General features: G+C 64.5%; 98 protein-coding genes, 3 tRNA genes, 2 pseudogenes and 1 riboswitch. Of the genes and pseudogenes, 39 read left to right on the top strand and 64 right to left on the bottom strand.

What is annotated here, in order from left to right:
• Window positions 1–2: 2 nt before the first annotated feature.
• The 6 genes from V0R59_RS18050 to alaS form a co-directional block, all read right to left on the bottom strand.
• A tRNA-Arg gene (locus V0R59_RS18050) sits at window positions 3–76 on the bottom strand.
• Between the two features lie 74 nt (window positions 77–150).
• Window positions 151–227: transfer RNA gene (locus tag V0R59_RS18045), tRNA-Arg, on the bottom strand.
• 108 nt (window positions 228–335) lie between these two features.
• Window positions 336–426, bottom strand: a tRNA-Ser gene (locus V0R59_RS18040).
• A gap of 72 nt (window positions 427–498) precedes the next feature.
• Window positions 499–687 carry a carbon storage regulator CsrA gene (gene csrA, locus V0R59_RS18035; RefSeq protein ID WP_009399024.1) on the bottom strand — a complete coding sequence of 63 codons (189 nt, stop codon included), beginning with the start codon at window positions 685–687 and terminating at the stop codon, window positions 499–501.
• Window positions 688–869: 182 nt separating this feature from the next.
• Window positions 870–2105: an aspartate kinase gene (locus V0R59_RS18030; protein ID WP_330075719.1), complete on the bottom strand. Its 1236-nt coding sequence runs from the start codon at window positions 2103–2105 to the stop codon at window positions 870–872.
• Window positions 2106–2192: 87 nt separating this feature from the next.
• Complete coding sequence (alaS, locus tag V0R59_RS18025) at window positions 2193–4817, bottom strand: alanine--tRNA ligase (protein ID WP_330075718.1); 2625 nt, start codon at window positions 4815–4817, stop codon at window positions 2193–2195.
• Window positions 4818–5044: 227 nt separating this feature from the next.
• Window positions 5045–5198: riboswitch (FMN riboswitch) on the top strand.
• A gap of 109 nt (window positions 5199–5307) precedes the next feature.
• Between alaS and V0R59_RS18020 the strand changes: the two genes are divergently transcribed.
• Window positions 5308–5805, top strand: coding sequence for a 6,7-dimethyl-8-ribityllumazine synthase (locus V0R59_RS18020; RefSeq protein WP_330075717.1), 498 nt, complete (start codon window positions 5308–5310; stop codon window positions 5803–5805).
• Window positions 5806–5883: 78 nt separating this feature from the next.
• Here V0R59_RS18020 and astE read toward each other — a convergent pair whose 3' ends face one another.
• The 14 genes from astE to acs all read right to left on the bottom strand — a co-directional run bounded on the left by astE (window position 5884) and on the right by acs (window position 20661).
• Entirely contained in the window at window positions 5884–6894 is a 1011-nt protein-coding gene (gene astE, locus V0R59_RS18015; protein ID WP_330075716.1) for a succinylglutamate desuccinylase, read from the bottom strand.
• An 11-nt stretch (window positions 6895–6905) separates the two neighbouring features.
• Window positions 6906–7196, bottom strand: a complete 291-nt coding sequence (locus tag V0R59_RS18010; RefSeq protein WP_042124493.1) for a topoisomerase II — start codon at window positions 7194–7196, stop codon at window positions 6906–6908.
• Window positions 7197–7210: 14 nt separating this feature from the next.
• Entirely contained in the window at window positions 7211–8560 is a 1350-nt protein-coding gene (astB, locus tag V0R59_RS18005) for an N-succinylarginine dihydrolase (protein ID WP_330075715.1), read from the bottom strand.
• Window positions 8561–8585: 25 nt separating this feature from the next.
• A complete protein-coding gene (gene astD / locus V0R59_RS18000; protein ID WP_330075727.1) occupies window positions 8586–10052 on the bottom strand; it encodes a succinylglutamate-semialdehyde dehydrogenase in 1467 nt (488 codons plus the stop codon).
• Entirely contained in the window at window positions 10049–11074 is a 1026-nt protein-coding gene (astA, locus tag V0R59_RS17995) for an arginine N-succinyltransferase (protein WP_330075714.1), read from the bottom strand. Before astA ends, astD begins: the two co-directional genes overlap by 4 nt.
• Before the next feature lie 73 nt (window positions 11075–11147).
• Window positions 11148–12167 carry an arginine/ornithine succinyltransferase subunit alpha gene (aruF, locus tag V0R59_RS17990; protein WP_330075713.1) on the bottom strand — a complete coding sequence of 340 codons (1020 nt, stop codon included), beginning with the start codon at window positions 12165–12167 and terminating at the stop codon, window positions 11148–11150.
• A gap of 132 nt (window positions 12168–12299) precedes the next feature.
• Window positions 12300–13520 carry an aspartate aminotransferase family protein gene (locus tag V0R59_RS17985; RefSeq protein WP_330075712.1) on the bottom strand — a complete coding sequence of 407 codons (1221 nt, stop codon included), beginning with the start codon at window positions 13518–13520 and terminating at the stop codon, window positions 12300–12302.
• 385 nt (window positions 13521–13905) lie between these two features.
• Window positions 13906–14886 carry a transcriptional regulator ArgR gene (gene argR / locus V0R59_RS17980; RefSeq protein WP_330075711.1) on the bottom strand — a complete coding sequence of 327 codons (981 nt, stop codon included), beginning with the start codon at window positions 14884–14886 and terminating at the stop codon, window positions 13906–13908.
• A gap of 136 nt (window positions 14887–15022) precedes the next feature.
• The gene (locus V0R59_RS17975) at window positions 15023–15787 is read right to left on the bottom strand and encodes an ABC transporter ATP-binding protein (RefSeq protein ID WP_330075710.1); all 765 of its coding nucleotides are present in this window, start codon (window positions 15785–15787) and stop codon (window positions 15023–15025) included.
• Between the two features lie 67 nt (window positions 15788–15854).
• Window positions 15855–16553, bottom strand: coding sequence for an ABC transporter permease (locus V0R59_RS17970; protein ID WP_330075709.1), 699 nt, complete (start codon window positions 16551–16553; stop codon window positions 15855–15857).
• Window positions 16550–17239, bottom strand: coding sequence for an ABC transporter permease (locus tag V0R59_RS17965; protein ID WP_330075708.1), 690 nt, complete (start codon window positions 17237–17239; stop codon window positions 16550–16552). Before V0R59_RS17965 ends, V0R59_RS17970 begins: the two co-directional genes overlap by 4 nt.
• Window positions 17240–17329: 90 nt before the next feature.
• Window positions 17330–18115 carry an ABC transporter substrate-binding protein gene (locus V0R59_RS17960; protein WP_330075707.1) on the bottom strand — a complete coding sequence of 262 codons (786 nt, stop codon included), beginning with the start codon at window positions 18113–18115 and terminating at the stop codon, window positions 17330–17332.
• Window positions 18116–18268: 153 nt separating this feature from the next.
• The gene (locus V0R59_RS17955; RefSeq protein ID WP_330075706.1) at window positions 18269–18460 is read right to left on the bottom strand and encodes a hypothetical protein; all 192 of its coding nucleotides are present in this window, start codon (window positions 18458–18460) and stop codon (window positions 18269–18271) included.
• 245 nt (window positions 18461–18705) lie between these two features.
• The gene (gene acs / locus V0R59_RS17950) at window positions 18706–20661 is read right to left on the bottom strand and encodes an acetate--CoA ligase (RefSeq protein WP_330075705.1); all 1956 of its coding nucleotides are present in this window, start codon (window positions 20659–20661) and stop codon (window positions 18706–18708) included.
• A gap of 403 nt (window positions 20662–21064) precedes the next feature.
• Here acs and V0R59_RS17945 point away from each other — a divergent pair, with 403 nt between their 5' ends.
• Window positions 21065–21325 (top strand): DUF2790 domain-containing protein, encoded by a 261-nt coding sequence (locus V0R59_RS17945; protein ID WP_330075704.1) that lies wholly within the window; start codon window positions 21065–21067, stop codon window positions 21323–21325.
• Window positions 21326–21428: 103 nt separating this feature from the next.
• On the opposite strand, the gene V0R59_RS17940 is transcribed toward V0R59_RS17945, so the two are convergent.
• Window positions 21429–22988 (bottom strand): sigma-54-dependent transcriptional regulator, encoded by a 1560-nt coding sequence (locus V0R59_RS17940; protein ID WP_330075703.1) that lies wholly within the window; start codon window positions 22986–22988, stop codon window positions 21429–21431.
• 272 nt (window positions 22989–23260) lie between these two features.
• Between V0R59_RS17940 and phhA the strand changes: the two genes are divergently transcribed.
• The 4 genes from phhA to V0R59_RS17920 all read left to right on the top strand — a co-directional run bounded on the left by phhA (window position 23261) and on the right by V0R59_RS17920 (window position 25950).
• Window positions 23261–24049 (top strand): phenylalanine 4-monooxygenase, encoded by a 789-nt coding sequence (phhA, locus tag V0R59_RS17935; protein WP_330075702.1) that lies wholly within the window; start codon window positions 23261–23263, stop codon window positions 24047–24049.
• A 39-nt stretch (window positions 24050–24088) separates the two neighbouring features.
• Window positions 24089–24445, top strand: coding sequence for a 4a-hydroxytetrahydrobiopterin dehydratase (locus tag V0R59_RS17930; protein ID WP_330075701.1), 357 nt, complete (start codon window positions 24089–24091; stop codon window positions 24443–24445).
• Window positions 24445–25638, top strand: coding sequence for an amino acid aminotransferase (locus V0R59_RS17925; protein WP_330075700.1), 1194 nt, complete (start codon window positions 24445–24447; stop codon window positions 25636–25638). The genes V0R59_RS17930 and V0R59_RS17925 overlap by 1 nt, the downstream gene beginning before the upstream one ends.
• 180 nt (window positions 25639–25818) lie before the next feature.
• Entirely contained in the window at window positions 25819–25950 is a 132-nt protein-coding gene (locus tag V0R59_RS17920) for a hypothetical protein (protein WP_330075699.1), read from the top strand.
• Window positions 25951–26021: 71 nt separating this feature from the next.
• Here the strand turns inward: V0R59_RS17920 and cysC are convergent, their stop codons facing one another.
• The 8 genes from cysC to V0R59_RS17880 form a co-directional block, all read right to left on the bottom strand.
• Window positions 26022–26609: an adenylyl-sulfate kinase gene (gene cysC, locus V0R59_RS17915; RefSeq protein ID WP_330075698.1), complete on the bottom strand. Its 588-nt coding sequence runs from the start codon at window positions 26607–26609 to the stop codon at window positions 26022–26024.
• 16 nt (window positions 26610–26625) lie between these two features.
• Window positions 26626–27039, bottom strand: coding sequence for an alternative ribosome rescue aminoacyl-tRNA hydrolase ArfB (gene arfB, locus V0R59_RS17910; RefSeq protein WP_330075697.1), 414 nt, complete (start codon window positions 27037–27039; stop codon window positions 26626–26628).
• A gap of 81 nt (window positions 27040–27120) precedes the next feature.
• A complete protein-coding gene (locus V0R59_RS17905) occupies window positions 27121–28536 on the bottom strand; it encodes an amino acid permease (protein WP_330075696.1) in 1416 nt (471 codons plus the stop codon).
• A 642-nt stretch (window positions 28537–29178) separates the two neighbouring features.
• Complete coding sequence (rluB, locus tag V0R59_RS17900; protein WP_330075695.1) at window positions 29179–30237, bottom strand: 23S rRNA pseudouridine(2605) synthase RluB; 1059 nt, start codon at window positions 30235–30237, stop codon at window positions 29179–29181.
• Between the two features lie 146 nt (window positions 30238–30383).
• The gene (gene scpB, locus V0R59_RS17895; protein WP_330075694.1) at window positions 30384–31172 is read right to left on the bottom strand and encodes an SMC-Scp complex subunit ScpB; all 789 of its coding nucleotides are present in this window, start codon (window positions 31170–31172) and stop codon (window positions 30384–30386) included.
• A 15-nt stretch (window positions 31173–31187) separates the two neighbouring features.
• The gene (locus tag V0R59_RS17890; RefSeq protein WP_330075726.1) at window positions 31188–31886 is read right to left on the bottom strand and encodes a segregation and condensation protein A; all 699 of its coding nucleotides are present in this window, start codon (window positions 31884–31886) and stop codon (window positions 31188–31190) included.
• Window positions 31887–32014: 128 nt separating this feature from the next.
• A complete protein-coding gene (locus V0R59_RS17885; protein WP_330075693.1) occupies window positions 32015–32644 on the bottom strand; it encodes an L-threonylcarbamoyladenylate synthase in 630 nt (209 codons plus the stop codon).
• 13 nt (window positions 32645–32657) lie between these two features.
• Window positions 32658–33521 (bottom strand): PHP domain-containing protein, encoded by an 864-nt coding sequence (locus V0R59_RS17880; RefSeq protein ID WP_330075692.1) that lies wholly within the window; start codon window positions 33519–33521, stop codon window positions 32658–32660.
• A 67-nt stretch (window positions 33522–33588) separates the two neighbouring features.
• Between V0R59_RS17880 and V0R59_RS17875 the strand changes: the two genes are divergently transcribed.
• The 6 genes from V0R59_RS17875 to V0R59_RS17850 all read left to right on the top strand — a co-directional run bounded on the left by V0R59_RS17875 (window position 33589) and on the right by V0R59_RS17850 (window position 37652).
• Window positions 33589–34185: a septation protein A gene (locus tag V0R59_RS17875; RefSeq protein WP_330075691.1), complete on the top strand. Its 597-nt coding sequence runs from the start codon at window positions 33589–33591 to the stop codon at window positions 34183–34185.
• A gap of 1 nt (window position 34186) precedes the next feature.
• On the top strand, window positions 34187–34486 hold the full coding sequence (locus tag V0R59_RS17870) for a YciI family protein (RefSeq protein ID WP_330075690.1): 300 nt from the start codon (window positions 34187–34189) through the stop codon (window positions 34484–34486).
• 133 nt (window positions 34487–34619) lie between these two features.
• On the top strand, window positions 34620–35012 hold the full coding sequence (locus V0R59_RS17865; RefSeq protein ID WP_330075689.1) for a translation initiation factor 2: 393 nt from the start codon (window positions 34620–34622) through the stop codon (window positions 35010–35012).
• Between the two features lie 7 nt (window positions 35013–35019).
• A complete protein-coding gene (locus tag V0R59_RS17860) occupies window positions 35020–35697 on the top strand; it encodes a response regulator transcription factor (RefSeq protein WP_330075688.1) in 678 nt (225 codons plus the stop codon).
• A 125-nt stretch (window positions 35698–35822) separates the two neighbouring features.
• On the top strand, window positions 35823–36257 hold the full coding sequence (locus V0R59_RS17855; protein WP_330075687.1) for an LTXXQ domain protein: 435 nt from the start codon (window positions 35823–35825) through the stop codon (window positions 36255–36257).
• Between the two features lie 54 nt (window positions 36258–36311).
• Window positions 36312–37652 (top strand): sensor histidine kinase, encoded by a 1341-nt coding sequence (locus tag V0R59_RS17850; protein ID WP_330075725.1) that lies wholly within the window; start codon window positions 36312–36314, stop codon window positions 37650–37652.
• An 8-nt stretch (window positions 37653–37660) separates the two neighbouring features.
• Here V0R59_RS17850 and V0R59_RS17845 read toward each other — a convergent pair whose 3' ends face one another.
• Window positions 37661–38215 (bottom strand): nitroreductase family protein, encoded by a 555-nt coding sequence (locus tag V0R59_RS17845; protein ID WP_330075686.1) that lies wholly within the window; start codon window positions 38213–38215, stop codon window positions 37661–37663.
• A 133-nt stretch (window positions 38216–38348) separates the two neighbouring features.
• Here V0R59_RS17845 and V0R59_RS17840 point away from each other — a divergent pair, with 133 nt between their 5' ends.
• Window positions 38349–39803, top strand: a complete 1455-nt coding sequence (locus V0R59_RS17840; RefSeq protein ID WP_330075724.1) for a TrkH family potassium uptake protein — start codon at window positions 38349–38351, stop codon at window positions 39801–39803.
• On the opposite strand, the gene V0R59_RS17835 is transcribed toward V0R59_RS17840, so the two are convergent.
• On the bottom strand, window positions 39760–40833 hold the full coding sequence (locus V0R59_RS17835) for an AraC family transcriptional regulator (protein WP_330075685.1): 1074 nt from the start codon (window positions 40831–40833) through the stop codon (window positions 39760–39762). The two genes, V0R59_RS17840 and V0R59_RS17835, sit on opposite strands and share 44 nt — an antisense overlap.
• Window positions 40834–40979: 146 nt before the next feature.
• Here V0R59_RS17835 and V0R59_RS17830 point away from each other — a divergent pair, with 146 nt between their 5' ends.
• Window positions 40980–41291 carry a DUF962 domain-containing protein gene (locus tag V0R59_RS17830; protein ID WP_330075684.1) on the top strand — a complete coding sequence of 104 codons (312 nt, stop codon included), beginning with the start codon at window positions 40980–40982 and terminating at the stop codon, window positions 41289–41291.
• Between the two features lie 44 nt (window positions 41292–41335).
• On the opposite strand, the gene V0R59_RS17825 is transcribed toward V0R59_RS17830, so the two are convergent.
• Window positions 41336–42157, bottom strand: a complete 822-nt coding sequence (locus V0R59_RS17825) for a UDP-2,3-diacylglucosamine diphosphatase (RefSeq protein ID WP_330075683.1) — start codon at window positions 42155–42157, stop codon at window positions 41336–41338.
• A gap of 133 nt (window positions 42158–42290) precedes the next feature.
• On the opposite strand from V0R59_RS17825, the gene V0R59_RS17820 reads away from it, so the two are divergent.
• Window positions 42291–43055 (top strand): AraC family transcriptional regulator, encoded by a 765-nt coding sequence (locus V0R59_RS17820; protein WP_330075723.1) that lies wholly within the window; start codon window positions 42291–42293, stop codon window positions 43053–43055.
• 77 nt (window positions 43056–43132) lie between these two features.
• Window positions 43133–44014 carry a DMT family transporter gene (locus tag V0R59_RS17815; RefSeq protein WP_330075682.1) on the top strand — a complete coding sequence of 294 codons (882 nt, stop codon included), beginning with the start codon at window positions 43133–43135 and terminating at the stop codon, window positions 44012–44014.
• On the opposite strand, the gene V0R59_RS17810 is transcribed toward V0R59_RS17815, so the two are convergent.
• Complete coding sequence (locus V0R59_RS17810) at window positions 44011–44292, bottom strand: SelT/SelW/SelH family protein (protein ID WP_316918652.1); 282 nt, start codon at window positions 44290–44292, stop codon at window positions 44011–44013. The genes V0R59_RS17815 and V0R59_RS17810 overlap by 4 nt on opposite strands.
• A gap of 67 nt (window positions 44293–44359) precedes the next feature.
• Here V0R59_RS17810 and V0R59_RS17805 point away from each other — a divergent pair, with 67 nt between their 5' ends.
• Window positions 44360–46546 (top strand): patatin-like phospholipase family protein, encoded by a 2187-nt coding sequence (locus V0R59_RS17805; protein WP_330075681.1) that lies wholly within the window; start codon window positions 44360–44362, stop codon window positions 46544–46546.
• Window positions 46547–46582: 36 nt separating this feature from the next.
• Here the strand turns inward: V0R59_RS17805 and V0R59_RS17800 are convergent, their stop codons facing one another.
• Together V0R59_RS17800 and recQ are read right to left on the bottom strand one after the other, a co-directional pair.
• Window positions 46583–47023, bottom strand: coding sequence for a MarR family transcriptional regulator (locus V0R59_RS17800; protein WP_330075680.1), 441 nt, complete (start codon window positions 47021–47023; stop codon window positions 46583–46585).
• Window positions 47024–47137: 114 nt separating this feature from the next.
• Complete coding sequence (gene recQ, locus V0R59_RS17795; RefSeq protein WP_330075679.1) at window positions 47138–49273, bottom strand: DNA helicase RecQ; 2136 nt, start codon at window positions 49271–49273, stop codon at window positions 47138–47140.
• 245 nt (window positions 49274–49518) lie between these two features.
• Here recQ and V0R59_RS17790 point away from each other — a divergent pair, with 245 nt between their 5' ends.
• The gene (locus tag V0R59_RS17790; RefSeq protein WP_330075678.1) at window positions 49519–50106 is read left to right on the top strand and encodes a YecA/YgfB family protein; all 588 of its coding nucleotides are present in this window, start codon (window positions 49519–49521) and stop codon (window positions 50104–50106) included.
• Between the two features lie 10 nt (window positions 50107–50116).
• Window positions 50117–50482 carry a YbaN family protein gene (locus tag V0R59_RS17785; RefSeq protein ID WP_330075722.1) on the top strand — a complete coding sequence of 122 codons (366 nt, stop codon included), beginning with the start codon at window positions 50117–50119 and terminating at the stop codon, window positions 50480–50482.
• A gap of 56 nt (window positions 50483–50538) precedes the next feature.
• Here the strand turns inward: V0R59_RS17785 and V0R59_RS17780 are convergent, their stop codons facing one another.
• On the bottom strand, window positions 50539–57612 hold the full coding sequence (locus V0R59_RS17780) for a retention module-containing protein (RefSeq protein WP_330075677.1): 7074 nt from the start codon (window positions 57610–57612) through the stop codon (window positions 50539–50541).
• A gap of 518 nt (window positions 57613–58130) precedes the next feature.
• Between V0R59_RS17780 and V0R59_RS17775 the strand changes: the two genes are divergently transcribed.
• Genes V0R59_RS17775 through V0R59_RS17765 form a run of 3 tightly spaced genes read left to right on the top strand, consistent with a single transcriptional unit; the run spans window position 58131 to window position 63079 of the window.
• Window positions 58131–59504: a TolC family outer membrane protein gene (locus tag V0R59_RS17775; protein WP_330075676.1), complete on the top strand. Its 1374-nt coding sequence runs from the start codon at window positions 58131–58133 to the stop codon at window positions 59502–59504.
• Window positions 59505–59539: 35 nt separating this feature from the next.
• Complete coding sequence (locus V0R59_RS17770) at window positions 59540–61693, top strand: type I secretion system permease/ATPase (protein ID WP_330075675.1); 2154 nt, start codon at window positions 59540–59542, stop codon at window positions 61691–61693.
• Between the two features lie 39 nt (window positions 61694–61732).
• On the top strand, window positions 61733–63079 hold the full coding sequence (locus V0R59_RS17765; RefSeq protein WP_330075674.1) for an HlyD family type I secretion periplasmic adaptor subunit: 1347 nt from the start codon (window positions 61733–61735) through the stop codon (window positions 63077–63079).
• A 268-nt stretch (window positions 63080–63347) separates the two neighbouring features.
• On the opposite strand, the gene V0R59_RS17760 is transcribed toward V0R59_RS17765, so the two are convergent.
• The 4 genes and pseudogenes from V0R59_RS17760 to V0R59_RS17750 all read right to left on the bottom strand — a co-directional run bounded on the left by V0R59_RS17760 (window position 63348) and on the right by V0R59_RS17750 (window position 66616).
• Window positions 63348–63941 carry a tRNA-uridine aminocarboxypropyltransferase gene (locus V0R59_RS17760; RefSeq protein WP_330075673.1) on the bottom strand — a complete coding sequence of 198 codons (594 nt, stop codon included), beginning with the start codon at window positions 63939–63941 and terminating at the stop codon, window positions 63348–63350.
• A gap of 76 nt (window positions 63942–64017) precedes the next feature.
• Window positions 64018–64992, bottom strand: a pseudogene (locus V0R59_RS31985) (methyl-accepting chemotaxis protein); the annotation flags it as partial.
• Window positions 64993–65301: 309 nt separating this feature from the next.
• Window positions 65302–65583, bottom strand: a pseudogene (locus V0R59_RS31980) (PAS domain-containing protein); the annotation flags it as partial.
• A gap of 139 nt (window positions 65584–65722) precedes the next feature.
• Window positions 65723–66616, bottom strand: coding sequence for a LysR family transcriptional regulator (locus V0R59_RS17750; RefSeq protein WP_330075671.1), 894 nt, complete (start codon window positions 66614–66616; stop codon window positions 65723–65725).
• 222 nt (window positions 66617–66838) lie between these two features.
• On the opposite strand from V0R59_RS17750, the gene speB reads away from it, so the two are divergent.
• Together speB and V0R59_RS17740 are read left to right on the top strand one after the other, a co-directional pair.
• The gene (gene speB, locus V0R59_RS17745) at window positions 66839–67789 is read left to right on the top strand and encodes an agmatinase (protein WP_330075670.1); all 951 of its coding nucleotides are present in this window, start codon (window positions 66839–66841) and stop codon (window positions 67787–67789) included.
• Between the two features lie 143 nt (window positions 67790–67932).
• The gene (locus V0R59_RS17740) at window positions 67933–69312 is read left to right on the top strand and encodes a sodium:solute symporter (RefSeq protein ID WP_330075669.1); all 1380 of its coding nucleotides are present in this window, start codon (window positions 67933–67935) and stop codon (window positions 69310–69312) included.
• Window positions 69313–69467: 155 nt separating this feature from the next.
• On the opposite strand, the gene V0R59_RS17735 is transcribed toward V0R59_RS17740, so the two are convergent.
• Window positions 69468–69590 carry a PA1414 family protein gene (locus V0R59_RS17735; protein ID WP_330075668.1) on the bottom strand — a complete coding sequence of 41 codons (123 nt, stop codon included), beginning with the start codon at window positions 69588–69590 and terminating at the stop codon, window positions 69468–69470.
• A gap of 115 nt (window positions 69591–69705) precedes the next feature.
• Window positions 69706–70599 carry a putrescine utilization regulator PtrR gene (ptrR, locus tag V0R59_RS17730; RefSeq protein WP_330075667.1) on the bottom strand — a complete coding sequence of 298 codons (894 nt, stop codon included), beginning with the start codon at window positions 70597–70599 and terminating at the stop codon, window positions 69706–69708.
• 106 nt (window positions 70600–70705) lie between these two features.
• On the opposite strand from ptrR, the gene V0R59_RS17725 reads away from it, so the two are divergent.
• Window positions 70706–71890, top strand: coding sequence for an MFS transporter (locus V0R59_RS17725; RefSeq protein ID WP_330075666.1), 1185 nt, complete (start codon window positions 70706–70708; stop codon window positions 71888–71890).
• Here V0R59_RS17725 and V0R59_RS17720 read toward each other — a convergent pair.
• Window positions 71835–72767, bottom strand: a complete 933-nt coding sequence (locus V0R59_RS17720; RefSeq protein WP_330075665.1) for a DMT family transporter — start codon at window positions 72765–72767, stop codon at window positions 71835–71837. The two genes, V0R59_RS17725 and V0R59_RS17720, sit on opposite strands and share 56 nt — an antisense overlap.
• Before the next feature lie 108 nt (window positions 72768–72875).
• On the bottom strand, window positions 72876–73271 hold the full coding sequence (locus tag V0R59_RS17715) for a transcriptional regulator (protein WP_330075664.1): 396 nt from the start codon (window positions 73269–73271) through the stop codon (window positions 72876–72878).
• 118 nt (window positions 73272–73389) lie between these two features.
• On the opposite strand from V0R59_RS17715, the gene V0R59_RS17710 reads away from it, so the two are divergent.
• Complete coding sequence (locus tag V0R59_RS17710) at window positions 73390–73659, top strand: hypothetical protein (RefSeq protein ID WP_330075663.1); 270 nt, start codon at window positions 73390–73392, stop codon at window positions 73657–73659.
• Between the two features lie 289 nt (window positions 73660–73948).
• Here the strand turns inward: V0R59_RS17710 and V0R59_RS17705 are convergent, their stop codons facing one another.
• The gene (locus V0R59_RS17705; protein WP_330075662.1) at window positions 73949–75274 is read right to left on the bottom strand and encodes a DEAD/DEAH box helicase; all 1326 of its coding nucleotides are present in this window, start codon (window positions 75272–75274) and stop codon (window positions 73949–73951) included.
• A gap of 147 nt (window positions 75275–75421) precedes the next feature.
• Here V0R59_RS17705 and V0R59_RS17700 point away from each other — a divergent pair, with 147 nt between their 5' ends.
• Window positions 75422–76732, top strand: a complete 1311-nt coding sequence (locus V0R59_RS17700) for a mechanosensitive ion channel family protein (protein ID WP_330075661.1) — start codon at window positions 75422–75424, stop codon at window positions 76730–76732.
• Here the strand turns inward: V0R59_RS17700 and V0R59_RS17695 are convergent.
• The 3 genes from V0R59_RS17695 to V0R59_RS17685 all read right to left on the bottom strand — a co-directional run bounded on the left by V0R59_RS17695 (window position 76670) and on the right by V0R59_RS17685 (window position 78848).
• Window positions 76670–77548, bottom strand: coding sequence for a carboxylate/amino acid/amine transporter (locus V0R59_RS17695; protein WP_330075660.1), 879 nt, complete (start codon window positions 77546–77548; stop codon window positions 76670–76672). The two genes, V0R59_RS17700 and V0R59_RS17695, sit on opposite strands and share 63 nt — an antisense overlap.
• Before the next feature lie 270 nt (window positions 77549–77818).
• Complete coding sequence (locus V0R59_RS17690) at window positions 77819–78418, bottom strand: FMN-dependent NADH-azoreductase (protein ID WP_330075659.1); 600 nt, start codon at window positions 78416–78418, stop codon at window positions 77819–77821.
• 100 nt (window positions 78419–78518) lie between these two features.
• A complete protein-coding gene (locus V0R59_RS17685) occupies window positions 78519–78848 on the bottom strand; it encodes a 3-phosphoglycerate kinase (protein WP_330075658.1) in 330 nt (109 codons plus the stop codon).
• Between the two features lie 50 nt (window positions 78849–78898).
• Here V0R59_RS17685 and V0R59_RS17680 point away from each other — a divergent pair, with 50 nt between their 5' ends.
• The 4 genes from V0R59_RS17680 (at window position 78899) to V0R59_RS17665 (ending at window position 83098) form a co-directional block, all read left to right on the top strand.
• On the top strand, window positions 78899–79822 hold the full coding sequence (locus V0R59_RS17680; RefSeq protein ID WP_330075657.1) for a LysR family transcriptional regulator: 924 nt from the start codon (window positions 78899–78901) through the stop codon (window positions 79820–79822).
• A 12-nt stretch (window positions 79823–79834) separates the two neighbouring features.
• Window positions 79835–80650 carry an alpha/beta fold hydrolase gene (locus V0R59_RS17675; protein WP_330075656.1) on the top strand — a complete coding sequence of 272 codons (816 nt, stop codon included), beginning with the start codon at window positions 79835–79837 and terminating at the stop codon, window positions 80648–80650.
• Window positions 80644–81201: a peptidylprolyl isomerase gene (locus V0R59_RS17670; RefSeq protein WP_330075655.1), complete on the top strand. Its 558-nt coding sequence runs from the start codon at window positions 80644–80646 to the stop codon at window positions 81199–81201. Before V0R59_RS17675 ends, V0R59_RS17670 begins: the two co-directional genes overlap by 7 nt.
• Window positions 81202–81262: 61 nt before the next feature.
• A complete protein-coding gene (locus tag V0R59_RS17665) occupies window positions 81263–83098 on the top strand; it encodes an ABC transporter ATP-binding protein (protein ID WP_330075654.1) in 1836 nt (611 codons plus the stop codon).
• A 9-nt stretch (window positions 83099–83107) separates the two neighbouring features.
• Here V0R59_RS17665 and V0R59_RS17660 read toward each other — a convergent pair whose 3' ends face one another.
• The 3 genes from V0R59_RS17660 to V0R59_RS17650 form a co-directional block, all read right to left on the bottom strand.
• A complete protein-coding gene (locus tag V0R59_RS17660) occupies window positions 83108–84232 on the bottom strand; it encodes a GNAT family N-acetyltransferase (protein WP_330075653.1) in 1125 nt (374 codons plus the stop codon).
• 142 nt (window positions 84233–84374) lie between these two features.
• The gene (gene gudD, locus V0R59_RS17655) at window positions 84375–85742 is read right to left on the bottom strand and encodes a glucarate dehydratase (protein WP_330075721.1); all 1368 of its coding nucleotides are present in this window, start codon (window positions 85740–85742) and stop codon (window positions 84375–84377) included.
• Window positions 85743–85767: 25 nt separating this feature from the next.
• The gene (locus tag V0R59_RS17650) at window positions 85768–87105 is read right to left on the bottom strand and encodes an MFS transporter (protein WP_375547384.1); all 1338 of its coding nucleotides are present in this window, start codon (window positions 87103–87105) and stop codon (window positions 85768–85770) included.
• Between the two features lie 325 nt (window positions 87106–87430).
• On the opposite strand from V0R59_RS17650, the gene V0R59_RS17645 reads away from it, so the two are divergent.
• On the top strand, window positions 87431–88144 hold the full coding sequence (locus V0R59_RS17645; RefSeq protein ID WP_330075652.1) for a FadR/GntR family transcriptional regulator: 714 nt from the start codon (window positions 87431–87433) through the stop codon (window positions 88142–88144).
• Between the two features lie 69 nt (window positions 88145–88213).
• Here the strand turns inward: V0R59_RS17645 and V0R59_RS17640 are convergent, their stop codons facing one another.
• From V0R59_RS17640 to hrpA, 3 genes are all read right to left on the bottom strand, one after another.
• Window positions 88214–89551 carry an OprO/OprP family phosphate-selective porin gene (locus V0R59_RS17640; RefSeq protein WP_330075651.1) on the bottom strand — a complete coding sequence of 446 codons (1338 nt, stop codon included), beginning with the start codon at window positions 89549–89551 and terminating at the stop codon, window positions 88214–88216.
• A gap of 300 nt (window positions 89552–89851) precedes the next feature.
• Window positions 89852–90973 carry a beta-ketoacyl-ACP synthase III gene (locus V0R59_RS17635; protein WP_330075650.1) on the bottom strand — a complete coding sequence of 374 codons (1122 nt, stop codon included), beginning with the start codon at window positions 90971–90973 and terminating at the stop codon, window positions 89852–89854.
• A 228-nt stretch (window positions 90974–91201) separates the two neighbouring features.
• Window positions 91202–95113: an ATP-dependent RNA helicase HrpA gene (gene hrpA, locus V0R59_RS17630; RefSeq protein ID WP_330075649.1), complete on the bottom strand. Its 3912-nt coding sequence runs from the start codon at window positions 95111–95113 to the stop codon at window positions 91202–91204.
• Between the two features lie 506 nt (window positions 95114–95619).
• Here hrpA and V0R59_RS17625 point away from each other — a divergent pair.
• Together V0R59_RS17625 and V0R59_RS17620 are read left to right on the top strand one after the other, a co-directional pair.
• Window positions 95620–96984, top strand: a complete 1365-nt coding sequence (locus tag V0R59_RS17625; RefSeq protein WP_330075648.1) for a glutamine synthetase family protein — start codon at window positions 95620–95622, stop codon at window positions 96982–96984.
• 34 nt (window positions 96985–97018) lie between these two features.
• Window positions 97019–98326: an NAD(P)/FAD-dependent oxidoreductase gene (locus V0R59_RS17620; RefSeq protein WP_330075647.1), complete on the top strand. Its 1308-nt coding sequence runs from the start codon at window positions 97019–97021 to the stop codon at window positions 98324–98326.
• Between the two features lie 47 nt (window positions 98327–98373).
• Here V0R59_RS17620 and fadD1 read toward each other — a convergent pair whose 3' ends face one another.
• Window positions 98374–100071, bottom strand: coding sequence for a long-chain-fatty-acid--CoA ligase FadD1 (fadD1, locus tag V0R59_RS17615; protein ID WP_330075646.1), 1698 nt, complete (start codon window positions 100069–100071; stop codon window positions 98374–98376).
• A 294-nt stretch (window positions 100072–100365) separates the two neighbouring features.
• The gene (gene fadD2, locus V0R59_RS17610) at window positions 100366–102054 is read right to left on the bottom strand and encodes a long-chain-fatty-acid--CoA ligase FadD2 (RefSeq protein ID WP_330075645.1); all 1689 of its coding nucleotides are present in this window, start codon (window positions 102052–102054) and stop codon (window positions 100366–100368) included.
• A 200-nt stretch (window positions 102055–102254) separates the two neighbouring features.
• Between fadD2 and V0R59_RS17605 the strand changes: the two genes are divergently transcribed.
• Both V0R59_RS17605 and V0R59_RS17600 read left to right on the top strand, forming a co-directional pair.
• A complete protein-coding gene (locus V0R59_RS17605; protein WP_330075644.1) occupies window positions 102255–103199 on the top strand; it encodes an alpha/beta hydrolase in 945 nt (314 codons plus the stop codon).
• Window positions 103200–103236: 37 nt separating this feature from the next.
• A complete protein-coding gene (locus V0R59_RS17600) occupies window positions 103237–103707 on the top strand; it encodes a MaoC family dehydratase (RefSeq protein WP_330075643.1) in 471 nt (156 codons plus the stop codon).
• A gap of 15 nt (window positions 103708–103722) precedes the next feature.
• Here V0R59_RS17600 and V0R59_RS17595 read toward each other — a convergent pair whose 3' ends face one another.
• The 7 genes from V0R59_RS17595 to V0R59_RS17565 form a co-directional block, all read right to left on the bottom strand.
• On the bottom strand, window positions 103723–104955 hold the full coding sequence (locus V0R59_RS17595) for an RNA polymerase sigma factor (protein WP_330075642.1): 1233 nt from the start codon (window positions 104953–104955) through the stop codon (window positions 103723–103725).
• Window positions 104955–105446 (bottom strand): SRPBCC family protein, encoded by a 492-nt coding sequence (locus V0R59_RS17590; RefSeq protein WP_375547386.1) that lies wholly within the window; start codon window positions 105444–105446, stop codon window positions 104955–104957. Before V0R59_RS17590 ends, V0R59_RS17595 begins: the two co-directional genes overlap by 1 nt.
• Window positions 105447–105464: 18 nt before the next feature.
• Window positions 105465–105809: a YciI family protein gene (locus tag V0R59_RS17585; RefSeq protein WP_330075640.1), complete on the bottom strand. Its 345-nt coding sequence runs from the start codon at window positions 105807–105809 to the stop codon at window positions 105465–105467.
• A 31-nt stretch (window positions 105810–105840) separates the two neighbouring features.
• Window positions 105841–106266 carry a YybH family protein gene (locus V0R59_RS17580; protein ID WP_330075639.1) on the bottom strand — a complete coding sequence of 142 codons (426 nt, stop codon included), beginning with the start codon at window positions 106264–106266 and terminating at the stop codon, window positions 105841–105843.
• A 105-nt stretch (window positions 106267–106371) separates the two neighbouring features.
• On the bottom strand, window positions 106372–106869 hold the full coding sequence (locus V0R59_RS17575; protein ID WP_375547385.1) for a GyrI-like domain-containing protein: 498 nt from the start codon (window positions 106867–106869) through the stop codon (window positions 106372–106374).
• Between the two features lie 114 nt (window positions 106870–106983).
• Window positions 106984–107628, bottom strand: a complete 645-nt coding sequence (locus V0R59_RS17570; protein WP_330075637.1) for a LysE family translocator — start codon at window positions 107626–107628, stop codon at window positions 106984–106986.
• Between the two features lie 110 nt (window positions 107629–107738).
• Window positions 107739–108695 (bottom strand): threonine dehydratase, encoded by a 957-nt coding sequence (locus tag V0R59_RS17565; RefSeq protein ID WP_330075636.1) that lies wholly within the window; start codon window positions 108693–108695, stop codon window positions 107739–107741.
• A 90-nt stretch (window positions 108696–108785) separates the two neighbouring features.
• Here V0R59_RS17565 and V0R59_RS17560 point away from each other — a divergent pair, with 90 nt between their 5' ends.
• The 3 genes from V0R59_RS17560 (at window position 108786) to ada (ending at window position 112002) form a co-directional block, all read left to right on the top strand.
• Window positions 108786–110150, top strand: a complete 1365-nt coding sequence (locus tag V0R59_RS17560) for an aminotransferase-like domain-containing protein (RefSeq protein WP_330075635.1) — start codon at window positions 108786–108788, stop codon at window positions 110148–110150.
• Between the two features lie 51 nt (window positions 110151–110201).
• Complete coding sequence (locus V0R59_RS17555; RefSeq protein ID WP_330075634.1) at window positions 110202–110828, top strand: DNA-3-methyladenine glycosylase family protein; 627 nt, start codon at window positions 110202–110204, stop codon at window positions 110826–110828.
• Window positions 110829–110940: 112 nt separating this feature from the next.
• The gene (gene ada, locus V0R59_RS17550) at window positions 110941–112002 is read left to right on the top strand and encodes a bifunctional DNA-binding transcriptional regulator/O6-methylguanine-DNA methyltransferase Ada (RefSeq protein ID WP_330075633.1); all 1062 of its coding nucleotides are present in this window, start codon (window positions 110941–110943) and stop codon (window positions 112000–112002) included.
• Window positions 112003–112059: 57 nt separating this feature from the next.
• Here the strand turns inward: ada and V0R59_RS17545 are convergent, their stop codons facing one another.
• Window positions 112060–112314 (bottom strand): DUF2790 domain-containing protein, encoded by a 255-nt coding sequence (locus V0R59_RS17545; RefSeq protein ID WP_330075632.1) that lies wholly within the window; start codon window positions 112312–112314, stop codon window positions 112060–112062.
• Window positions 112315–112515: the final 201 nt, after the last annotated feature.

Genomic DNA, 112515 nt, shown 5'->3' with positions numbered 1-112515 from the left:
GGTGCACTCGACAGGATTCGAACCTGTGACCGCTCGGTTCGTAGCCGAGTACTCTATCCAGCTGAGCTACGAGTGCAGGGTTGGTATTTGATGGACCAGATCACCACTGGTTGAAGCGGAAGCAACTTTCAATGAAAATCGCTTCTTGTATGGTGCACTCGACAGGATTCGAACCTGTGACCGCTCGGTTCGTAGCCGAGTACTCTATCCAGCTGAGCTACGAGTGCATTTGAAGCCGCGCATTATAGTTCGCTAAATCGTTTTGGCAATCACTTTTTCGTTTGATTTCAACTACTTAGTGATTCATGCCAGATTACAGCGCCCTACATGAATAATGGCGGAGAAGGGGGGATTCGAACCCCCGATACCCTTGTGAGGTATACTCCCTTAGCAGGGGAGCGCCTTCGGCCACTCGGCCACCTCTCCGCAACACGGGGCGTATAATAACCAGACCCTTCCCCGTTTGCAAACTCTTTTTTGAAAAAAAAACGATAAAAATTAAAGGGTTGGTTCTTCGTCCTTCTCTTTCTTGATCCGAAGGTAGATTTCCTCACGGTGCACGGCCACTTCCTTGGGGGCGTTCACACCGATTCGCACCTGGTTTCCTTTGACGCCGAGCACGGTCACGGTGATTTCGCCATCGCCAATGATCAGGCTTTCGGCACACCGACGAGTCAGAATCAGCATACGTTTTTCCTCACGGGATTCAGTTCAGGGACAACAGTCTGTAAATAAGAAAGGCTTCGGCGTACAACCAGGACGGTTGTCGGCCTACACCTGAGTATTGACCAGCCTGGCTGATGCGGCGGGCGCTACACCAGTCGAAAAAAGAGGGGCGCGGCCAGACCGCGCCCCTCCAGGGACAACGCTTACTCGCCCTGACGGGCCGGAGCGTCCAGCTCGAAGGCGGTATGCAGAGCGCGTACAGCCAGTTCCAGGTACTTCTCTTCGATGACCACCGAGACCTTGATCTCGGAAGTGGAGATCATCTGGATGTTGATGCTCTCCTTGGCCAGGGCTTCGAACATGCGGCTGGCAACGCCCGCGTGGGAGCGCATGCCGACGCCGACGATCGAGACCTTGGCGATCTTGGTGTCGCCGATCACTTCACGAGCGCCGATCTCGGCAGCCGTGGTCTTCAGCACGCCCATCGCCTTCTCGTAATCGTTGCGGTGCACGGTGAAGGTGAAGTCGGTGGTGTTATCGTGCGAGACGTTCTGCACGATCATGTCGACTTCGATGTTCGCGGCGCTGATCGGGCCGAGGATCTTGAATGCCACGCCCGGAGTGTCCGGTACGCCACGGATGGTCAGCTTGGCTTCATCGCGGTTGAAGGCGATGCCGGAAATGATCGGCTGTTCCATGGATTCCTCTTCATCAATGGTAATGAGGGTACCCGGACCCTCCTGGAAGCTGTGCAGCACGCGCAGCGGAACGTTGTACTTGCCGGCGAACTCGACGGCACGGATCTGCAGCACCTTGGAACCGAGGCTGGCCATTTCCAGCATCTCTTCGAAGGTGATCTTGTCCAGGCGCTGGGCCTGGGACACCACGCGCGGGTCGGTGGTGTAGACGCCATCCACATCGGTGTAGATCTGGCATTCGTCAGCCTTCAGGGCTGCCGCCAGGGCCACGCCGGTGGTGTCGGAACCACCGCGACCGAGGGTGGTGATGTTGCCGTGCTCGTCGACGCCCTGGAACCCGGCGACCACGACCACGCGGCCGGCCTTGAGGTCGCCACGGATCTTCTGGTCGTCGATTTGCAGGATGCGCGCCTTGTTGTGCGCGCTGTCGGTGAGGATCCGCACCTGGTTACCGGTGTAGGACACCGCCGGAATGCCACGCTTGATCAGCGCCATGGCGAGCAAGGCGATGGTCACCTGCTCACCGGTGGAGACGATCACGTCCAGTTCACGCGGAACCGGCTGATCGCTGATCTGCTTGGCAAGGTCGATCAGGCGGTTGGTTTCGCCGCTCATCGCCGACAGCACAACCACCAGGTCATCGCCAGCTTCGCGGAATTTCTTGACCTTTTCGGCAACCTGCTCGATTCGCTCGATTGTGCCGACCGAGGTACCGCCAAATTTCTGTACGATCAACGCCATTTCAAAGCCGCCTCAGCCCGTGAAGGGCACCCAATAAACAAAACACAACGCCGACGGCCCGTCACTAGACGACGGGCCGCCGGCGCCTCAGACACCCTGCTCTACGAAAGGCACGGTCAGGGCCAGCGCACCGTCCAGCGCCGCGGCGTCCACGCCACCGCCTTGCGCCATGTCCGGACGACCACCGCCCTTGCCGCCCACCGCCGCAGCGGCTTGCTTCATCAAATCCCCGGCTTTGAGTTGGCCGGTGAGGTCCTTGGTCACGCCGGCGACCAGTACGACCTTCTCTTCGTGGACACTGCCGAGCAGGATCACTGCGCGGCCGAGCTTGTTCTTCAATTGATCGACCAGGGCCAGCAGGGCCTTGCCATCCTGGCCGTCCAGGCGCGCAGCCAGGACCTTGACGCCCTTGACGTCCACGGCGCTGTTGGCCAGGTCGTCACCGGCGGCGCTGGCGGCCTTGGCCTGCAACTGCTCCAGTTGCTTTTCCAGCTGGCGGTTGCGTTCGAGCACCGCCGACAGCTTGTCGATCAGGTTGTCGCGACTGCCCTTGACCAGTTGCGCGGCTTCCTTCAGTTGCTCTTCCGCACCGTTCAGGTAGGCCAGTGCAGCGGCGCCGGTCACGGCTTCGATACGGCGCACGCCGGAAGCCACGCCGCCTTCGCTGACAATCTTGAATACCGCGATGTCACCGGTACGCTTGGCGTGGATGCCACCGCACAGCTCGACCGAGAAGTCGCCGCCCATGCTCAGCACGCGCACGCTGTCGCCGTACTTCTCGCCGAACAGCGCCATGGCGCCCTTCTGCTTGGCGGTCTCGATATCGGTCTCTTCGGTCTGCACCTCGGAGTTGCGGCGCACTTCGCGGTTGACGATCTCTTCCAGGGCCTTGATCTGCTCTGGCTTGACCGCTTCCGGGTGGCTGAAGTCGAAGCGCAGGCGCTGGCTGTTCACCAGGGAGCCCTTCTGTTGTACGTGCTCACCCAGGACCTCGCGCAGCGCGGCGTGCAGCAGGTGGGTGGCGGAGTGGTTCAGCGAGGTGGCGTGCTGCACGTCGGCATCGACCTTGGCCTCGACCTGGGCACCGACGCTCAGGCTGCCACTGGCGATCACGCCGTGGTGCAGGAAGGCACCGCCGGTCTTGGTGGTGTCGCGCACGTCGAAGCGTACGGCGCCGGCCTGCAGGTAGCCGGTGTCGCCGATCTGGCCACCGGATTCGGCGTAGAACGGCGTGCGATCGAGGATGACCACACCCTCCTCGCCTTCACCCAGTTGCTCGACGGACTGGCCGTCCTTGTACAAGGCGACGACCTTGGCGCTGCCTTCGGTGGCGCTGTAGCCGAGGAATTCGGTGTCCACGTCGACCTTGACCAGGCTGTTGTAGTCCAGGCCGAAGGCGCTGGCGGAACGGGCGCGCTCGCGCTGCGCTTCCATTTCACGCTCGAAGCCGGCCTCGTCGATGCTCAGCTCGCGCTCGCGGGCGATATCGGCGGTCAGGTCCATCGGGAAGCCGTAGGTGTCGTAGAGCTTGAACACCACTTCGCCCGGAATGACGTTGCCCTGCAGGTCGGCCAGGTCCTGTTCGAGGATCTTCAGGCCCTGCTCCAGGGTCTTGGCGAACTGCTCTTCCTCGGTCTTCAGCACGCGCTCGATGTGCGCCTGCTGGGATTTCAGCTCAGGGAAGGCTTCGCCCATCTCGGCGACCAGCGCGGCGACGATCTGGTAGAAGAAGCTGCCCTTGGCGCCGAGCTTGTTGCCGTGACGGCAGGCGCGGCGCACGATGCGGCGCAGCACGTAGCCACGGCCTTCGTTGGACGGCACCACGCCATCGGCGATCAGGAAGCCGCAGGAACGGATGTGGTCGGCCACCACTTTCAGCGAAGGCTGGCCTTCGTCGGTGCAGCCGATGGCCTTGGCCGAGGCGGCCAGCAGGCTCTGGAACAGGTCGATCTCGTAGTTCGAGTGCACGTGCTGCAGCACGGCGCTGATGCGCTCCAGGCCCATGCCGGTGTCCACCGACGGTGCCGGCAGCGGGTGCAGGACGCCGTCCGCAGTGCGGTTGAACTGCATGAAGACGTTGTTCCAGATCTCGATGTAGCGGTCACCATCCTCTTCCGGCGAGCCGGGTGGGCCGCCCCAGATGTCGGCGCCGTGGTCGTAGAAGATCTCGGTGCACGGGCCGCACGGGCCGGTGTCGCCCATGGTCCAGAAGTTGTCGGAGGCGTACGGCGCGCCCTTGTTGTCGCCGATGCGAACCATGCGTTCGGCCGGTACCCCGACCTCCTTGGTCCAGATGTCATAGGCTTCGTCGTCGCTGGCGTAGACGGTGACCCAGAGCTTTTCCTTCGGCAGGTTCAGCCACTTGTCCGAGGTCAGGAAGGTCCAGGCGAAGGTGATGGCATCGCGCTTGAAGTAGTCGCCGAAGCTGAAGTTACCCAGCATTTCGAAGAAGGTATGGTGACGCGCGGTGTAGCCGACGTTTTCCAGGTCGTTGTGCTTGCCGCCGGCGCGCACGCATTTCTGGCTGCTCACGGCGCGGGTGTAGGCGCGCTTTTCCTGGCCGAGGAAGCAGTCCTTGAACTGGTTCATGCCGGCGTTGGTGAACAGCAGGGTCGGGTCGTTGCCCGGGATCAGGGAGCTGGAGGCGACTCGGGTGTGTCCCTGCTCTTCGAAGAATCGAAGGAAGGCTTCACGGATTTCTGCGCTTTTCATAGGTTCTTCCACGGAAACGGCGGCCTGAGGCAAATGTGCGCGTCAAATGACGAAAACGACGGCAAAGGGCCGCATTATAGCTAGCCTGCACGGCAGTTGTAGTGGCTTTTATACGCTGGCGGCAGGCATTCAGGATGAAATGCATGTTAATCGGGGTGATTTAGTTAGCAGGCTATACGTTCTTTCGAAAACTATGTTACAAACAACACCGCCATCACCCATGATGGCAACGTTCTCAGGGCGGGGTGCAATTCCCCACCGGCGGTAATTGCGCGCAACGCGCATAGCCCGCGAGCGCTTGCAGGCCAAGGCGTGCAAGGTCAGCAGACCCGGTGTGATTCCGGGGCCGACGGTCATAGTCCGGATAAAGAGAGAACGGGATAGGCACCGTTGTGTCCGTTCGTCCGCAACTTTCGCTTCAGCAGCGTCGCGGCGACCATCCCTTTCGATCCAGATGCCCTGTTTCTCATACAAACAGGAGTCCGTTTCAATGCAAGCAACCCCCATCGGCCACGGCAACGAGCGTATCGCTTTCGTACAAGCCTGCTGGCACAAGGATATTGTCGATCAGAGCAAGAAAGGTTTCGTCGAGGAGATGGCCAAGCATGGCTATCAGGCCGGCGATATCGATTTCTACGAGGTCGGCGGTGCCTTCGAGATCCCCCTGCACGCCAAGCTGCTGGCCCGTGGTGGCCGCTATGGCGCCATTGTCGCCGCCGGCCTGGTGGTGGATGGCGGCCTGTACCGCCATGAGTTCGTCGCCCAGGCCGTGATCAACGGGCTGATGCAGGTCCAGCTGGAAACCGAAGTGCCGGTGTTCTCCGTGGTGCTGACCCCGCATCACTTCCATGCCGGTGACGAGCACCAGAAGTTCTTCTTCGAGCATTTCGTGCTGAAGGGGCAGGAAGCGGCGAATACCTGTGCCGATACGCTGTTGAAGCTGCGCGCCTTGCGCCGCAATGAAGTGCCGCAGAAGGTGGCCGTATAAAAGAAGAAGGCCGCGGTGAGAACCGCGGCCTTCTTTGCTTTGGGCCTGCCTCGCAAGCCTTCGCGAGCAAGCTCGCCCCTACACACCCAGACCTTCAGTCGAAGCAGGGACAATCAGGATCCCCGCCCGCAACCCGTTCTTCACCTTGGGATTGGGGAAGATGATCCGCGCCCCCTCCTCCTCCACGATCCAGCGCGTCTCCGCCAGGTCTTCCGCCAGCAGGTAGCCACGGGACAATTCCGAGAAGTTCTCGATATCCGCCGGCAGATGCAGATGGAAGCTGTCGCTGTGCTTGATGATCTCGCGGGCGACGCTGAACAGTTGCAAGCCGTCCAGCTCGTCGGCCTGCGCCGGCTCCGTGCCTTCGATGATCTGGATCAGGCGGTTTTCCAGGCGGTCGAGATTGACCTGCTGGTTCTGCCCGAACGGCCGCGCCTTGCCCAGCTCCAGGGTGAAGGACTCGGCATCGAGGTTTTCGTAGGTGTAGGCGGTGAAGGTGATCGAGGTCTTGCTCTGCAGCAGCACCGCTTCCATCCCGGCGGCGCGCAGCCGGGCCAGTTCGCGACGGGAATGCTGTCGCCCTTCCTTATAAGGATAGAGCGCGAACTGCTCGATCTTCGATCCGCGGATCGCCGTGTGCAGGTCGTAGTGCAGCCGGGTACGCCCCGGGATGCTGAAGAAGGTTGCCGCCAGGTGCTCCAGGTCGCCGGCGCGCATGGCTTCCGATCCACTGGTCAGCTCATGACGGCCATTGAACAGGCGGTTGACGTCCTGCTCGATGTAACGCTCGCCGCGGCGGATCGCCTCGGGGTTGCCGAACAGGAACAGGATCCGCGCCCGTGGCTGCACCTGACCGCTGGCAATACGCCCCAGCAGGTCGTCGAGCAATTCGATCGGTGCCGTCTCGTTGCCGTGGATACCGGCGGAGAGGAGGATATCCAGCCCGCTGTCCCGCGACTCCGGCGGACGCACTTCCAGCGCCCCCTCGGCCAACCAGCGCAAACGCACGCCTTGAACTGTCGTCTGGGTCTTCTCGGCCGGTTCGCGACCGGCCAGGGTCAGTTCAAGCAGTTTGCCGAGGGCGAGCATGGTGTCGTTCCTTAGTGATGATGTCCGCAATCGGGACCGTGGACGTGATCGTCATCGTCGCCGGCATCCGCCGGCTCCATTTCCAGTTGCAGGCTGACCAGGTTGGTGGCCAGCGGACGCAGCAGCAGGTTGGCGTACTCGGTGTCGCCTTCTTCGACGTCGACGCCGATCAGCAACTGGCCGCGACCATCCTGCTGGATCCACACTTCCTTGCCCTGCCAGATCACCGCAAAGCGGCTGCTGGATACTTCACGCTGGTTACCATCTTCGTCTTCAAGGATCAGTTGCAGGGCGTCGGACATGTTCGGGTGCTCTTTCAGGGGTTGAGTTGGAACGGATAGACCGAGCCCAGCTTGAGGATCCGGGTCAGTTCATCCAGTGCCGTACGGCATTCCACCAGCAGTTGCGGATCGGCCAGGTCGCTTTCGACCAGGCGGTCGCGGTAGTGCCGGTCGACCCATTGGGTCAGGGTGTCGTACAGCGGGGCGGTCATGATAACGCCTGGATTGACCGCCGCCAGTTCCGTTTCATTCAGCGCTACGCGCAGGCGCAGGCAAGCCGGGCCACCGCCGTTCTGCATGCTCTGCTTGAGGTCGAACACGCGCACCTCGGAAATCGCGCCATTCTGGCTGGTCAGGCTGTTCAGGTAGGCCCAGACCCGCTCGTTGTTGCGGCATTCTTCCGGCACGATCAGCAACATCGAACCGTCGTCGCGAGACAGCAGCTGGCTGTTGAACAGGTAGGAACGCACCGCGTCCTCCACCGAGACCTGGGCCCGCGGCACGCAGATCGCCTTGAAGTTGCCGCCACGCCGGGCCAGCTTGTTCTTCAGTTCGGCCAGGACCCGCTCGGTATCGAGGAAGGCGTCCTGGTGATAGAACAGCACTTCGCCGTTACCGACCGCGATCACGTCGTTGTGGAACACGCCCTGGTCGATCACATCCGGATTCTGCTGAGCATAGACCACGCCGTCATCCGTCAAGCCGTGCAGCCGGGCCACGGCCTGCGAGGCTTCCAGGGTCTGCCGCGCCGGGTATTTGGCCGGCGCCGGGTAGCGGGTGTCGAAGGCACTGCGGCCGAACACGAAGAACTCCACGCCCGGCTCGCCGTAGGCACGGCAGAAGCGCGTGTGGTTGGCCGCGCCCTCGTCGCCGAACTGGGCCACCGCCGGCAGCGCCGCGTGGTGAGCGAAGTGCTGCTGGTCGGCGAACATCGCCCCCAGCACGCGGCTGGTGGTCGGGTGCTCGATGCTGCGGTGGTACTTGCAGTTGAGGTTGGCGGCGGTGAAATGCACGCGGCAGTCGGCGGTGTCGGCGCTCGGGCTGACGGTGGCCGCGTTGGCCACCCACATGCTCGACGCGGAGCAACTGGCGACCAGCAGCGGCATGGCTTCTTTCGCTGCACGCTGGACGACTTCGGCATCGCTGCCGCTGAAGCCGAGGCGACGCAGCGCAGCCACGTCCGGGCGCTCCTGCGGCGCCAGCACGCCCTGCTTGAAGCCCATGTCGGCCAGGGCCTTCATCTTGGCCAGGCCCTGACGCGCCGCTTCCCGCGGGTTGGAACCCTGCTGGCTGTTGCTCTGCGAGGCGACGTTGCCGTAGGACAGGCCGCCATAGTTGTGCGTCGGTCCGACCAGACCATCAAAATTCACTTCAAACGATTTCATCGGCTAAGGCTCCGTGAACCTGTTGTTATAGGGCGACGCCGGGCGTCAGCGTGGCAGGCAGGACAAGGCTCGCGGTTTCCAGCGAGGCCACCGGGTAGGCGCAGTAATCCGCCGCGTAATAGGCACTGGCGCGGTGGTTGCCGCTGGCGCCGACACCTCCGAACGGCGCGCTGCTGGCGGCGCCGGTCAGTTGCTTGTTCCAATTGACGATGCCGGCGCGGCTTTCCAGCCAGAACTGCTGGTAGCGCGCATGGGAGTCGGACAACAGGCCGGCGGCGAGGCCGTATTGGGTGTCATTGGCTTCGGCGATGGCCGCCGGGAAGTCGGCGTAGCGGATCACCTGCAGCAGCGGGCCGAAGAACTCTTCGTCCGGGCGCCCGCTCACGGCGGTCACGTCGATGATGCCCGGGGTCAGCAGCGCGGCTGTGGCTTGCGGCTGGGTCATTTCCAGCAGTGCGCTGGCGCCGTTGACCAGCAGCTGGGCCTGGGCATCCATCAAGGCCTTGGCCGCAGCCAAAGAGACCACCGACCCCATGAACGGCGCCGGCTGTTGATCGAAGGCGCCCACGGAAATGTTCTTGCTGACCTCGACCAGGCGCGCCAGCAGCGAATCACCCCAGGCGCCTTGCGGCACCAGCAGGCGGCGCGCACAGGTGCAGCGCTGGCCGGCGGAAATGAAGGCGGACTGAATGATGGTGTAGACCGCAGCGTCCAGGTCCTTGACCTCGTCCACCACCAGCGGGTTGTTGCCGCCCATCTCCAGCGCCAGGATCTTGTCCGGGCGTCCGGCGAACTGCTGGTGCAGGATGTTGCCCGTGCGACTGGAGCCGGTGAAGAACAGGCCGTCGATGCCCGGATTGGCCGCCAGGGCCACGCCGGTTTCCCGTGCGCCCTGCACCAGGTTGAGCACGCCTGCCGGCAAGCCGGCGTCGATCCAGCACTTGACCGTCAGTTCGGCGACCTTCGGCGTCAGTTCGCTGGGCTTGAACACCACCGCGTTACCCGCCAGCAGCGCCGGGACGATATGGCCGTTGGGCAGGTGGCCGGGGAAGTTGTACGGGCCGAACACCGCCACCACGCCGTGGGGCTTGTGGCGCAGCACGGCGGTGGCGTCGGCCAGCGGGCCGCTCTTCTCGCCGGTACGCTCGCGGTAGCTCTGCACCGAGATGGCGACCTTGTTGACCATGCTGGTCACTTCGGTGGCGGCTTCCCATAGCGGCTTGCCGGTTTCCTCACCGATGCAATGGGCCAGGGCCTCGGCATTGGCCTTCAGTTGTGCAGCGAAGGCTTCCAGCACGGCGATACGCATGTCCAGCGACTGTCGCGCCCAGCCCGGGAACGCCTGGCGCGCAGCGGTAACGGCCTGCTCGACCTGCGCCGCATTGGCGCCCTGCCCTTCCCAGATCACCGCCTGGGTCACCGGGTTCAGGGATTGCAGGGCATCGCCCTGGCCGGCCAGCCATTGGCCTGCGATGAAGTGAGTGGTCATTATTTGGCCTCCCGGGCAGCGGACAGCGGAGCGGCGCGCACCTGGTCGCCAGCGCTCAGGCGCAGGCGCTTGGCGGTCGCGGGATCGACCACCAGGGTGCCGGCCGCCAGGCGCGCGGGCGCTGCGGCGATGCGGCAGTCTTCGCGCTTGCGATTGTGAATGATGTAGGCCGGGGCGTCGTCGCCCGGCGTGCCGACGGCCAGGACCAGGTTCTGGCTGTCCTGCACCGCGCGGATCTTGCGGGTTTCGCACTCGATGGCGGGACCGGCGTCGAAGATGTCGACGTAGCCCTGGTAGCTGAAACCTTCGCTCTTGAGCATCGCCAGCGCAGGCTCGGTGTCGCTGTGGACACGGCCGATGACATTGCGCGCCGCTTCCGAGAGGAAGCAGGTGTACAGCGGGAACTTCGGCATCAACTCGGCAATGAAGGCCTTGTTGCCGACGCCGGTGAGGTAGTCGGCCTGGCTGAATTCCATCTTGAAGAAATGCCGGCCCAGGCTTTCCCAGAACGGCGAGCGCCCCTGCTCGTCGGACATGCCGCGCATCTCGGCGATGATCTTGTTGCCGAACAGCTCGGGGAACTCGGCGATGAACAGCATCCGCGCCTTGGACAGCAGGCGGCCGTTGAGGCCGGTGCGGCTGTCGGCCCGCAGGAACAGCGAGCACAGTTCGGAATTGCCGGTCAGGTCGTTGGCCAGGAACAGGGTCGGGATTTCCCGGTAGATCTTCAGTTCCTGGGAGGCGCTGACGGTCAGCCCGACCCGGTAGTTGTACCAGGGCTCGCGCAGGCCGACGGCACCGGCGATGGCGGAGATGCCGACGACCACGCCGTCGTCGTTCTCCAGCACGAACAGGTAGTCGGCGTCGCCACGCTCGGCCTCGCCGCGGAAGGTCTTCTCGGCCCAGCCGACCCGGTGGGCCAGGCGGTCCTCGTTGGCCGGCAAGGTGGTCAGGCCGGTGCCAGTGCTGCGCGCCAGCTCGATCAGCGCCGGAAGGTCGCTGCTGCGTACGGGACGAACGATCATGCTATCTCCTCGGGCGAATGCCTTACGGCATCCGCAAAACTCGGCCGGTGGCTCTCAGTATCAAATCGCAGTTTCAAACCGCGACCAGGCGCACGCTGGCGCCCTCGCCCACACCCAGGGCCTCGACGGCCTCGGGGCTCAGGTAGACGGGCTTGCCTGGTACCCAGTCCAGCTCCAGCAATACCGCGCGGTAATCCTGCAACTGGCCGTTGGTCACCAGGTACGGGCGGCCGCCCTTGGTCGGCTGCTCCTGCAGCTTGACCGGTACGACCCGGCTCTGGGCGATCGAACGGATGCCGGAGACCCGTGCATGCAGGGTCGGGCCGCCGTCGAAAATGTCGATGTAGTGGTCGGTCTCGAAGCCTTCGCGCATGAGGATGTCGAAGGTGATCTGCGCCCGCGGATGGACCTGACCCATGGCTTCCTGCGCCTCGTCAGGCAGCAGCGGCACGTAGATCGGGTAGTGCGGCATCAGCTCGGCGAGGAAGGTACGGCTCTTGAGACCGCACAGGCGCTCGGCCTCGGCGTAGTTGAGATCGAAGAAGTTGCGCCCGATGGCATCCCAGAACGGCGAATCGCCGTTCTCGTCGCTGTAGCCGACGATCTCGGTGACTACCGACTCGGCAAAACGCTCCGGATGCGAGGCCATGAACAGCAGGCGGCCACGGGAATTGAGCTCGGCCCAGCCGGTCTGTACCAGCTCCGGCAGCACGTAGAAACTGGTCAGCAGGCTGTTGCCGGTGAGGTCGTGGCACTGCGACAGGACGTGGATCTTGTTGTGGATCTTCAGCTCGCGGGACGCATGCACGAAGGTCTCGTTGCGGAAGCTGTAGAACGGCTCGGAGTAGCCCGCCGACGCGACGATGGCCGAACAGCCGACCAGCTTGCCGTTGCTCAGGTCTTCAAGCACGAAGAAGTAGCTTTCCTCACCGTTGAAACTGACTTCGGCGGCGAACGAGGTTTCCGAGGCGGCGATCTTGTCGCCCAGGCGACCGGCATCGTCCGGCAGGGACGTGACACCAATGGGACTGTCCGCAGCCAGGCGCTGTACTTCATCCAGGTCAGCCATTTGCGCGGGTCGCATCACCAGCATGGTGTCACTCCTTTCGGGTATACGGGCCGACGGCATCCGCCGGCGCAAAAAAAGCGGCGTGTGCGCGACGGGCACAGGCCACGGGAATCGGTGCGCCGGCCGCCGAGCGGCCAGCGCGGGTACTGCGCTGAATCAGGCCTGGGTCAGCTTGGCGGCGGCGCGCTCGAAGCGGTCCAGACCTTCGTCGATGTCGGCATCCTCGACCACCAGGCTCGGCGCGAAACGCACCACGTCCGGACCGGCCTGAAGGACCATCAGGCCTTCCTGCTCGGCGGCGTTGAACACGTCCTTGGCCTTGCCTTTCCACTGCTCGGTCAGCACGCAGCCGATCAGCAGGCCCATGCCGCGGACCTGGCTGAACAGGTCGTATTTCTTGCCGATCTGCTCCAGGCGCGCCTTGAAGCGCTCGTGCTTGGCCTTGACGCCGGCCAGCACTTCAGGGGTGTTGACGATGTCGAGCACGGCGTTGGCGACGGCACAGGCCAGCGGGTTGCCGCCATAGGTGGTGCCGTGGGTGCCGACGGCCAGGTGCTTGGCCAGTTCGTTGGTGGTGAGGATCGCGCCGATCGGGAAACCGCCGCCCAGGCTCTTGGCGCTGGAGAGGATGTCCGGGGTCACGCCGTAGTGCTGGTAGGCATAGAGGTGGCCGGTACGACCGACGCCGGTCTGCACTTCGTCGAAGATCAGCAGGGCGTTGTGCTGGTCGCACAGCGCACGGGCGCCTTCCAGGTAGGCCTGGTCGGCCGGGACCACGCCGCTCTCGCCCTGGATTGGCTCGATGACCACGGCGCAGGTCTTGTCGGAGATCTGTGCCTTCAGCGCTTCCAGGTCGTTGTACGGCACATGGCTGATACCGGTAATCTTCGGACCGAAGCCGTCGGAGTACTTCGGCTGGCCGCCGACGCTCACGGTGAACAGGGTGCGACCGTGGAAGCTGTTCACGGTGGCGATGATCTCGTGCTTTTCAGGGCCGAAACGGTCATGGGCGACGCGACGGGCCAGCTTGAACGCGGCCTCGTTGGCCTCGGCGCCGGAGTTGCAGAAGAACGCGCGGTCGGCGAAGGTCGCGTCGACCAGCTTGCGCGCCAGCTGCAGGGCAGGCTCGTTGGTGAAGACGTTGGACACATGCCACAGCTTGTTGGCCTGCTCGGTCAGCGCGCTGACCAGTGCCGGGTGGGCATGCCCCAGGACGTTAACGGCGATGCCGCCGGCGAAATCGATCAGCTCGCGGCCCGACTGGTCCCAGACTCGGGAACCGGCGCCGCGCACGGGAATGAAGGCGGCTGGCGCATAGTTGGGAACCATTACCTGGTCGAAATCGGCGCGTTGCACCGGAGCTTGCTCAACGGACATCGGAGTCTCCTGAAGAGGAACGCCTGCCTGGAACTGGCGAGCGATGGGGGGATTGTAAGGAGAGATGAACACTCGGCCTTGCCGCCAAGCGACAACTTCTTATAGCGCCAAACCCTGTTTTTCCAAGGCTTTCGGCAATGCGACATATAGCTTCGCAAAGGCGCAGTTTAAACGGTGCGAGGGGTTGGCGGGGAGTGGCGCTGGGGCGGGAAAGACAGGAAATTCAAGGTGTTCGATGATTGGCGGGGTGTCAGCTGGCTTTTCTTTGAATATGAAGACCTCATCGCTGGCAAGCCAGCTCCCACAGTGACCGCGTCGACCTCAAATCTTGTGGCCGGCACGAAACCCTGTGGGAGCTGGCTTGCCAGCGATGAGGCCCTGAAGATCAACCGCGTTCGGCGGGGACCGAAGACAGCTCGAACGGCGAACTGCTGCGACGCTGGTTGCGATCTTCCCGCGGCGTCGCCCCGAAGAAGTTACGGTAGGCACTGGAGAAATGCGGACCGGAAGAGAAGCCGCAGGACAGGCCGATCTGGATGATCGACTTGCTGGTCTGCATCAGCATCTGCCGCGCCTTGTTCAGGCGCAGCTCCAGGTAGTACTGGCTCGGCACCCGGTTCAGGTACTGCTTGAAGATCCGCTCCAGTTGTCGACGTGACACGCAGACATGCTGGGCGATCTCGTCGGTGGTCAGCGGCTCCTCGATATTGGCCTCCATCAGCAACACCGCCTGGGTCAGCTTCGGATGGCTGGAACCGAGGCGATTCTGCAGCGGAATGCGCTGGCGCTCGCCACCCTCGCGGATGCGCTCCACCACCAGTTCCTCGGACACCGCCCCCGCCAGCTCGGCACCGTGGTCCCGCGCCAGCACCGCCAGCAGCAGGTCGACCACCGACATGCCACCACAGGCGGTCAGGCGATCACGATCCCAGTCGAACAGGTGGCTGGTGGCGATGACCTTGGGGAAACGCTCGGCGAAATCGTCCTGCCAACGCCAGTGCACCGCCGCGCGGTAACCGTCGAGCAAACCGAGCTGTGCCAGCGGATAGACCCCTGCCGACAACCCGCCCACCACGCAACCGGAGCGCACCAGTTGCTTGAGCGCCGCACCAAGGGCCGCACCCACCGCCAGCGGCGGCTCGTCGGCCAGCAGGAACAGTTTCTGGCAATTCTCCAGGCGCCCGGTCCACGGCTCGCCAGGCAGACGCCAGTCACCTTCGGCCGGCGCTTCGGCCTGGAGGAACGCCAGCTCGTAGGCCACCTCCGGGTGCACCTTCTGCGCCACCCGCAAGACCTCTTCCGCAAGCGCCAGGGTCAGTGCCTTGGTGCTGGGCCAGATGAGAAAACCGATTCGCTGGGTGGTCATGAGGTGAGGTCCGGAACCTGAAGTGAGTCTGGTGTCCGCAAGGATAGGCGGACTGGAGCAAGTGTGGGTCACGCTGCGCGGGTGGCGCAGCATGACCTATTTTGGTGCAAAGAGGCAGTAACGAGGACGCAACGACTTATTTCAGGCTGCCGGACAGGAACTGCTGCAGGCGCTCCGATTGCGGATTGACCAGTACTTCCCGCGGGTTGCCGCTCTCTTCCACCAGGCCTTTGTGCAGGAACACCAGCTGGTTGGAAACCTCGCGGGCGAAGCCCATCTCGTGGGTCACCACCACCATGGTGCGGCCTTCCTGGGCCAGCGACTGCATGACCTTGAGCACGTCGCCCACCAGTTCCGGATCGAGGGCCGAGGTCGGCTCGTCGAACAGCATCACTTCCGGTTCCATGGCCAGCGCCCGGGCGATCGCCACGCGCTGCTGCTCGCCGCCGGACATGTGCCCCGGGTAGGCGTCCTTGCGGTGCGCGACGCCGACCTTGGCCAGGTAGTGCTCGGCCTTTTCCAGCGCCTCTTTCTTGCTCACGCCCAGCACGTGCACCGGCGCTTCGATGATGTTTTCCAGGGCGGTCATGTGCGACCACAGGTTGAAGTGCTGGAACACCATCGACAGGCGCGAGCGCATGCGCTGCAACTGCTTGGGGTCGGCGGCCTTGAGCGCACCATCCTTGTTCGGCACCAGCTTGAGTTCTTCGTTGTTCAGCAGGATCTTGCCGGCGTGCGGCTGCTCCAGCAGGTTGATGCAGCGCAGGAAGGTACTCTTGCCCGAACCGCTGGAGCCGATGATGCTGATCACGTCGCCGGCCTTGGCAGCCAGGGACACGCCCTTGAGCACTTCATGGCTGCCGTAGCGTTTGTGCAGGTCCTGGATTTCGAGTTTGTACATGCTGTCGGTTCTCACAGTGCGTTCGGTCGCGGGCACGGGCCCAGGGCGAATTGATTGGCCGCGGGCATCAGCCCTTGCGCGGCGCCAGGTAGCCGAGCCAGCGGCGTTCGGCGAGCTTGAACAGGCGGACCAGGATGAAGGTCATGCACAGGTAGAACACGCCGGCGGTGATATAGGCCTCGAACGGCAGGTAGTACTGGGCATTGACGGTCCGTGCGGCACCGGTGATGTCGATCAGGGTGACGATGGAGGCCAGGCTGGTGGTCTGCAGCATCATGATCACTTCGTTGCTGTACTGCGGCAGCGCCCGGCGCAGGGCCGACGGCAGGAGGATGCGGCGGTACATCTTGTAGCGCGACATGCCCACCGCCTTGGCCGCCTCGATCTCGCCATGGGGCGTGGCCTTGAGGCTGCCGGCGATGATTTCCGCGGTGTAGGCGCTGGTGTTGATGGCAAAGGCCATGCAGGCGCAGAAGGTCGCGCTGGACAGCCACGGCCAGAGGAAGCTCTCGCGTACCACGGCGAACTGGGCCAGGCCGTAGTAGATCAGGAACAGCTGGACCAGCATCGGCGTGCCGCGGATCACGTAGGTGTAGAGCCAGGCGATGCCGTTCACCAGCGGCTGCTTCGAGACCCGCATCAGGCCCAGCGGGATCGCCGCCAGCAGGCCGAAGAACAGCGAGATCGCCAGCAGCTTGAGGGTGGTCAGCAGGCCGTTGAAATAAAGCGGCAGCGCCTCCCAGATGACGTTGTAGTCGAAGATCATAGTTCCGCCGCCTTAACGCCTACCGAGTAGCGTTTTTCCAGGTAACGCAGGGCCAGCAGCGAGACACTGGTGATCACCAGGTACATCGCGGCCACTGCCAGGAAGAAGGTGAAAGGCTCGCGGGTGGCGTCGGCCGCCTGCTTGGCCTTGAACATCATGTCCTGCAGGCCCACCACCGAGATCAGCGCGGTTGCCTTGGTCAGGACCAGCCAGTTGTTGGTGAAGCCGGGAATCGCCAGGCGGATCATCTGCGGCACCAGCACGCGGAAGAACACCTGCAGGTTGCTCATGCCGTAGGCCATGCCCGCCTCGGCCTGACCTTTCGGGATCGCCATGAAGGCACCACGGAAGGTTTCCGAGAGATAGGCACCGAAGATGAAGCCGAGAGTGCCGATACCCGCCGCCAGCGGATTGAGATCGATGTAGTCGTCGTAGCCCAGCAACGGGGCGACGCGGTTGAGGAGGTCCTGACCGCCGTAGAAGATCAGCAGGATCAGTACCAGATCGGGGATGCCGCGAATCACGGTCGCGTAGAGATCGCCCAGCCAGGCCAGCCAGCGCACCGGCGACAGGCGCAGGGCCACGCCGATCAGGCCGAGCACGATGGCCAGGGCCATGGACGACAAGGCGAGCTGTAGCGTCAGCCACGCTCCATCGAGGATGACTGCCCCGTAGCCTTTCAACATGATGAGGTCCTCGACCTTAGGGATGAAAAAATGGTGCAAGCCTCAGCGCTTCTGCTGCTTGCACCATTGAACAGGTGACACGGACGCCGGTTAGTTGGTTTCCGGACCGTAGATATCGAAGTTGAAGTACTTGTCCTGGATTTCCTTGTACTTGCCGCTGGCGCGGATGCCGTCGATGGCAGCGTTGATGCGGTCCAGGTTTTCCTTGTCGCCCTTGCGCACGGCGATGCCGATGCCGTCGCCGAAGTACTTGGCGTCGGTGAAGGCAGGACCGGTGAAGGCGTAGCCTTTACCCGCGTCGGTCTTCAGGAAGCCGTCTTCCAGCAGGGTGGCGTCGGCCACGGTGCCGTCGAGGCGGCCGGCAGTGATGTCCAGGTAGATTTCGTTCTGGGTGCCGTAGGGAACGATGGTGGCGCCTTTCGGAGCCAGGACTTCCTTGGCGAAGCGGTCGTGGATCGAACCGCGCTGCACGCCGATCTTCTTGCCTTGCAGCTCGGCCAGGCTGTCACTGACGGCGGTACCGTCCTTCATCACCAGGCGGGCCGGGGTCAGGTAGTAGCGCTTGGTGAAGTCGACGGATTTCTTGCGGTCGTCGGTAATCGACATGGAGGACAGGATGGCGTCGATCTTGCGCACTTTCAGCGCCGGGATCAGGCCGTCGAATTCCTGCTCGACCCAGGTGCACTTGACCTTCATCTGCTCGCACAGGGCGTTGCCGATGTCGTAGTCGAAACCGACGATGCTGCCGTCCGGTGCTTTCGAAGCGAAGGGTGGGTAGGCGGCCTCGATACCGATTTTCAGCGGTTTCTCGTCAGCCAGCGATACCAGGGAAAACACGGATAGCGCGAGGGCGCCAAGCAGTGCGAGTTTCTTCATCTGGGAACTCCATTGGTAAAGGGCGATACCAGGCAGTTCGACTGCCCACTATGCAAATGGGTACAACGCAGAGCCGCGCAGGGCCGGACCACCGGTCAGGTGCCACGAGCGAGTGATCGGCATTTTAACGACAGCTCGGAAGCCGATATTTCTTCAATGCGACAAGTAGTTACAGAAGCGCAGGAAGAGCGGCCGAGCGATATTGACAGGTATGGGGAAATATGCAAAAGCGAAAAACAAATAACCTATAACCAAAGCAATAACCGGGCCCATTATTGGCAAAGCCTTGTAATCCGGCAAGCCCAGCCGTTCGAGTGTCGGAAAACCCGAACGATTGCGCACCATGATGGAACGTCCGCGTTTCCTTATGCCCCGTTTTTGTACGATTGCGGTGACAGGACAGTTACCGATGAAAGTCGAAGTAACAAAAAGCCCAAGGCCCCGTAAGCAGATTGCCTACAGGGCCTTGGGCTTTTTACCTACAGAGAGGACGCGGACCCTGTGGGAGCGGGTTTACCCGCGATAGCGTCGGTGACCTCACTGCCGTCATCGCGGGTGAACCCGCTCCCACAGCGCCGTGCGCCAGGCCGTCAAGCCACGTTCATGGTCTTGTGCGTCTCGACCAGGTGCGCCACGACGCTCGGATCAGCCAGGGTCGAGATATCGCCCAGGGCGTCGTACTCGGCCGTGGCAATCTTGCGCAGGATGCGGCGCATGATCTTGCCCGAACGGGTCTTCGGCAGGCCCGGCGCCCACTGGATGACGTCCGGCGAGGCGATCGGACCGATCTCGCGGCGTACCCAGTTCTTCAACTCCAGACGCAGCGCCTCGCTCGGCTCCTCGCCACCGTTGAGGGTGACGTAGACGTAGATGCCCTGCCCCTTGATGTCGTGCGGCACGCCAACCACTGCGGCCTCGGCGACTTTCGGGTGGGCGACCATGGCGCTCTCGATCTCGGCGGTGCCCATGCGGTGCCCGGAGACGTTGAGCACGTCGTCCACGCGACCGGTGATCCAGTAGTAGCCGTCCTCGTCGCGACGGGCGCCATCACCGGTGAAGTACATGCCGCGGAAGGTCTTGAAGTAGGTATCGACGAAGCGGTCGTGGTCGCCGTACAGCGAACGCGCCTGGCCCGGCCAGGAATCGAGGATCACCAGGTTGCCCTCGGCGGCGCCCTCGATCAGGTTGCCCAGGTTGTCCACCAGCGCTGGCACCACGCCGAAGAACGGACGGGTCGCGGAACCCGGTTTCAGTGCGGTTGCGCCTGGCAGCGGGCTGATCAGCACGCCGCCGGTCTCGGTCTGCCACCAGGTATCGACGATCGGGCAGCGCTCCTTGCCGACGGTCTGGTAGTACCAGTTCCACGCTTCCGGGTTGATCGGCTCGCCCACCGAACCCAGCAGGCGCAGGCTGGAGCCGTCGGCACCGGCCACGGCGGCCTGGCCCTCGGCCATCATGGCGCGGATCGCGGTCGGTGCGGTGTAGAGGATGTTGACCTTGTGCTTGTCGACAATCTTCGACACGCGGGTGATGTCGGGATAGTTCGGCACGCCTTCGAACAGCAGGGTGGTGGCGCCGTTGGCCAACGGGCCGTAGACGATGTAGCTGTGGCCGGTGACCCAGCCCACGTCGGCGGTGCACCAGTAGACCTCGCCCGGACGGTAGTCGAACACGCGCTCATGGGTCATGGCGGCGTAGACCAGATAGCCGGCGGTGGTGTGCAGCACGCCCTTCGGCTTGCCGGTGGAACCGGAGGTGTAGAGGATGAACAGCGCTTCCTCGGCGCCCATTTCCTTCGGCGCGCAGACGCTGCCGGCCACTTTCATCAGGTCTTCGTACCAGATGTCGCGGTGCTGGTTCCACTTGATGTCGGCACCGGTGCGCTTGCACACGATGACCTTCTGGATGCTGTTGGTTTCCGGGTTGGTGAGAGCGTCGTCGACGTTGGCTTTCAGCGGGGTGCGGCGGCCGCCACGCAGGCCTTCGTCGGCGGTGATCACCACCTTGGACTTGCAGTCGATGATGCGGCCGGCCAGGGCTTCAGGAGAGAAGCCACCGAAGACAACGGAGTGGATCGCGCCGATGCGGGCACAGGCCAGCATGGCGACGACGGCCTCGGGGATCATCGGCATGTAGATGGTCACCACGTCGCCGCGATGCACGTCCTGGCCGCGCAGGGCGTTGGCGAACTTGCAGACCTGCTCGTGCAGCTCGCGGTAGGTGATGTTGCGGTGTTCGGAAGGATCGTCGCCTTCCCAGATGATTGCGACCTGGTCGCCACGCTCTTCCAGATGGCGGTCAAGGCAGTTGTAGGAAACGTTCAGGGTGCCATCGGCGAACCACTTGATGTCGACGTGGTGATCGTCGAAGGAGGTCTGCTTGACCTTGGTGAAAGGCTTGATCCAGTCGAGGCGCTGAGCCTGCTCACGCCAGAAGCCGTCCGGGTTGATCACCGACTTCTGATACATGGCCTTGTAGGTGGCCTCATCGGTCAGGGTATTCGCCGCAACCTCGGGACGAACAGGGTACAGGGAAGCCGCACTCATCTTTGTTACCTCGGTGTAATAGTTGTTTTTGTATGACCTCGTTTTAACTGTACCAGAGGCGCCCGGGCCATTCGACGTTGGTAGTAACGGCACGGTCTTTTCGCCTCACCCCTGCCGACAGCCGCTCTAGCACGGGCGTCCCAGGATTAAATCGGGCCGCCGGATATTTTTTCACGGCGATTGTTACGAATTCTGCCAACAGTGTTTATCAAAACATCGACTGTTTCACTTTGATGTCACCCCCTAAAATTCGTCTCGCCAGCAACGGCAACGAGATTAACTTCAGGTAACAGCCCCCACGAAGGCGCGTTAATCCCGGCATAACTTTCCGCTCTTACTTTGCTGCAACGTAGCGCCACAAGCGCTACGCCCCCTTATTCGACCTTGAACAGGTGATTTGAAGATGAAAGCTTTACTGGTTTTGGTACTCGGCAGTGTTTGCGGCGCAGCCATGGCTGATGATCTTGCAAATAAAGGCGCCGAGCAGATTCCGGTTGAACAGTACAGTTACTCGCAGCACCTGGATATCGCCAAAGTCATTTCCATGAGCGAGATTCCGAACGTCTGCGAAGTGGTTCCGGCACGCATGACCTACGAAGACTCACAGGGCCAGAAGCACATCCTCGAATACCGCGTCATGGGTAACGGCTGCTCCAACGGCTAACTTTTTACACGTGGCTGGCGCGCCTCTCGAATAAAAAAAGAGGCGCCACGCCCACATAATGCTCCCTTAATAAAACCGCACTTTCCCCCGGGAACTTCCAGCGTTATTCGGCCGCCTTGCCAATTGCATAATCACGCAACTTGTTGGCAATCGTCGTATGGGAAACTCCCAATCTTTTTCCCAACGCCCTACTGGTTGGAAACTCGCCCTGCAGCGACTCCAGCACGGCCTTTTCAAAGCGCCCGACAATCTGCGCCAGGTCCCCCTCCAGGGAAAACTCGCCAAGCGGCTGGCGCGCGCCGTAGTCCGGCAGACGGATATGTTCGGCCTTGACCACCCCTCCCTCGCACAACGACACCGCCTGGAACAGCACGTTCTCCAGTTGCCGTACGTTGCCCGGCCAGTGGTACTGGCTCAGGCGCTCCAGCGCCGCCGGCGCCAGGCGCGGTAGCGGGCAGCCAATCTGCCGACTGGCCTGGTCGAGGAAATGCTCCACCAGCGGCGGCAGGCCATCGAGGCATTCGCGCAGCGGCGGGATATGCAGGGACAGCACGTTGAGGCGGTGATAAAGGTCCTGGCGGAATTCGCCACGGGCGCACAGCTCGGACAGGTCGACCTGGGTCGCGCAGATCACCCGCACGTCCAGGTACACCTCCTCGTCGCTGCCGACCCGGCGGAAGCAACCATCCTGGAGGAAACGCAACAGCTTGACCTGCAGGCGCGGGCTCATCTCGTCGACGCCATCGAGGAACAACGTACCGCCGGCGGTCAGTTCCAGCAGCCCGAGCTTGCCCTCGGCGCGAGCCCCTTCGAAGGCCCCCGGGCCATAGCCGAACAGCTCCGTCTCGGCCATGGATTCCGGCAGGCCGGCGCAGTTCAGCGCCATCAATGGCGCCTGGCCACGGGGACTGGCCAGGTGGCAGGCGCGAGCCAGAAGCTCCTTGCCGGTGCCGGTCTCGCCCTCGATCAGCAGTGGCGCGTCCAGTGGTGCCATGCGCCGCGCCTCGCGGACCACCGCAGCCATCACCCGCGAACTCTGGAAGATGCTGTCGAAGCCGCGCAGTTCCTGCTTGCGCACGTTATAGATACGTTCACCGATGCGGTCGGCGCGGTGCAGGGTCAGCACAGCGCCGGCCAGGGCCTCGCTGTCGTCATGCTCGGATTGCAGCGGGGCGATGTCGGCAAGGAACACATCGTTCTTGATCTTCACCCGCAGGCCGTTGATCCGCGCCTTGTTGGCCCGCACCAGCTCGGGCAGGTCGAAGTCCTCGGCATAGCGCGACAGCGGGATACCCGGCACCTCGTCCACGCGCACGCCGAGCAACTGCGCGGCGGCGCGGTTGGCAGCGACGATGGAGCCGCCCATGTCGATGGACAGCACCGGGAAATCCAGCGCTCCCAGCAGAGCATTGAGCTCCATGTGCCGACGCTCGCTGGGCATCAGGCCGACGCGCTTGACCCCGAACACCCCGGTGATCGCCTCGAACTTCGGGCGCAGCGCCTGGAACTGCAGGTTGATCAGGTTCGGGCAGTGCAGATAGATGGCGTTGCCGTGCTCACCGCCCACCTCGCCGCGGGCGACGTTGATGCCGTACTCCACCAGCAGGTTGAGGATGTCCCGCAGAATGCCGATGCGGTTCTGGCAATGCACTTTGATACGCATGAAAGGTCCTGCAAAGAGAGGAAAGTGGCGATTTTTCTGCTGAACCGCCGGAAATTCTGTAAATAATACGTTACAGAAATCGGGTTTCCTAGCGCTTCGCAGTGGCGTATTTCCGCGTTTTGGTCAATTTCGTAAATTCTGCGTTACAGAAACCGCTCGTTGGCAAAGCGCTCAGCCTCTTTCACGGGCTGCAAATCCACCGGCCAACGGCTATCTCTAAGGGCATGGCGCAAGCCGCACACAACAATAAAAGCCCTCAGCAGGAGAGCAGCATGACACAGACGCAGTACGTGGCCCGTGAGCCCGATGCGCAGGGTTTTATCGATTACCCGCCACAGGAACATGCGGTGTGGAACACCCTGATCACTCGTCAGTTGAAAGTGATCGAGGGTCGCGCCTGCCAGGAATACCTGGACGGCATCGAACAGCTCAACCTGCCCCATGACCGCATTCCGCAGCTCTCGGAAATCAACGCGGTGCTGGGCGCTACCACCGGCTGGCAGGTCGCCCGGGTCCCGGCGCTGATCCCCTTCCAGACCTTTTTCGAATTGCTGGCCAGCAAGCGCTTCCCGGTCGCCACCTTCATCCGCACCGAGGAAGAACTGGACTATCTGCAGGAACCGGACATCTTCCACGAGATCTTCGGCCACTGCCCGCTGCTGACCAACCCCTGGTTCGCCGAATTCACCCACACCTACGGCAAGCTCGGCCTGGCCGCGACCAAGGAACAGCGCGTGTACCTGGCCCGCCTGTACTGGATGACCATCGAGTTCGGCCTGATGGATACCCCGCAAGGTCGCAAGATCTACGGCGGCGGCATCCTGTCCTCGCCGAAGGAGACCGTCTACAGTCTCTCCGACGCGCCGGAGCACCAGCCGTTCGACCCGCTGGAAGCCATGCGCACGCCGTACCGCATCGATATCCTGCAGCCGGTGTACTTCACCCTGCCGAACCTCAAGCGCCTGTTCGACCTGGCCCACGAAGACATCATGGGCATGGTCCAGCAAGCCATGCAGCTCGGCCTGCACGCTCCCAAGTTTCCACCCAAGGCGGCCGCCTGAGCCGCCCTGCACACCTATAACAATCGACTGGAAGACCCTATGAACGCCTTGTCCCAAGCCCACTGCGAAGCCTGCCGCGCCGATGCGCCGAAAGTCAGCGACGAAGAACTGCCGGAACTGATCCGCATGATCCCGGACTGGAACATCGAAGTCCGCGACTCGATCATGCAGCTGGAGCGCGTCTACCTGTTCAAGAACTTCGCCCACGCCCTGGCCTTCACCAACGCCGTCGGCGCCATTTCCGAGGCCGAAGGCCATCACCCGGGCCTGCTGACCGAGTGGGGCAAGGTCACCGTTACCTGGTGGAGCCACTCCATCAAGGGCCTGCACCGCAACGACTTCATCATGGCCGCGCGCACCGACGAGGTCGCCAAGACCGCCGAAGGCCGCAAGTGATGCATTTCCAGGCCATCACCCGGGTACCGGGCGACCCGATCCTCGGGTTGATGGAGGCTTACGCCAAGGATGCCAACCCGGCGAAGTTCGACCTCGGTGTCGGCGTATTCAAGGATGCCCAGGGCCTGACACCGGTACCGGCGGCGGTCAAGCAGGCGGAACAGCGCCTGGTCGAGCGCCAGTTGAGCAAGAGTTATGTGGGTGGCCATGGCGATGTCGCCTTTGGCCGCCTGCTCTGCGAACTGGTGCTGGGCGAAGCCTCGCCGCTGCTCGCCGAGCAGCGCGCCGGTGCGACGCAGACCCCGGGCGGCACCGGCGCCCTGCGCCTGGCCGCCGAGTTCGCCCGGCAATGCCTGCCTGGCCGGGGTATCTGGCTGAGCGATCCGACCTGGCCGATCCATGAAACGATCTTCGCCAGTGCCGGGCTCAAGGTCGCGCACTACCCCTACGTCGGCGCGGACAACCGCCTGGACGTTACCGGCATGCTCGCCGCGCTGGAGAAGGCGGCCGAAGGCGATATCGTCCTGCTGCACGCGTGCTGCCACAACCCCACCGGCTTCGACCTGTCGCATGACGACTGGCGCGCCGTGCTCGACGTGGTGAAACGTCGTTCGCTGCTGCCACTGATCGACTTCGCCTACCAGGGCTTCGGCGACGGGCTGCAAGAGGATGCCTGGGCGGTACGCCTGTTCGCGGCCGAGGTGCCTGAACTGCTGATCACCAGTTCCTGCTCGAAGAACTTCGGCCTGTACCGCGAACGCACCGGCGCCCTGCTGGTGTGCGCGCAGGACGCAGGGAAGCTGCTGGATGTGCGCAGCCAACTGGCGTTCATCGCCCGCAACCTGTGGTCGACGCCGCCGGACCATGGCGCGGCGGTGGTCGCCGAGATTCTTGGCGACCCGACGCTGAAACGCCTGTGGATCGAGGAAGTCGACGCCATGCGCCAGCGCATCGCGCGACTGCGCACCGGGCTGGTGGAAGCACTCAAGCCCCACGGATTGAGTGATCGCTTCGCGCATATCGCCGAGCAGCGCGGGATGTTCTCCTACACCGGGCTGTCGCCGGAACAGGTGAAAGCACTGCGGGAGCGCCACAGCGTGTACATGGTCGGCACCGGACGGGCCAATGTGGCCGGAGCCGATGAAGCGCGGCTGGATGTCCTCGCGGCAGCCATTGCCGACGTTTGCCGGTAAAGCGACGCGGCCCGTGCGGGAACGGGCCGCGCCCTGCTACTAATGTTGTAAATTTCCTACCAATCAGCAGGAAAAACTCAATCTGTCATCCAGACTGCTGTATCCTGCCCCCGGCTTCACCGGAGCCACGCGTACTTTGTGCGTGAACTTCCCACCTACGACCTTGCGAGGAACGACGAGATGCACGAAATCCCGAATCTTCCCTTCCCAAGCCTGAACCATGTCGAGCAGAAGCCGGCTTCCCAGAGCGCCGAACCAGCCCAGGTGGCTGAACAACAAGGCGACGACCATCCGAGCGCTGACCAGGAATAACAAAGCGCGAAACAGGACGTGTGAAAACCTCGGTTACCGGGGGACCACCTCACCAACCGGTTTTCACACGCTCAAGAAGCCCCGCCCTCCCCGCGCACCCGCGCCAGCAATCGCTCCAGACACTCCTCCAGCGCCACCTCGGCGGTATTCAGCGCCAGGTTCGGTTCCTGCGGTGATTCGTAGGGATCATCCACCCCGGTAAATCCACTCAGCATCCCCACCCGCGCCTTGCGATACAGCCCCTTGGGATCACGCCCTTCACAGACAGCCAGCGGCGCACTGACATGGACCTCGCAAAAGCGCTCCGCGCCGATGATCCGCCGTGCGATCTCACGATCCCGCTGGTAGGGCGAGATGAAGGCAGCCATCACCACCAGCCCGGCGTCGTTCATCAACCGCGCCACCTCGGCGACCCGGCGAATGTTCTCGGCACGGCTCTGCGCGTCGAAGCCGAGATCGCTACACAGGCCGTGGCGAATGTTGTCGCCATCCAGCACGCAGCAGGCAATGCCGGCATCGAGCAGGCGGCGTTCGAGAGCGAAGGCCAGGGTGCTCTTGCCCGAGCCGCTGAGGCCGGTGAACCACAGGGTCAACGGACGCCGGGGGTCGGCGTCGCGGCAGGCGGAGGGGTGCCAGGTCAGATTCCGTTCGCGGGCCATGGGCGTCCTTGTCGGTTCAATAGTCGATCTTGCCGCGGCCTGCCTTGATCGCCCCGCGCTTGCTCTTGGTATCGAGGCGGCGGGTCTTCGAGCCCAGGGTGGGCTTGGTCGGGCGGCGTTTCTTTTCCACTTTCACCGCGCTCAGGATCAGTTCGCGCAGGCGCTCCAGGGCGTCGGCACGGTTCTGTTCCTGGGTGCGATATTGCTGGGCCTTGATGACGATCACACCGTCGCGGGTGATGCGGCTGTCGCTGAGCTGGAGCAGGCGCTCCTTGTAGAACGGCGGCAGCGACGAGGCCTGGCTGTCGAAACGCAAGTGCACGGCAGAGGAAACCTTGTTGACGTTCTGTCCGCCGGCGCCCTGGGCACGGATGGCGTTCAGCTCGATTTCTTCGTCGGGAATGTGCACTGCGTTGGAGAGGACCAGCATCGGAAGGAGCCCGGGGGGAATGGTGGGCGTCAGGATACTCCGAGTTGCCGGAATAGGGGCCGCTTTGCGGCCCCGAAGACTTTACTTGACCGCCGGGCTGACCCCGGCAACCACGCCAGACCGCTTGGACTTGATGGCGTAGAACACCCACATCACGCCCAGCCACACCGGAATCGCATACACCGACTCACGGATACCATCGATCATCAGCATGATCCCGAGGATCAGCACCACGAAGGCCAGGCAGAGATAGTTGCCATAGGGGTACCACAGCGACTTGAAGAACGGCTTCTGGCCGGTACGGTCCAGATGCTGGCGGAACTTCAGGTGCGAGTAGCTGATCATCGCCCAGTTGATCACCAGGGTCGCGACCACCAGCGACATCAGCACTTCGAGCGCGTTGTGCGGCATGAAGTAGTTGAGCAGCACGGCCACCAGGGTCACCGCTGCCGAAGCCAGGATCGAACGCACCGGCACGCCGCGCTTGTCGATCTTCGCCAGGCTGGCCGGGGCATCGCCCTGCTCCGCCATGCCGTAGAGCATCCGCGCGTTGCAGTAGGTGCCGCTGTTGTACACCGACAGCGCCGCGGTCAGGACCACGAAGTTGAGGATATGCGCCGCAGTGTTGCTGCCGAGCATCGAGAACACCTGGACGAACGGACTGCCGCTGTACGAACCGCCCGCCGCCTCGATATTGCCCACCAGCGCATTCCACGGAGTCAGCGACAGCAGGACCACCAGGGCACCGATGTAGAAGATCAGGATGCGGTAGATGACCTGGTTGATCGCTTTCGGGATCACGGTCTTCGGCTTGTCCGCTTCCGCCGCGGTGAAACCGAGCATTTCCAGGCCGCCGAAGGAGAACATGATGAACGCCAGGGCCATCACCAGGCCATTGATGCCATGGGGGAAGAAGCCGCCGTGCTCCCACAGGTTGCTCACCGACGCCTGCGGGCCGCCGTTGCCGCTGACCAGCAGGTAGCTGCCCAGGCCGATCATGCCGACGATGGCCAGCACCTTGATGATGGCGAACCAGAACTCCGCCTCGCCGAACACCTTGACGTTGGCCAGGTTGATCGCGTTGATCAGGATGAAGAACGCTGCTGCCGTGGCCCAGGTCGGCACTTCGGGCCACCAGAAGTGGATGTACTTGCCGACCGCGGTCAGCTCCGACATGCCCACCAGGATGTACAGCATCCAGCAGTTCCAGCCCGACAGGAAGCCGGCGAAACCGCCCCAGTACTTGTGCGCGAAATGGCTGAAGGAGCCGGCCACCGGCTCTTCGACGATCATCTCGCCGAGCTGGCGCATGATCATGAAGGCGATGAAGCCGCAGATGGCATAGCCGAGGATCATCGACGGACCCGCCGATTTCATCACGCCGGCCGAGCCGAGGAACAGGCCGGTACCGATGGCACCGCCGAGGGCGATCAACTGGATGTGGCGATTTTTCAGGCCGCGCTTGAGCTCACCTGAATGCGGAGTTTGTCCACTCATGAACGAAGTCACCTGTTGTTTTTATCTGTGACGGGATCGGACCCACCACGCTCGTGGCGCGGCGGAATTGGCAAGGGATGGTTACCTTGGGGCTTGGACGCGGGCTGTCGTGCCGGGCAAAGCCCCGGGATTTCAGCCTGGCGTCAGCCAGATTGCGCGGTACGCAAGAGGGTCACAGGTAAAACGCGGCGCACTGTATACCCTTGCATTGACGCAGGGGTCAACACACGGCGTAACGTTTTGATGACGGCACGAAGCGTTCCAGCGGGCGGAATGAAGCCTGGGGAAGTGAATGGCGTACATGGCGCCCTCCGTTTTTGTTCTGTTTTCTGTCCCGCTCTGCGGCGGGTCAGGCACTTGGCTATGGGCGCCATGACACCCGGTTTATGGGGGTTGCAGCAAGATGTTGACGTGAGCGTAAAGGGGCTTGGCAGGGGATTTTCGGCAAGGAATGTTTACAGCTTCCAGTAGGTCTCGAATCAGCCGGATAAGCGGGGGCGACCAGTAACAAAATATTTACAAGCTGGTCGAAAATATTTCCAGGAGGACAGTTCTGCATGGGTCGCGGTGAGGTCCACAGGCCCGCCACCTTTCCACCAGGCACAAAAAAGCCAACCCGAAGGTTGGCTTCCTGTACATCACTCACTCGCTACGCGGCTTGCCCCGCCCGCCACCCGGGCCAGGACGCTTGCCCGCACCGGCCGGTGCCGGCTTGCGGCGTACGTCGCTCGGACGCTCCGCCACGGTGCTGCGCCCCTTGCGCGGCGCTTCCTCGCGCGGCTTGCGGGAAGGACGCTCTTCGCCTTCCTTCGCCGGACGCAGGGTCCGCACGCGCTCGCCACGGCCGATCGGCTTGCTGGATTTACGCTGCATGCGCTCCAGCTTGTCCTTGGTCTTGGCGTTCATCTGCGGCATCGCCACCGGCGTCAGGCCCACTTCGGCCGCCAGGATGTCGATCTCGCCCTGGCTCATTTCGCGCCAGCGGCCCATCGGCAGATCGGAGTTGAGGAACACCGGACCGAAACGCACGCGTTTCAGGCGGCTGACCACCAGCCCCTGGGATTCCCACAGGCGACGGACTTCGCGGTTGCGACCTTCCATCACCACGCAGTGGTACCAGTGGTTGAAGCCTTCACCGCCCGGCGCCACCTGGATGTCGGTGAAACGCGCCGGACCGTCTTCCAGGACCACGCCTTCCTTCAGGCGCGCGATCATGTCGTCGTCGACCTCGCCACGCACGCGCACGGCGTACTCGCGGTCCATCTCGAAGGACGGGTGCATCAGGCGGTTGGCCAGCTCACCATCAGTGGTGAACAGCAGCAGGCCGGTGGTGTTGATGTCGAGGCGACCGACGTTGATCCAGCGACCTTCCTTCGGCTTCGGCAGGCGGTCGAACACGGTCGGACGGCCTTCCGGGTCGTCACGGGTGCAGATCTCGCCGTCGGGCTTGTTGTACATGATGACGCGGCGCACGCTTTCGGCGCTCTCTTCACGCTTGATCAGGCGACCATCGACGGAAATCGCGTCGTGCAGGTCGACCCGCTGGCCGAGGGTCGCGACAACACCGTTGACCTTGATCCGGCCTTCGCCGATCCAGGCTTCAACGTCGCGGCGCGAGCCGACGCCAATGCGTGCGAGTACTTTTTGCAGTTTTTCCCCGGCCGGACGTGGCGGGCTGTCTTGCAGGTCTTGTTCACTCATCTGGGCACCTCCCGGTGTAAAAGTAGAATCTGGTTTTCTGGCACGAGCGCCAAAAAGGCCGCGAATCATACGCTGATCGCGGCGCAAACGCACCTGAGCGTAGACCGATTTAATCCACCGCGCCGGCCTTTGCGCCCGGCGGCGCCTCAGTCCCGCGGCGTTTCCGGCTCCGGCTCGGCGGAATCGGCATCGGCTTCGGCCTCGGGCAGCTCGCGCAGGAGGTCGTCGAAGTCGGTCTTCAGGCCTTCTTCCATGGCATCCAGCTCCACCAGCAGGCTGCGGAAGCTGGTTTCTTCGGCGGGCGGCTGCTCGTCCGGGTCGGCGCTGGCGTCGGCCAGGGCCTGCAGGTGCGCCGGTACAGGGAGATCGTCGAGGTCGACCGGCGGCAGCGGCGAAGGCTCCATCTCCCGCAGCTCGGCCAGCGGCGGCAGTTCGTCGAGGCTTTTCAGGTTGAAATGGTCGAGGAAGGCCTTGGTGGTGGCGAACATCGCCGGGCGCCCGGGTACCTCGCGATAGCCGACGATGCGCACCCACTCGCGCTCCAGCAGGGTCTTGATGATGTTGCTGTTGACCGCAACGCCACGCACGTCCTCGATCTCGCCGCGGGTAATGGGCTGGCGATAGGCGATCAGCGCCAGGGTTTCCAGCAAGGCGCGGGAATAGCGTTGCGGGCGTTCTTCCCACAGGCGTCCGACCCAGGGCGCATAGTCCTCGCGGATCTGCAGACGATAACCGGAGGCCACTTCCTTGAGTTCGAAGGCGCGGCCTTCGCAAGACTCGCGGAGGATCTCCAGGGCTTCCCTGAACACGTCTGGCTCAGGGCGCTCGGCTTCCTCGAACAGTTCGAACAGGCGCTCCAGGGATTGCGGCTTGCCGGAGGCGAGAAGGAAGGCTTCCAGCAGGGGCGCCAGGTCGTGGGGGTCAGTCAGGTTCATTGCGTTGCTCGTGTTCTACTCTGCCCGGGCGCGGACGTGGATCGGCGCAAAGGCCTCATTCTGCACCAGTTCCACCAGTTGTTCCTTGACCAGTTCGAGGACGGCCATGAAGGTCACAACCACCCCGAGCCGACCTTCCTCGGCCGTGAACAGCTCGGCAAAGGGCACGAAGCCGGCGCCGCGCAGGCGCTCCAGCACTTCGCTCATGCGCTCGCGGGTGGACAGCGCCTCGCGGCTGACCTGGTGGCTCTCGAACAGGTCGCTGCGGCGCAGGACCTCGGCCATGGACATCAGCACTTCTTCCAGGATCACGTCCGGCAGCAGCTTGCGCGCCTTGGCCTGCGGGGCCTCCAGGCGCGGCACGATGACATCGCGACCAACCCGGCTGAGTCCGTCCATATCCTCGGCGGCGGCCTTGAACCGTTCGTACTCCTGCAGGCGTCGGATCAACTCGGCCCGCGGGTCGTCCTCTTCTTCCTCGGCGGTCTCGGCCCGCGGCAGGAGCATGCGCGACTTGATCTCGGCGAGCATGGCGGCCATCACCAGGTACTCGGCGGCCAGTTCCAGGCGCACGGTCTTCATCAGCTCGACGTAGCCCATGTACTGGCGGGTGATTTCCGCCACCGGGATGTCGAGGATGTCGACGTTCTGCTTGCGGATCAGGTACAGCAGCAGGTCGAGCGGGCCCTCGAAGGCCTCAAGGAAGACTTCCAGCGCATCCGGCGGAATATACAGGTCCACCGGCATTTCGGTCAGGGCCTGGCCGTAGACCATCACCAGTGGTAGTTCCTGCTGGGCGCCGGCCTGGGGATCGACCGGCGCTTCCACGGCTTCCACCGCGCTCACACGCTGACCATGAACGGTTCGGGGTCGCCACAACCGACCCGCACCACTTCCGGTTCGTCGCCGGTCAGGTCGATCACGGTGGAGGCCTTCAGGTTGCCGAAGCCACCGTCGATGATCAGGTCGACGTGGTGCTCCAGGACCTGGCGCATTTCATAGGGGTCGGTCATCGCCTCGTCTTCGCCGGGCATGATCAGGCTCACGCTCATCAGCGGCTCGCCGAGCTCTGCCACCAGGGCCAGGGCAATGGGATTTTCCGGCACGCGCATGCCGATGGTGCGGCGCTTGTCGTGCAGGAGCAGGCGCGGCACCTCGCGGGTGGCGTTGAGGATGAAGGTGTAGGGCCCCGGGACATGGGCCTTGATCAGGCGGAACAACAGGGTGTCGACCTTGGCGAACACGCCCAGTTGCGACATGTCGCAGCAGATCAGGGTGAAGTTGTGGTTCTTGTCCAGTTGGCGCAGGCGGCGCACCCGCTCGATGGCGCCCTTGTCACCGATCTGGCAGCCCATGGCATAGGAGGAGTCGGTGGGAAACACCACCACGCCGCCCTTGCGGATGATCTCCACCGCCTGCTTTATCAGGCGCGGCTGGGGATTCTCCGGATGTATCTGGAAAAATTGACTCACGTTGTCTTCCTGTTCAGACGTCCGCGGATGGCTGCTCATGTTTGAATCGACGCCACAGAGGTGGCAGATCCTCCGGCAGAGGCCGGTAGACACCGATTTCGGACCAGGTGCCCGGGCCATGGAAGTCGCTGCCGGCACTGGCCAGCAGGCCAAACTCACGGGTCAGGATGGACAACGTGCCGACCTGTTCCGCCGGTTGCATGCCGTTGACCACCTCCAGAGCCTGGCCCCCCGCTTGAATATAGTCGGCAATCAGCCGACGGCGCTTGCTGCGGGTCAGTTCGTAATGCATGGGATGGGCCAGGCTGACCCAGGCTCCGGACTGGCGCAGGGTCTCGACGGTGTCGTCGAGGGTCGGCCAGTGCAGCTTCACATCGCCGAGCTTGCCAGCCCCAAGCCACTTGCGGAAGGCTTCGGCGCGGTCCTTGACATGGCCGGCGCTGATGAGGAAATCGGCGAAGTGCGGACGTGCCGGGGCATTGCCGCTGTCGCCCAACGCCTGCTGGATCGCCCGCGCGCCTTCCAGCGCACCGGGCATGCCCTTGGCCGCCAGGCGCCGGGAGATTTCCTCGGCGCGCAGCCAGCGCCCGCGGTGCAGCGACTCGACCGCCGCCAGCAACGGCGGCGCATCCAGCGGGAAACCGTAGCCCAGGATATGGATCGTGGCGCCCGACCAGGTGCAGGACAATTCGATACCGCTGATCCACTGCATGCCGCGGGCGTGCATGGCCTCCCGGGCTTCGACCTGACCCTCCAGGGTGTCGTGGTCAGTCAGCGCCATCGTCCGCACGCCCTGTTCATAAGCGCGGGCGACCAGTTCGGTGGGGGTCAGCGAGCCGTCCGACGCGGTGCTGTGGCAGTGCAGGTCAACATTCATGGGGTGAAGCTTTTCCTCTCATTGAGGTTTGTTATTATGCCGGGACATCCCGCTCCTGGCTGCCACTGTGAAACAATTCATCGATTTCATCCCGCTCCTGCTGTTCTTCATCGTCTACAAGATCGAGCCACGCCTGGTCGAGATCGCCGGCCAGAGCTTCACCCTGGGCGGTATCTACAGCGCCACGGCGGTGCTGATCATCAGTTCCCTGGTGGTCTACGGTGCCCTGTTCATTCGGCAACGCCGCCTGGAAAAAGGTCAGTTGCTGACCCTGGTGGCATGCCTGGTGTTCGGCGGCCTGACCCTCGCCTTCCATAGCGAGACCTTCCTGAAATGGAAGGCGCCGGTGGTCAACTGGCTGTTCGCCCTGGCCTTCTTCGGCAGCCACTTCGTCGGCGACAAGGTGCTGATCAAGCGCATCATGGGCCACGCACTGACCCTGCCGGACGCCGTCTGGACCCGCCTCAACGCGGCCTGGATCGCCTTCTTCCTGGTCTGCGGCGCGGCCAACCTGTTCGTCGCCTTCACCTTCCAGGACATCTGGGTCGACTTCAAGGTGTTCGGCAGCCTGGGCATGACCGTGCTGTTCCTGGTCGCCCAGGGCGTCTACCTGTCCCGGCACCTGCACGACAGCGATCCCTCCACTCCCAAACCCGAGGAATGACATGCTCTACGCCATCATCGCCACCGATGTCGCCAACTCGCTGGATGCCCGCCTGGCCGCCCGCCCGGCACACCTCGAGCGCCTGCAGCAGCTGAAGGCCGAAGGCCGCATCGTGCTGGCCGGTCCGCATCCGGCCATCGACAGCAACGATCCGGGCGCCGCCGGCTTCAGCGGCAGCCTGATCGTCGCCGAGTTCGCTTCGCTGGAAGCCGCCCGGGCCTGGGCGGATGCCGACCCGTACATCGCTGCGGGCGTCTACGACAACGTAGTGGTCAAGCCGTTCAAGCAAGTCCTGCCGTGATACGGACGACGCGCCGGCCAGTGCCGGCGCGTCAAATCCGTCGAGTTGCCCTTTAAAACCTTCCCGTTGCTCATTATTCTCATCGCGCTGCCGACAACGTCCTGAACATTCGTCTTGAATTACAGGAGTTACCATGCGCCACGGTTCGTTGTCCCTGTTGCTGTGCCTGTTGTTGTTGAGCTCCCTCGCCCAGGCCGAAGAATCCACCCCGCTGTCGCTGAGCGCCGGCGCGCAGATCACCGAACTGCAGCAGCGCCTGCAGGACAGCGAACGCCAGCGCGAGGCGCTGGTCCAACAGCTGCAAAATGCCGACAACGAACGCGAAAGCGCACAACTGAGCCGCTTGCGCCAGGAGAACCAGCGCCTGAAGATGGCGCTCAAGGAAGCCCAGGCCAGCGTCACCCCGCGCCTGCTGAGCGATCAGCAACAGTGGTTCGTGACCGGTGGCGCGGTTGCCCTGGTCGCCCTGCTCTGCGGTATCTTTGCCAGCGGCAGCCACAGACGGCGCAAGCAATGGTTGAATTGAGTGAGAAATGAGCGAGCTGCTACTGATTGACGATGACCAGGAACTCTGCGAACTGCTGGCCCACTGGTTGGGCCAGGAAGGTTTCCTGGTACGCGCCTGCCACGATGGCCAGAGCGCCCGCAAGGCCCTGGCCGAACAGTCCCCCGCCGCGGTGGTGCTGGACGTGATGCTGCCCGACGGCAGCGGCCTGGAACTGCTCAAGCAGTTGCGCAGCGAGCATGCCGAACTGCCGGTGCTGATGCTCTCGGCCCGGGGCGAACCCCTGGACCGCATCCTCGGCCTGGAACTGGGCGCCGACGACTACCTGGCCAAGCCCTGCGATCCCCGCGAACTGACCGCCCGCCTGCGCGCCGTGCTGCGCCGCAGCCACGGGCCGGCAGCGCCGAGCCAGATGGAGATCGGCGACCTGAACTTCAGCCCGGCCCGCGGCGTGGTCGCCATCGATGAGCGGGAGCTGAGCCTTACCCTCTCGGAAAGCCGCATCCTCGAAGCCCTGCTGCGCCAGCCCGGCGAGCCGCTGGACAAGCAGGAACTGGCGCAGATCGCCCTGGGCCGCAAGCTGACCTTGTACGACCGCAGCCTGGACATGCACGTCAGCAACCTGCGCAAGAAGATCGGCCCGCACCCCGATGGCCGCCCGCGTATCGTCGCGCTGCGCAGCCGCGGCTACTACTACAGCCTGTAAACCCTGTGTCAGCGAGGTGCGCCGCGCTCTTTACCCAAGCTTTACCGTGGACTGACCGCCGCTGACCTTGATCTCCGTAGACTGGCCACATCCGGTAACGACCGGCCTCAGAAAGGAGATACACCATGCGCAAGACCCTTATCGCCCTGATGCTCGCTGCTGCCCTGCCTACCGTCGCCATGGCCATGCCGGAAAACGGCCCGGGCCCAGGCCCTGACCACGGCCCTCGCTTCGAGCATCACCGCGGTGACGCGCCTTTCGCCAAGCTCGACCTGACCCGCGAACAGCGCCAGCAGATCGGCAAGCTGATGGGCCAGGAGATGAAAGACCGCCGCGAAGTCACCCAACGCTTCCTCGACAAGCTGCCGCCAGCCGAGCAGAAAGCCATGAAGGACGAGCTCAAGGCCAAGCAGGACAAGACCCAGGCCGACATCCGCGCCCTGCTCAAGCCTGAACAGCAGAAGCAGTTCGACGAGATGAAGAAGAAACGCGAAGAACGCCGCGCCGAATGGCAGGAGTTCCAGGCCTGGAAAGCCGAGCACGGCAAGAAAGCCCAGTAATCCATGACCCCGCCCGGCCTGCCCACGCAGGCCGGGCTTTTCTCGTTCGAGGGACTGAATTTGCGCTCACTGTTCTGGCGTATCCTGGCCAGCTTCTGGCTCGCCATCGCCCTGGTCGCCGGCCTGTCCATCGGGATGGGCCACATGCTCAACCAGGACGCCTGGATCCTCAGTCGTCATCCGGGCCTCAACACCCTGGCCAAGAACTGGGCCGAGCGCTACGAGAAGATGGGCCCGGAAGTCGCCCAGCAGTACCTCGAACAGCGCAAGCGCCGCTATCACATCGATACCCAGGTGCTCAACGAGGCCGGCGAAGCCGTGGTGCCCGGCACCTTCCCGCGTCGCGCGGCAGTGTTCGAGGAACGCCAGGGCAACGACCATCGGCCGCTGCCCTGGCGGCGCCTGACCGAGGAATACACCAGTGCCGGCAGCGGCGAGACCTACCTGCTGATCTACCGCATTCCCCATCCCGAGCTCGATGCCTGGCACCGCGACAGTCTGATCTGGCCGCTCAGCGCCCTGGGGATCGCGCTGGTGGTGCTGACCCTGTTCAGCCTGCTGGTGACCCTCTCCATCACCCGGCCGCTCAGTCGCCTGCGCGGTGCGGTGCACGACCTCGGGCAGGCCAGCTACCAGCAGAACAGCCTGGCGCGCCTGGCCAGTCGCCGCGATGAATTCGGCGTGCTGGCCAACGACTTCAACCGCATGGGCTCACGCTTGCAGAGCCTGATCGGCAGCCAGCGGCAGTTGTTGCGCGACGTGTCCCACGAACTGCGCTCGCCCCTGGCCCGCCTGCGCATCGCCCTGGCCCTGGCCGAGCGTGCCGAGCCGGACCAGCGCGACGCCTACTGGCCGCGCCTGACCCGCGAGTGCGACCGCCTGGAAGCGCTGATCAGCGAGATCCTGGTGCTGGCCAGGGTCGATGCCGAGCAAGCCCATGCCGAACCGGTGGACGTCAATGCAGTAGTCAATGGCGTGTGCAAGGATGCCCAGCTGGGAGCGCCGGAGCAGATCATCCGCCTCACCGAGATGCCGGGCCTGAGCCTGCACGGCTGGCCGACCCTGGTGGAGCGGGCCGTGGACAACCTGCTGCGCAATGCCCTGCGCTTCAACCCGGAGGGGCAACCGATCGAGGTGAACGCCGCACGGGACGGCGAGCACATCCTGCTCAGCGTGCGCGACCATGGCCCGGGGGTCGAGGCCGCGCACCTGGAGCAACTGGGCGAGCCGTTCTTCCGCGCCCCGGGCCAGACCGCGCCGGGGCACGGGCTGGGCCTGGCGATCGCACGCAAGGCGGCGGAACGCCATGGCGGAATGCTGCAACTGGGCAATCATCCGCAAGGAGGCTTCGTGGCGACGCTGGTGTTGCCGGTGCAAGGGACGGCCAGTGCCTGACCGGCAGATCAGCCCCAGGCGCTGACGAAGTCCTCGGTCTTGAGCACCGGCGCCGTGCGCGGCTCGCTGATCGGCGTGCCGAGGTACAGGAAGCCGATCAGCTCTTCACCCGCCTCCAGCCCCAACCCCTTGGCCACGTGCGCCGAATAGGCCATTTCCCCGGTGCGCCACACCGCGCCAATCCCCTGGGCATGGGCTGCGATGAGAATACCGTGGGCCGCACAGCCTGCCGCCAGCAGTTGCTCGGACACCGGCACCTTCGGGTGCTCGCGGGTACGGGCGATCACCAGCACCAGCAACGGCGCCCGCAGTGGCATGGCACGCGCCTTGTCCAGCGCTGCCTGGTCGGCCTCGCCCTTCTGCGCCACCACTTCAGCGAACAGCTCGCCCAGCTTGACCCGCGCCTCGCCTTCGACGGTGAGGAAGCGCCATGGCCGCAACTGGCCGTGGTCCGGCGCACGCAAGGCCGCCTGGAACAGACCTTCGCGCTGCGCGGCATTGGGCGCAGGCTCGGTCAGGCGCGGAACGGAAACACGGTTGAGCAAAGCGTCGAGAGCCTCCACGGGCATCCCTCCAGGTCAGAAAAATGAACCTGCATTCTAGTGGCACGCCCCACAAACGCCACAGCGACGTTTACTTAAAAAGGCCCGCAGGTAGAATGGCGCCCTTCCGTTTCGAGTCAGGGCTGAGTACATGGTGGCGTTGCCGACCCTAAGGATCATCGGTTTCATTATCGGCATCTTCCTGATCACCCTGGCGATCAGCATGACCGTTCCCATGGCCACGCTGGTCATCTTCGAACGCACCGGCGACATGCCGGAGTTCCTCTGGTCGAGCCTGATCACATTCGTCGCCGGCCTCGCCCTGGTAGTGCCCGGCCGACCGCAACACGTGCACCTGCGCCCACGGGACATGTACCTGCTGACGGTGAGCAGCTGGGTGGTGGTGTGCATCTTCGCCGCCCTGCCGTTCCTGCTGACCCAGCACATCAGCTACACCGACGCCTTCTTCGAGAGCATGTCCGGGATCACCGCCACCGGCTCCACCGTGCTCAGCGGCCTGGACAACATGTCGCCGGGCATCCTCATGTGGCGTTCGCTGCTGCACTGGCTCGGCGGCATCGGCTTCATCGGCATGGCGGTGGCGATCCTGCCGCTGCTGCGCATCGGTGGCATGCGCCTGTTCCAGACCGAGTCCTCGGACCGCTCGGAAAAGGTCATGCCGCGCTCGCACATGGTGGCCAAGTCCATCGTCCTGGTGTACATCGGCATCACCATCGTCGGCAGCCTGGCGTTCTGGTGGGCGGGCATGAGCGTGTTCGACGCGATCAACCACGCCATGTCGGCGATCTCCACCGGCGGTTTCTCCACCTCCGACCAGTCCCTGGCCAAATGGCACCAGCCAGCGGTGCACTGGGTGGCGGTGGTGGTGATGATCCTCGGCAGCGTGCCCTTCACCCTGTACGTGGCGACCATGCGCGGCAACCGCAAGGCACTGATCCGCGACCAGCAGGTCCAGGGCCTGCTCCTGCTGCTGGTAGTGACCTGGGTGGTGCTCGGCACCTGGTACTGGGCGACCACCAAGCTGCACTGGCTCGACGCACTGCGCCACGTGGCGCTGAACGTCACCTCGGTGGTCACCACCACCGGCTTCGCCCTGGGCGACTACAGCCTGTGGGGCAACTTCTCGCTGATGCTGTTCTTCTACCTGGGCTTCATCGGCGGCTGCTCCGGCTCCACCGCCGGCGGCATCAAGATCTTCCGTTTCCAGGTCGCCTATATCCTGCTCAAGGCCTCGCTGAACCAGCTGATCCACCCGCGGGCGGTGATCAAGCAGAAGTACAACGGTCACCGGCTCGACGAAGAGATCGTCCGCTCGATCCTGACCTTCTCATTCTTCTTCGCCATCACCATCTGCGGCATCGCCCTGCTCCTGTCGCTGCTCGGGGTCGACTGGATGACCGCCCTGACCGGCGCCGCCAGCACCGTGTCCGGCGTCGGCCCGGGCCTGGGCGAGACCATCGGCCCGGCCGGCAACTTCGCCAGCCTGCCGGATGCAGCCAAGTGGATCCTTGCCGGCGGCATGCTGCTGGGCCGCCTGGAGATCATTACCGTGCTTGTGTTGTGTATGCCGGCGTTCTGGCGTCACTGAGGCTTTCCGCCTCGGCCTGCCCCAGGCCGTGGCGGCGGGCGCGGTATTCGCCGGGGGTGACATCGAACCAGCGGCGGAACGCGCGGAAGAAGTTGCTCGGGTCGGCGAACCCCAGCAGGTAGGCGGTTTCCAGCAGGGTCATGCCGGGCTGGGCGAGGTACTGCTCGGCCAGTTCGCGACGGGTGTCGTCGAGCAGGGCCTGGAAGCTGGTGCCCTCCTCCTGCAGGCGCCGCTGCAACGTGCGCTGGGACAGGTGCAAGGCCTGGGCCACCAGCTCTCGCTTCGGCTCCCCCTGCGGCAACACCCGGCACAGCACCTGGCGCGCGCGATGGGTCACCCGGCTTTCCGAGAAGCGCGCCAGATACTCCCCCGCAAAACGATCGTGCAAGACCGCCATGGCCTCGTTGGCCGTGGGCAGCGGCGACTGCAGGTCCGCCGGGTCGAAGATCACCGCGTCGTAGGGCGCATTGAAGGTCAGCGGCGAATGGAAGGCCGCCTTGTAGGGCTCGATATCGGCCGGCTGCGGGCCCTGGATCAGCACCTTGCGCGGCTGGATGGTACGCCCGCTCAGCCAGCTGCACAGCGACAGCGCGCAGGCCAGCGAGGCTTCCGAGCTGTGCCGGGTCGGCGGCAGGTGGTCACCGTGCACGGTGAGGATCAGGGCATGGCCTTCCGGGCCGAGATGGAAGCTCAGGTCCGAGCTTTCGGCGATGATCCGCTGGTAGCGCACCAGGCGCTCGAAGCCTTCGGCCAAGGTGCGGCTGGACATCAGCGCGTAGCCGACCACATGGAAGGATGCCGGGCGTATGACGCGCGCCATGTTCAGGCCGATGGCGTGGTTGCCGGACAGCTCCTCGGCGAGCTGCCAGAGGCGGGTCATGGAATCCTGGGTAAAGCGGGCATCGGGATCGCTGAGCGCGGCGAAGTCCAGGCCGAGCTTGTTGAAAAGGGCCGGGCAGTCCAGCCCTTCCAGTTCGAGAGCCTTGACAATCCCCGAGGCCCAGCTTGCTGAAGTGGTTCTCTCGTTCATGGCTGGCTCTGGTTTGGGGGAAAGACGCAAGGATACTAAAGTGGCGCTTATTGTCACTGGCCGTATCAGTCGTTGACTCTAGACTCAGATCAGGCTCCACGCCGTGCAGTTCAAAAAACAGACAATAACAAGGAGGCGTCTGACCCGTGGAAAGTCCTCGCCAGTTCAACAGCTTTGCGCAGTTCTACCCCTACTACCTCGACGAGCACGCCAATCCGTCCTGCCGTCGCCTGCATTTCGTCGGCACCACCCTGGTCATCGCCCTGCTCGCGTACACCATCGCCAGCGGCAAGTGGCTGTTGCTGCTGGCGGTGCCGTTCGCGGGGTATGGATTTGCCTGGATCGGGCATTTTTTCTTCGAGAAGAACCGGCCGGCTACCTTTCAGCATCCGTTCTACAGCTTGCTGGGGGATTTCGTGATGTACCGCGACATGTTGCGGGGGAAGGTGAGCTTCTGAACCATCGAGGGCCTCATCGCGGGCAGCGCCCGCAGTGAGGTACTTCAGCCTTGCACGGACTCGGCGACCCGCGCCTGTTCTTCCTGTACCTGCCGCGCCTGGTCATCCGCCAACCGGTACAACTCGATATTGCCATCCCAGTGCTCGATCAGCGCCGTGCATGACTCCACCCAATCCCCGCAGTTGAGGTAGTCCACCTCCCCCACCTTGCGGATCTCGGCATGGTGGATATGCCCGCAGACCACGCCATGGAAGCCCTGCTTCACGCACTCGTGGGCGATGGCTTCCTCGAAGTCGCTGATGAAGTTCACCGCGGTCTTGACCTTGTGCTTCAGGTACGCCGACAGCGACCAGTAGCCATAGCCATAGCGCGCGCGCCAGTAGTTGAGCCAGCGATTGAGGGTCAGGGTGAACTCGTAGGCCGAATCGCCAAGGAACGCCAGCCAGCGGTGATAGCGGGTGATGACGTCGAACTGGTCGCCATGAATCACCAGCAGGCGGCGACCATCGGCCGTGAAGTGCTCGGCCTGGTCCACCAACTGGATATTGCCGAGGATCAGCTTGGAATAGCGACGCAGGAATTCGTCATGGTTGCCGGTGACATAGATCACCTCGGTGCCGCGCTTGCTCATGGTCAGCAGGCGCCGGATCACGTTGGTATGGGCTTGCGGCCAGTACATGCCGCCACGCAGCTTCCAGCCATCGATGATGTCGCCGACCAGGTAGATGCGGTCGGCGTGATAGCGCTTGAGGAATTGCGACAAGTGCTCGGCCTGGCAATCCCGGGTGCCGAGGTGCACATCGGAAATCCACAGGGTGCGGACACGCTGTTTGCGCGTGGGCTTGATCAACGCGGCACTGGTCATGGGCAGGGCTCCGGCAGGCTTTCGGCGAGCTTGCCAAGCGGCCGTTAATCGGACATGACAGGCATGCGGCAATCCCATGACAGCCGCCAAGGCGTACACTGTGAACTTTCGCCCTCTTCCGGACCCGGCAGCGATGAACAGCGACCCGATCCTTTCCCTGCGCCACTACCGCGACGACCTGATCACCCACGCCCACGATCACCCGCAACTGGTGTTCGGCCTGCGCGGGCGCCTGGAGTTCGAGGTCGGCGGACGCGGCGGGCGAGTCGAGCGCCAGGACCTCATGGTGGTTCCCGCCGGCGCGCACCACAGTTGCGACAGTCCGGCCGGCAGCCATTGCCTGGTGCTCGATGTGCCCGGCTGCGGCTGGGTGGAGGACAGCCTGGGGGCCCATGTCGATCCGTGCCGGCGCTTGCTCGAACGCCCCGGTACCTTGCAGCTGGACGGCCGCCAGCAGCAACTGGTGGACTGGCTGGCGCAGAGCCCGGTCGAGGATCCGCTGATCGCCCGCCAGGGCGCGGTGCTGTTGCTCGCCAGCCTGAATGGCAGCAGCGCCCTCGCCACCCCGCAACGACAACTGCCCTACGCCGCCTTCGACGCGCATATCGAGCAATACGCCGCCTACCCGCTGCAGGTCGCCGACCTGGCGCGCCTGGCCGGGCTGTCCAGCGCCCGCCTGCATGCGCGCTTCATGGCCGAACGCGGGATCACGCCGATGGACTACATCCGCCAGCGCCGCCTGCTGCGCGGGCGACACCTGCTGCAAGGTACCGCGCTGCCCATCGGCGAAATCGCCAGCCAGGTCGGCTACAGCTCCCAGAGCGCTTTCGCCGCGGCGATGCTCAAGGCGTTCGGCCGCAGCCCCGGCGCCCTGCGCCGCGAGTCTGGCGACAACTGACGCGAGGATCGCGACAGACAGCCCCGCGCCGGGCGCCGTAGACTGGCCGGGCAATTTCCCACCGTGCAAGGACTCCCATGAATCACCGCACCGCCCTCGGCGCCCTGCATATCGGCGCGCTGTTCTTCGGCCTGACCGGCGTCTTCGGCAAGCTGGCCAGCGCCTCGCCGGCGATCATCGTATTCGGCCGAGCGGCCTTTGCCGTGCTCGCCCTGGGCCTCTTCGTGCGCATTGCCGGACCTGGCTGGAAAGCCCTGCAAGCCCAGGACTGGCGTCGCCTGGGTCTCGGTGGCGTGCTGCTGGCGGGGCACTGGGTCAGCTTCTTCATTTCGGTGAAGGTCAGCGGCGTGGCCATCGCCACCCTCGGCTTCGCCAGTTTTCCCGCCTTCACCGTGATCCTCGAAGGCCTGCTGTTCCGCGAGCGGATCCGCGGCAACGAGTTGCTGCTGGTGGGCCTGGTCAGCATCGGCCTGGTACTGGTGACGCCGGAATTCAACCTGGCCAGCGAAGCCACCGGCGGGCTGCTCTGGTCGCTGCTCTCGGGCCTGCTGTTTTCCTTGTTGTCGCTGACCAACCGCGCCGGTTCCGGGCGGATCCCGGCGGTGCAGGCGGCCATGTGCCAGAACCTGGTGGTCGCCCTGTGCCTGCTGCCCTTCGCCACCCCTGGGCTGGGCGCGGTACCGGCACTGGACTGGCTGTGGATCGGCCTGCTCGGAGTGTTCTGCACCGGCGTCGCCCACAGCCTGTTCGTGGCGGCGCTGGGGGTGATCAAGGCGCGCACCGCTGCGGTGGTGTTCGCCATGGAACCGATCTACGGCATCGCCGTGGCCTGGATGCTGTTCGCCGAGACGCCAACGCCGCGCATGCTCGCGGGGGGCGTGCTGATTATCTTTGCCATCGTCATTTCCAGCCGTCTCGCCGCCAATAGCGAATCATCCAGGGCGGTCGCGGAGCACTAGCGATCGTTGTGACCCAGATCGCGCTGCGGATCGATCTGGTCGCGCACCCGCTGTTTGAGCACCTTGGCTTCGGGGAAGCCGCCATCGGCCTTGCGCTCCCAGATCTGCACGCCGTCGCAGGTGATGCGGAAGTTGCCGCCGGTTGCCGGCTCCAGGGCCACCCGGGCGAGATCGTCACTGAAGGTACTGAGCAGTTCCTGGGCCAGCCAGGCCGCCCGCAGCAGCCATTGGCACTGAGTGCAATAAGTGATGACGATTTCCGGCTTCGAAGCGCTCACGGCAACAACCTCAAACAAAATGTGTGGCGCTTATACTAGCGGCTTGCTCCCGATTCCGAGAATCACGATGCGCCGCCTGTTGTTGAGCCTCTTGCTGTTCCTTGCCCCACTTTCCCTGCTCGCCGCCGAAGCCACCCGGCCCAAGGTCGGCCTGGTGCTGTCCGGCGGCGCCGCCCGTGGCCTGGCCCATATCGGCGTGCTCAAGGCCCTGGAGGAACAGGGGGTGAAGATCGATGCCATCGCCGGCACCAGCATGGGCGCGGTGATCGGTGGCCTCTATGCCTCTGGCTACAGGGTCGAGGAACTGGAAAAGCTGGCGCGCACCATCGACTGGCAACAGGCGCTGTCCGATGCCCCGCCGCGCAAGGACGTGCCCTTCAGGCGCAAACAGGACGACCGCGACTTCCTGGTCAAGCAGAAGATCAGCTTCCGCGACGACGGCAGCCTCGGCCTGCCGCTGGGGGTGATCCAGGGCCAGAACCTGGCGCTGTTGCTGGAAAGCCTGCTGGCCCATACCAGCGACACCCGGGACTTCAACAAGCTGCCGATCCCGTTCCGCGCCGTCGCCACCGATATCGCCAGCGGCGAGAAGGTAGTGTTCAGTCGCGGCCACCTGCCCCAGGTGATCCGCGCCAGCATGTCGATCCCGGCGGTGTTCGCCCCGGTGGAGCTGGACGGCCGCCTGCTGGTGGATGGCGGCATGGTCGACAACATCCCGCTGGATATCGTCCGCGAGATGGGTGTCGACGTGGCCATCGTCGTCGACATCGGCACTCCGCTGCGCAACCGCAAGCAACTGGGCACGGTGGTGGACGTACTCAACCAGTCCATCACCCTGATGACCCGACGCAACTCGGAAGAGCAACTGGCCGCCCTGCACCGCGACGACATCCTGATCCAGCCGCCGCTGGCCAGCATCAGCGCCACCGATTTCGGCCGGGCCGAGGAAATGATGGAGGCCGGCTACCGCGCCACGCGCATCCTCGACAACCGCCTCGCCGCGTTGCGTCCGCCCGAAGGAGACGTCGAGCTGGCCGTCGCGCGCTCGCCGAGCCAGCGCACCCCGGTCATCACCGCGATCCGCATCGAGAACGACTCCAAGGTCAGCGACGACGTGATCCGCTACTACATCCGCCAGCCCATCGGCGAGCCGCTGGAACTGGATCGCCTGCAGACCGACATGGGTACCCTGTACGGCCTGGACTACTTCGACCGGGTGCAATACCGCGTGGTGCACAAGGGCCAGGACCATACCCTGGTGATCAATGCCCGAGGGCGTACCGGCGGCACCGACTACCTGCGCCTGGGTCTCAACCTGTCGGACGACATGCGCGGCGACAGCGCCTTCAACCTGGGCGCCAGCTACCGGGTCAACGGCATCAACAAGCTCGGTGCGGAATGGCTGACCCGGGCGCAGATCGGCGACGTGCAGGAGCTGTACAGCGAGTTCTACCAGCCGCTGGATGCCGGCTCGCGCTATTTCGTCGCGCCGTACCTCAACCTCGGATCACAGAACATCGAAGCGACCCTGGACGATGACCCGGTGGCCGAATACCGCCTGGAGCGCTACGGCTTCGGCCTCAACCTGGGCCGGCAGATCGGCACCAGCGGCGAGGTGCGCCTGGGCGTCGGCCAGGCCTGGGGCGAGGCGAACGTGCGCATCGGCGACCAGGACCTGCCCAAGGCCAGCTTCAACGAAGGCTTCTATGAGCTGAAGTATTCGTTCGACACCCTGGACAACGTCTACTTCCCCCATCACGGCGAGGATATCCGCCTGACCCTGCGCCAGTTCGAGCCGGACCTTGGCTCCGACCAGCGCTACCGGCAATGGGACTTCAAGCTGGACAAGGCCCTGAGCAGCGGGCCGAACACCTTCGTCCTGGGCGGCCGCTACGGACGCACGCTGGACGATGCCGACGTGGTGGTTTCGAGCATGGTGATGGGCGGGGCGCGGCAGTTGTCGGGCTTCCGCCAGAACTCGCTGTCGGGGCAGAACCTGAGCCTGGCGCGGCTGGTGTACTACCGGAGGCTGACGCCGCGGGCCTACCTGCCGCTGGACTTCCCGTTGTACCTGGGGGGATCGCTGGAGCGCGGGCGGGTGTGGAACAACGATAACGAGTTCGACAGTGGCTACATCAATGCCGCGAGCGTCTTTGTCGGCTTCGATACGCCGCTGGGGCCGTTGAGCTTCAGTTACGGGTTCAACACCGAGGATCAGAAGGCGGTGTACCTGAACCTGGGACAAACCTTCTAGGGCCTCATCCAGCGATGAGGCCCTGGAAGTTCGGAATCAGACCTTGGATTTATCGAGGTTCGCCAGGATCCGCGTGTGAACCCGCATGCACACCGCCAGTTCCTCTTCATCCACCCCGGTGAACAACTCCACCCGCAGCGCATTGGCGATGGTCTCGATCTGGTCGATCAACGGCTTGGCCGGCGGGCACAGGACGATCTTCTTGGCCCGGCGATCCTCCACCACGGCCTGGCGCCTGACCAGGCCCTGGGATTCCAGGCTGTCCAGCAGACGGGCCAGGGTCGGCCCTTCGACGCCCACGCTCTGGGCCAGCTCGCGCTGGGTCGGGGCTTCTTCGAAACGGGCGAGGTGCAGCAGCACGAGCCAGCGCGCCTGGGACAGGTTGAGGCCGGCCAGGCGGCGGTCCAGCTCGGCACGCCAGCCACGGGACATATGGGCCAGTTGCATGCCGAAGCGGTGTTGATCGGTGAGGGGCATGAAAAACTCTTATTCAGAACTAATTATTAGCCAGCTAACCATGCCCGTTGCGCTTAGGCAAGGTCCATCTGGATGACGCTTCGGACCAAACGTAAGAATTCGTGACACCCTGGCTCACATCTCGAATTCGGCCGCCAGCGCCGCACGCACGCAATAAAGCACGCCTTCCGGCACGCGGGAACCGAACAGCGGCAGGATTTCCGAAACCGGCGGCAATTCGCCCTCGCCGTCGAGGAAGGCATCCTGCACTTCCATCATCAGGTCTTCCGGCAGGTCCAGGGCCTGTTCCAGCGACAGCTCCTGACGGCCGATGGCTTCGGCCAGGAGGCTGTAGACGTTCTTCTCACTGCATTTCAGCTGACCGGCGATCTGCGCCGGCGTCATGCCGGCGCGGGCCAGGCTGACCAGTTCGTGACGCAGGTCGGTGACCACCGGCGGCGCCTCGGCTTCGCCGCCGAGCACTTCGAGGAACGCCTCGCCGTAGCGCTCCAGCTTGCGTGCGCCGACGCCACTGACCCGGGCCATCTCGGCCAGGCTGGTGGGCTGGCTGCGGAGCATTTCCAGCAGGGTCGAATCGGGGAAGATGACGTACGGCGGCACACCGTGTTCCTCGGCCAGCTTGCGCCGCAGGCTGCGCAGGGCCTCCCACTGCTCGCGCTCGTCGCCACGCACCAGCTGGCTGGCCGGGCTGCCGCCGCTGCTGCTGCCCTTGCTGCTGGTCTGGGGCTTGAGATCGCGGCGCAGCTCCAGGGTCACTTCACCGCGCAGCAGCGGCCGGCACGTGTCGGACAGGCGCAGGCCGCCATAGCCGTCGAGATCGACATCCACCAGCCCACGCGCCACCAACTGGCGGAACAGCGAGCGCCATTCGCTCTCGGAACGGCTCTTGCCGACGCCATACACGGAAAGCTTCTCGTGGCCGAAATTGCGCACCTTCTCGTTGTCCTTGCCCAGCAGCACGTCCACCAGGTGGCCGACGCCATAGCGCTGGCCGGTGCGGTAGATCGCCGACAGGGCCTGGCGCGCCGCCTCGGTGGCGTCCCAGGTCTGCACGCCGTCGACGCAGTTGTCGCAGTGCCCGCAAGGCTGCGGCAGTTCCTCGTCGAAATAGCGCAGCAGGGCCTGGCGGCGGCAGCGGGTTTCCTCGCAGAGGGCGAGCATGGCGTCGAGTTTGTGCTGCTCGACGCGTTTGTGCCGCTCGTCGCCTTCGGAGTTCTGCAGCATCTGCTTGAGCATCACCATGTCCTGCAGGCCGTAGGCCATCCAGGCATCCGATGGCAGGCCATCACGGCCGGCGCGGCCGGTTTCCTGGTAGTAGGCTTCCAGCGACTTGGGCAGGTCGAGGTGGGCGACGAAGCGCACGTTGGGCTTGTCGATACCCATGCCGAAGGCGATGGTGGCGACCATGATCAGCCCTTCCTCGTTGAGGAAACGCCGCTGGTTGGCCGCGCGGGTCTCGGCCGGCAGCCCGGCGTGGTACGGCAGCGCCGGGAAGCCCTGGTCGCAGAGGAACGCGGCAACCTCGTCGACCTTCTTGCGCGACAGGCAGTAGACGATCCCGGCGTTGCCGCGGCGCTCGGCGAGGAACGCCAGCAACTGCTTGCGCGGCTGCTCCTTGGGCACGATGCGGTAGAAGATGTTCGGCCGGTCGAAACTGGACAGGAAACGCTCGGCGTCGTGCAGGTGCAGGCGCTCCACGATCTCCTCGCGGGTACGCATGTCCGCGGTGGCGGTCAGGGCGATGCGCGGCACGTTGGGGAAGAGCTCGGCCAGTTGGCCCAGTTGCAGGTATTCCGGGCGGAAGTCGTGGCCCCATTGCGATACGCAGTGGGCCTCGTCGATGGCGAACAGGGCGATGTCGAGTTCGCGCAGGAAGTCCAGCATGCGCGGCTGCACCAGGCGCTCGGGAGCCAGGTAGAGCATCTTCAGCTCGCCACGGCGGATGCGCCCGGCCAGCTCGCGCTGCTGCTCGGGGCTCATGGTGGAGTTCAGGGAAGCAGCCGCGACACCCAGTTCGTCGAGGGTGGCGACCTGGTCTTCCATCAGCGCGATCAGTGGCGAGACCACCACCGCCAGGCCGTTGCGCAACAGCGCCGGGACCTGGAAGCACAAGGACTTGCCGCCGCCGGTGGGCATCAGCACCAGCGCGTCGCCGCCCTTGGCCACGCGTTCGATGATCGCCCCCTGGCGACCGCGGAAGCTGTCGTAGCCGAAGATGTCGCGAAGAACGCGCTGAGCCTGTTCGAGCATAACCACTCCAAAAATCGTGAACCCATCCCGGCCACACAGGCTGGATGAAAACCGCGTGCGGCTCACGTGAAAAAACGCAAGCAGCTTTTACCGGGGGAAATCCCCACCCCGGGCGGAAAAAAGCCGTCAGTATACCCGAGCCCCCGCCCTTGCAGGACGACCGCACGATAGACCGTCATCCTTTGCCTTGTAGTGGCCGCAAAATGCTAGAATTCAGCATCGTTCCGTTTCCAAGGTAGCCCCTAATGTCCTTCGCTGAGCAATTGACCCGCCTGCAAGCCTTCCTCGACGCCGATGAGCTGCACGAAGAGGCGCTGGACTACGTTGCCGCCCACGGCTACATGACCGCGCTGTCGATCTGCGCCGAAGAGGTCCCGGAGCGTGAATGGATCGACGCCCTGTTCTCCGAGGAACCCCACTACGCCAGCGACGCCCAGCGCGCCGAGATCGAGGCGACCCTGGTCCAGCTCAAGGCGCACATCGCCCGCCAGCTGGCCAGCGACGAGGAATTCGAGCTGCCGTGCGACCTCGACCTCGGCGAAGAGCCGGACGATTCCGACCTGCGCGGCTGGTGCATCGGCTTCATGGAAGGCGTTTTCCTGCGCGAAGAAGCCTGGTTCGAGAGCGCCGAGGAAGAAGTCAGCGAGATGCTCCTGCCGATCATGGTCGGTTCCGGCCTGTTCGACGAGCAGCCTGAGTTCGCCGACATCGCCAGCGACGCCAACCTGATGGACGACATGATCGTGCAGATTCCGGAAGCGCTGACCGCGCTGTACCTGCTGTGCCACGCGCCAGACGAAAAACCGGCCCTGCTCAAGCCGCGCCACCACTGATTGCGTGATGATGCGCTACCTGCTGCTGGCCATCGGCTGGCTCAGTGTCGCGTTGGGGGTGATTGGCATATTCCTTCCGGTATTGCCAACCACTCCTTTTCTATTGCTCGCCGCCGCCTGCTTCGCCCGCAGTTCCCCGCGCTTCCATGACTGGCTGGTGAATCATCCGCGCCTGGGGCCGTGGATTCGCGACTACCTCAGCGGCGAAGGCATACCGCTCAAAGGCAAGGTCTACGCCATCGGCCTGATGTGGGCGAGTATCGGTTTTTCCTGCTACCTGGTGCCCTCGCCCTGGGCGCGAGGCTTCATGCTGACCAGCGCGGTGCTGGTTTCGATCTACATCCTGCGGCAGAAGACCCTGCATCGGCCTGGCTGATGCGTGATTGCCGATGGCCTCATCGCCGGCAGCGCCGGCGATGAGGCCATCAGGTCTTACACCGTATCCACCTTCAACGAATGGTCATTCAGCATGCCGTTGATGATGGTCGCCGTGTCCGCCCCCGCCGCGACCACCCCGCCCGCTCCCGCCGTCACGCCGTAGTGCTGGGCCAGGTCGACCCCGGCCAGGTCGATTGTCTGGGTCGGTGCCGCACCGGCCACCGAACTGACCTCGATGGTCGATACCAGGCTGGCGCCACTGCCGGTCACCTTGAAGTGCAGGTAATCGTCCAGTGACGCACTGGTGGCGTTCTCGCCCTGGAGAAGTTGCGACAGGTCGAGACGATCGGTCCCCGGGGTGAAGTCGGTGACCACGTCATGCCCGGTGTCGCCCAGTTGCCAGAGGAATGTGTCAGCCCCCGGCCCGCCGGTCATGGTGTCATCGCCCCGCCCGCCGATCAGCACGTCGTCGCCACCGCCGCCGTTGAGGACGTCATTGCCCAGGCCGCCCTGGAGCAGGTTGGCGTTGCCGTCGCCGGTGAGGGTGTCGTTGTAGTCGGACCCTATCAGGTTCTCGATCGACACCAGGGTGTCGAGTCCAGCGCCCACGGTGTTCTGCTGGCCAGCGATGGACAGGTTCACCGTCACCGCGCTGGTGGCACTGGCATAGCTGGCGGTATCGATCCCCGCGCCACCATCCAGCAGGTCGTTGCCCGGACCACCGATCAGCAGGTCATTGCCGTTGCCACCATACAGCGAGTCGTTGCCGTCCCCGCCGATCAGCACGTCGTTGCCATCTCCCCCGTTGAGGGTGTCGTTGCCGCTGCCGCCCAGCAGGGTGTCGGCGTTGACGGTCCCGGTCAGGGTCGAGCTGTCCTGGTAGTTGATGTCCACCGCGCCGGTCGCCGTGCCGCCATGGCCGTCGGTCACGGTGTAGCTGCCGTTGTACTGCGGCGTGTTGTTGGCCGCACCGGAGTAATCGATGGTCATGGTCAGCTGGTAGTTTTCCGCGTTGTTGGCGCTGCCTCCCCCGCTGCTGTTGGTCAGGTTGACCACATGGATGCTGTAGACGCCATCGTGGGTGGCGGTGAAGGTTCCGCCGTCGGCGATGGTCTGGTAGCTGCCGCTGGCATCCTTCCACTCCATCAGCACATTGCCGGCAGGACGGTCGTGATCGAGATTCAGGCTCTCGCCCTGCTTCAGGGTCACGGTGATGGTGTCTTCGTCGTTGGCATTGGCCGAGGTCACCGCCCCAAGGTAGCCACTGACGATCACCGCCGCGGTGGTGGAAGACGCGGTGCCGGTAAAGCTGCTGCGAGCGATGTCCTTCACCTGGTTCGCCAGGATGTTGGTGTTACCGTTGAACACTACCGTCGGCGTCGTGCTGCCCACGGTGAAGTCCGCGCCGCGGGCACTCCAGCCGGTGTTGAAGGTGATCGGCGACGCCGACAGGCGATCGCCGTTGGCATCCGTATCGTTGGCCAGCAGCGCCTCGGCCGGCACCGTGATACTCGACGAGAGAATGTTGGTGATGACATGGTCGGCCCCCGGTACCGGCGCCGAGTTGGTGTAGACATTGACTACCAGGGTGGCATTGGCCAGGTCGCCATCGTTGTCGCTGATCACGTAGCCGATGTTGTCCACCTGGCTGCTGCCGTTGTCCTTCGGTGGTGTGTAGGTGAACTCACCGGTGTCCATGTCGACCACGATCGAACCACCAATCGCCGTCTTCACCGTGATGCTGTTGGTCACGGTATCGAAGGTGCCGCGGTCGGTACCGCCGCTGGTGGCATAGGAGCCCTGGTTGGAGTTGCCTTTCGGATCGTAGGTGTAGGTGGTCCCGTCGATCACCAGCGACTTGATGAAGCCGCCATCGGCGCCGAAGGTACCACCACTCATCAGGCTGCCGGTGACCGGCGCCCCCTGCACCGTGCCGGAGAGCACCGAGTCCAGCTGGTTGAGATCGGTGACCACGGTAGCGTTGGTGTCGGTGTGGGTGCTGCCGTCGTAGGCCAGCGGATTGAGGTTGCCGGCATTCACCCCGCTGCCCAGGCCGATGGCGTAGGACTTGATCCCGTTGGTATCCAGGAAGTTGGTCCAGGTGGTTTCCCGAGTGCCGGAAATAGCGTGCCCGGACGTAGGTTCACCGTCGGAGAAGAAGTAGGTGATGTTCTGCGCACCCGTGATTTTTCCCGCGGTGACGTACGCCGATTGCGCCTGGGTGGTCGCCGAGTCGTAGTAGGTCGAGCCGCCGGCACTCAAGCCATTGACGATGGCCTTGGCCTGGTCGACCGTGACCCACACCGCCGACTGTCCGGTGGCTCCGCTGGAGAACGTGACGATCTGCACCTTCACGTCGCCGAGGTCGTCGTACTTGTCGAGCAAGGCGTTGATCGCCTGCTTGGCCAGTTGCAGACGGGTCAGCCCGGGCACGCCGGAGGCGTCGTTCATGCTGCCGGACACGTCTATCACCAGCAGCAGGTTGGAATCCACCTGCCCCGGGGTGACCGAACGGGTCTCGCCCACGGCCTTGGGCACGTCGTCGACGATGTTGATCTGGATGGTGCTGGTAGTGAAGTTGCCGAGGGCATCCGTCGCCTTGTAGGTGAAGGATTCGGTCATGGTGTTGGCACCGTCATTGGCGCCACCCGGCGTCTTCGGTGCCGAGGTCAGGGTGTAGGTGTAGGAACCGTTCGCCAGCAACTGGATCTGGCCGTAGGAACCGGTCGTGCTGCCGACCAGCGTGTAGGTGATGGCGCCAGAACCGCCCGACACCGACCCCACCAGCGTGCCCGTGCCGGTTTCCCCGGTGCTGGTCGGATCGCTGCCGACCACGGTACCGGCGGCGAGGTCCTGGCCGTCCTTGCTCAGGTCCAGGGCTTTTTCGTACACCGTGATGTCCTGGTCCTGACCGGCTACCAGCGAACAATCCTTCACATTCACCGTCAGCGTGGTGGTGCTTTCATCGCCGTCGGCGTCGCGGATGGTGTAGGTGAACACGTCCTGGGCACCGGCTGCGGCCACCGCGTTCGGGTTGGCGTGGTACACCGCGTTGCCCGCGGCATCCAGGGTCAGGGTGCCGTAGGTACCGACGACGTTGGTATTCAGCGAGCCGATGGCCGAGGTCGCGGTATTCGAGCCCGCCCGAACCCCAACCACCACGTTGCTGCCGGGATCGTCGGCGCCCTTGGTGTCGTTGCCGAGGACATTACCGGTCACCGTGTCACCCTCGATCACCGAGACCGTGTCCGGACGCGCGGTAGGCACGTCGTCGACGATCGTCACATCAAGGCTGCCGCTGGCGCTGCTGCCGTCGGTATCCGTGGCGGTCACCGTGAAGCTTTCGGTCAGGTTGTTGATGCCGTTGCCGCTGGGGTGCGCCTCGTTGTCCAGCAGGGTGTAGCTGTAGGACACCACGCCTGTGCTCGGGTTGTAGCCGGAGACGGTCAGGGTGTTGCCCAGTGGCGTGGTCACGGTTTGCGGGAAGGTCGCAGCGACCCCACCGCTGATGACATTGATGCCACCGACGCTCAGGGTTTGCAGACCATCCGGCGCAGTCACGGTGAAGGTGCCGCTCTGGGTCAGCGCAGCGGCGTTCGGCGCGCTGCCATCGTTGAGGTTCTTCTCGTAGACGGTCAGTTCGCCACCGGCCTTGTCGAGGCCGTTGAGGGTCACCGGGTCATTGAGGTTCTTGATGTTCAGCACCAGGTTGGCGGTGCTGGTGTCGCCGTCGGCGTCCTTCAGGGTGTAGGCGAAGGTTTCGGTGCCCGTACCGCCGCCATGCAGGTTGTAGAAGTCCGGATCTGACGGATTCAGGGTGTAGGTGTAGGAGCCATCCGCAGCCAGCACCAGGGTGCCGTAGGTGCCGACGAAGGTGCCGGCGGTGATCGGTCCGCTGACACGGTCGGCGCCTTGCACATCGTTGGTCAGGACATTACCCGTGAGTACCGTGGCCGCCTCGGTTGCCACCGAGGCATTGGTATCGGCAACCGCCGTCGGCGTGTCGTCGACGATATTCACATCCAGGCTGCCACTGCTGCTGGAGCCATCGGTATCGGTCGCGGTAACGGTGAAGCTCTCGGTCAGGCTGTTCGCGCCACCCGCATTCGGATGCGCCTCGTTGTCCAGCAGGGTGTAGCTGTAGGACACAACCCCGGTGCTGGCATTGTAGCCGGTGACCGTCAGCGTATTCCCCAACGGGGTCGTAACAGTTTGCGGGAAGGTCACCGCCACGCCGCCGCTGATGACGTTGATGCCGCCCACGCTCAAGGTTTGCAGACCGTCAGGCGCAGTCACGGTGAAGGTCCCGTTCTGGGTCAGCGCACCGGCGTCTGGCGCGCTGCCATCGCTGAGGTTCTTTTCGTAGACCGACAGCTCGCCACCAGCGTTATCCAGCCCGGTCAAGGTCACCGGATCATTGAGGTTCTTGATATCCAGCACCAGGTTCGCGGTGCTGGTATCCCCATCGGCGTCAGTCAGGGTGTAGGCAAAGGTCTCGGTCCCCGTGCCGCCGCCATGCAGATTGAAGAAGTCCGGATCTGAAGGATTCAGGGTATAGGTGTAGGAACCATCCGCAGCCAAGACCAGGGTGCCGTAGATCCCAACGAACGTCCCGGCGGTGATAGGTCCGGCGACCCGGTCAGCGCCCTGGATATCGTTGGTCAGCACATTGCCGGTCAGCACCGTGGCCGCTTCGGTCGCTACCGAAGCGTTGGTATCGGCAACCGCCGTCGGCGTGTCGTCGACGATATTCACGTCCAGGCTGCCGCTGCTGGTGGAACCGTCGGTATCGGTCGCGCTGACGCTGAAGCTCTCGGTCAGGCTGTTCGCCCCCCCGGCATTCGGATGAGCCTCATTGCCCACCAGGGTGTAGCTGTAGGAAACCACCCCGGTGCTCGGGTTGTAGCCGGTGACGGTCAGGGTATTGCCCAGCGGTGTGGTCACCGTCTGCGGGAACCCGGCCGCCACGCCGCCGCTGATGACGTTGATACCGCCCACGCTCAAGGTTTGCAGACCGTCAGGCGCAGTCACGGTGAAGGTCCCGCTCTGGGTCAGCGCACCGGCATCCGGGCTGCTGCCGGTCTCCAGGTTCTTCTCGTAGACCGACAGTTCACTGCCTGCGGTATCGAGACCACCCAGGGTCACCGGGTCGTTCAGGTTGGTGATGTTCAGCACCAGGTTGGCAGTGCTGGTGTCGCCATCGGCATCGGTCAGGGTGTAGGTGAAGGTTTCCGTGCCCTGGCCACCACCGTGGAGATTGAAGAAGTCCGGGTCTGACGGATTCAGCGTATAGGTGTAGGAACCATCCGCAGCCAGCACCAGGGTGCCGTAGGTCCCGACGAAGGTCCCCGGGACGATCGGGCTGGCGACCCTGTCGGCGCCCTGGACATCGTTGGGCAAAACATTTCCGGTCAGCACCGTCGACGCCTCGGTAGCCACCGAGGCGTTGGTGTCGTCCACCGCCCGCGGCACGTCGTCGACGATCACCACATTGAGGTTGATGCTGCTGGTGCTGCCATCGGTATCGCTGGCCACCACGGTGAAGGTTTCGCTCAGGTTGTTGGCACCGCCGCCGCTTGGGTGCGCCTCGTTCTCCACCAGGGTGTAGCTGTAGTTCACCACGCCGGTAGCCGGGTCGTAGCTGATGACGGTAAGGGTGTTGCCCAGCGGGGTGACGATCGATTGCGGCGAAGTGATCGCCACGCCACCAGTGATGACGTTGATACCGCCGACGCTGAGGTTCTGCAGGCCATCGGCCGCGCTGACGGTAAAGCTGCCGCTCTGGGTGAGGGCCGCTGTATCGGGGCTGCTGCCGGTGGCGAGGTTCTTCTCGAATACGCTGATGATCCCGCCGTTGGCGCCAACGCCGCCGAGGTTCACGCCATCGTCGAGGTTGGTGATGTCCAGCACCAGGTTCGCGGTGCTGGTGTCGCCATCGGCGTCGGTCAGGGTGTAGGTGAAGGTCTCGGTACCCTTGCCGCCGCCGTGCAGATTGACGAAGTCCGGATCTGACGGATTCAGGGTGTAGGTGTAGGAGCCGTCCGAGGCCAGTACCAGGGTGCCGTAGGTGCCGACGAAGGTGCCCGGAACGATCGGGTTGGGCGTCCGGTCGGCACCCTGGATATCGTTGGGCAGGACGTTGCCGGTCAGCACGGTCGACGCCTCGGTGGCGACCGAGGGGTTGCTGTCGTCCACCGCCCGCGGCACGTCGTCGACGATGGTGACATCGAGGCTGCCGCTGGTGACATCGCCATTGGTGTCGCTGGCGGAGACCGGGATGCTCTCGCCCACGGCACTGCCCGCGGTGGTCAGGGTGTAGGTGTAGCTGACCACGCCGGTGGCAGGGTCATAGCCGGTAATGGTCAGCAGGTTGCCGGTACCGGTGGTGATGGATTGTCCTACACCGGTCACGCTGCCATTGGTCAGCACATTGATGCCGCCGACATTCAGGTTGAACACCCCGTCAGGGGCTATCACGCTGAAGCTGCCGCCCTGGGTCAGGCCCGCAGGGTCGCTGGCCGAGCCCTGTGGCAGGTTGGCTTCATTGACGGTGATCTCGCCACCTTCCACCGACAGCCCTTCGAGGCTGATCGGGTTGTCCACCGCCGGCAGCAGGCTGTGGTCAATGAAGCCGGTATCGAGATTGGCCAGCTCACCGAAGAAATTGAAACCCGCGGTTGGGAAGCCGATGACCGGGTCGACCCGCGCGCCGACCTCGGTCAGCAGTACGAAGGAGTGCCCGCCGCCCAGCGCGCCCGGCGCACCGTTGTTCGGACCGGCCGCAGTGGCCTCGGCATCCTGGGTCGGGTCGCCACCGGCAGCGATGGCTTGCTGGAGTTTCTCCACCTCGGTCAGCTGCGCTTCGCTGGGAGTGATCGCCTCCGGCGCCTGCACATGGGGAGCGTGGTTGGCCAGCAGGGCATTGGACAGCATCAAGCTGCTGTCGCGGCCCAGGGTCAGTTCCTCGCCGTTGGCCAGATGCACTGCCACCGCCCCTGCCGCACCGGTCTGCAACTGTTCGCCCGCGAACAGCCGGTCGCCTTCGACCAGCATCCGCCGGGTTCCGTCGGCGTCGACCGCGAACACCTGCCCGATCACCTTGCTGACCACACCGATTGACTTAGCCATCTAGCCACTCCTCATCCACTGCCAACGTTCTCTTGCAGGAAAGCGTGTGGTGTCTCGTGGGCGGACGGATACGACGGCGTCCGACTCGAAGTAGCTGCAACCGTCAAGACCAGCGGTTTTCCCGGAAGAACCCCTGACTTGGCGGAGGTTGCCGCGGCGAAGTGACAACAAAGTATGGCGACTTGCTTAACGTCAATTTTACGTCGCCATCTTTTCCGTTATCCCTCTCCCCTCCACTCCTTTCTTGCCCTGTGCCGAATGACGGCCTGAAAAGTTTCTGGCGCCAGTAAAAAAGCGCCACAGCGCCCGGCATACACGGTGCCTGGGTTAAACAATGTGCTGCTTTTCTTAGACCGCATAAGTTTTTTTTCGCATAACTCTTATGAAAATTTCTTCTTAGCTTTCCGTCCAAATGTTCTTAGCTCTGTTGTTACAAGCCTGAAACGGTTTGAACCCTCTTTTTCGTCAAATCTTTGGCGATTGCAAGACCAAAAATGGAATCCAGGGAGAAGTAACCCATGCGCGTTTTGAACCCCATCACCAGCGCCTTGTTGTTGGCCATGACCTGCGCCAGCGCCCAGGCGATGTCACTACAGGAAGCCGTACAGAACGCCGTGGATAACCACCCGGAAGCCAAGGCGGCGGTCAATGGTCGTTTGTCCGCCGATGAAGATGTGAAATTCGCCCGGGGCGGCTACTACCCCAGCGTCGACCTGGTTGCCGGTTATGGTCGCCAGCGTTCGGACAACCTCAATACCCGGGGCCTGAATCCGGACGGCACGCGCAACCACAACAAGGAAACCCTCAACTACACCCAGTCCGAACTGCGCCTGCGGCAGATGCTGTTCGACGGCTTCAACACCTCCAATGAAGTGGCGCGCACCCAGGCGGTGGCCAACTCCCGTGCCTACTACGTGCAAGCCACCTCGCAGACCGTCGCCCTGCGGGCGATCGAGGTCTACCTGGAGGTGCTCAAGCGCCGCGAACTGGTGACCCTGGCGAAGAACAACCTGCAGGCGCACCTGCGGGTCAACGACCAGATCGGTCTGCGCAGCGAGCGCGGCGTCGGCAGTACCGCCGACCTCGACCAGTCCACCGCCCGCCGTGCACTGGCGCAGAACAACCTGGACACCGCCGAAGTCGACCTGGCCGATGCCGAGGCCAACTTCTTCAGTGTCATCGGCCGCGAGCCCGACCAACTGGAAGCGCCCTCCTCGATCCAGGGCCAGATGCCAGCCAGCCTGACCGATGCGCGTCAGAACATGCTGCAGGACAACCCCTACCTGAAGTCGGCGCAGGCCGACGTCAACGCGGCAGAGCAGCAATACGAAGTGGCCAAGTCGCCGTTCTATCCACGCCTGGATGCCGAACTGAGCACCGGTGCGAACAACAACATCGGCGGCGAACCAGGTCACGCGAACAACGACTGGACCGCCGGCGTGACCATGACCTACAACCTGTTCCGCGGCGGCAGCGACAAGGCCCGCCTGCAGTCCGACGCGCACAAGATCAACCAGGCCATGGACATCCGCAACAACGCCCTGCGCCAGCTCAACGAAGACCTGCGGCTGGCCTGGAACGCCATGGAGAACGCGATCAAGCAGACCCCGACGGCCCGGCAGTACGCCGAAACCACCACCCGCGTGCGGGCCGCCTACCAGGACCAGTTCGGTCTCGGCCAGCGCACCCTGCTCGACGTGCTGGACAGCGAGAACGAGCTGTACAACGCCAACCGACGCTATGTGGAGGTGCGTTATACCGAGGAATTCTCGCGCTACCGGGTCCTGGCCAACATGGGCGACCTGCTGATGAAGCAGAAGATCAGCCTGCCCCCGGAAGCCTTCGCCCAGACCGAGGTGAAGACCGACGCCCACTTACCCGAAATGCGTTGACTGCGTCCGCCACCTCGGCGGAGAGGTAGGCCATTGTGACCAGCATGCAACCGGCGAGCTCGGCGGACCAACGCCAGAGTTTCGATGATCCGTTACTCGATGGGCTGTTGATTCTCTGCAAGCTCCACGGTTGCACGGCAAGTCGTGCCAGCCTGTGCAGCGGCCTGCCGTTGCCCCAGCAACGGCTGGACATCGACCTGCTGCCGCGGGCCGCGGCACGGGCCGGTTTGCAGGCCCGGGTGCTGCGCCGCGAGCTGGCGGCGATTTCCGCGCTGAACCTGCCGGTGCTGCTGCTGTTCAAGGACGGCCGCTGCGCCGTGCTGCGGCGCTGGAAAGACCAGGACCAGGCACTCATCCTGCCCTGCGAGGCGGATGGCGGCGAACAACTGGTCAGCCGCGCCGAACTCGCCGAAGCCTATTCCGGCCACGCCCTGTTCGCCCGTCCCCGGCATGAGCTGGAGCACCAGCGCAACCCGCTGGTGCCACGGGTCCACGCCTGGTTCCGCGACACCCTGCAACAATCCCGCTGGCTGTACGGTGATGCCCTGCTGGCCAGCCTGCTGATCAACCTGCTGGGCCTGCTGGTGCCGCTGTTCGTCATGCAGACCTACGACCGCGTGGTGCCCAACCAGGCCATTTCCACGCTCTGGGTACTGGTCATCGGCCTGTTCATCGCCACCACCTTCGAACTGATCCTGCGGGTGGTCCGTGCCCACCTGCTGGACCAGGCCGGCAAGAAGACCGACCTGATCCTCTCGGCGACCCTGTTCGAACGCATCACCGGCATGTCGATGAAGGCCCGTCCGGCCACCATCGGCGGCTTCGCCCAGAGCATCCACGACTTCCAGGGCCTGCGGGAATTCCTCACCGCCGTGACCCTGACCAGCGTCATCGATCTGCCCTTCGTCGTGCTGATGCTGGCAGTGATCGGCCTGCTCGGCGGCTGGCTGGTGCTGATCCCGCTGATCGCCTTCCCGGTGACCATCGTCTTCGCCCTGCTGATCCAGGTACGCCTGCGCGACACCGTGCAGAAGAGCCTGAGCCTCGGCGCGGTGCGCCAGGCCTTGCTGATCGAGACCCTCGGCGGCCTGGAGACCCTCAAGGCCTGCGGCGCCGAGAGCGAGCGCCAGTACCAGTGGGAAAGCACCCACGGCGCCCTCACCCAGCTCGACGCCCATGCGCGCAACCTGGCGGCGCTGGCCAGCAACGGCACCCTGTTCGTCCAGCAGTTCTGCGGCATGGCCACCATCGTCGCCGGGGTCTACAGCATCATCGCCGGCAACCTCAGCGTCGGTGCCCTGGTGGCCTGCTACATGCTCGGCAGCCGGGTCCTCGCGCCGCTGGGACAGATCGCCGGGCTGATCACCCGCTACCAGCAGGCACAACTGACCATGCGCAGCACCGACGCGCTGATGGCCCTGCCCCAGGAGCGCCGCGCCGACCAGCAGCCGCTGGAGCACGCCCGCTTGCAAGGCGCGCTGGAACTGAGCCGGGTCAGCTTCCGTTATCCCGGGCAGGCGGCACCGGCCCTGAACAACATCGGTTTCAGCGTCAAGCCGGGCGAACGCATCGGCATCATCGGCCGTAGCGGCTCGGGCAAAAGCACCCTGGCGCGCCTGGTGATGGGTTTCTACGAGCCGGACGAGGGGCAGATACTGCTCGACAACCTCGACCTGCGCCAACTGGACATCAGCGAGCTGCGCCAGCAACTGGGCTATGTCGCCCATGACCTGCCGCTGCTGGCGGGCAGCCTGCGCGACAACCTGACCCTCGGCGCACGCTACGTCAGCGATACGCGGATGCTCGAAGTGGCGGAGCTGACCGGCGTCAGCGAACTGGCCCGGCAGCACCCGCGAGGTTTCGACCGGCCGCTGGGCGAGCGCGGGCAACTGCTGTCCGGCGGCCAGCGCCAGGCCGTGCTGCTGGCCCGGGCGATGCTGCTGGAGCCACCGATCGTGGTGCTCGACGAGCCCACCAGCCACATGGACAACAGCAGCGAGGAACTGCTGCGCCAGCGCCTGCACGGCTGGGTCGAGGGCAAGACGCTGCTGCTGGTGACCCACCGCACCTCGATGCTCAGCCTGGTGGACCGCCTGCTGGTGCTGGACAACGGCAAGATCGTTGCCGACGGGGCCAAGGACGCGGTCATCGATGCCCTGCGCAAAGGGCGTATCGGCCAGGCGCTCTAAGCCAACGAGTTCTGTGTTGTTCCACAAGAGGCGCCCACCATGTCCTCGCTCCGCAGCTACTTCAACAGCTTCAACAAGACCGCCGAGCACGACTACCTGCCGGACCTGGCCAGCGCCACCCTGCAGGACTCGCCGCGGCTGTCGCGGATCACCGTGTGGCTGGCGGCGGCGCTGCTGCTGATTGCCGTGGTCTGGGCCAGGCTGGCGGTGCTCGACGAGGTGACCGTCGGCGAAGGCAAGGCGATCCCGTCGAGCAAGGTCCAGGTCATCCAGAACCTCGAAGGCGGCATCGTCACCGAGATCTTCGTCCGCGAAGGGCAGATGGTGGACAAGGGTGCCACCCTGCTGCGCCTCGACGACACCCGCTTCCGCTCCAACAAGGGCGAGAGCGAGGCCGATCGCTACGCCCTCACCGCCCAGGTCGAGCGCCTGTCGGCAGAGGCCGAGGGCAAGCCGTTCCAGCTGTCCGAGGAGGTGCGCAACAAGGCGCCGCAGGTGGCCGAGGACGAGATGGCGCTGTACCAGTCACGCCAGCGCCGCCTGAGCAGCGAGAAGCAGACACTGAACGAACAACTGCGACAGAAGACCCAGGAACTGGCCGAGTTCCGCTCCAAGCTTGAGCAGTACCGCTCCGGCCTGGCCCTGTTGCAACAGGAACTGGACATGTCGACGCCGCTGGTGAAGACCGGGGCCATCTCGCCGGTGGAGATCCTCCGTCTCAAGCGCAGCGCCGTGGAAGCCCGCGGCTCGATGAACGCCACCGGCCTGGCGATTCCCCGTGCCGAGGCGGGAATTGCCGAGATCAAGAGCAAGATCGACGAGACCGATGCCGGCTTCCGTTCCGAAGCGGCCAAGGAGCTCAACGAGAAACGCACCGACCTGTCGAAGATCACCGCCACCAGCGTCGCCATCGACGACCGGGTCAACCGCACCACGGTGGTGTCGCCGGTGAAAGGCATCATCAAGCTGCTCAAGGTCAACACCATCGGCGGTGTGGTCCAGCCGGGCAGCGACCTGGTGGAGATCGTGCCGCTGGAGGACAACCTGCTGATCGAGGCCAAGGTACGGCCGCAGGACGTGGCGTTCCTGCATCCGGGGCAGAGCGCGATGGTCAAGTTCAGTGCCTATGACTACTCCATCTATGGCGGGCTCAAGGCCAAGCTGGAGCTGATTGGCGCGGACACCGTCACCGACGACAAGGGCAACGCGTTCTACATGATCCAGGTGCGCACCGACAAGAATCACCTGGGCGGGGACAACAAGCCGCTGCTGATCATCCCGGGCATGGTGGCGACGGTGGATATCATCACGGGCGAGAAGAGTGTGCTGGATTACCTGTTGAAGCCGGTGCTGAAGGCGCGGACGGAGGCTCTGCGGGAAAGGTAAGGCCCGAGGGTCTTGGCCAGCTCCCACAGGTTCCAGGCTGGCCACAGATTCCTTCACCCAGCCTTTCAGGCTGCGCTGTCACGCAGAGAACAGGTCCAAAGAGCAACGCGGCCCCTGTGGGAGCGGGTTCACCCGCGATTGCATCGGAGAAGCCACCATCGTAATCGCGGGTAAACCCGCTCCCACAGGTTCTCGCTGAGTCAATGAGTTATGCAGTGTTCCATGAGAGCTGGCTTGCCAGCGATGAGGCCGGAAAGAACAATACCGCTCAGCGCAGGTGATTACGCTCGAACGTCTCCCGCCCCATCGCCTTGATCTGCCCCTCGATCAAGGCATCGAACGGCTTCAACAAGCCATCGAAGCGCCCCTCTCCCTCCAGCACGTTCAACGCCTGGGCCACCGCCTCAACCGTCGACAACGCGCCTTCCTCCGGCGCCTTGCGCAAGCGATAGCGCGACGGCTGGACGCTGGCCAGGGTAACCCGCGGCAGTTGCTCCAGAAGCGAATTCAGGTACAGCAGCTTGCGCGCCTTGCGCCAGGTACCATCGGGCACGATCAGCAACCACGGCCGCTGGTCCGTCTCATAGGCCTGCAACGCCATCGCCGCCTCCCCGGGAAACAGCAACCCCGCCCGATACCCTGGCGTGGCGATCAGCTCGGGCAGATCCTCGAACACCTCACCCACCCGCAACTCGGCATTCTTCAGCCCAAGCGCCGCCAGCCGCGCGGTGTTCAACGCATGACGCACTTCATCGGGATGCTGCAACAGCACCACCCGGGTGCGGCTGTCGAGGGACGGGATCAAGGGGCAAAGGCAGTGATTCTGCGGACGCAGGCAACGTTCGCACTGGATTCTGGACATCGGGCTCTCCTGGGCGGGCAAGTGTGCCACAGCCGTCCCCCGAAGCACCCACTTCCCTGTGGGCAGGTCATCGTTTTCAGCGGTTGAAGCGTTCCGCCAGGTCGTGCAGGTACTCCGCCATGCGCTCCAGCTCCTGGCTGATCTCGGCCCCCTGCCGCGCCTGCCCGGCGCTGCGGTCGCAGAGCTGGGCGATGCGCACGATCTGCTGGTTGATGTCGTCCACCACATGGCTTTGCTGCTCGGACGCCGTGGCGATCTGCTGGCTCATGCCGGTGATGCGGCTGACCGCCTCGCTGATCCCGCCCAGCGCCTGTTGCACCGCCTCGACGCTGTGCACGCTGTCGAGGGAGATCTGCTCGCCCTTGCTGGCGCTGCTCACCGCACGGTCGGCACCTGCACGCAGCGAGGCGATGATCTGGTGGATTTCCTCGGTGGACGCACGGGTGCGCTGGGCCAGGGAACGCACTTCATCGGCCACCACGGCAAACCCTCGCCCCTGCTCCCCGGCCCGCGCCGCCTCGATCGCGGCGTTGAGGGCCAGCAGGTTGGTCTGCTCGGCGATCGAGGTGATCACATCCACCACGCTGCCGATGGACTGGGTCTGCTCGGCCAGGGCATTGACCGCCTGCCCGATGTCGCTGACCGCCTCGGCCATGCTGCCCATCGCCTTCAGGCTCTGCTGCGCCAGCGTGCTGCCCTGGCGGGTCAGTTCGTCGGCGTCGGAGGCGGCATGGGCGGTGCTTTGCACGTTGTGGCTGACTTCCTGGATGGTCGCGGCCATCTGCGCCACGGCAGTGGCCGACTGGTCGGTCTCGCTGCGCTGGCGATCGAGCATCTGCGCCTGGGCATCGGACAGTTCCGACGATTGCGAGGCACGGCTGCGCACGCTGACACCGGCATCCACCAGGCGGGTCAGCGCGGTCTGCAGCCGCGCTTCCTCGCTGATCATGGCCAGGTCCAGTTGCCCCTGGGGCCCGAGGTTGCGACTGTAGGTCAGGGCCACCAGCGGGCTGGTGAAGGCCTTCGGGTGCTCCGCCAGGGTCTGGCGAATCACCCGGTTGTGGCGGTTCTCCAGGAGGAACCAGGCGCCCAGCAGGCTGGCCATGAGCAAGCCCAGGGCGGCGTACTGCGGCAAGGCCAGGTAGCCGAACACCGACAGCGCACCGGCGGCGAGCAATGGCCAACCATGCCCGAGCCCGTCTGCCACCCGTGCCGCCAAGGGTGTCGGCGCGCGTCCGGCATTCAGCCGCGCATACAACGCCGACGCGCGCTGCACCTGCTCGCGGGTCGGCAACGAGCGCACCGATTCATAGCCGCTGACCCGGCCATTCTCGTAGATCGCCGTGACATAGGCGCTGACCCAGTAGAAATCACCGTTCTTGGCGCGGTTCTTGACCACGCCCATCCAGGGTTTGCCCTCCTTGATGGTTTCCCACATATGGGCGAACACCGCCGATGGCATGTCGGGGTGACGCACGAGATTGTGGGGTTGGTTGATCAGCTCTTCACGGGTGAAGCCGCTGATGTCGACGAAGGCGTCGTTGCAATAGGTGATACGGCTGTTGAGGTCGGTGGTGGAGATCAACCGCTGCCCCGGGGGGAATGATCTTTCCTGGTCGGTGACGGGCAAGTTCTTGCGCATCTTCGGCGTTCCCTGCTGATGAGGTTGTCGGAAAATTCATCAAGGCAAGGAAAGGTCTAGCAGAGCATTCAACTGGATGGGGGCATTGGGCCAGTATTTTTACCATAGACACAAAGTATCAATGGCTATGTGCCTCTATTCAGCCTGGTGTGAGCTGTGCACGCAGCAGGTCGCGGAATGTCTGAATGAGTGGTTCGCGGCTCCGCCCCCGGCGAATGATCATCGAGAACGGCGCCTGGTAGCCGAAGGTGGCGGGCGACAGCACGCGCAGGTCGCCCTTGTCGACCCAGGCCTGGGCGTAGTGCTCGGGCAGATAGCCGATGTAGGCGCCGGACAGCACCAGGATCAGTTGCGCCTCCATGCTTTCCACCGTCGCCGCACTGTGCTTGAAGCCGTGCCGGGCCAGTTCCGCCTGGCTCCAGTAGCCCCGGCCGACCATGCGCTGCTGGGTGATCACCTGCTCGGGAATGCGCCGTTCGTGATACAGCGGGTGGCGGTTGCTGCAGTACAGCCAGTGCTGCTCGCGGTACAGCGGCTGATAGACCAGGCCGCTCATGCGCGTGGAAAAGGCACCGATGGCCAGGTCGAGACGGTTGTCCTGCACGCCCAGTTGCAACTCGTAGGGGCTGGACACCGACAGGTGCAGGTGCACCGCCGGGTGTTCCTGGCTATAGGCGCCGATGGCTTCGGCCAAGGGCAAGGCACGGTCACCGACGGTTGAGTCGATCACGCCAAGGTTGAGGGTGCCGCGCAGTTCGCCCTTGAGCGCCGCCGCATACTGCTCGAAACCGTCCAGCTCGGCCAGCAGGCGCAAGGTCTCCTGGTGGAACAGTTCGCCCTTGCTGGTCAGGCTGAAGCCACCGCGTCCGCGATGGCAGAGGACGATGCCCAGGGCCGATTCCAGCTGGCTCATGTAGGTGCTGATGGCCGAGGTGGACAGGTTGAGGTCACGCTGGGCATTGGCGAAGCCCTGGTGGCGCACCACGCTGGCGAAAATGCGCAGCAGCTTCAGATCGGGCAGGTTCGAGGCCATGAAACGGGCATCCGCGAGTCGGAAATGGCCACAGTCTAACCGCGCTTTCGTGGATAGTTCAGAAAAACCTGAACTAAGTATTTGCCTGTAGCGATTCTTCCCGCGCACTACCTTTTGCAGACTGCGCCACACAGCAACTGTTCCAGGACAATTGCGGCTGGCTGGCCGTTGTCGAGAACAGATATCAACAACTAGAACAATCGAATCGATGAGGCCCGAACCGTGGACAAGATTCTTCACCAACCACTGGGCGGCAACGAAATGCCGCGCTTCGGCGGCATCGCTACCATGCTCCGCCTTCCTCACCTGCAAAGCCCTGCCGGCCTGGACGCCGCCTTCATCGGCGTGCCGCTGGACATCGGTACTTCCCTGCGCTCCGGCACCCGCTTCGGCCCGCGGCAGATCCGCGCCGAATCGGTGATGATCCGCCCGTACAACATGGCCACCGGCGCTGCGCCGTTCGACTCGCTGTCGGTCGCCGACATCGGTGACGTGGCGATCAACACCTTCAACCTGCTCGATGCCGTGCGCATCATCGAAGAAGCCTACGACCAGATCGTCGAGCACAACGTCATCCCGCTGACCTTGGGTGGCGACCACACCATCACCCTGCCGATCCTGCGCGCCCTGCACAAGAAGCACGGCAAGATCGGCCTGGTCCACATCGACGCCCACGCCGACGTCAACGACCACATGTTCGGCGAGAAGATCGCCCACGGCACCACCTTCCGCCGCGCCGTGGAAGAAGGCCTGCTGGATTGCGATCGCGTGGTGCAGATCGGCCTGCGCGCCCAGGGCTACACCGCCGAGGACTTCAACTGGAGCCGCAAGCAGGGCTTCCGCGTGGTCCAGGCCGAAGAGTGCTGGCACAAGTCGCTGGAGCCGCTGATGGCGGAAGTCCGCGAGAAGGTCGGTGGTGGTCCGGTGTATCTGTCGTTCGACATCGACGGCATCGACCCGGCCTGGGCGCCCGGTACCGGCACCCCGGAAATCGGCGGCCTGACCACCATCCAGGCAATGGAAATCATCCGTGGCTGCCAGGGCCTCGACCTGATCGGCTGCGACCTGGTGGAAGTCTCCCCACCCTACGACACCACCGGCAACACCTCGTTGCTGGGTGCCAACCTGCTGTACGAAATGCTCTGCGTGCTGCCCGGCGTAGCCCGTCGCTAAAGCCAAGGCAAGGACGGCAATCCGGCAGGAGCCATGACGGCGGCCCGTTGCAAGACGGGCCGCGCTACTACGAAGAAAAGACCCGCGGCGGCCCACCGTGCGCGGGATCGATCTCACATAAAAAAGATAATTGGAGACACCCCATGGCCTTGGACATATTCGTTGTACTGATATACGCCGCCGGCATGCTGTTGCTGGGCTGGTACGGCATGCGCCGCGCCAAGACCCACGAGGATTACCTGGTGGCCGGACGCAATCTCGGCCCCAGCCTGTACATGGGCACCATGGCGGCGACGGTCCTGGGTGGCGCGTCCACCGTCGGCACCGTGAAGCTGGGCTACGTCCACGGCATCTCCGGCTTCTGGCTGTGCGCCGCGCTGGGCCTGGGCATCATCGCCCTCAACCTGTTCCTCGCCAAACCCCTGCTGCGCCTGCGCATCTTCACCGTGACCCAGGTCCTGGAAAAGCGCTACAACCCGATGGCGCGCCAGGCCAGCGCGGTGATCATGCTCGCCTACGCGCTGATGATCGGCGTGACCTCGACCCTGGCCATCGGCACCGTCCTGCAGGTGCTGTTCGACCTGCCGTTCTGGGCGGCGATCCTGCTCGGTGGCGGCGTCGTGGTGGTGTACTCGACCATCGGCGGCATGTGGTCGCTGACCCTGACCGACATCGTCCAGTTCGTCATCAAGACCGTGGGCCTGATGTTCGTCCTCCTGCCGATCTGCCTGTACCGCGTCGGCGGCTGGGACGAACTGGTAGCCAAGCTGCCGGCGGCCAGCTTCAGCCTGACCACCATCGGCTGGGACACCATCATCACCTACTTCCTGATCTACTTCTTCGGCATCCTGATCGGCCAGGACATCTGGCAGCGCGTGTTCACTGCCCGTGACGAGAACGTGGCCAAGTACGCCGGTACCACCGCTGGCGTGTACTGCGTGATCTACGGCCTGGTCTGCGCGGTGATCGGCATGGCCGCCCATGTGCTGCTGCCGGACCTGGGCAACGCCAACAACGCCTTCGCCGCCATCGTCAAATCGGCCCTGCCGGACGGTATCCGCGGCCTGGTGATCGCTGCCGCCCTGGCTGCGATGATGTCCACCGCGAGCGCCGGCCTGCTGGCGGCCTCCACCGTGCTGACCGAAGACCTGCTGCCGAAGCTGCGTGGCGGCAAGCAATCGAGCCTGGCGGTCAACCGCCTGTTCACCCTGCTGACCGGCCTGGCCGTGCTGGCCATCGCTCTGGTGGTGGAAGACGTGATCAGCGCCCTGACCCTGGCCTACAACCTGCTGGTGGGTGGCATGCTGGTGCCGCTGATCGGTGCCATCTACTGGAAACGCGCCACCACCCGCGGCGCCATCACCAGCATGACCCTGGGCTTCGTCACTGCCTTGGCGTTCATGATCAAGGACGGGATGGATGCCAACACGCCGATCTACTACAGCCTGGCGATCGGCCTGGTGAGCTTCGTGGTAGTGAGCCTGATGTCGCGCTCGGAAGTGAATGCGGCCAAGCTGGCTTGAGCTGAACTGAAATGAAAAGGGCCTGCGTATCGCAGGCCCTTTTTCTTTGTGCGGACCTTGTGGGAGCGGGTTCACCCGCGATTACGATAGTGGTTTCACCGACGTAATCGCGGGTAAACCCGCTCCCACAGGGTCCGCGTGGCTCTTCACCGCCCTCAGCGCCGCGGCGGCCGCTTGCGCTTGTCTTCATCGGTCGGGATCGGTACCGGCTGCATCGGCGGGATCAGGCCCAGGGCGACGGCCAGGTCGTGGAGCCAGTTCATCATCAGGTCTTTCATGGCATCTCCCCCTTGAGGGTCATCGTCCAATCCAATTTGGCTACGATGTTTCGTAGCAATCATAGTCGTATGTACGGGCTGCCGCCTACGAAATTTCCTACACAGGTGACCTGCATCAAGCGCTGAGCGCCTGGCTGACGAACGGCGTCTCCCCAACCTCTTCCTGCAGGCTCACCCAGGCATCCAGGTTGGCTCCACGCATGCCCCGGCGCCACACCAGCCAGGTGGTGGCCTGGTCGAACGGACTTTGCAGGCGATGGGCCGCGACATTCTCCCGCCCCGGCAGGCTGTCGAGCATCGATTGCGACATCAACGCCACACCGGAACCCGCCACCACACAGGCCAGCATGCTCTGGTACGACTCGATCTCCATGGCCCGGCCCATGGCGGCGTGGTCATGGGCGTACCAGGCCTCCAGGCGCATGCGGTAGGAACAGCCCTTGCGGAAGGTGAACACCGGGCGCCCGGCCACATCCCGTGCGCTGCGCACCGGCGGGTGATCGGGCTCGGTGATCATCACCAGGGTTTCCTCGCACAGCGGCACGCCGTCCAGCCCGGACAACGACAGCGGCCCGTCCAGCAATGCCGCATCCAGGCGCCCGGCAAGCAGGCCTTCGAGCAATTCGCCGCTGGGCGCCGTCTGCACCTGCAGGTTCACCGCCGGATAGGTCTTGTGATAGCGCGCCAGCAGTGCCGGCAGATGGATTGCCGCCGTGCTGTACATGCTGCCGAGAATGAACTCGCCGGCCGGCTGGCCGCCCTGCACGGCGGCGAAGGCTTCGTCATGCAGGGCCAGCATGCGTCCGGCGTAGTCCAGCAGCACCTTGCCGGCGGGCGACAACTGCAGGCGCTGGCGCTCCCGGTGGAACAGCTCGACGCCCAGTTGCTCTTCGAGCTGGCGCAGGCGCGTCGACAGGTTCGACGGCACCCGGTGCAACTGCTCGGCGGCACGGGTCACCGAGCCGGTCTCGGCCACCGCCTGGAAGATGCGCAACTGGCTCAGCTCCATAACCGTTCTCCAAAATTGAACAAGTGGCTCAGTATTATTCAATTTTTAAGAATGGCAACCACCAGTAGTCTGACGGCATCCAAACGCTTCTCCAGAGGAAACCGCCATGTCGCCAAGACACCGCCTGCTGGCCAGCTTCGTCGCCCTGATGATGGCGATGGGCATCGGCCGCTTCGCCCTCACCCCGCAACTGCCGCACCTGGTCGGCGAAGGCCAGTTGAGCCTGACCGCCGCCGGCCTGGTGGCCGCCGCCAACTACCTGGGTTACCTGCTCGGCGCAGTGGATGCGATGTTCGCCCGCAGCCCGCGGCAGGTGCGCCTGCGCCTGGATATCGGCCTGTGGCTGTGCGTGCTGTTGACCCTGGTGTCGTTCCGGGCCGATGGCTTCGCTGCCCATGCCCTCTTGCGCTTCGGCACCGGCGTGGCCAGCGCCTGGGTGCTAGTGATGATCACCAGCCTGACGCAACCGCTGGCTGCCCATCACAACCTGCCGCGCCTCGGTGCCGTGGTGTTCGCCGGCCCCGGCCTGGGCATCATGCTCACCGGCCTGCTGGCCCTGGGTTCGAACCTCTACGGCCTGGGGTCGGCGCCGCTGTGGCTGATCTATGCCGGCGCCGCGCTGATCATGCTGCTGGCGGTGCGGCCGATGATCCCGCGTCCGGAACACCTGCCAGCCGCGCCGCTCGTCACACCGGGCAACATGGCGCCCACCCGCGGCATCGCCCGCCTCGGCCTGATCTACGGTCTGTACGGGATCGGCTACATCATCCCGGCCACCTTCATGTCGCAGATGGCCAGCGCGCGCTTTCACGGCAACTGGATGGCCGACCTGTTCTGGCCCGGCTTCGGCCTGGCGGCGGCCCTGGGCGTGGTGCTGCTGAGCCGGCGGCGGGCGACGCCCAATGGCACCTCGAACTGGCTGATGACGACGCTGTGGCTGCAGGCTGCCGGGGTCTTCGCCTGCCTCTTGGGCAACGGCCCCGGCCTGGCCCTGGGGGTGATCCTCTGCGGCGCACCGTTCCTGGCCTGCATGCAACTGGTGATGCAGCGCTCGCGGGAACTGGCGCCCCACGCCACCCAGCGCAACGCCGGCCTGCTCACCGCCTGCTTTGCCATCGGCCAACTGGGCGGGCCGCTGCTGGCGGCGCTGAGCAATCAGCTCGCCGGCAGCCTGCAGCCGGCGCTGATCGTGGCGGGCAGCGGCTTGCTGCTCGCCGGTGCCCTGGCCTGGCGGCCTAGCGCTGCCCCAGCAGCGAACGCAGGCGCCTGCGCGCCCACTGTTCCGCGCTGACCAGGACGATACCGGCCAGTACGCAAAGGGCGCCGACGATGAAGTTCAGGCTCAGCGGCTCGTCCAGCAGGAGCACGCCGAAGGTCACGCCGAAGATCGGCGTGACGAAGGAGAACACCGCGAGGTTGGAAGCCAGGTATTTGCGCAGCAGCCAGAACCAGGTCAGGTAGCTGAAGAACGACACCACCAGCGCCTGGAACAGCACGCTGCCGATGGCGACGGGGGTCAGCGAGACATGGGTGATCTTGCCGCTGAAGGCAGCGATCAGCAGCAGGCCGATAAAGCCCACCGCCAACTGGTAGAACAGGGTCAGCGTCGCCGGCGCCTCGGACAGTCGCGAGCAGCGCACCACCACGGTGGTCGCGCCCCAGGCCGCGCCGGCCAGCACACCGAAGAAATCGCCGAGAAGCATCGGGCCATTCAGGTCGGCCAGGGACAGGCCGCCGGCAAAGGCCATGGCGATGCCGCCGAACGCCAGGAGGATCCCCATCCACTGCAGCGGCCGCAAGCGCTCGCTGGGCAGGAGGAAGTGCAAACCGAGGGCGGTAAACACCGGTGCGGTGTAGAGGAACACCGACATGTGCGCCGCCGAGGTCAGGTTCAGGCCTTCGGCGATGAACAGGAACTCGATGCCGAACAGCGCCCCGGCCAGCAGCCCTCCGCGCCAGGTGCCGCCGACCTGCTCCCAGCCACCTTTCCAGCAGATCAGCAGGCCGACCAGCAGCGCGGAAATCCCCGAGCGGGTGGCCGCCTGCATCACCGGGGCGATATCGGCAGCAGCCCATTTCACCAACACCTGCTGGATACCCCAGATCAGGCACAGCCCCAGCATCACCTGGAAGGCAAAGGCATCGGGATCGCGACGGGGAGCGTTCATAAGCACTCCCCCACTTCTGACAACGGCATGACGACCTCATGGCAGCGAAGAATCGAGGCCAATTATGAGGACCGCTGGTCAGGCATTACCAGATGTGTCTGACATCCATCACGCAATCTGTGCCTTGGTAGCCACTTCTTCGAAGGTCGCTTCGTCGAGGGCATCGGCCTGTTCGTCGAGGACCTGGCGCGGGTGATCGTTGCCGGGAATGCTGCTGTCGATCAGGCTGAGCAGGCGCGAGCCACGCGGGGTGAGCACGTAGTTCTCGCCATTGCCGCCCTCGCTTTCCGGGCGGTCGGCAATGTAGCCGCGCTCCAGCAGCAGGCGCTCGTAGTCGCAGGCGCGGGTCTTCAGGTGATCGACGTCCGGCACCGGCTCGCCCGCCGCCGCAAGCTGCGCGGCGTGCTGTTCGGCGTAGGGGCGCGGGGTGAAGTGTTGGTCGGCGCTGTTCTGCACTTCGTGCAGCAGGCGTTCGATCAGGTCCCAGTCATACACGGTGCTCATGGCAAAGGCCTCGGGTGGTGACAGTCAAGGTTGTGACCGGCCCGGTTCGCCACGGTTCGACTGAACTTTCCAGGCGGCGCCCGCCTCAACCGGAAACCTGGAACAAGGAGGCTCGACCATGAAGATCCTGATGACGCTGACCGCCACCGCCAGCCTGCTGCTGGCCATGCCCACCTGGGCCTGCACCCTGGAGGAAGCCACGGAGAAACGCGAGGAGCTGGCCAAGGAAGTGACGCGGCTGACCGAACAGAACCCGCAGAAGGCCAAGGAAATCAACGATGAGCTGAGAGGGATGAAGCTGGGAACGGAGAGCAAGGACCTGCCGGACAAGTGCCAGCTGATCGACAAACGCATGCAGGAACTGAAAGAGGCCGAGAAGAAGACCTGATCCTGTTGGGTATCCAAGGTCCTCATCGCTGCATGGGTATCTACACACCTCTATCGGGTGAAACACAGACCCTGTTGGAGCGGATTCATCCGCGATTGGGCGCGAAGCGGCCACAAAACCGGCGCTCTCGGTGTGCCAGAAAGACTCGGGACTCAAGTTTTACGACGGCTTCGCCGCCGATCGCGGATGAATCCGCTCCTACACCGACCGCGTTGCACCACACCAATGATGTGTAGATACCCATGCTCATCGCTGGCAAGCCAGCGATGAAGCCATCAAGGGCAGCAGATTACTCAGCAGCCGGAGCGCGCTTCTTCTTCAACGGCGCCAGACCATCGGAACTGGCCAGCGGCGCATTCGGCCGTGGTTTGGCGGTCGGCTTGCGCTTGGCCGCGACCTTCTTGTCGCCCTTCTTGTCACCGGTCTTTTTCTTCTTGGCTCCCGCCGCCTTGCCCGAGGCCTTGACCTTCTTCGGCCCGCTGTAGGTGCCCTTCACTTCCTTGATCACGCGGCGCTCGAAGCTCTGCTTCAGGTAGCGCTCGATGCTCGACATCAGGTTCCAGTCGCCATGGCAGATCAGCGATACCGCCAGGCCGTCGGCCCCGGCACGACCGGTACGGCCGATACGGTGCACGTACTCGTCACCGCTGCGTGGCATGTCGAAGTTGATCACCAGGTCCAGGCCGTCGACGTCCAGGCCGCGGGCCGCCACGTCGGTGGCCACCAGCACTTTCGCGCCACCGGTCTTGAAGCGCTCGATGGCCAGCTTGCGGTCCTTCTGGTCCTTGTCGCCGTGCAGGACGAAGGCCTTCATGTCCTTGGCCACCAGGTGACCGTAGATGCGGTCGGCCATGACCCGGGTGTTGGTGAAGATGATGGCCTTCTCGTAGGTCTCGTTGGCCAGCAGCCACTGGGCGATCTGCTCTTTGTGCTGGTTGTGGTCGGCGGTGATGATCTGCTGGCGGGTGCCTTCGTTGAGCTGGCTGACGGCGTTGAGCATCAGGTGCTCCGGGTCCTTCAGCACCTTGCCGATCATGTCGCGCAGGCCGGCGCCGCCGGTGGTGGCGGAGAACAGCAGGGTCTGCGCGCGGTTCTGGCACAGGCCGCAAAGGCGCTCGACGTCTTCGGCAAAGCCCATGTCGAGCATGCGGTCGGCTTCGTCCAGCACCACCACCTGCACGTGTTCCAGGTCGAGGTTGCCGGCGTTGAGGTGCTCCAGCATGCGCCCCGGAGTGCCGATGAGGATGTCCGGGACCTTGCGCAGCATCGCTGCCTGTTCCTTGAAGTCCTCGCCGCCGGTGATGATCCCCGACTTGATGAAGGTGAACTGCGAGAAACGCTCGATTTCCTTCAGGGTCTGCTGCGCCAGCTCACGGGTCGGCAGCAGGATCAGGGCGCGGATTTCGACACGCTTCTGGTTCAGGTCGACCAGGCGGTTGAGCAGCGGCAGGACGAAGGCTGCGGTCTTGCCACTGCCGGTTTTCGCCGTCACCCGCAGGTCACGCCCCTGCAACGCCAGGGGAATGGCCGCAGCCTGCACCGGCGTCGGCTCGACAAAGTTGAGTGCGGCGACGGCTTTGAGCAGGCGTTCGTGCAGGGCGAATTCGGAAAACACGGATGTAACCTCGGGCATGTGCAGAAATTCAGCCACATAGGGTAACGTTTTCCGCCGCCGGATCCGAATTTCTTTTTGCCCCGGCCCTCCCCGCGCGGCTCTAATGGCACCCCGTTTTTCCATCAATGTGGAGTTTTTGCGTTACCCATGGCTATTCAACAGTTCTGGCAAGACGCCCTCGATCTGTGGGGCACCCTCGACCAGCACCCGCTGCTGCACGCCGGTCTCGGTCTTCTGCTCCTGCTGGTCATCGCCCTGGTGCTGGGCCGGGTGGCCCGCTTCGTGGTCCTGCATGCGGTCAAGCTGCTTTGCCGACAGCCGGCATTGCTCTGGCTCCGGGACCTGCTGGAAAACAAGGTATTCCACCGCCTGGCGCAGATCACCCCGTCGTTGGTGGTGCAGTTCGGCCTCAAGCTGGTGCCGGAGCTGAGCGTCGCCAGCCAGCACTTCCTCGGCAACCTGGCCCTGGCCTTCACCATCCTGTTCCTGCTGCTGGCGTTCGCCGCCCTGCTCGATGCCCTGCTGGACATCTACGCCCGCACCGAACACGCCCGCACCCGCTCGATCAAGGGCTACGTGCAACTGGCGAAGATGGTCCTCTATGTGTTCGGCGCCATCGTCATCGTCGCCACCCTGATCGACCGTTCGCCGCTGTTGCTGCTGTCTGGTCTCGGTGCCATGTCGGCGGTGATCCTGCTGGTGTACAAGGACACCCTGCTGTCGTTCGTCGCCAGCGTGCAACTGACCAGCAACGACATGCTGCGGGTCGGCGACTGGATCGAGATGCCCCAGGTCGGTGCCGACGGCGACGTGGTGGACATCACCCTGCACACGGTGAAGGTGCAGAACTTCGACAAGACCATCGTCTCCATCCCCACCTGGCGCCTGATGAGTGAATCCTTCCGCAACTGGCGCGGCATGCAGCAGTCCGGCGGACGCCGGATCAAGCGCAGCCTGTTCATCGACGCCGGTGGCGTGCGCTTCCTCACCGCCGAGGAACAGCACCGCCTGGGCGAGGTGCGCCTGCTCAAGGACTACCTGGCGCAAAAGCGCAACGAACTGCACACCTGGAACGAATCCCAGGGCCAGGTGGCGGAGCTTTCGGCCAACCGCCGCCGGCTGACCAATATCGGCACCTTCCGTGCCTTCGCCCTCGCCTACCTGAAGAACCACCCTGACGTGCAGCAAGGCATGACCTGCATGGTCCGGCAGATGCAGACCACCGCCGAGGGCGTGCCGCTGGAGATCTACTGCTTCACCCGCACCACCGTGTGGGCCGAGTACGAGCGCATCCAGGGCGATATCTTCGATTACCTGCTGGCCGTGCTGCCGGAGTTCGGCCTGGCCCTGTACCAGCAGCCCAGCGGCAGCGACCTGCGCGCCGGGCTGGATTCGCTAACGGCCAGCCTGGCCGGCGAGCGCCGGGCGCTGCGTGCCGAGGCGACTGAGCCAGAGTGACGCCAGGATGATGCTGCCACCCAGGGCCAGCCGGCCCAGCGGCTCGTCCTGGTTCCAGATCAGCAGGTTGAGCAGCAGGCCCACCGGAACATGCAGGTTGTTCATCACCGCGAGGGTGCCGCCGGAGACCTGGCAGGCGCCCTTGTTCCACCAATACAGCCCCAACGCGGTCGGTACCAGGCCGAGGAACGCCAGCACGCCCCACTGCACATCGGTGGTCGGCAGGCGCTCGGCATTGCCGAAGGCGAGGAAGGCCGGCAGCACCACGATCAGCGCGCCGAGGTAGAAGTAGCCGAAACGCCGGTAGTGCGGCAGGTCACTCGGGTAGCGGGCGACCAGGTGCTTGTACAGGACCTGGCCGGCGGCATAGGTGAAGTTGGCCAGTTGCAGGAGCAGGAAGCCGATGAAGAAGTCCGGGTCGATGCTTTCGAAGCGGATCACTGCGGCGCCGGCCACCGCCACCAGTGCGGCGAGCAGCGCCCAGGGATTGAAGCGGCGGTTCAGCGCGTCTTCGATCAGGGTGACGTGCAGCGGGGTGAGGATGGTGAACAGCAGGACTTCCGGCACCGTCAGCACGCGGAAGCTGAGGTACAGGCAGACGTAGGTGATGCCGAACTGCAGCGCGCCGATCACCAGCATCGCGCGCATGAAGCGCGGCTCGACCTGGCGCCAGCGGGTCAGCGGCACGAATATCAGCAGCGCCAGGACCACCCGGGCCAGCACGGCGAAGTAGCTGTCGACGTGGCCGGCGAGGTATTCGCCGATCAGGTTGAAGGAGTACGCCTGGATCAGCGCGACGATCAGTAGGTAGCCCATGGTTGCCTCTCGGGGATCAAGGCGGCGACCTTAGCGGGTTGGCGTGTGCAGGTGCAATTGGCATGCACCTCTTTGATTACCGCAACGCGAATCTTGTAGGAGCGGGTTCACCCGCGATTGCGATAGTGGCATCACCGACGCCATCGCGGGTAAACCCGCTCCCACAGGGTCCGCATCGCCCATAAAAAAGCCCGGTCGAGCGCAGGGCTTCGACCGGGCAGTACACCCAAAGGAGCAAAAAGGGGTGTTAGTCAGGGAATGTGGGTTGCCTCAGGCCACCGCGGCCAGGCGGGCCTTGGCCTGGTTCAGGCCCTTCTCGTGGAAGTCGCCGCCCATGTTCAGGCCTTCGGCATGGATGAAGGTCACGTCATGGATGCCGATGAAGGCCAGCACCTGGCGCAGGTAGGGTTCCTGGTGATCGCTGGCCGCACCGGCGTGGATGCCGCCGCGGGCGGTCAGCACGTAGGCACGCTTGCCGGTGAGCAGGCCCTGCGGGCCGGTCTCGGTGTACTTGAAGGTCACGCCGGCACGCAGCACGTGGTCGAGCCAGGCCTTGAGGGTGCTCGGGATGGTGAAGTTGTACATCGGCGCCGCCAGCACCAGCACGTCGGCGGCCAGGACTTCATCGGTCAGTTCGTTGGAGCGGACCAGGGCCTGCGCTTCTTCTGCGCTGCGCTGGTCTTGCGGCTTCATCCAGCCACCCAGCAAGGTGCTGTCCAGGTGCGGCAGCGGGTTCAGTGCCACGTCGCGCACCGTGATGCTGTCGGCAGGGTTGGCCGCTTGCCATTGGGCGATGAAATCGCGGGTCAGTTGCCGGGAGGTGGAATCCTGCTGGCGGGCGCTGCTTTCGATGATCAATACGCGGGACATTGAATTTTGCCTCCATCGGCAAGGTCGCTAAGTCGATGGAGGCAAGATTAGAGATTGACCTATCGATAAAAAAGCGTAAAAACTCGGTCAAACCTATCGGTTAATTTGCTTGTTGCCCTTTGCAGTCCACCGCGATGCGCATCTTGATGATCTGCTTGTTGAACGAGGCATTGACGTCGAGGCTCTTGCCCGCCGGCACTTCCACCCGCCGCACGCGCGGGGTTTCCGGGCCATTGCGGAAGGTCACGCGACACGAAGCCGCGCTATCGCCGTAGTTGTTCAGGGTGATGGTGGTCATGTCGTTGGCGGTGTCGTAGGTGGTGGTATCGAGCTTGACGCCCGTTTCTAGCTTCTTTTCCACCTCGATGGGATAGGCCGCCAGCGCCGGCAACGGCAGCAGGACCAGCAAAGCAACACAGAATTTCTTCATACGGCGCGCTCCTTGGGAAGTGCGCCAGCTTAGGACAACAGGAGCCGAAGATGAAAGCGCCGCGCGTTACCCTCGATCAGTGGCGAACCCTGCAGGCCGTGGTCGATCACGGCGGTTTCGCCCAGGCCGCCGAGGCCCTGCACCGCTCGCAATCCTCGGTGAGCTACACCGTGGCGCGGATGCAGGACCAACTGGGCGTGCCGCTGTTGCGCATCGACGGGCGCAAGGCCGTGCTCACCGACGCCGGCAGCGTGCTGCTGCGCCGTTCGCGGCAGCTGGTCAAGCAGGCCAGCCAGCTGGAAGACCTCGCCCACCACATGGAACAGGGCTGGGAAGCCGAGGTGCGCCTGGTGGTCGACGCCGCCTACCCCAATGCGCGCCTGGTCCGCGCCCTCAGCGCGTTCATGCCGCAGAGCCGCGGCTGCCGCGTGCGCCTGCGCGAAGAAGTGCTGTCCGGGGTGGAAGAAGTACTCCACGAAGGCATCGCCGACCTGGCCATCAGCAGCTTCAGCATCGCCGGCTACCTGGGCGCCGAGCTCAGCGCGGTGGAGTTCGTCGCCGTCGCCCACCCCGAACACCCCCTGCACCGCCTTGGCCGGGTGCTCAACTTCCAGGACCTGGAAAGCCAGCTGCAGGTGGTGATCCGCGACTCCGGCCGCTCGCAGCCCCGCGATGTCGGCTGGCTGGGCGCCGAGCAGCGCTGGACCGTGGGCAGCCTGGCCACCGCCGCCACCTTCGTCGGCAGCGGCCTGGGCTTTGCCTGGCTGCCGCGCCACCTGATCGAGCGCGAACTGCGCGAAGGCCTGCTCAAGCCGCTGCCGCTGGATCAGGGTGGCAGCCGCCACCCACTGTTCTACCTTTACTCGAACAAGGACAAACCCCTCGGCCCGGCCACGCAGATCCTCATCGAGTTGCTGCGCAACTTCGACACCGCGCCGCTGGACGTGCCCTTCGCCGCCCCGGTCCAAGCCTGACAGGAATCGCCCATGGCCTACTTCGAACATGAAGGTTGCACACTGCACTACGAAGAATATGGCCGGGGCGAGCCCCTGGTGCTGGTCCACGGCCTCGGCTCCAGTAGCCTGGACTGGCAGTACCAGATACCGGTGCTGGCGGCACACTACCGCCTGATCCTCCTCGACCTGCGCGGCCACGGGCGCTCCGACAAGCCTCGCGAGCGCTACAGCATCGCCGGCTTCAGCGCCGACCTGATGGCCCTGCTGGAACACCTGGGCACCGGCCCCGTGCACTACGTCGGCCTGTCCATGGGCGGCATGGTCGGCTTCCAGTTCGCCGTCGACCATCCCGACTGGCTGCGCAGCCTGACCATCGTCAACAGCGCACCGGCGGTGAAGGTGCGCACCCGCGACGACTACTGGCAGTGGGCCAAGCGCTGGACCCTGGGCCGGGTCCTGTCGTTGCGCACCATCGGCAAGGGCCTCGCCGCGCGGCTGTTTCCCAAGCCGGAGCAAGCCGAGCTGCGCCGCGAGATGGCCGCACGCTGGGCCAAGAACGACAAGCGCGCCTACCTCGCCAGCTTCGACGCCATCGTCAACTGGGGCGTTGAGGAACGCCTGGGGCGGATCACCTGTCCTACGCTGGTCATCAGCGCCGACCACGACTACACCCCGGTGGCCCTCAAGGAGCGCTACACCGCCCTGATTCCCGGGGCCCGGCTGGCGGTGATCGCCGATTCCCGGCACGCTACGCCGCTGGACCAGCCGCAACAGTTCAACCAGACCCTGCTGCAGTTCCTCGCTGCGGCCTCAACCACCTCTCAAGGATCATTGAGTACATGCTGAAGAAAATCCTCATGGCCGCCTGCTCGGTCGCCTTCGCCACCGGCGTGATGGCCTCGGACAAGACCCCGCACGTGGAGCTGGTCACCAGCTTCGGCAAGATCGAGATTGAGCTGAACGCCGAGAAGGCGCCGATCAGCGCGAAGAACTTCCTCGACTACGTCGACAGCGGCTTCTACAACAACACCATCTTCCACCGCGTGATCCCGGGCTTCATGGTCCAGGGCGGCGGCTTCACCGACCAGATGGTGCAGAAGAACACCAAGGACCCGATCCGCAACGAGGCCAGCAATGGCCTGCAGAACACCCGCGGCACCCTGTCCATGGCGCGCACCTCCGATCCGAACTCGGCCACCAGCCAATTCTTCATCAACGTCGCCGACAATGACTTCCTCAACCCCGGCCGCGACCGTGGCTACGCCGTGTTCGGCAAGGTCACCAAGGGCATGGAAGTGGTCGACCAGATCGTCAACTCGCCGACCACCATCAAGAAAGGCATGCGCGACGTTCCCGCCGATCCGGTCTACATCAAGTCGGCCAAGCGCATCGACTGACCGCCGTGTCACAAGGACGTGACCCGCGGGCGGCGCGCTGCCCCTTCAACAGGAGTGCTACATGCTGTTCCGTCGTTTCGAGCAATTGATCGACATCTTCCGCGAGGCGCCCACCGCGGCGCCTCCGTCCCGGGTCCTGCCCTTCTACCTCTACTACCTGCGCCAGGTCTGGCCGAGCTTCGCCGCGCTGATGGTGCTGGGGCTGATCGTCGCCCTGATCGAGGTGGCGCTGTTCAGCTACCTGAGCCGGATCATCGACCTGGCCCAGGGCACGCCGAACCTGAACCTGTTCAGCGAACACGCCGGCGAACTGACCTGGATGCTGGTGGTGGCGCTGATCCTGCGGCCGCTGTTCGTCGGCCTGCACGACCTGATGGTGCACCAGGCCATCAGCCCGGGCATGACCAGCATGATCCGCTGGCAAAACCATGCCTACGTGCTCAAGCAGAGCCTGAACTTCTTCCAGAGCGACTTCGCCGGGCGCATCGCCCAGCGCATCATGCAGACCGGCAACTCGCTGCGTGACTCGCTGGTGCAGGCCATGGACGCGCTGTGGCACGTGAGCATCTACGCCATCAGCTCTCTGGTGCTGTTCGCCGAAGCCGACTGGCGCCTGATGCTCCCACTGCTGCTGTGGATCGCCTGCTACATCGTGTGCCTGCGCTACTTCGTGCCGCGGGTGAAGGAACGCTCGGTGGTGTCCTCGGAAGCACGCTCCAAGCTGATGGGGCGGATCGTCGACGGCTACACCAACATCGCCACCCTCAAGCTGTTCGCCCACACCGATTTCGAACAGCAATACGCCCGCGAGGCAATCCGCGAGCAGACCGAGAAGACCCAGCTGGCCAGCCGGGTCATCACCAGCATGGACGTGGTCATCACCAGCCTCAACGGCCTGCTGATCGTCAGCACCACCGGCCTGGCCCTGTGGCTGTGGACCCAGTCGCTGATCAGCGCCGGCGCCATCGCCCTGGCCACCGGCCTGGTGATCCGCATCGTCAACATGAGCGGCTGGATCATGTGGGTGGTCAACGGCATCTTCGAGAACATCGGCACGGTGCAGGACGGCCTGGAAAGCATCGCCCAGCCGGTCAGCGTCACCGACCGGCCGAACGCCCCGGAGCTGAAGGTAGACCGCGGCGCGGTGCGCTTCGAGAACGTCGACTTCCACTACGGCAAGGGCGGCAGCCGGATCATCAGCGGCCTCGACCTGGATATCCGCCCCGGCGAGAAGATCGGCCTGATCGGTCCGTCCGGCGCCGGCAAGTCGACCCTGGTCAACCTGCTCCTGCGCCTGTACGACCTCGAAGGCGGGCGCATCCTCATCGATGGCCAGGACATCGCCCAGGTCACCCAGCAGAGCCTGCGCGGGCAGATCGGCATGATCACCCAGGACACCTCGCTGCTGCACCGCTCGATCCGCGACAACCTGCGCTACGGCAAGCCCGACGCCACGGACGAAGAGCTATGGAACGCGGTGTGCGGTGCGCGTGCCGAGGAGTTCATCCCGGCCTTGAGCGATACCCAGGGCCGCACCGGCTTCGATGCCCATGTCGGCGAGCGCGGGGTCAAGCTCTCCGGCGGCCAGCGCCAGCGCATCGCGATTGCCCGGGTGCTGCTGAAGAATGCGCCGATCCTGATCATGGACGAGGCCACCTCGGCGCTGGACTCCGAAGTCGAGGCCGCCATCCAGGAAAGCCTGGAAACCCTCATGCAGGGCAAGACGGTGATCGCCATCGCCCACCGCCTCTCCACCATCGCGCGGATGGATCGGCTGGTGGTGCTGGAGAAAGGCCGCATCGCCGAGATGGGCAGCCACAGTGAGTTGCTGGCGCAGCGCGGGTTGTATGCGCGGCTGTGGCATCACCAGACGGGTGGTTTCGTCGGCGTCGACTGAAGCTGTCGCTCAGCCCTGCCGATACGGCAGGGCTGAGCACGCCTCTTGCGCATAGGCCAGCACCCCTGCCCGCTCCTGCCGCAGGAAATCATCCACCGCCGTGCGCAACCCCGGATGCAGCAGGTAATGCCAGGACCGGGTGATCACCGGCTCGAATCCACGGATCAGCTTGTGCTCGCCCTGGGCCCCCGCATCGAAGCGTTGCAGGCCTTCGGCAATGGCGTAGTCCATGCCTTGGTAGAAGCAGGTCTCGAAATGCAGGCGGTCGAACTCCGCCAGGCAGCCCCAGTAACGACCGTAGAAACTGTCGCCCCCCACCAGGCTGAAGGCCATGGCCACCTCGCGCCCGCCCTGGAGCGCCATGACCACGCGAATCGCCTCCGGCATGCGCTCGGCCAGCAGGCTGAAGAACTCACGGGTCAGGTATGGCGCGCGACGACGCACCACATAGGTATTGGCATAGCAGGCGTAGACGAAATCCCACTGCGCCTCGCTCAGTTCCACGCCGCGATACCAGCGAAACTCGATGCCCTGCCCCGCCACCTGCTCGCGCTCCTTGCGCATCTGCTTGCGCTTGCGCGAACTCAGGGCGTCGAGGAAGTCCTGGAAGTCGCGGTAGCCCTGGTTGCGCCAGTGGAACTGGCAGCCAAGGCGCTCCATCCAACCTTCGCGACCGCGCAACAACGCGTCGCTGGCCGGGTCGGTGAAATTCACGTGCAGGCCAGACAAACCCTGCTCAGGCAACGCCGCCTCCACCTCATCCAGCAACTGCGCCAGCGCCTCCGGCTGCCCCAGCAGGCGCGGCCCGCCCACCGGCGAGAACGGCACGGCGCAGAGCAGCTTCGGGTAATAGCGGATGCCGGCACGCTCGCAGGCATCCGCCCAGCCATGATCGAACACGTACTCGCCGAAGGAATGCGTCTTGCCGTAGGCCGGCATGCCCGCCAGCAGCCTGCCTTGCTGATCCGTCAGCAGGCGATGGGCTGGGGTCCAGCCGGTACGCGGGCTGACGCTGCCACTGTCCTCCAGACTGGTGAGAAAGGCGTGGCGCAGAAACGGCTGGTCGTCGCCCACCAGGGCGTCCCAGGTAGCGGCATCGATGGCACTGAGGTGCTGCGGAGTGAGAATTGGCATCGCTGGAGTGTGCCGGGTTGCCGAGAAGAAAAGAAGATTCTCTGCTGAACACGGCAAAACGCCTACAGAAAAAGCCCCGGTTTCCCGGGGCCGTGCTGTCAGGGCGCCTGCCTGCGCCCGTCAGCAAAACGATTGTCGAGCTTCAGCGCACCAGGCAAGGCCGCTTGTTGTCGAACTGCCAGCCCGGGATCAGGAACTGCATCGCCACGCTGTCGTCCCGCGCCCCCAGGCCCATGTTGCGGTAGCACTCGTGGGCCTTGGCCAGTTGCTCCTCGTCCAGTTCGACGCCCAGCCCCGGCCGCTCCGGCACCCGTACATGGCCGTCGACGATGCGCAGCGGCTGGCGGGTCAGGCGCTGGCCGTCCTGCCAGATCCAGTGGGTGTCGATGGCGGTGATCTCCCCCGGTGCCGCCGCCGCCACCTGGGTGAACATGGCCAGGGAAATGTCGAAGTGGTTGTTGGAATGCGAACCCCAGGTCAGGCCCCAGTCGTTGCACATCTGCGCGACCCGCACCGAGCCTTGCAAGGTCCAGAAGTGCGGGTCGGCCAAGGGAATGTCCACCGCCTGCGACTGGATCGCATGGCCCATCTGCCGCCAGTCGGTGGCGATCATGTTGGTCGCGGTGGGCAGGCCGGTGGCACGGCGGAACTCGGCCATCACCTCGCGACCGGAGTAACCGTCCTCGGCGCCACAAGGGTCTTCGGCGTAGGCCAGCACCTGATGCTGGTCACGGCACAAGGCGATCGCCTGCTTCAGCGACCAGGCGCCGTTGGGGTCGAGGGTGATGCGCGCGTCAGGGAAACGCTCGGCCAGGGCGGTGACCGCCTCGATCTCCTCCTCGCCGCGCAACACGCCGCCCTTGAGCTTGAAATCGTTGAAGCCGTAGCGCGCTTGCGCCGCTTCGGCCAGGCGCACCACTGCTTCCGGGGTCATGGCCTGCTCGTGACGCAGGCGGAACCAGTCGTCATCGGCATCCGCTTCGTTGCGGTAGGCCAGATCTGTCTGCCGGCGATCACCGATGTAGAACAGGTAGCCGAGCATCTTCACCGCGTCCCGCTGCTGGCCTTCACCGAGCAGCGCGGCCATCGGCACGCCGAGGTGCTGGCCAAGCAGGTCGAGCAGCGCCGACTCGATGGCAGTCACCGCATGCACGGTGATGCGCAGGTCGAAGGTCTGCAGGCCGCGTCCTCCGGCGTCGCGCCCGGCGAAGGTCTGGCGCATGGCGTTGAGCACGCGCTGGTAGTGGCCGATGGGCTGGCCGAGCAGCAGGCTGCGGGCATCTTCCAGGGTCTGGCGGATCTTTTCGCCGCCGGGCACTTCGCCCAGTCCGGTATTGCCGGCGCTGTCCCGCAGGATCACCACGTTGCGGGTGAAGAACGGGCCATGGGCGCCGCTGAGGTTGAGCAGCATGCTGTCGTGGCCGGCCACCGGGACGACCCGCAGGTCGGTAACCACGGGGGTGTCGCCATGGGCCTGGGAAGAACCGGGGGTTTGCGCGGTGCTGTGCATGTTCATGGTTTCTGTCCTGCTGGATTCAAAGGGCTTGCTGCTGCTTGAGGGCGTTGGCGGCTTCTTCACGGGGCCGGATGCGCACGAAGAACACCAGGATCGCCGCCAGTACCGAGGTCACGGCCAGGCCGTAGAGGCCGCCCTGGATCGAGCCGGTCTGCTGCTCCAGCAGGCCGAAGGTGGTGGGTGCGACGAAGCCGCCGAGATTGCCCACCGAGTTGATCAGGGCGATCACCGCCGCGGCGATGCGGGCGTCCAGGTAACCCTGGGGAATCGGCCAGAACAGCGACGAGGCCGACTTGAAGCCGATGGCGGCAAAGCACACCGCGACGAAGGCGAACACCGGCCCGCCGGTGGTGGACATGAACATGCCCAGGGCGGCGATCAGCAGCGCCCCGGCGACCCAGGCCTGCTGGAACTTCCAGCGCGCGGAACCGGCAGCGAAGGCGTACATGGCGATGATCGAGATCAGCCAGGGAATCGAGTTGAAGAAACCGACCTGGATATCGGAGAGGTCGCCCATACGCTTGATGATGCTCGGCAGCCAGAAGGTCGCCGCGTAGATGGTCAACTGGATGCAGAAATAGATCAGGCAGAACAGCAGGATCTGCCGGTCCTTGAGCAAGGACCACGCCGACGGCCTGGCATTGCCCTGCACTTCGCGTTCGCGTTGCTCGCGGTCGATGGTCTCCACCAGCGCATCCTGTTCCTCGCAGCTCAGCCACTTGGCGTCGTGGGGCTTGGAGTCGAGCCAGAACCAGACCACGAAGCACAGCAGCACCGAGACCATGCCTTCGATGAACAGCATCCACTGCCAGCCGTGCATGCCCAGGCCCTGGATCTGCATCAGGGCCCCGGCCAGCGGCCCGGAGATCAGCGAGGCGACCGCCGAACCGCTGAGGAAGATGGCGATGGCCTTGCCGCGCTCCACCGCCGGCAGCCAGCGGGTGAAGTAGTAGATCACCCCGGGGAAGAACCCGGCCTCTGCCACGCCGAGCAGGAAGCGCAGGACATAGAACTGGGTCTCGTTCTGCACGAAGGCCATCGCCGTGGCCACCAGGCCCCAGGTGAACATGATGCGGGTCAGCCAGAGCCGCGCGCCGACGCGCTGCAGGAGCATGTTGGAGGGGACTTCGAACAGGGCGTAACCGATGAAGAACAGGCCGGCGCCAAAACCGTAGGCGGCGGCACTGATGCCCAGGTCGCTTTCCAGGTGCGGGCGGACGAAGCCGATATTGACGCGGTCCAGGTAGTTGACGATGAACATGATGACGAACAGCGGCAGGACGTGACGCTTGACCTTGCTCACGGCGCTCGCCAGCACGTCGCCGTGCCCGGTGGACGGATCGAGGGTGCGGTTCACTGGGGAATCTCCCACTAATTGTTTTTGTGCGGGTCGATGGATGTCGTGGCGGGGGCAGTCCGCCAGGTTGTATGACATGCCAGTGGGAAAAGCATATGTGCTTCGAGGTTGTACGACAAGAACTCGAACAGTCTTGAAAAAGCAAAATACAAGCAATTAATCGGAACAAAATCTTCGAAATAGCTTAGGAATGAAAAATATCGCCGGGATGAAAGCAGCATTCCCGCAAGAAAAAAAGTTGAAAATATTTACTTGTCGTACAAGTATTGCCCTTCGTGCCCCTTCAACGCCCGCGAACTTGTACGACCACCCAGGAGGCTCATCCATGCCCTCGCCCGAGCTGCCGGAACCCACGCGCAAACGCGGTCACAGCCGTACCCACGACCTGGTCTCCAGCCTCACCCGGCAGATCCTGCTGGGCACCTTCAAACCCGGGGACAAGCTGCCGTCGGAAAACACCCTGGTCCGCGAGCATGGGGTCAGCCGCACGGTGGTCCGCGAGGCCCTGTCGAAACTGCAGGCATCCGGGTTGGTGGATCCGCGCCATGGCATCGGCAGCTTCGTCATCGAGCGGCAGGCGCAAGGAGAACTGCGGGTCGGCGCCGAAAGCGCGGCCAGCGTGCGCGACCTGCTGGAGCTGCGCATCGGCCTGGAGGGACAGGCCGCCGCCCTCGCAGCCGTGCGCCGCAACGACGGGCACCTGGCGCGCATGCGCCAGGCGCTGGACGATTACCAGGACCTGGCGGCAGCCGGCGACAGCTGCATCGAAGCCGACCGACGTTTCCACCTGCTGATCGCCGAGGCCACCGGCAACCTGTATTTCAGCGAGATGCTGGGACAACTGGGCAGCGGCATGATCCCGCGCAACCGCATGGCCGAGGACGAGCGCTCCGGCGCGAAGCTGGCCCGCCACGCCTACCTGGCCAACCTCGAACACGAGGCGATCCTCAACGCCATCCGCCGCCAGGACCCGGACGCCGCGCGCGCGGCGATCTGCCTGCACCTGTCCAACAGCCGCGACCGCCTGCTTCCGGACTGAAAACGCAGGCAAAAAAAAGCCCCACCGAAGTGGGGCATGAAGAAGTAACGGATGAAGGAGCGTTGCTGCTTAGAACACGTACTGTGCGCGCAGTACGAAACCGTCGCCTTTGTCGTCGCCGACAGTGTTCTGGGCGTTGTCGACCTTGGCCTTGATGTAGGTACCGCTCAGCTTGATGGATTCGTTGGCGTACCAGTTCAGACCCAGGTTGTGCACCTTGCCTTCGACATCGCCGGTGTTGGCGAACGGAGCGTTGTCGTCTTCAGCTTCGATGTGGTCGTAGCGGTAGAACACTTCCCAGGCACCGATCTGCTTGTTCGAAGGCTTGATGGCGTCGAACTTGCCGAGTTTGTAGCCACGCGCTTCACCGGTGATGGTGTAGGCAACCTGAGCGTAGTAACCGGAGGCCTTGATGTCCTGGTAGGCAGCAGAATCAGCTTCGACCTTGCGCTTCAGGTACTCGCCCTGCACCGAGAAAGGACCGGTGGCGAAGGCTGCTTCCAGGCCCCAGGCGCGGTCGGTGTCGAAGGAGCCGGCCGGAGTAGTGCCGTTGCCAGCCAGGGTCAGGCGGTTGCCGTTGGCGCCAGCGTCCTGGCCACCGTCGGTGCTCACACCGCGCATGCCCAGGCGGCTGCGGATACGACCGTCGAACGCGGTGTCGGAGAGGTCGCGTTGCGCCAGGTTCACGCCGAAGTGCAGGACGTTGCCGCTGTCGTGCAGCGGAGCGAAGACGGCACGCAGGTTGAACTGCTTGGTGCTGTCGCCATCCTTGTCACCGACGATCGGGTCAGGAGTGGTGGTGTTGATAGCATCCTTGGCGTAGACACCGAAGGAACCGTACAGGGAGTCGCCAGCGTTGCCGGAAACCTGGATACCCAGGCCACCGTTGTGACCGTTGACCCAATCGGCCAGGTCGTAGGCAGCGGTACGCTCAGGAGCGGTCACCCACTTGGAGCTGGTGGCTTTTTCCAGACCGAACTCAGGGTCGAAGCGACCGACCTTGATCGATACTGGCTTGAAGCCGTTGTAGGCCAGCGAGGCTTCGTCGAAGTAACCGTCTTCCTTGCGGTTGTCACCGCCGGCGTTCTGCGACAGGTCGTAGTTGATCTGGTAGGCCCAGTCGGTAGCCAGCACGCCACCGATCTCGATGAACGCACGACGGAAGTAACCGGCATCGGCAGTGTTGCCGTTGCGGGTGTAGAAGCCGTCGAAGCGGCTGTAGTCAGCCTGGATACGACCGCCCAGCTTGAAGCTGTATTCCTTGTCAGTAGTAGCGACCTCGAGGCCACCTTTGGTCTTGACTACGATATCGGCGCCGTCGGTGGTCACGGTACCCGCGAAAGCCTGGGCGGTAACGGCCATGGCCAAGGCGCTGGCTACGAAACCTGCGAAGTGCTTACGGATCATCGATGAAGCTCCCCTAACGTTTATGGTCTTGATTACGTTGAAAAAAACACGCGGCTCAGGCCACTTGTGCTGGGGAGGAATCTTGGCGGGGGGTTATTTCAGATCAGTGGCTTTTAGATAAATGTTTTATTACAGCGGAACTTTTTTAATTCGATAAGGAATATGGCAAAAGGCCCGCCCAGCAAGGGCTGTATCCCTTTCAGGCGGGTTCGCCAGGCTTCCCGACCTCGTCATACGAGCAAAAAAAATCCCGGTCCGCAGGTGCGGACCGGGATTTTTTCGTCTACCGGCCGACAGGAATCAGCGCTTGCGCAGGATCACGCTGCCGATCGAATAACCGGCGCCGAACGAGCTGAGCACGCCCAGCGAACCCTTGGCCAGGTCGTCCTGGTAGCTGTGCAGGGCGATCACCGAACCTGCCGAGCTGGTATTGGCGTAACGATCGAGGATCACCGGCGCCTCTTCTTCCTGGGCATCGCGCCCCAGCAGCTTCTTCACGATCAGGTGGTTCATGCTCAGGTTGGCCTGGTGCAGCCAGAAGCGCTTGACGTCGCTGACGTTGAGGTTGTTTTCCGACAGGTGCTGGCCGATCAGCTCGGCGACCATCGGGCAGACCTCGCGGAATACCTTGCGGCCTTCCTGGACGAACAGCTTGTCCGGCGTATCGACGCCCTCTTCACCGGCACGGTTGAGGAAGCCGAAGTTGTTGCGGATGTTGTTGGAGAACTGGGTCAGCAGCTTGGTGCTGACGATGTCGAACTGATGCGCGGAAGTGGCCAGGTCGGCACGCTCCACCAGCACCGCGGTGGCCGCATCGCCGAAGATGAAGTGGCTGTCGCGGTCGCGGAAGTTGAGATGACCGGTGCAAATTTCCGGACTCACCACCAGCACCGCGCGGGCCTGGCCCAGTTGCACGCTGTTGCTGGCGACCTGGATACCGAAGGTGGCCGAGGAACAGGCGACGTTCATGTCGAAGCCGAAGCCGTTGATGCCCAGGGCCTGTTGCACCTCGATGGCGATCGCCGGGTACGGGCGCTGCAGGTTGGAGCAGGCGACGATCACCGCGTCGACATCGGCGGCGGTGCGCCCGGCCCGTTGCAGGGCCTGCTCGGCGGCGGCCACGGCCATCTGGCAGAGGATCGACGGCTCGTCGTTGCTGCGCTCCGGCAGGCGCGGCTTCATGCGCTGCGGGTCGAGGATGCCGGCCTTGTCCATGACGTAGCGGCTCTTGATGCCGGAGGCCTTCTCGATGAAGGCGGCGCTGGACTCGGCCAGGGCCTGGACCTCGCCGCGCTCGATGGCCGCGGCGTTGTCGGCGTTGAACTGCGTGACGAAGGTATTGAAGGATTCCACCAGCTCTTCGTTGGAAATGCTGTTGGCCGGGGTGTACAGGCCGGTGCCGCTGATGACGACGTTGTGCACGGTCGTTCCTCTGTTCGGGGCCGTGGCCAGGCGGGCAACGACCGGTTCGGTTCGACGAGCTGGCACCAAGGTACCAACTCGTACAGGCAATGACCCCGATCATACGGGGCATTGCCTGGTGTTTGTCACCGCGGCCGGAGGAATTGCCCGTGGCCGCGGAAATATCGCCAAGTGTGCCACAACCGCGCCGGCTTGGCCTCAGTCAGGCCAGCAGCCGGCGCCCGCCGGTCAGGCGTCCACCTGACTCCACTGTTTGCTCAGGCGCTTGTCGGAAATCGGCACCTTGGTCCCCAGTTGCTGGGCGAACAGCGATACGCGGTATTCCTCCAGCCACCAGCGATAGAGCTGCAGTTGCTCGTCGCGCTTGCCCTCCTGGGCGTGCTTGTCGGCGCGGGCCTTGTACTGCGTCCAGCAGTTGCCCAGTTCGCCGCTCCAGACCCGATCCTTCTGCACCTGCGCGCCGAGTTTTTCCAGGCGCAGTTCCACCGCTTTCAGGTAGCGCGGCAGTTCCTTGAGCCAGATCCCCGGGGTTTCGCGCACGAACCCGGGGTAGACCAGGTTGCCCACCTGCTGCTTGATATCGTTGAGCGCCACCGCCTGGGCCAGGTCGATCTTGCCCTTGAAGCGTTTCTGCAGGCCGTGCCAGAGCTTGAGGATCTCCAGCACCAGGCGCGCCAGGCGCTCGGCGTGGTCGGTCCAGTCGCCGCGCTTGCGCTCGGCCAGCGAGGCAAGGGCCGCGCCATCCCGAGGCAAGGTGCTTTCCCCTTCGAGCACGCAGCTGTCGAGGCTGGCCAGGAGGATGTCCTCAACCAGCGAGTCGACCCGCCCCAGCTCGCGATAGAGCAGGCCCAGTTCGGTCAGCCCCGGCAGCTTGCCACGCAGGAACTTGGCCGGCTCCGCCAGTTGCTGCAGGAGCAGGCGCTGCAACGCGCGGCGGTGCTGGAAGGTGGCTTCGGCCTGGGTCGAAAAACGCCCTTCCTTGACCGTGCCCCCCTCCTCCACCAGCGCCGGATACACCGTCATCGACAGCCCGGCGATCTTCTGCTGGGCGGTCTGCTCGACCTTGCCGAAGCCCTTGGCTTCCACCGGCTTCTGGGTCTTCTCCGATTGCGGCACCGCCAGCGCCGCCTGGCTGGCTGCGGCGAAGCGCGCGGTCAGCTCGGCGAGGTCGCGGCCTTCGCCAAGGAACTTGCCCTGGCCGTCGACCACTTCGATATTCATCTTCAGGTGGTTTTCCACCTGGTCCGCCGCTTCGGCCCAGGCCTCGTCGCTGACACGCGCACCGGTCATGCGCAGCAGTTCGCGTCCCAGCGCCTGGGGCAGCGAACCGTCGGCGAAGGTCATGCGCGCCAGGGCCGCCTTGACGAAGTCCGGCACCGGCACGAAGTTCTTGCGCAGGGCCTTGGGCAGGTTGCGCACCAGGGCGATGCATTTCGCTTCCAGCAGCCCCGGCACCAGCCATTCCAGGCGCTCGCCCGGCAGGCTCGGCAGCAGCGGCGCCGGCACCCGCACGGTGACGCCGTCGCGCGGATGGTTGGGCTCGAAGTGATAGGTCAGCGACAGCTTCAGGTCACCCAGGCGCAGGGTGTCCGGGTACTGCGCGGCGGTGACTTCGCTGGCCTCGCGGGCCAGCACGTCCTCGGCGCGCATGATCAGCAGGTTCGGGTCCTTCTGGCTGTTGATCCGGTACCAGCTGTCGAAGGTGGCAGTCTGGTGGATCTCCGCCGGCAGGCGTTCCTCGTAGAAGCCGTAGAGGGTTTCCTCGTCGGCGAGGATGTCGCGGCGGCGGGCCTTGGCTTCCAGCTCGTCGAGCTCTTCCAGGAGCTTCTTGTTGGCCGCCAGGCAGCGGGCCCGGGAGTTGATCTCGCCGCCCACCAGGCCTTCGCGGATGAACAGCTCGCGGGACGCCTGCGGATCGATCGGCCCGTAGTGCACCGGGCGCCGGCCGACGACGATCAGGCCGTACAGGGTCACCTGTTCGAAGGCCACCACCTGGCCGCGCTTCTTCTCCCAGTGCGGCTCGAAGTGGTTTTTCTTCAGCAGGTGCCCGGCCAGCGGCTCGATCCAGTCGGAATCGATCTTCGCCACCATGCGCGCGTAGAGCTTGGTGGTCTCCACCAGTTCGGCGGCCATGATCCATTGCGGGCGCTTCTTGCCGATGCCGGACGACGGGTGCACCCAGAAGCGCCGCTGGCGCGCACCGAGGTAATCGCCTTCCTCGGTTTTCTGGCCGATCTGGCTGAGCAGGCCGGAAAGAATCGCCTTGTGCAGCCGCGGAAAGTCCGCCGGCTCCTTGTTGACGCTCAGCTGCAGGTCGCGGCAGATCAGCCCGAGCTGGCGGTGGGCATCGCGCCATTCACGCAGGCGCAGGTAGTTGAGGAAGTTCTTGCGGCACCAGTTGCGCAGCGGGCTGGAAGTCAGTTCCTGGCGCTGTTCCTCGAAGCCGCGCCACAGGCTCACCAGGGCGGCGAAGTCGGAGTCGGCGTCCTTCCATTGCGCGTGGGCCTGGTCGGCGGCCTGCTGGCGCTCCGGCGGCCGTTCGCGCGGGTCCTGCACCGAGAGGGCGCTGGCGACGATCAGCACTTCCTGCAGGCTGCCCTGCTTCGCCCCTTCCAGCAGCATGCGACCCAGCCGCGGGTCCACCGGCAGGCGCGCCAGCTGGCGGCCCAGCGGGGTCAACTGGTTCTCGCGGTTGACCGCCGAGAGCTCCTGCAACAGGTTGAAACCGTCGCTGATGGCCTTGCCATCCGGCGGCTCGATGAACGGGAATTCGTCGATGGCGCCGAGGCGCAGATGGAGCATCTGCAGGATCACAGCAGCGAGGTTGGTGCGCAGGATCTCCGGGTCGGTGAAGGCCGGCCGCGCGTTGAAATCCTCTTCGCTGTACAGGCGCACGCAGATGCCCGGCTCGACCCGGCCGCAACGGCCCTTGCGCTGGTTGGCGCTGGCCTGGGACACCGCCTCGATCGGCAAGCGCTGGACCTTGGCGCGGTAGCTGTAGCGGCTGATGCGCGCGGTGCCGCTGTCGATCACGTAGCGGATGCCCGGCACGGTCAGCGAGGTCTCGGCCACGTTGGTCGCCAGCACCACGCGACGCCCCGGATGGGACTGGAAGATGCGCTGCTGCTCCGCCGGCGACAGGCGCGCGTACAGCGGCAGGATCTCGGTATGGCGCAGTTGCGCCTTGCGCAGTACCTCGGCGGCATCGCGGATCTCGCGTTCGCCGGGGAGGAACACCAGCACGTCGCCCGGGCCCTTGCCGACGCTGCGCTCGTGGGCGGCGATCTCGTCGAGGGTGGCGAGGATGGCCTGGTCGACGCTGAGGTCGTCCTCGACCCGGTTGCCCTCCTCGTCCTGCTCGCTGGTCAGCGGGCGGTACCAGGTTTCCACCGGGTAGGTACGCCCGGAGACCTCGATGATCGGGGCGTCGTCGAAGTGCCTGGAGAAGCGCTCCAGGTCGATGGTCGCCGAGGTGATGATCACCTTCAGGTCGGGGCGGCGTGGCAGCAGGGTCTTCAGGTAGCCCAGCAGGAAGTCGATGTTGAGGCTGCGCTCGTGGGCTTCGTCGACGATGATCGTGTCGTAGCGTTCGAGGAAGCGGTCATGCTGGGTTTCCGCCAGGAGGATGCCGTCGGTCATCAGCTTGACCAGGGTGTTGGCGTCGCTCTGGTCCTCGAAGCGCACCTGGTAGCCGACCAGCGCCCCCAGTGGCGTACCCAGTTCCTCGGCGACCCGGGCGCCGACGCTGCGTGCCGCGATACGGCGTGGCTGGGTGTGGGCGATCAGGCCGTACTGGCCGCGGCCCAGCTCCAGGCAGATCTTCGGCAACTGGGTGGTTTTCCCCGAACCGGTCTCGCCGGCGATGATCACCACCTGGTTTTCCGCCACCAGTTTCTTGATCTCGTCGCGCTTGGCGGCGATCGGCAGGCTGTCGTCGTAGCGGATGGCCGGCACGCTGGCCTTGCGCGCAGCGGCCTGGTCGCAGGACGCCTGGACCCGCTCGGCCCATTGGGCCAGCTTGGCCTCGTCGGGGCGCTTGCGCAGTTCGTGCAGTTGCCGGCGCAGGCGGTGGCGCTCGGCGGACATGGCGTGATCGAGGTTTTTCAGCAATTGCCCGATGGCGGCGTTCTGGTCAGTCATGGGTTCTTTGGCATGCGCAGGTAAGCCCTGCGTGGACGTGATCGACTTTGGAATAGCCGGCGATTGTCGCAGATTTGCCCACTCTAGGCACCGCCGACCCTGTAGGAGCGGGTTCACCCGCGATTGCTGCGGTGAATCCACTGACGTAATCGCGGGTAAACCCGCTCCTACAGGGTCGGCGTTATGCAGATGATTGTTTAGCAAATCAATGACTGAAGTTACACAAACACCAATTTAATAACCCTTCGCCAGCATGGGAGTATCAGGGCATGTCTCCATCCGCCAGCACGCCCCGCCCCCATCAAGCCCCTTCGTTCCCGAAGGTGCGGGCTCGTCGTGGCGAAAACCCGCTGGTGCACATCATCCTCGCCTTCTGGGCCCTGTGGCATTGTCGTCACGCCCGCCCACCAGATACCGCTCTCGCCTGACCGATAACCCTGGCCGTGCTTTTGCATCGGCCGCCTTGTCGATTTCCAGCGCGCCGCCTGGCGCAAGCGAGAACACCCATGCACTTTGCCCCCATCGAGCAGGCCCGCGCGTTCCTGGCCGCCAATCCCGATATCGAAATGATCGAGCTGTTCATCCTCGACGCCAATGGCATGCCCCGCGGCAAGCTGCTGCACCGCGAGGAACTGCTGGCGGTGTACGAAAGCGGCCGGCCGCTGCCAAGCACCATCCTCGGCCTGACCCTGCACGGCGAGGACGTGGAGAACTCCGGCCTGGTCTGGGACGTCGGCGATATCGACTGCCGCGCCTACCCGCTGGACGGCAGCCTGGTGCGCCTGCCCTGGCGGCAGATCCCGACCGCCGCCGTGCAGGTCAGCATGCACCCGGAACAGGGCATGCCCGCCGCCATCGCCGACCCGCGCCATGTCCTGCTGCAGGTGATCGAGGCACTCAAGGCCGACGGTTACCACCCGGTGATGGCCTGCGAACTGGAGTTCTACCTGCTCGACCAGCAGCGCGACAGCCAGGGCCGACCGCAGCCGGCCCTGGACGCCGACGGCGGGCGACCGCGAAGCACGCAGGTCTATGGCCTGCGTGAACTGGAACAGATCGAACCCTTCCTCGCCGACCTCTACGCCGCCTGCAAGGCCCAGGGCATTCCGGCGCGCACGGCGATTTCCGAATACGCCCCGGGCCAGGTGGAAATCACCCTGGACCACGGCGACGCCCTGCTGGCCATGGACCAGGCGGTGCGCTACAAGCGCATCGTCAAGGGTGTCGCGCACCGCCACGGCATGCAGGCCTGCTTCATGGCCAAGCCCTTCGACCACCTGGCCGGCACCGGCATGCACATGCACGTCAGCCTCAACGATGGGGCCGGGCACAACCTGTTCGCCAGCGAAGACCCGGCCGGCACCCCGCTGCTGCGCCAGGCGGTGGGCGGCATGCTGCGCTCGCTGCTGGATTCGCTGCTGCTGTTCTGCCCCAACGCCAACTCCTACCGGCGCTTCCAGGCCAACAGCTACGCACCGCTGGCACCGACCTGGGGCGTCGACAACCGCACCGTCAGCCTGCGCGTACCCGGCGGCCCGGCACCGACCCGGCATATCGAGCACCGCATCTGCGGCGCCGATGCCAACCCTTACCTCGCGGCAGCGGCGATCCTCGCCGGCATCCATCGCGGCCTGCGCGAACAGCTCGATCCCGGCGCCCCCGTGGAAGGCAACGGCTACGCCCAGGCCACCGAGCGCCTGCCAACCGACTGGCTGACCTCGCTGCAGGCCCTGGAGCAATCCGCCTGGGCCCGCGACGCCCTGGGCGCCGGGTTCCTCGGGGTATACCTGGCGGTCAAGCGTGCCGAATACCGTCAGTTCATGGCCGAAGTCGGCGAACAGGACTGGCGCTGGTACCTGACCCAGGCCTGACCCGCACCTCTTTCTTTTGCAAGGATTCCGTTTCATGAACGCAGCAACGACCCCGGGCGCCGCACAGCGCGCCGCCTCGTACTACAGCGCCACCCTCAACGACCAGACCCAGTACCCGACCCTGCAAGGCACGGTCGAGGTGGACGTGGTGATCATCGGCGGCGGCTTCACCGGCGTCGCCAGCGCCGTGGAGCTGGCCGAGCGCGGCCTGAAGGTGGCCATCGTCGAGACCAACCGCATCGGCTGGGGCGCCAGCGGGCGCAATGGCGGCCAGGTCACCGGCAGCCTGTCCGGCGACGAGGCCATGCGCAAGCAGATGCGCGCCCGCCTCGGCGATGACGTCGACGACTTCATCTGGCACCTGCGCTTCCGCGGACACGACATCATCCAGCAGCGGGTAGCGCGCTACGGCATTGACTGCGACCTCAAACGCGGACACCTGCATGCGGCGATGAAGCCGTCGCACATGAACGAGCTGGAAGCATTCGCCGCGCAGGCGCAGCAGCGTGGCATGGGCGACCAGGTCGAACTGCTCGACCGCGAGGGCGTCCGCCGTCACCTCGACTCGCCGCTGTACCTCGGTGCCCTGAAGAACACCCGCAACCTGCACCTGCACCCGCTCAACCTGTGCCTGGGCGAGGCCCGCGCAGCCCACGGGCTGGGCGCGCTGATCTTCGAAAACTCGCAGGTGCTGGAGATCGTCCACGGCCCGCGCCCGGCGGTGGTGACTGCGCAGGGGCGGATCGAAGCGAAGCAGGTGATGCTGGCGGGCGATGTCTACCACAAGCTCGAACCGGGCCAGCTCAAGGGCAAGATCTTCCCGGCCATGGGCGGCATCGTCACCACCGCGCCGCTGGGCGACCTGGCCCGCCAGCTCAACCCTCAGGACCTGGCGGTGTACGACTGCCGCTTCGTCCTCGACTACTACCGCATGACCGCCGACGGCCGCCTGCTGTTCGGTGGCGGCGCCAACTATTCGGGACGGGATTCGCGGGATATCGCCGGCGAACTGCGGCCGTGCTTCGAGCGCACCTTCCCGGCGCTGAAGGGCGTACCGATCGAGTTCCAGTGGAGTTGCGCCATGGGCATCGTGGTCAACCGCATTCCGCAACTGGGCAAGCTGTCGGAGAACGTCTGGTATTGCCAGGGCTATTCAGGGCATGGCATCGCCACCAGCCACATCATGGGCGAGATCATGGCCGAGGCCATCACGGGGACGCTGGAGAAATTCGACACCTTCGCCGGCTGCTCGCATATTCGCGTGCCGATGGGGGATGTACTGGGGAATCCGCTGTTGGCGGCGGGGATGTGGTACTACCAGATGCTCGAGAAGTTGCGCTGATCTTCAGGCCTCATCGCTGGCAAGCCAGCGATGAGGCCCGAGAGGACTCAGGCGATCTTCTTGAGACCCAGCTTCTTCAGCTCTTCATCCCGCAGCTCGCGCCGCAGGATCTTGCCGACGTTGGTGGTCGGCAACGCATCGCGGAACTCGACGAAGCGCGGCACCTTGTAGCCGGTGACATTGGCGCGCATGTGCTCCATCACCTGCTCGCGGGTCAGGGTGACCCCGGGCCTTGCAACGATGAATACCTTGATCACCTCGCCCGACTTCTCGTCCGGCACGCCGATCGCCGCGCATTGCAGCACGCCCGGCAGGGCCGCCATGACGTCTTCCAGCTCGTTCGGGTACACGTTGAAACCGGAGACCAGGATCATGTCCTTCTTGCGGTCGACGATACGCATGTAGCCGTCCTGCTGGATCAGCGCGATATCACCGGTCTTCAGCCAGCCCTCGGCATCGAGGATCTCGGCGGTGGCATCGGCACGCTGCCAGTAGCCCTTCATCACCTGCGGGCCCTTGACGCACAGCTCGCCGACTTCACCCAGCGGCAGTTCGTTGCCGGCATCGTCGATGATCTTGCACAGGGTCGACGGCACCGGGATGCCGATGGTGCCGACCTGGTTGCGCTCGGCCGGGTTGACCGCCGCCACCGGGCTGGTCTCGGTCATGCCGTAGCCTTCGCAGATGGCACAGCCGGTAACGTCCTTCCAGCGTTCGGCCACCGACATCTGCAGGGCCATGCCCCCGGACAGGGTGATCTTCAGCCCGGAGAAATCCAGGCGACGGAAGTCCTCGTTGTTGCACAGCGCGACGAACAGGGTGTTGAGGCCGACGAAGCCGCTGAACTTCCACTTCGACAGTTCCTTGACCATCGCCGGCAGGTCGCGCGGGTTGCTGATCAGGATGTTGTGGTTGCCGATCAGCATCATCGCCATGCAATGGAAGGTGAAGGCGTAGATGTGATACAGCGGCAGCGGCGTGATCAGGATCTCGCAGCCCTCGTTGAGGTTGGAGCCCATCAGAGCACGGCATTGCAGCATGTTGGACACCAGGTTGCGATGGGTCAGCATCGCGCCCTTGGCCACCCCGGTGGTACCGCCGGTGTATTGCAGCACGGCGACGTCATCGGCAGCCGGCGAGACTTCCTTCACCGGCTTGCCGCGGCCCTTGGCCAGGGCATCGTTGAAGCTCACGGCGGTCGGCAGGCTGTAGGCCGGGACCATCTTCTTCACGTACTTGATGACGCTGTTGACCAGCAGACGCTTGAGCGGCGGCAGCAGGTCGGCGACTTCGGTGACGATGATGTGCTTGACGGACGTCTTCGGTACGACCTTTTCCGCGAGGTGCGCCATGTTCGCCAGGCACACCAGCGCCTTGGCACCGGAGTCGTTGAATTGATGTTCCATTTCCCGCGCCGTGTAGAGCGGGTTGGTGTTGACCACGATCAGGCCGGCGCGCATGGCGCCGAAGACCGCGACAGGGTATTGCAGAACGTTCGGCAGTTGAACGGCGATGCGATCACCGGGTTGCAGGTCGGTATGTTGCTGCAGGTAGGCAGCAAAGGCACCGGACAACTCGTACAATTCGCCGTAGGTCAGGGTCTTGCCCAGGTTGCTGAATGCCGGTTTGTCGGCGAAGCGCTGGCAGGACTGCTTCAATACCGCTTGAATATTCGGATACTCGTCAGGATTGATTTGCGAGGCAATCCCGGCTGGGTACTTATCCTTCCAAAAGTTTTCGATCATGGAAGCCCACTCCTCCAGCAACCGCGAATTCTTCACCGCGTCGATGCGATTATTATTGATATTTGATGTCGGTTTATTGCAAACCGAGTGATCGGAAGCGCGCCGAGAGTAACAGCTTTGATTTGGGCCTACCAGAGCCAAATCGGCCCGATTGGTCACTAAAATGACTCATGATATTGCATTGGTCACTTTTAGAGTAAAGGGTCTAAAGCCTCGGAAACGCGACATGCAAAAGCCGCGGAAAGAGCTTTTTGAAAGGCTCTATCTCGCGGCTTTCGTCTTCATGCTAGTTGCTTAGGCAGGTTCTCTCAACTCGCGACGCAGAATCTTTCCGACCGGTGTCATTGGCAGCGAATCCCGCAGGACGATGTGCTTCGGCACCTTGTAGCCGGTGAAGTTGGCCTTGCAGTAGGCCTTCAGCTCTTCCAGGCTCACCCCGCCATCCCGCGCCACCACGAACAGTTTCACCGCTTCCCCCGAGCGCTCGTCCGGCACGCCGATGGCGGCACAGGCGGCGACCTTCGGGTGAGCCATGACCACGTCCTCGATCTCGTTCGGGTACACGTTGAAGCCCGAGACGATGATCATGTCCTTCTTGCGGTCGACGATGCGGGTGAAGCCGTCCGGGTCGATCACGGCGATATCGCCGGTCTTGAACCAGCCGTCGCCGTCGAAGGCGTCAGCGGTCGCGTCAGGCCTCTGCCAATAGCCCTTCATCACCTGCGGGCCCTTGATGCACAGCTCGCCGCGCTCGCCCAGGGGCATTTCATTGCCGTCGTCATCGGTGACCTTGAAGGCCGTGCCCGCCACCGGGATGCCCACCGTGCCGAGGCGCGCCAGCTCGCCATAGGGGTTGGTGCTGGCCACCGGCGAGGTCTCGGTGAGGCCATAGCCCTCGACGATGCGACAGCCGGTGATCTGTTCCCAGCGCTCGGCGGTGGCCTTGACCAGCGCGGTGCCGCCGGAGTTGGTGACCTTCAGCGCGGAGAAGTCCAGGTCCTTGAATCCGGGGTTGTCCATCAGCGCGACGAACAGGGTGTTGAGCCCCAGCAGCGCGGAGAAGCGCCACTTCTTCAGTTCCTTGACGAAGCCGGGGATGTCCCGCGGATTGGTGATCAGCACGTTGTGGTTGCCGGTGACCATCATGCACATGCAGTTCGCGGTGAAGGCATAGATGTGGTACAGCGGCAGCGGCGCGATCATCACCTCCTGGCCGTCCTTGAGCAGCTTCTGCCCGTCCGGGCCGAGCTGGGAGAAGCAGGCCAGGACCTGGAGCATGTTGGCCACCAGGTTGCCATGGGTGAGCATGGCACCCTTGGCCACCCCGGTGGTGCCCCCGGTGTATTGCAGCACGGCGATGTCGTCGTGGCTGCACTGCACCGGCTTCAATGCATGGCCCTTGCCCTGGCGCAGCACCTGCTTGAACGGCAGCGCCTGCGGCAGGCTGTAGTCGGGAACCATCTTCTTGACCTTGGCGACGATGGTATTGACCAGCCAGCCCTTGGCCGCAGGCAGCATGTCGCCCATCTTCGCCTCGATGAGGAAGTCGATGCCGGTGTCCGGCAGCACCTCCTGGACCAGCTTGCCGAACATGTTCAGGTAGACCAGGGCGCGGGCGCCGGAGTCCTTGAACTGGTGGCGCATCTCCCGCGCGGTGTACAGCGGGTTGGTGTTGACCACGATCAGCCCGGCGCGCAGGGCACCGAACACGGCGATGGGGTACTGCAGGACGTTGGGCATCTGCACCGCGATGCGCTCGCCCGGCTTGAGGTCGGTGCATTGCTGCAGGTAGGCGGCGAAGGCCGCGGAGTAGCGATCCAGTTCGGCGTAGGTCAGGGTCACGCCCAGGTTGGTGAAGGCCGGTCGGTCGGCGAATTTCTTGCAGGAGCGCTCGAATACTTCGATCACCGACTTATAGCTGCTCATGTCGATCTGCGAAGGTACGCCGGCGGGGCGCTTGTCGTTCCAGAAATCGGCGTGCATTTATTATTGTCCTCGGTCCTGAGCCTGTGCGGTCCGGATTGCTGCTTGCAAAACGGCGTTCTGCCGACGTTAGCAGCTATGTGGCAGGTGGCAAATATGCCAAGGATCGTCATAGATCCTGTGAATCTCGGGCCACCGTGCGTTGCAATTCACCAACCGGCTATACACTCAACGGCATCCTTCGGTCTGGAAATCCGCCCATGAGCTACGACGCCTTCTGGCTGCCGGCCAGCAACCATTGCAGCCTGTACGTCCACCAGTGGCTGCCGGCCACACCGGTGCGCGCGGTGGTTCTGCTGGCCCACGGCATGGCCGAGCATGCCGGGCGCTACCAGCGTTTCGGCGAGGCGCTGAGCAGCGCCGGCTTCGCCCTTTATGCTCATGACCAGCGTGGTCATGGGCGTACCGCGGAGATCGGCACCCTTGGCCTTTTCGCCCGCGAGAACGGCTGGAATAGCGTGGTCAACGACCTCGCCCTGCTCAGCCAGCATATCGGCCAGCAACATCCGGGCGTGCCGCTGTTCCTCTTCGGCCACAGCATGGGCAGCTACATCGCCCAGGCCTACCTGCTGCACCACAGCGCCAGCCTGCAGGGCGCGGTGCTCAGCGGTTCGAATTTCCAGCCACCAGGGCTCTATCGCGCGGCGCGGCAGATCGCCCGCCTGGAAAGCTGGCGCCAGGGTCCGCTGGGGCGCAGCGCGCTGATCGAGTTTCTTTCCTTCGGCTCGTTCAACAAGGCCTTCAAGCCGACCCGCACGGCCTTCGACTGGCTCAGCCGCGATCCGGCCGAGGTCGACAAGTACGTGGACGACCCGCAGTGCGGCTTCCGCTGCTGCAACCGCCTGTGGATCGACCTGCTCGCCGGCCTTGAACAGATCAGCCGCACCAGCAACCTGGCGCAGATCGATCCGAACCTGCCGATCCTGGTGATCGGCGGCGAATGTGATCCGGTCAGTGCCGGCAAGCGTCTGAAGGATCTGACCGGCGCCTTGCGCCTGTCCGGGAACCAGCACGTGCAACTGCGACTCTATCCGCAGGCCCGCCACGAGCTGCTCAACGAAACCAACCGTGACGAGGTCACCACGCAGGTGATCGACTGGCTCGAACAGACCCTGGCCCTTGGCCGGCCCGTGCGCAGCGAGTGATACTGCCTCCCCGTCGCACCCAGAAGGAATTTCCTGCATGACCCAGGTCACCAACACGCCTTACGAATCCCTCGAAGTCGGCCAGACCGCCAGCTTCAGCAAGACCGTCGAAGAACGTGACATCCAGCTGTTCGCCGCGATGTCCGGTGACCACAACCCGGTGCACCTGGACGCCGAGTTCGCGGCCAAGAGCATGTTCAAGGAGCGCATCGCCCACGGCATGTTCAGCGGTGCGCTGATCAGCGCGGCGGTGGCCTGCGAGCTGCCTGGCCCGGGCACCATCTACCTCGGTCAGCAGATGAGTTTCCAGAAGCCGGTGAAGATCGGCGACACCCTCACCGTGCGCCTGGAAATCCTCGAAAAGCTGCCGAAGTTCCGTGTGCGCATCGCCACGCGCGTGTTCAACCAGAACGAAGAGCTGGTAGTGGATGGCGAAGCCGAGATCCTCGCCCCGCGCAAGCAACAGACTGTCGAGCTGGTCAGCCCGCCGCCGATCACCTTCGGCTGATAGAACCGGACCTCATCAATCCCGCAAGCGGCGCTCGATGAAGCGCCGCTCGGGTTCCTGCCGGGTCAGGCCCAGCGCGGTGCGCCAGGCATCACGGGCCTGATCCTGGCGCCCCAGTTGGTGATACCACTCGGCCCGCGCGCAATGCGCCGGCTGGTAATCACGCAGTTCGCCGCGCGCCAGGATCGCCTCGACCACCTCCAGCCCTGCCTGCGGACCGTCCCGCCGGGCCAGCGCGGCGGCGCGATTGAGTTCGACCACCGGCGACGGCCAGCCGCGCAGCAGCACATCGTACAGCCCGACGATCTGCGGCCAGTCGGTGTCTGCGGCACTGACCGCCTCGGCGTGCACGGCGGCGATCGCGGCCTGCAGGCTGTAGAGACCGAAGCGCCGGCTGCGCAACGCTTCCTCCACCAGTGCGCAGCCTTCGGCGATCAGGGCCTGGTCCCACAAGCTGCGGTCCTGCTGGTCGAGCAGGATCAACTCGCCCTCTCCCGCACTGCGCGCCCGCGAGCGCGACGCCTGCAACAGCATCAGCGCCAGCAGGCCGAGCACTTCCGGGTCGGGCAGCAGTTCGCGCACCAGGCGAGCGAGGCGAATCGCCTCGTTGCACAAGTCGTCGCGCACCACGCAGTCACCGGATGACGCCGAATAGCCTTCGTTGAACACCAGGTAGATCACCCGCAGCACGCTGTCGAGGCGTTCCGGCAGCTCGGCCAGGGTCGGCACCTGGTAGGGAATCCGCGCATCGCGGATCTTCGCCTTGGCGCGCACGATGCGCTGGGCGATGGTCGCTGGCGCGAGGAGAAAGGCCCGGGCGATTTCCTCGGTGGTCAGGTCGCAGACCTCGCGCAGGGTCAGCGGTACCTGGGCGTCCGCGGCCAGGGCCGGGTGGCAGCAGGTGAAGATCAGGCGCAGGCGGTCGTCTTCCAGTTCTTCCTCGTTCATGTCACCGGCCTCAAGGCGTTCGAGGGCCTGGCGCAAAACCTTGGGCGAGCGCTCGAAGCGCGCCCGCCGGCGCAGGCCGTCGATGGCCTTGAAACGCCCGGTCGACACCAGCCAGGCCCGCGGACTGTCGGGAATGCCGTCGCGCTGCCAACGCTCCACGGCAATGAAGAAGGCTTCATGCATCGCCTCCTCGGCCAGGTCGAAGTCACCCAGCAGGCGAATCAGCGTCGCGAGGATGCGCCGCGACTCCTCGCGATAGACGCCGTCGAGCGTGGCCCGGACCGCCTGCGCCTCGGCCATCAGTCGTCCAGCGGTCCGGTCACCAGCTCCACCAGGCGGTCGAGGCTTTCGCCCCAGCCGCGATGGAAGCCCATTTCCTCGTGGGCCTGGCGGTCGCTGGCGCTCCAGTGCCAGGCGCGGGCGGTGTAGAGGGTCTTGCCGTGGATATCGTCAAGGGTGATGACCGCGGTCATGAAGGCTTTCGCCGACGGCACCCAACCGGGGCCGAACGCGTCGGTGAAGACGATCCGTTCCGGCGCGACGATTTCGAGAAAGACGCCCTGGTTCGGATATTCGCTGCCGTCCGGGGCACGCAGCACGGTACGGAACACCCCGCCGACCCACAGTTGCATCTCGCACTCCGGCGTGGTCATGCCATGGGGCCCCCACCAGCGGCTGAGCAGTTGCGGATCGGTCCAGGCGCGGAACACCCGGGTGCGCGGGGCGTCGATCAGGCGGCTCAGCGACAGTTCATGCAGCGCCTGTCCCTGGCCGGGTTGTTGAGGATGCATTGTCATTGTTCTCCTCGTTCAGGGTTCAAGCTCGCGTACCGGCCGGACCTCGACGCTGCCGACCCGCGCCGCAGGAATGCCGCGGGCGATGTTCAGGGCTTCGTTGAGGTCGCGGGCTTCCACCAGGTAGAAGCCGGCCAGTTGCTCCTTGGTTTCGGCGAAGGGGCCGTCGGTCAGGCTCATCTGCCCACCGCGCACCCGCACCGTGGTCGCGGTCCGCACCGGCTTGAGCGCCTCGGCGGCGAGCATGCGCCCGCTGTCGTGGACCGACGTCGCGTAGGCCAGGCATTCGGCGTCCGCGGGGCTCTCGGGCAGACCATGCAACAGGGTTTCATCACAGTAGACCAGGCACAGGTATTTCATGATGTTCTCCGACGCGGGGTGACGGCTGGCTTCAAGGCTTGAGGTCGAAGAGGGCCTTCTGGGTTTCCATGTCGAACGGTGCCGACCAGTGTTCGTGGACGACCTGCCAGTGGCCGCCATTGCGGCGGTAGCCGACGGTGACCCGCATGTAGCCGCACTGGCTGTCGTCATCCGCCGGGCCGCAGCGGTTGAGCCAGTGGGCCAGGGCCAGGTCGCCATCGGCGTGCACGGTCAGTTGCGCCACCTCGAAGACCATCGGACCGGTGCAGAAGCCCATGCACATTTCCCAGTGCGCGCGGTAGGCGGTCTTGCCCTTGAACTGCAGGGACTTGATCGCATCGAAGGCGACGATGTCGTCGGCATAGGGTGCGACGATGCCCTCGATGTCGCGGTCGCGCACCGACTGGATCCAGCGCTCGACCAGTTGACGGATTTCGTGTTCGGCTGCGGTGTTCATCGATGCGTCCTCCGAAGGTTCATCAGGGTTCAGCACCGGAGCATTCCGGTGCCTTCAACACTGGTCGAACGGGAAAACGGCAAATCGACGACACGAGCGAAAAAATCAGCGCGACTCAGGCGCCTCAAGGGGAATCCAGATTTCCACCGTGCCGCTGGCGGTCTGCGGGTCGAAGGCTTCACCATAGCGCTCGAACTCCGGCGCATCGGCGGCGCGCTCGCCGGACTGCGGCAGCCACTGTTTCCAGATCCTTTCGAAGGTATGACCGAGGCCACTGACCTTGCCATGGTGCTCGAACACTGCGTAGCGCTGTGGCGCCAGGGTGTGCCAGGTGAACGCCTCGGGCAACGCGCTCGGGCTGCGCACCTCGACACCGGCGATATAGAGGAACCCGCCACGACCATCGAAATTGCAGCAGACACCGTAGGTATCGTCGCCAATCTGCCCGGGAATCCTGCCAATCTGCGGCGCGAATCGCTGCCAGAGCGCAGGAATGGCCTTGTTGGTCTGTTGCGTGTAGCGCTCACCGAAACCAGCGATGGTGAACGAGCGTCCGTTTTCGATTCTTACCGGGGCGAATCCGGCATCCATCCGGGTCGACATATCCATGCCTCACAAGGTCGATTCAAAAAGGCCTGCGGGGCGTGCATTATCGACTGCCGCGCCCGCTGGCACTCGGCTAGCATCGCCCGGTTGGACGATTCCGGCAACCGGGAGTCAGAGCGCCGGGGCGAGAATGAACTCGCGGTAGCCGGAGACGATCACGTAGACCGCGAAATAGCAGAAGATCCCCGCCGAGGCCAGGTACGACCAGGTCAGCAGGCGGTCGCCGAGCAAGCGCCCGCCATGGCTGGCCACGCCGCACAGGGTCAGGCACCAGAGCAGGCCTGCACTGAAGAAGCCACCCAGGAACAGCCCCGCCTCTACCGGCCCGCCACTGCCCGAGCGGGAAATCAGCACGCCACCCACGGCAGCGAACCAGAGAATGGCGCTGGGCGACGACATGGCCAGGAAGATGCCGCGCAGGAATTCGCGCCAGGGTGACTCGCGGACCACCTGCGCATCGGTATCGAGGTGTGCGTCACCGCGAATCGCCGCCAGCAGCATCTTCACCGCGAACCAGATCAGCAGCAGCGAACCGCCAATCCACAAGACCCAGCGCACGGTCTCGAACTGCAACAGCACGGTCATCCCGGCCAGCGCCGCCAGGGCATAGACCAGATCGCCGACACAGGTGCCCAGGCCCAGCCACATGCCTTGCCAGAAGCCACGCTGCATGGCCAGGGTAATCATCGCGATGTTGGCGATGCCGATGTCCAGGCACAGCGACAGGCTCAGGAGAAATCCGTTGGAGAAAGGCATGGGGGGAATCCGCTTCCGACATTGAAAAAAGGGCGGCCGGTATTAAAGCGGATTGGTGCAAGGATGTGTTGGAAGAAATGCCCTGGCTCAGGCCAGCCTGTTCAAACGGTTCAGTCCCCAGCCAACACCCGCGCATACCCCTGCCGATCAATATTCGCCCCGCTCAACACCACCGCCACCTTTTTCCCGCGCTGCCGCTCCCGCTCCTGGCACAGCGCCGCCAGTCCCGCGGCCCCGGCGCCTTCGGCGGTGTTGTGGGTGTCTTCGTGGTAGATGCGCATGGCCTGGGCGATCTCGGCATCGGTGACCCGGACGATCCGCGCCGCGCCCTGGAGGATGATGTCGAAGGCCTCCGCAACCGGCATGCGGCAGGCCATGCCGTCGGCGAAGGTATTGGCGGTCTCGGTGGTGACGATGCGACCTTGCTCGACACTCCGGGCATAGGCATCGGCCTCGCTGGACACCACGCCAATGATCTCGGTGTCCAGCCCCAGCAGATCGCGCGTGCGGATCAAACCGCAGATCCCCGAGCCCATGCCGATCGGCACATACACCGCATCCAGCCGCGCCACCGCTTCCAACAGCTCCAGGGCATAGGTGGCCACGCCACGGATCAGGTCCGGGTGAAACGGCGGCACGCTTTCGTAGCCATGCACCTGGGCCAGGCGCGCGGCCTCGGCCCGGGCCAGGTCGAAATCGGCGCCGTGCTCCACCAGTTCGGCGCCCAGGGCACGCATCGCCGCGTTCTTTTCCCGGGAGTTGCCTTCGGGCACGACGATGATGATCGGCACCCCGGCATTGCGCGCGGCCAGGGCCATGCTCTGGCCGTGGTTGCCGCGGGTAGCGGTGACCAGCCCGCGGGTCTGCGGCGCGCGGGCCAGCAGCGACTGCACGTAGAGCAGGCCGCCACGCACCTTGAAGGCACCGGTGGGCGCATGGTTCTCGTGCTTGACCCAGACCTCGCACCCCAGCCGCTCGGCCAGGCGCGGCCAGGCGTATTGGGGGGTGGCGGGCACCTCGGCGCGGACCAGGCGGGACGCTTCGCGCAGGGCAGGCAGATCGAACATGGAGCACCTCGGATCGGATGGATTTGACCCGATCCTGGCTGCCGCGCATTGTATGGGTCAAACCTTATATTGCATGGCCAACAATAAAACATGTGGACCCCAACCCTCCCCGACGACGGACAACCGCGCTACCTCGCCCTGATCGACGCTATCGCCCGCGCCATCGAAAGCGGCGAACTCAAGGTGGGCGAACGCCTGCCACCGCAGCGCCGCCTGGCCTGGGCTCTGGGCCTGAACCCGAGCACCACGCAGCAGGCCTACCGCGAGGCAGCGGCGCGGCACCTGGTGTCCGGTGAGGTCGGCCGCGGCACCTACGTGCTGGCCGGGAGCAAGGAGGCCACGCTGTTCCGCCTCAAGCAGCGCGACGACGACAGCGCCGGCATCGACCTGTCGACCAACGTGCCGGTGGTGGACGAACACAGCCAGGACCTGGAACAGGCGCTGAGGGAATTGCTGCAGCAGGGCCCGGGGCATTTGCTGGAACACTACCTGGGCGCCGAGCAATTGCTGCTCGGTCGCCTGCACGGTGCCAGTTGGCTGAATCGACGCGGCCTGGCCCTGAACGCCTCCCAGGTACTGCTCTGCGGCGGCGCGCACCAGGGGCTGTTCAGCGTCCTGATGTCGTTCTGCAATCCTGGCGAGGCGGTGATGGTCGAGGCACTTACCGCGCCCGGGATCAAGGCCACCTGCCGCCAGTTGCGCCTGCCCTTGCATGGCATCGCCATGGACCGCGACGGCATCCTCCCCGACGATCTCGACCGCGTGGCCCGGGCCAGCGGGGCGCGGGTGGTGGTGCTGACCCCGGCCTTGCACAACCCCACCGGCGCCAGCATGGGCGAGCAGCGCCGCCGCGAGATCGCCGCCGTGGTCGAACGCCTCGACCTGCTGCTGGTGGAGGACGATGTCTACGGCGCCCTCGCTGACGAACCACCGCTGCTGCCACTGCTGGGCCCGCGCGGCCTGCTGGTCAGCAGCCTGTCCAAGACCGTCTGTGCCGGCCTGCGCCTGGGCTGGATCGCCGGTGACGCCGCGCTGCTCGCACAGATCGATCCCCATGCCCAGGCCACCCACTGGCAGATCGCGCCGTTGATGCTGGGCATCGCCTGTCGCTGGATCGAGGATGGCAGTGCCGCACGCAAGCTGGCCTGGCAGCGCGAGGAGGTCGTCCAGCGCTGGCGCCTGGCCCAGCGCCTGCTCGGCCCGGCCCTCACCCATCAGGACCGGCCGTCGCCGCATATCTGGCTCGACGGGCCGCGCCCCGGTGACGAACTGGCCGCAACGTGCCGGACCAAGGGCGTGGAAGTGGTGCCGGCGCAGGTCTTCGCGGTCAAGCAGGGGCAGTTGCCGGCGGTGCGCATCAGCCTGACCGCGGCGCGCAGCCGTGCCGAGCTGAAGCAGGCACTGGAGCGGGTCGCTGCGGTGCTCGGCGAATTCACGGCGCAGGATCCGGGGTGACAAGCCTTGGCCCCCTCCTACACTCACGCGACTGTCAAGGACCGGATCCCCATGAACGCACTCGACGATTTCTACGCCCAGGCCACCGCTCACCTGCGCCAGCAAAGCGCGGCCTGGGCCACGCATATCGACGCCATCGGCCCATGCCTGCACGTGCCGCTGCCGACCCGCGATCCGTACCAGGCGCTGGTACGCGCCATCGCCTACCAGCAGTTACATGCCAAGGCAGCGGAGGCGATTCTCGGACGCTTTCTCGCGCTGTATCCCGGGCATGACTTTCCTTCGCCGCAGCAGTTGCTGGCGACAACGCCGGAACAACTGCGTGCCTGCGGCTTTTCCGGGCGCAAGATCAGCACCGTGCAGGCCGTGGCCCAAGGGCGGCTGGACGGATTGGTGCCGGATCATGCCGAGGCCCGGCAACTGGACCAGGAGGTGTTGATCGAACGCCTGACCCGCTTGCCCGGGGTCGGACGCTGGACGGTGGAAATGCTGCTGATCTACACCCTGGAACAGATGGATATCCTGCCGGTGGACGATTTCGGCGTGCGCGAGGGGTATCGTCGCCTGCACGGGCTGGAGGCGCAGCCGACGCCCCGCCGGTTGAAGGAGCTCGGGCTCGCGTGGAGCCCATACCGAACGGTCGCGGCGTGGTACCTGTGGCGGGTACCGGCGAAGTGAATTCGAAAGCAAGAGGCGGAGTTTCCGGATGACGTGGAATTTCTAAGATTCATCCACACCACGCAAAGACAAGTCGAATTCGAAACTGCAAAACCTGCCTCGGAGACAACCCATGCGCCGCAGCACACCCGCCATCACCGAATCCGACCCACGCTGGCAAGCCCTGCTGGCCCGTGATCCCGCCGCCGACGGCACCTTCGTCTACGGCGTGCGTACCACCGGCGTGTATTGCCCGCCCTCCAGCGCCGCGCGGCGGCCGCGGATCGAGAACGTCGAGTTCTTCGCCACCCCGGCCGAAGCCGAGGCCGCCGGCTATCGTCCCAGCCGGCGACGGGGTGGCGACCAGAACGAGCTGGCACGCCAACATGCGGCGCAAGTCACCCAGGCCTGCAAGCTGATCGAAAGCGCCGAGGTCGAGCCGAGCCTGAACCAGCTGGCCGAACAGGTGAACATGAGCCCCTACCACTTCCACCGGGTGTTCAAGCGCGCCACCGGCCTGACTCCCAAGGCCTACGCCAGCGCCCACCGCGCCCGCAAGTTGCGCCATCAGTTGCACCGCGCCGACTCCATCACCGAAGCGGTGTACGAAGCCGGCTTCAACTCCAACAGCCGCTTCTACGAATCGAGCAACGCCCGCCTCGGCATGACCCCGGGCACCTGGCGCGATGGCGGCGCCAATACCGATATTCACTTCGCCATCGCGCAATGCTCGCTGGGGGCGATCCTGATCGCGCAAAGCGCCAAGGGCATCTGCGCGATCCTGCTGGGCGACGACCCGCAGGTGCTGCTGCAGGACCTGCAGGACAAGTTCCCCAAGGCCAACCTGATCGGCGCCGACCAAGGTTTCGAGCAACTGGTGGCCCGGGTGGTGGGTTTCGTCGAGGCACCGGCCATCGGTCTCGACCTGCCCCTGGACCTGCGCGGCACGGCCTTCCAGGAACGGGTCTGGCAGGCGCTGCGGGAGATTCCGGTGGGCAGCACCGCCAGCTACGCGCAGATCGCCGAACGCATCGGCGCGCCGAAAGCGGTGCGCGCGGTGGCCCAGGCCTGCGGCGCCAACAGCCTGGCGGTGGCGATCCCCTGCCATCGGGTGGTGCGCAGCGATGGCAATCTTTCCGGTTATCGCTGGGGCGTGGAACGCAAACAGCAACTTCTGCAGCGGGAAAGACAATAAACGCACAATAAAAAACCCTCGTGAAGACGAGGGTTTTTATTAGTCCGGCTATAACTTTCAGCCCTGGCTGCAACCATCACCCATCACACGGTATTCGACGGTGTGACGCTGGCCTTGATGGTCTTCATAGACCATGGTGGCGGGTACGACTTCACAGACATTGGGAACTTTCGACAGGCTGATGACCTTGGCGATATCCAGGTCGGCGCCATAGCTGTACTGCTCTGGCGCAGGCTGCGTGGTGGCCGGAGCCTGCTCGGCGAGGGCGAACGAAGACACTGCAAGTAATGCAACTGCAACTAATGTTTTCATGATAGTGGGCCTTTAAAGCAATCGAACCAACTGATTGACTTCATATGCCAAGTGGCGCGGAGAAGTTGTCATTGCCAACTAACGGGCATGACACGAAGTACCGATCCCATCAGGCATTGTTTAGGGATGCTCTGAATTAGCCGGATATTTTCCGGCTATTGGGAGGTCAGTCCCTCTGAATGCCAGCAGCCCACCGAAAAA

Source organism: Pseudomonas ulcerans (assembly GCF_036324125.1).
GTDB lineage: Bacteria > Pseudomonadota > Gammaproteobacteria > Pseudomonadales > Pseudomonadaceae > Aquipseudomonas > Aquipseudomonas ulcerans.
This window is presented reverse-complemented; position numbering and strand designations above follow the sequence as displayed.

What these genes read in the sequence shown, in the direction of transcription:
- V0R59_RS17700 (WP_330075661.1), top strand. Translation starts at nt 75,422, where the DNA reads ATGGCTATTCAACAGTTCTGGCAAGACGCCCTCGATCTGTGGGGCACC.
- V0R59_RS17945 (WP_330075704.1), top strand. Translation starts at nt 21,065, where the DNA reads ATGAAAGCTTTACTGGTTTTGGTACTCGGCAGTGTTTGCGGCGCAGCC.
- alaS (WP_330075718.1), bottom strand. Translation starts at nt 4,817, where the DNA reads ATGAAAAGCGCAGAAATCCGTGAAGCCTTCCTTCGATTCTTCGAAGAG.
- V0R59_RS17975 (WP_330075710.1), bottom strand. Translation starts at nt 15,787, where the DNA reads ATGTACAAACTCGAAATCCAGGACCTGCACAAACGCTACGGCAGCCAT.
- V0R59_RS17725 (WP_330075666.1), top strand. Translation starts at nt 70,706, where the DNA reads ATGTCGCCAAGACACCGCCTGCTGGCCAGCTTCGTCGCCCTGATGATG.
- V0R59_RS17590 (WP_375547386.1), bottom strand. Translation starts at nt 105,446, where the DNA reads ATGCATCCTCAACAACCCGGCCAGGGACAGGCGCTGCATGAACTGTCG.
- hrpA (WP_330075649.1), bottom strand. Translation starts at nt 95,113, where the DNA reads ATGACTGACCAGAACGCCGCCATCGGGCAATTGCTGAAAAACCTCGAT.
- astE (WP_330075716.1), bottom strand. Translation starts at nt 6,894, where the DNA reads ATGCTCGCCCTCGGCAAACTGCTTGAACTGACCCTGGCCGGTCGCGAA.
- V0R59_RS17710 (WP_330075663.1), top strand. Translation starts at nt 73,390, where the DNA reads ATGAAGATCCTGATGACGCTGACCGCCACCGCCAGCCTGCTGCTGGCC.
- V0R59_RS17920 (WP_330075699.1), top strand. Translation starts at nt 25,819, where the DNA reads ATGCACGAAATCCCGAATCTTCCCTTCCCAAGCCTGAACCATGTCGAG.
- V0R59_RS17580 (WP_330075639.1), bottom strand. Translation starts at nt 106,266, where the DNA reads ATGAACACCGCAGCCGAACACGAAATCCGTCAACTGGTCGAGCGCTGG.
- V0R59_RS18020 (WP_330075717.1), top strand. Translation starts at nt 5,308, where the DNA reads ATGCAAGCAACCCCCATCGGCCACGGCAACGAGCGTATCGCTTTCGTA.
- V0R59_RS17905 (WP_330075696.1), bottom strand. Translation starts at nt 28,536, where the DNA reads ATGAGTGGACAAACTCCGCATTCAGGTGAGCTCAAGCGCGGCCTGAAA.
- V0R59_RS17545 (WP_330075632.1), bottom strand. Translation starts at nt 112,314, where the DNA reads ATGAAAACATTAGTTGCAGTTGCATTACTTGCAGTGTCTTCGTTCGCC.
- V0R59_RS17675 (WP_330075656.1), top strand. Translation starts at nt 79,835, where the DNA reads ATGGCCTACTTCGAACATGAAGGTTGCACACTGCACTACGAAGAATAT.
- acs (WP_330075705.1), bottom strand. Translation starts at nt 20,661, where the DNA reads ATGAGTGCGGCTTCCCTGTACCCTGTTCGTCCCGAGGTTGCGGCGAAT.
- V0R59_RS17660 (WP_330075653.1), bottom strand. Translation starts at nt 84,232, where the DNA reads ATGCCAATTCTCACTCCGCAGCACCTCAGTGCCATCGATGCCGCTACC.
- V0R59_RS17870 (WP_330075690.1), top strand. Translation starts at nt 34,187, where the DNA reads ATGCTCTACGCCATCATCGCCACCGATGTCGCCAACTCGCTGGATGCC.
- V0R59_RS17585 (WP_330075640.1), bottom strand. Translation starts at nt 105,809, where the DNA reads ATGAAATACCTGTGCCTGGTCTACTGTGATGAAACCCTGTTGCATGGT.
- V0R59_RS17985 (WP_330075712.1), bottom strand. Translation starts at nt 13,520, where the DNA reads ATGTCCGTTGAGCAAGCTCCGGTGCAACGCGCCGATTTCGACCAGGTA.
- V0R59_RS17575 (WP_375547385.1), bottom strand. Translation starts at nt 106,869, where the DNA reads ATGTCGACCCGGATGGATGCCGGATTCGCCCCGGTAAGAATCGAAAAC.
- V0R59_RS17880 (WP_330075692.1), bottom strand. Translation starts at nt 33,521, where the DNA reads ATGAATGTTGACCTGCACTGCCACAGCACCGCGTCGGACGGCTCGCTG.
- astB (WP_330075715.1), bottom strand. Translation starts at nt 8,560, where the DNA reads ATGAAATCGTTTGAAGTGAATTTTGATGGTCTGGTCGGACCGACGCAC.
- V0R59_RS17960 (WP_330075707.1), bottom strand. Translation starts at nt 18,115, where the DNA reads ATGAAGAAACTCGCACTGCTTGGCGCCCTCGCGCTATCCGTGTTTTCC.
- V0R59_RS17930 (WP_330075701.1), top strand. Translation starts at nt 24,089, where the DNA reads ATGAACGCCTTGTCCCAAGCCCACTGCGAAGCCTGCCGCGCCGATGCG.
- scpB (WP_330075694.1), bottom strand. Translation starts at nt 31,172, where the DNA reads ATGAACCTGACTGACCCCCACGACCTGGCGCCCCTGCTGGAAGCCTTC.
- fadD2 (WP_330075645.1), bottom strand. Translation starts at nt 102,054, where the DNA reads ATGCACGCCGATTTCTGGAACGACAAGCGCCCCGCCGGCGTACCTTCG.
- V0R59_RS17780 (WP_330075677.1), bottom strand. Translation starts at nt 57,612, where the DNA reads ATGGCTAAGTCAATCGGTGTGGTCAGCAAGGTGATCGGGCAGGTGTTC.
- V0R59_RS17790 (WP_330075678.1), top strand. Translation starts at nt 49,519, where the DNA reads ATGTCCTTCGCTGAGCAATTGACCCGCCTGCAAGCCTTCCTCGACGCC.
- V0R59_RS17595 (WP_330075642.1), bottom strand. Translation starts at nt 104,955, where the DNA reads ATGGCCGAGGCGCAGGCGGTCCGGGCCACGCTCGACGGCGTCTATCGC.
- V0R59_RS17690 (WP_330075659.1), bottom strand. Translation starts at nt 78,418, where the DNA reads ATGTCCCGCGTATTGATCATCGAAAGCAGCGCCCGCCAGCAGGATTCC.
- V0R59_RS17605 (WP_330075644.1), top strand. Translation starts at nt 102,255, where the DNA reads ATGAGCTACGACGCCTTCTGGCTGCCGGCCAGCAACCATTGCAGCCTG.
- V0R59_RS17965 (WP_330075708.1), bottom strand. Translation starts at nt 17,239, where the DNA reads ATGTTGAAAGGCTACGGGGCAGTCATCCTCGATGGAGCGTGGCTGACG.
- V0R59_RS17600 (WP_330075643.1), top strand. Translation starts at nt 103,237, where the DNA reads ATGACCCAGGTCACCAACACGCCTTACGAATCCCTCGAAGTCGGCCAG.
- argR (WP_330075711.1), bottom strand. Translation starts at nt 14,886, where the DNA reads ATGACCACCCAGCGAATCGGTTTTCTCATCTGGCCCAGCACCAAGGCA.
- V0R59_RS17865 (WP_330075689.1), top strand. Translation starts at nt 34,620, where the DNA reads ATGCGCCACGGTTCGTTGTCCCTGTTGCTGTGCCTGTTGTTGTTGAGC.
- V0R59_RS17800 (WP_330075680.1), bottom strand. Translation starts at nt 47,023, where the DNA reads ATGCCCCTCACCGATCAACACCGCTTCGGCATGCAACTGGCCCATATG.
- V0R59_RS17680 (WP_330075657.1), top strand. Translation starts at nt 78,899, where the DNA reads ATGAAAGCGCCGCGCGTTACCCTCGATCAGTGGCGAACCCTGCAGGCC.
- V0R59_RS17570 (WP_330075637.1), bottom strand. Translation starts at nt 107,628, where the DNA reads ATGCCTTTCTCCAACGGATTTCTCCTGAGCCTGTCGCTGTGCCTGGAC.
- V0R59_RS17855 (WP_330075687.1), top strand. Translation starts at nt 35,823, where the DNA reads ATGCGCAAGACCCTTATCGCCCTGATGCTCGCTGCTGCCCTGCCTACC.
- V0R59_RS17640 (WP_330075651.1), bottom strand. Translation starts at nt 89,551, where the DNA reads ATGATCCGTAAGCACTTCGCAGGTTTCGTAGCCAGCGCCTTGGCCATG.
- gudD (WP_330075721.1), bottom strand. Translation starts at nt 85,742, where the DNA reads ATGCACAGCACCGCGCAAACCCCCGGTTCTTCCCAGGCCCATGGCGAC.
- astA (WP_330075714.1), bottom strand. Translation starts at nt 11,074, where the DNA reads ATGATCGTTCGTCCCGTACGCAGCAGCGACCTTCCGGCGCTGATCGAG.
- V0R59_RS17560 (WP_330075635.1), top strand. Translation starts at nt 108,786, where the DNA reads ATGTGGACCCCAACCCTCCCCGACGACGGACAACCGCGCTACCTCGCC.
- V0R59_RS17815 (WP_330075682.1), top strand. Translation starts at nt 43,133, where the DNA reads ATGAATCACCGCACCGCCCTCGGCGCCCTGCATATCGGCGCGCTGTTC.
- cysC (WP_330075698.1), bottom strand. Translation starts at nt 26,609, where the DNA reads ATGGCCCGCGAACGGAATCTGACCTGGCACCCCTCCGCCTGCCGCGAC.
- V0R59_RS17825 (WP_330075683.1), bottom strand. Translation starts at nt 42,157, where the DNA reads ATGACCAGTGCCGCGTTGATCAAGCCCACGCGCAAACAGCGTGTCCGC.
- arfB (WP_330075697.1), bottom strand. Translation starts at nt 27,039, where the DNA reads ATGCTGGTCCTCTCCAACGCAGTGCACATTCCCGACGAAGAAATCGAG.
- V0R59_RS17785 (WP_330075722.1), top strand. Translation starts at nt 50,117, where the DNA reads ATGCGCTACCTGCTGCTGGCCATCGGCTGGCTCAGTGTCGCGTTGGGG.
- V0R59_RS17940 (WP_330075703.1), bottom strand. Translation starts at nt 22,988, where the DNA reads ATGCGTATCAAAGTGCATTGCCAGAACCGCATCGGCATTCTGCGGGAC.
- ptrR (WP_330075667.1), bottom strand. Translation starts at nt 70,599, where the DNA reads ATGGAGCTGAGCCAGTTGCGCATCTTCCAGGCGGTGGCCGAGACCGGC.
- V0R59_RS17740 (WP_330075669.1), top strand. Translation starts at nt 67,933, where the DNA reads ATGGCCTTGGACATATTCGTTGTACTGATATACGCCGCCGGCATGCTG.
- rluB (WP_330075695.1), bottom strand. Translation starts at nt 30,237, where the DNA reads ATGAGTGAACAAGACCTGCAAGACAGCCCGCCACGTCCGGCCGGGGAA.
- V0R59_RS17805 (WP_330075681.1), top strand. Translation starts at nt 44,360, where the DNA reads ATGCGCCGCCTGTTGTTGAGCCTCTTGCTGTTCCTTGCCCCACTTTCC.
- V0R59_RS17925 (WP_330075700.1), top strand. Translation starts at nt 24,445, where the DNA reads ATGCATTTCCAGGCCATCACCCGGGTACCGGGCGACCCGATCCTCGGG.
- V0R59_RS17555 (WP_330075634.1), top strand. Translation starts at nt 110,202, where the DNA reads ATGAACGCACTCGACGATTTCTACGCCCAGGCCACCGCTCACCTGCGC.
- V0R59_RS17735 (WP_330075668.1), bottom strand. Translation starts at nt 69,590, where the DNA reads ATGAAAGACCTGATGATGAACTGGCTCCACGACCTGGCCGTCGCCCTG.
- V0R59_RS17685 (WP_330075658.1), bottom strand. Translation starts at nt 78,848, where the DNA reads ATGAAGAAATTCTGTGTTGCTTTGCTGGTCCTGCTGCCGTTGCCGGCG.
- fadD1 (WP_330075646.1), bottom strand. Translation starts at nt 100,071, where the DNA reads ATGATCGAAAACTTTTGGAAGGATAAGTACCCAGCCGGGATTGCCTCG.
- csrA (WP_009399024.1), bottom strand. Translation starts at nt 687, where the DNA reads ATGCTGATTCTGACTCGTCGGTGTGCCGAAAGCCTGATCATTGGCGAT.
- V0R59_RS17970 (WP_330075709.1), bottom strand. Translation starts at nt 16,553, where the DNA reads ATGATCTTCGACTACAACGTCATCTGGGAGGCGCTGCCGCTTTATTTC.
- V0R59_RS17720 (WP_330075665.1), bottom strand. Translation starts at nt 72,767, where the DNA reads ATGAACGCTCCCCGTCGCGATCCCGATGCCTTTGCCTTCCAGGTGATG.
- V0R59_RS17765 (WP_330075674.1), top strand. Translation starts at nt 61,733, where the DNA reads ATGTCCTCGCTCCGCAGCTACTTCAACAGCTTCAACAAGACCGCCGAG.
- V0R59_RS17860 (WP_330075688.1), top strand. Translation starts at nt 35,020, where the DNA reads ATGAGCGAGCTGCTACTGATTGACGATGACCAGGAACTCTGCGAACTG.
- V0R59_RS17955 (WP_330075706.1), bottom strand. Translation starts at nt 18,460, where the DNA reads ATGGTGCGCAATCGTTCGGGTTTTCCGACACTCGAACGGCTGGGCTTG.
- phhA (WP_330075702.1), top strand. Translation starts at nt 23,261, where the DNA reads ATGACACAGACGCAGTACGTGGCCCGTGAGCCCGATGCGCAGGGTTTT.
- V0R59_RS17665 (WP_330075654.1), top strand. Translation starts at nt 81,263, where the DNA reads ATGCTGTTCCGTCGTTTCGAGCAATTGATCGACATCTTCCGCGAGGCG.
- V0R59_RS18010 (WP_042124493.1), bottom strand. Translation starts at nt 7,196, where the DNA reads ATGTCCGACGCCCTGCAACTGATCCTTGAAGACGAAGATGGTAACCAG.
- V0R59_RS17775 (WP_330075676.1), top strand. Translation starts at nt 58,131, where the DNA reads ATGCGCGTTTTGAACCCCATCACCAGCGCCTTGTTGTTGGCCATGACC.
- V0R59_RS17820 (WP_330075723.1), top strand. Translation starts at nt 42,291, where the DNA reads ATGAACAGCGACCCGATCCTTTCCCTGCGCCACTACCGCGACGACCTG.
- V0R59_RS17760 (WP_330075673.1), bottom strand. Translation starts at nt 63,941, where the DNA reads ATGTCCAGAATCCAGTGCGAACGTTGCCTGCGTCCGCAGAATCACTGC.
- V0R59_RS17835 (WP_330075685.1), bottom strand. Translation starts at nt 40,833, where the DNA reads ATGAACGAGAGAACCACTTCAGCAAGCTGGGCCTCGGGGATTGTCAAG.
- V0R59_RS17715 (WP_330075664.1), bottom strand. Translation starts at nt 73,271, where the DNA reads ATGAGCACCGTGTATGACTGGGACCTGATCGAACGCCTGCTGCACGAA.
- V0R59_RS17620 (WP_330075647.1), top strand. Translation starts at nt 97,019, where the DNA reads ATGAACGCAGCAACGACCCCGGGCGCCGCACAGCGCGCCGCCTCGTAC.
- V0R59_RS17565 (WP_330075636.1), bottom strand. Translation starts at nt 108,695, where the DNA reads ATGTTCGATCTGCCTGCCCTGCGCGAAGCGTCCCGCCTGGTCCGCGCC.
- V0R59_RS17670 (WP_330075655.1), top strand. Translation starts at nt 80,644, where the DNA reads ATGCTGAAGAAAATCCTCATGGCCGCCTGCTCGGTCGCCTTCGCCACC.
- V0R59_RS17625 (WP_330075648.1), top strand. Translation starts at nt 95,620, where the DNA reads ATGCACTTTGCCCCCATCGAGCAGGCCCGCGCGTTCCTGGCCGCCAAT.
- V0R59_RS18030 (WP_330075719.1), bottom strand. Translation starts at nt 2,105, where the DNA reads ATGGCGTTGATCGTACAGAAATTTGGCGGTACCTCGGTCGGCACAATC.
- aruF (WP_330075713.1), bottom strand. Translation starts at nt 12,167, where the DNA reads ATGCTGGTGATGCGACCCGCGCAAATGGCTGACCTGGATGAAGTACAG.
- V0R59_RS17750 (WP_330075671.1), bottom strand. Translation starts at nt 66,616, where the DNA reads ATGGCCTCGAACCTGCCCGATCTGAAGCTGCTGCGCATTTTCGCCAGC.
- ada (WP_330075633.1), top strand. Translation starts at nt 110,941, where the DNA reads ATGCGCCGCAGCACACCCGCCATCACCGAATCCGACCCACGCTGGCAA.
- recQ (WP_330075679.1), bottom strand. Translation starts at nt 49,273, where the DNA reads ATGCTCGAACAGGCTCAGCGCGTTCTTCGCGACATCTTCGGCTACGAC.
- V0R59_RS17695 (WP_330075660.1), bottom strand. Translation starts at nt 77,548, where the DNA reads ATGGGCTACCTACTGATCGTCGCGCTGATCCAGGCGTACTCCTTCAAC.
- V0R59_RS17645 (WP_330075652.1), top strand. Translation starts at nt 87,431, where the DNA reads ATGCCCTCGCCCGAGCTGCCGGAACCCACGCGCAAACGCGGTCACAGC.